Below are 86,193 nucleotides of genomic sequence, written 5' to 3' on the forward strand. Positions count from 1 at the left end.
GCTGCAGCGGCCACCGTCGTACCCGAAGCTGCTGCGGTAACAGCGGTTACCAACACCGCTCAGCGGCTGCACCAGCGCTCACCTGCCCCCAGCTCGTCTCCGCAGGCGCAGCCTCCCCCGCACACACGCGGGCCCGCCGCACCAGACGCCGCCGTGGACATGTCCGGCTCTGCGTCAGGTCGCCCCGGTACCAGCAGGCCCGCCGCGGCGATCGGAGCCAGTCGCTCGACCCGCGAACCACCCCGACCGGACACTCCATCCGAGGACCCGCCGGTATCAGGCCGGGAGTAAACATCAGCACGTTAACGCCACGGGATGCCGTGCGAGAAGTCCTACCCGCTTCCGTGCTGGTCAAGCCCCGGGGCCGCTACACGGGTCGGAGGTCAACCGGATGAGGTTGGGCCTGGTTGGGGGCAACGCCCGTTCAGGGGCGGCGTGAACGGCGGGTTGATCGTCAAGAACGGCCGGCGGAACCGACGGGCCCGGGTCTGGGCACGAATCGATGGCCACCTCACAACGCTTCGTCGCCGCCGCCGGCGCCGAAACCCGCGCCGGCGCAGCACAAAACCCCTCTACACTCTTATCCGCGAACACACTGACACCGCCCGTCGCTCACAGCTGGATCACTGGACCACAACGCCACTGTGTGGACCAGCTCGCTGACAAGTTCTTAATGGGCCCTGCGCGGGCGTCCCGTCGGCCAAAGCGTCGACTGGTTCAATCCCAGTATCGCGCACCAGGCTTCACCTGCGGTTTCATTGGAAAAATCGGTCTGCGTGACCTAAATATGACCTGACACGGCGCAAACCCTGTACTTCGGGGCGGCGCGCCGAGCCCTTCACCCCGCGCCGTTCCGACCGGGGATGCCTGGCCCCCAAGCCGCCGAAAGTCGGCGCGATGCTCCCGTTGACGTGGCACCGTCCATCATCCGTCGGCCTTCCGCGCGATGCGACATATGCGCCCGTCGTGACATACGCCAGATTTCGGCATTTGCACCAGTAGCAACATATGTCCGAGTTATGTTGCAGCACTTGAAAATTCGCTATCTGTTGGGTTAGCTTGGCCGCATGACAACTCCCTGCACCCCGCCGGCCGACCCCGAATCAGTCGCGCTCGACCTCATCGTCCGGATAGCCGAAGCCCTCCCCGGCGGCGCCCCCGCGCTGCGCGCCGCTTTGCAGAATTTCGCCGGCGCACTACAAATCGAGGGTGCGCTGGGCGGCAACGCCACGATGGCCGACGCCCGACTGGCGGCAGCGACGATCGCTGAGGCGGCGCTGACTGCCGACGATCCTGTCGGCGCGCTGCGGATCCGCGCTGCGGCGATGCGCGCCGGGTGCTGGGACTGCGCCAATCCCGAAGGCCTCGCCCTGGCGCTCGACGGCGCCGCGAGCGTGCCGGACGTCATGTGAGCGGGCCCGCGCCGCGACCGTTCCCACCGAGCGTGGGCCCGGCTTCGTCGCGGCGTACTTCGTGGCTGAGGATCGAGCCCGGATCGCCCTACATGACAATTACGCTGACGGTGACGAGGACGGGGTAGCAATGAGCGAGTACGAATACGAATGGGGCCATGCAAATGTGGCCTACCCGGATTGGGTGGGCACAGCGCAGCTTGATCAGAAGCTGACCGGGCAGGTAGACATCTACGACCTAACTGGCGTTGACCGAGACGAGTGGCGCATCATCGGGCTCGATTTCGGCGGCGGCGAGACTGGGATGCACAACCCTCACGTGATCGCGGTGCGGACCTCAGAACTGGCCGAACAACGGATCTACGAGATGCCAGACATTCGGGCGGCGGATATCCAAATCCACGGCGTAGAGCCGTTCGAGTTGCTCCAACGAATAACGCACCTACTGGACATGCGCCTTCGCATCCGCTCGGTCCGCGATGCCAAAATTACGATCACCGAGCTTCTGGACGTGCCTCCCCAGGACGAGCCAGACGATGCGGTGCCCGACGAAGTAGCGCCTGACGAACCGGCCCCGGCAGAGCCAGAACCGGAGGATGTTCTAACGCTGGCCGCCCAGGTGATCGTCCAAGCTGACAAGCTACAGCCCAAAGCTTTTGAGCGGGGCTACAACATCACGTTCAACATCTCGGGACAGCTTGGAAGCGATGAAGATCCGGTAGCAGAGTATTTCGTATGGCGTATTGATCAACGCCCTGACAACAACGACGCCCGGTCGTTCTCCTCGGCACAAGATGTTCAGAGATATCTCACTGAACTTGCTCAACTGCCTCGATATCGTCTTGACCTGCTCGATCCGCAGGTCCGCGAGGAAACCGATGGCGAGCAGCCCTACTTGGTCATCACTGACACGCGGTCCGGCAACGAACTTCACATTCGCGTCATGGATATCGAAACGGGCACTGAGCTGTTCATGCACGCCGCAGAGCCACCGGGCGGCAGTTGGGTCTTGGACAACCCGTAGCCGTTGGCATTTGGATCGACCCTCCTACACACCGGTCACCAGCAGCTCATTGCTGTCCGGTGTGATCCAACGTCGACTGGGGTGGGCGAGCTAGTGGCTAGCGTACTGCCCGAGCATTGGAACACGCATAAGGCTGCTCGGGCACTCCAAGAGCACCGCGAACAGCAGAGCGGTTCACCGCGGTCGACGACGACGAGATACGCGCCGCTGCAATGGCTGCCGACTGGTCGGTAGATGACGCCGCCACATCTGTTCGGCGTAATGATGGCGCTGCGGCGACGTTACGGCGCTGCGACGACATTTTGTCCTGTTCCGGTCCTACAGTCGGTTGAAGGGGGAACTACCCAATCCACAAGTCAGCCGTCTCCGAGGGGGAACACCATCAGTCTCAACCCTCGCTCGTGGTCGTATTGGACGCGCAACAAGCTGGAAATCCTCGCTGACTACCTTCCCGCCTTCACTACAGCTTCCGGCAGGTCCCCCGAGCGGATCTACCTCGACCTCATGGCCGGCCAACCCAAGAACATCGAGCGCTACACGGGCGCCGAGTTCGACGGCTCACCCATCGTCGCCATGAACACCGATCCGCCGTTCACCCGGCTCCGATTCGGCGAGCTGCGGCCCGGCCGTGCCCGAGCACTCGAAACGCATCTGCGCCAGACATACCCCGGTGACACGCGGTACGACGTCGTGCAGGGCGACTGCAACGTCACCATCGACGGCATTCTTGCCGGACTCGCCGACGTCGCGTGGGCACCCACGTTCGCCTTCGTCGACCAGCAGGCCGCCGAGGTGCATTGGGAGACCATCCGCAAGCTCGCTGCGTTCCGGCGCGACCCGAAGAATGGACGCAAGGCCGAGATCTGGATCCTCATGTCGCCGGCGATGATCATGAAGGGCGTGCGCGGGCAGGGCGGCGTCCCCTACGAGCGGTACCGAGAGCAGGTCGATCGACTCTACGGTGGCGGCGATTGGCGCCAGATTCTGCGCGCCCGCGACGAGCACAAGTTGACGGCACCCGAGTATCGCAACCAGATGATCAACCTGATGCGGTGGAAGCTGCAGCATGAACTCGGATATGCAATCTCGCAACGTATTCCGATGCGGATGCCGAACAAGATGGAGATCTATGACATGGTTTTTGCCACCGACCACCCAGTCGGTGACAAGATCATGCGGCATCTATACAACAAGGCCGCACTGCGCGAACCGGAGATGATGCGACAGGCCAAGGAAGCCAAGTCGGGCCAGTTCTCATTGTTCGACGACGGGGAGGTTGGCGCCGACGACGAAGCAGGCCAGGAACTCTGGAAACCAGAGCCGTGCTGGGACCCCACGAACGCCGACTGGTGGAGTTACGACGACTATCTGGACGAGAACCGCTAAACCGCGGCCGGCATCTCGTCCCAGCGTCGGCCGTCCAACTCGCGTCCTTCGGCCTTCGGCGTCCGGCCGCCCCACTGCTTGAAGAAGAACGCAACCCCCGCGTCCTGGCATGCGTCGCGGATGTCGCGCACCCATGCGCCATCAACCGGACGATGATTCGCGCCGGACTCGCCACCGGCTATGACCCAATGGATTCCGGCAAGGTCGAGCCCGTCGAGGGGCCCGATCAGCGGCTCACACGACAAGAAGCGAACGGCAGCGGGAACGTCGCGCAGATGGTCGATCCGGGGTAACGCGTCCGCATTCTCCACCGAGACGCCCATCCACAGATTGCTTGGCCAGTCGAGACTTTCGCCGAGCCGGCGCAGGCGCAGGCTGCGCTTGGTGAGCACCTGATAGGTGTGCTGCGGCGTATCCCGGCATACGTCGAACACGTCCCGGATGAAACTCACCGGCACACGCGCATGAAACAGATCGGACATCGAGTTCACGAATACAGTGCGCGGCTGGCGCCAGCGACGCGGCTCGTCGAGTGCCCGCGGATGCACGGTGACGCCGAAACCTGGTCCTGATGTACGCGGGTCACCGTCATTCTGATACTTCTCAGAACCCATGGCCTTCAACCGTTTTGCCAACGTCATGGCATAACAGTGGTCGCAGCCCGCGGAAACGCGATCGCAACCGGTCACGGGATTCCAAGTGGCTTCGGTCCATTCGATCGCCGATCGGTCAGCCATGCGCCACCTTCTGCAATACGTTTCGTTGCGTTTTCACTGTAGGACAGCGCGTTCGGCGAGCGCGTCAGGATCGCCGACTCCGCGTTGTCGCAAGTCATGCAACACTATTCGATCGCAGACGATATCGGCAGGGTGCGACAACCCACTGGGCGGCGGTCCGCGCGGCCACCTGTCACCCGAAGCGGCGACAATGCGTGCAGCCGGGGTGACGTGCCATGGCCGGCCCGCAATTGGCCTGAGCCGTTGCATTGAGCACTTGGAACCGTCAGGAAAGTTACGCACGGGACGGTCGCCTACTACGTAAGGTTGAGTTCGAACGCTGCACGCCAGCGTGAAGGAGGACACCCATGTCGAAGGACCACAAGCTGCCTGATCTGGTCGTGTATTGCTCAACGTGCAAGGGATCCCGGGAGGTGACTCGCACGATCGGTGAATTGCACCAACTGGTGTGCGGGCACTACGAAAAGCGCCAGAGGGCCTGACCAGGCGATCGCGCCGCTGCGGCTCGCACGGCAAGGTAGCGCTGCATCGCCGGCCCAGCGTGTATACGGACGAGCAGCATTCGCCGATACCCGCGCATCCACAACTTCGCCAGTACCAGCGAGCGGCCGGCGTACGGGTTGCGTGCGCCGGGCTCTGCCAGTGAGCCCTCGTACAGGGCGCGCGTCGCCTCCTGCCGCATCGTCACTCGACCATCATGTAGCCATGCCGGTCCCGTCCGGCTGATCCCACGCCGACGACCAGGACCACGACGTCCATCAGGCGGCAAACTCCACCTCGGAGGAAGTCTGCGCAGCAACTATCGTTTGGGCTCGGGTAGCCTCCCGTCCCATGCCCAGCCGGGCAAAGCCTCCAGTCGCTTGCGTCGTTCCGGCGGCATGGCGTCAGCGCGCGCGTCAGTCCGTTGGACACTGACCCACTGGCCTAGTCGTATCCCTTGTTCGACATGCTTCTGCGGCACTCGTGAGTGGCCTTCGCGAACGGCAAACTTTTCAAGGAGTGCGCACCTCTCCTCCCACAGATCCTCTGAGAGGGCCCACGTCCACCCTGGTAGCTTCTCCAACCTGCGTTGCCGCTCGGAACTCAACGTGCCTTTCTTGTAGGCGCTTTTTTGCGTACCTATCCATGACGCGACTTGGATCCCGTCGACGCAGTAGCGATAGGGAACCCGAGCAGTGCCATTACGATCGGCGAACCGCTTGAGGAGTTCATATGTCCGCTCCCACTGGTCGGCTTTCGTGTCCCAGGTCCAGCCGGCAAGTGTCTCCAGCCGACGCGCCCGATCGTCACTCTGCCTTCCTGCCCGGTAGGCGGTGCGTTGGGTACCCACCCAGGAACCCAGCGAGTAGTCACCCTGCCGGTACCTTGGTGGGGGTGTGGCGCCGTCGTGGTGCTTCATGTAGTCCACGAGATGTCGGAAGCCTTCCTCCCACTTCGACTCGTTGACATCCCAGACCCAGCCGGGCAGCGACTCCAATCGCTTCGCGTACTCGGGCCGAAGTGAGCCCTTCAAGTAATTCGTTCGCTGGTTGTTGACCCAACCGCCGAGCCGGTATTCGTCTTGAATGAAGGAGTGCGGCACGACGCAGTCGCCGTGAACTGCGGCGTACTCCTGAACCTTTGCGAAACCCTCCTCCCACGCGGCCTCGTGGGGGTCCCACACCCACCCCGGCAAAGCCTCCAATCGGATGGCGCGGTCGTGCCGTAGAGAGTCTTTGGCGTATCGGGTCCGCTGTGTCTGTACCCAAATCGCCAACTGATCGGCTTTGTCAGAGCCGCGATTGGAGCGTGGTACGCGAGCGCTGCCGTTGACGCGGACGTAGTCCTCAAGAGCGGAATACCAGTAATCCCACTGGGAGTCGCGCGGATCCCAGGACCAGTCGCGCAGGGCCTCTAGCCGCGCCTGACGTTCCTCGCCCATATCGCCGTCGCGATAGACAGTGCGTTGAATGGTGACCCACTGCCCGAGTTTGTAGCCGTCGGCGGACCTAAATGACTGCGACACGAGGGCGTCGCCATGCTTCTGCACATACTCCTGAAGGTGGCGGAATCCTTCCTCCCACTGGTCGGTGACTGCGTCCCAGATCCAATCGCGGAACTCCTCCAGTAGGCGAACACGGGCAAGATCAAGGTTGCCCTTGTTCCGGCGGTATCGCTGTTGCGCCACCCACTGCCCAAGGCGGACTCCGTCATACATCTCCTTCGCGGCTGGTCGCGTGTGGCCGTGTTCGGCGACGTATTTCTTTAGTAGGGCGTACTGAAAGGACCACTTGTCGCTTCTCGTATTCCAAGTCCAGTCAGGCAATGCTTCTAACCGCTGTATTCGCTCCGCGGGGAGTTCCCCTCCTGAGTGCGCGGAACGTTGCGTTGTGACCCACGCGCCGACCTGGAATCCGTTGAAGGCACAGTCCTTCGGAACGCGAGCAGTGCCGCTCTGCTCGACATAATCCTGGAGTCTCGCGAAACCTTCCTCCCACAGGGCGTCACGCGGAGTCCATGTCCAACCAGGCAATTCCTTAAGCCTCTTTTGCCGTTCTTGAGACAGCCTCCCGCTGTTGTAATGGGATCGCTGCTTGGCTACCCAGGCCCCTAGCCGGTTGTCGCCGACGGTAAACGTGTACGCGGGACGGGCATGACCGTGATCGGCGACGTAGCCTTCCAATAGCCCGAACCAGAACTCCCACGGCGCAGTAGTCGCATCCACCATGTGCACCCGGAAGGCGTTGACAAAGTCCTCGCCCACACCGGCCGGCACATCGACGCGGATCTTGCTGGGGAGTTCGGGCCTGCCGCCCTTGCGGCCCATCTCCCGTCGCAGGGCGTCGAGCTGCTCACCGAGCTCAGTGTCGTGCGCCCGAAGGGCCTTGATGACATCCCAAACCGGCTTGAATGCCGAAGAGTCCAGCGCGACCTGGGCGTCTTCCTCGGTGTCGATGAACACTGGGATGACGACGGTGCCAATCGTTTTGGTTTTGGACTTGCGGATGGCGCGACCCACCGCCTGCACGATGTCCACTTCTGCGCGGCGCGGGTCGATGAAGGCCACCCCATCGAGGGCGGGGACGTCGACTCCTTCGGCCAGACATCGCGCGTTAGCAAGCAGGCCGCGTTCCCCATCATCGAGTCTCTTGAGGTGCTGGATCAACGTGGCGCGTTCGCCGGCGGACATCTCACCAGAGGCGTACTTCGACCACAGCGAGCCCTTGGGTCGGTGCCGGGCGGGCATCCAGTCCAGTACGGCAGGCATCGACCCGGCGAACTCACGTGCGGCCTTGACCCGGCCGTGGAAGCTGATCACTCGGTGCAGATCGAACTTGCGCATCGCCTTCGCCAGGCCGATCTGCCCGGCCAGTGATCCGGCATCGGTGATTTTCTCGCCGTCGAAGGTCACCAGGGTGCCGCGCTCCGCCCAATCGAGGTAGGTGGCGTCGTCCACTCCAATAACTGCCACCTGATAATCGGTGAGCAGCTTGCGGTCGATGGCTTCACTGAAACTCAGCCGATGAAACACCTCACCGAATCGGGCGTGGTCGTCCATTGACGCGATCTCATAGTCTGCGTCCTTGGCCTCGCGCAGTATCCGGCCTGTGAAGTAGCGCGGCGTAGCGGTCATAAACAGGCGCCAGCGCGCCCTGATTTCCTCCGGGTCTAGGACCGTGGCAAAGTCCGATGACACTGATCCAGCGCACCGATGAGCTTCGTCGGCTATGACGAGATCAAACTGAGGCACCCGGCCCAGATTGAACGCTGCCGCGATCTGTGGGGAGGATTGATAGGTGGAGAACACGATGCGTGGGCCCGACCGCTTCCGCAAGAACTTCGCGATCACTGCTGGGTCGGTGGTCACCGGCACACCCATATCGCTCGTGTGCGACACCGCTGCGTCTTCGCCGAGACTGCCGACAGTCTCGTCGCTGCACACCGGCAGCGCGGCGAAAGGCCTCTTCCGATCAGCGGTTTGCCACTCCCGCATGGTCTGCTTCAGAAGCGACAGCGAAGGTACCAAGACCAGCGCGCGTTCAGCCTTGAGTCTTTCGGTGATGAACCAGGCGGTCAGAGTCTTGCCGGTGCCACAGGCCATGATGAGTTGGCCGCGATCACTGGTCTTGAAGCCCTTCACAACTTCGTTGATGGCCACGCGCTGGTAGTCCCAGGGCTTTTTGGGTTTCGGCGGCTTCGAAGGCCTTAAGGCAGCCGGGGTGCTGGGCCAGTCGAGGTAGTCGTCGGCTTCGCGCAATTGAGTTAGACCGATGAAGGGGATTCCGAGGTCATCCATCAGGCGCGTCGCGATGTGGTGGCGCTTGTCGGTTGTGGCGATAAGCAAGCGGTGCGTGAATTTCGACCGGCTGGACTCGGCGACGAACTTGTCCACGTCACGCTTGCTGATGCTGTGCGACGATCCGTATGCCTTGGCCTGGATCGCCCACAACTTGCCGTTGTTGTCCTCCGCGACCAGGTCGATGCCGGCGTCTATGCCCCTCCGGCCCGGCCAGTCGTCCCACAACCACACCCGCCGAAGAAGCGGCCGGTAGGTCGGATCGTTCTCTAGGAACCACTGGCAGACGGACTCAAACTGCTTTCCCCGCCGACGATTATCGTCGGGGTCGAATTTCGCGCTGAGTTCACTGAACGTCCCCACGGCACCGAGACTAGAGGCCACGGATTTGCTGTCTGCCTTGATCGGCTCAATCAAATGAGCAGACCTGCGAAGCGGCAGCGTGTTCGCAAACGATGCCGCTGCTATTTTCGGGCATCCACAGCTTTGCGAGCACTACCGACCGCCTGGCAGTCGGCGCTCAGATCATCGACTCGTCCCACGACTCGTCCGGCCTGTTCCTGATCGCCTCTAGCCAGTCACCCGACGTGTCCCTCTCAGGAGGCGGCCGGTCAATCTCCGCGATCGCCTCCGAAAGTTCGCGTGACTGCTTGATCAGCGCAGCGAACGCCGGCCCCGTCGTCGCCGGGTCGTCGAGCACTCGGGCCACACGCGCTTGCAACGCCACCAGGAGCTGACGACGGTCGCCGGACCGAGCAGCCGCCGTCACCGACACCGGCGTCGCCTTCCGGGGCGTCCGCTTCGCCGACGCCGCCTTCCGGGCCGGCGCCTTCCTGGCCGCTGCCTTCCCGGCCGGCCCCGCGCCATCGCCCTCCTTCACAGCCCGCAGTGCCGGCCGCCGTTTCCGCTCGGTCACGTCGTCCTGCCGTACTCAAAAAAGAAAACTGATCGGGCGGGGGGATATTTGCCTATGCCGAGAATGGCGGCGTGGGGGCCCGTCGGGGGTCACCCGCCCTGGGGGTGCCGGACGGCGCGTAGGTGCCGGCCTGCGGGCTGTGTGGCGGCCAGTGTGAGGCTCCGTTTGTGGTGGTCGTACGCGTTGAGTGCCGTACGGAGGCGGGCGACGTCCTGGGCGTCGAGGTCGTACGGGCCGATTTCGAGTTGCAGGCCGGCGGCGTTGTGTGTCAGCCGTATCGGCATCGAGCAGTACGAGTCGGATTCGTCGATGAATCACGCGGCGGGGAAGCCGAAGCAGCTGCGCTCGCGTACGTAGGTGTCTACGACGGTCGTCGGGGGGCGATGATCGTCGACGTAGTGGCCTCACGGCAGCGCACATACGCTACGAAGGTGAAGCGGATCGTCGCCGACTGGATAGACGCGAACGACGAGCCCACGATCGCCTGGCTCCCGCAGCACTCGGTGGAGCCGTCCCGGTACAGCCTGTCGGTTGCAGAGGCGGAAACCATTGCCGTGGTGGCTCAGCGGATGCGGAACTTCGCCGTCTCCGAGGGTATGGAGGACCCCGTCGTTGAGGACGGTGTATGTAAGTTGTGGGCCGACCGTTACCAACCTTTCGACTTAGCACCTCGACTCGACCCCGTGGTCGGATCAGTGAGCGGCATCGGCCTGGCACTGTGGTCTTACATGAGGATGCGCTCGGGCGCTGACGCCATCAAGATCGATGTGCGTGTGAAGAGGGCGCTGCGTGCGTCAGGGTTCCATGTCCCGAATGACGACTACGCCGCCCATGTCATCGCTAAAGCGGCCGCCGCCGAGATCAACGTGTCGCTGCTGGTGCTCGACCAGTTGCTGTGGACATTGGACAGCTGAGATAGGTCGTGAACGTGACAGACGAGCCCTCCGACTCCCTCCTCTCGGCCCTGACGAAGGCCAAGATCACGTCCGAGAACCACCCGTTCATACGGCGGCTCACCGACGCCGTCGGCATCTCCGGGTATCGCGCAGTGGAGAGGTCCGACAAGCCGTACGTCATCGCAACCCGCCGCGACGGGCTCCGCGATCTGCACATCTATTGGGGCTATACGACCGGATTCACCACCAAAGAGGAAGCCGTTCGTGTCGCGGGCGGTGTGGGCACAGTCGGAAGCAGCAGTTCACCGAAGGGCACCTGGTACGTGACGCATCCCGTGAACAGGGTCTACTCCGGCGCTGAACGCTCCCGCACTGTGCGGCGCGAAGCGGGGTTGTGCCAAGGCTGCCGTCAGCAGTTGCCGATAACAGGGGTATGCGACAACTGCGAATGAAAACGTCCTCGCCAGTCGCTACAACCGCCAGGGGTAAGAGTTGGAGCAAACACCAGAGCAAATACCAGGGTCTGCCGAGAGTGGAACCCGAAACATGAGCACTGCCAACAAAATTCGTTTGGTGCAGACGGGTCTGGGCGCCACCGTCGCGGCCTTCGCCATATCGGTCGTCGTGGCCGGCCACTGGTGGACTACGCCACCGCCACCGCCACCGCCACCACCTCCGCCGCCGTCAGTCAACGTTCCACTGCTGAAGCAGGAGGTCGTCGGGCTGTTGCGAGATCGGTTAAACACCGACGACGCGTTCAAGGAATACGGGATCACGGTGGCCGACGACATGACGCTGATCAACATCGACATCAACAAATACGACGGGCTGGCAACTGTGCACACGCGCAAGGGCACCCAAAAGTTCCTCGAGGTCATCGTGTTGGCCGACCCTAGTGGCGCGATGATGTACCACATGGACCCTGGGTCGGTGACAAGCCTGATCGAGGCGGCCAGCAAGGAGAAGCAAGGCGGCTAGTAGCGCCGGCCGGCGCAGCCCCCCATTTCCTTAAATGTTGCGGGCTCTCAGTAAAACCACTGGCCGACGTCGGCGGTTTCGCGGCTGGTGTCGGCGCTGTGATCCACCTCCGACAAGGGCACTGCGGTCTCGTCCGGAACGCCGGCCATACCGGGGTCGGCCTGGATGAGGGACACCCAGCGCTTGCGGGCGCCGCGGTGATCTTGCCTCTGTTCACGGCGTCATCTACCGCAGCCTCCACCTTGGCCTTGGTAGCCGGATACGTGTCGTCCCAACCGGGGAATAACTCGTCTGCTGACCACTCGGGAGGCAGAAAGTTTGAGGGCATCACGTCGTGACAGCCTTGGGATGCTGGGCCAGGTACACCTCGCCCATACCCCCAGACCCCAGAACCGGACAGACTTGTACCCAGCGAAGGTCTGTGAGTTCACGCACCCGCCTTTTCGCCCAGCCAGTATCGATCTGGCAAAAGCTGGTACGCATACTTGAACCGTTCCGCGCGATCCCCCACGGATTTCGGGCTCTTCCGGGGTTCCTGCCGATGCCGTCGGGGCTACTTGGTCGTTAGCTGTGAGGTCCAGCGACCCGCTGCAGGTGTTGACGGGAGTAGTCCGGCAGCCGGTTCTTCGATGCGTGCCGCTAGTCAGCCATGTCGTTCACGTTTTTCTGACACCGCCGCGCGGAAGCCTTCGGCCAAATCTTCACCGGTGAGCTCCCGCAAGCTCCGCAGTTGCTCCTCGGTGATGTTGACCTCGTCGCTGGCGAGCAGCTCGTCGAGTTCGGCGGTATCAAGGCGGTCATTGCGGTGGTCACGCGCCTTTTCCACGACGTTGCGGACGAACCCGGCATTGCCCAGCTTGTCGATCTCCCGGACGAGATCACCGTCAGCCGTCATGGTTTGCTCGGCGTAAAACCTTTCGAACTCGGGTCGCAACACCTCGACGGCTTCGTCGGTCGTGACATCGTCATCTTCGCTGACCATCAACTTGGTCAAGCCGATCAGCTCGGCCGGGGTATAGCTGTGGAACTCGATCACCGTCGAAAAGCGCCGCCGCAGACCCTGATTGACTGCGAGCATTTTCTCTGTGGCCTTGGCGTAACCCGCACCGAACACGACCAGTTCCTCGCGATGATTCTCCATGTACAGCAGCAACGTGTTGATGATCGCGTTGCCGTAGGGATCACCTTGGGAGTAGCCGGTCTCATGCAGCGTGTGCATTTCGTCGAAGAACACTGCCCCGCCGAGTGCGCCCTCGAGCATTTCCTCGGTGTTCTTCTCCGCATCAGCCATGTAGCGGCCCAACAGTTTTGTGCGGCTGGTCTCCACCACCAGCGGTTTGCGCAGCACCTTCAGACCGCACAGCTGCTTGGTGAATGCCCTTGCCACCGACGTCTTCCCGGTTCCAGGCGGGCCCAGCAGCAGCGTGTGGCGTGAGGTGATCGGCACCCGTAGCCCCACCTTGGAGCGTGCCAGGTTCACCTTCGTCGTCGACCGGATGCGTTTGATCTCTCGCTTGGCCGTGTCCATGCCCAGCATCGCGTCGAGTTCGGCCTGGCCCTCGGCCAAATACTGAGAGGCCATCTCGGCGTCACGGGCGACTTCGTTATCGCGGGGGCTGGGGGCGCTGGCCGGATCCCAAGGGTCGGTGCGGGACTCGATAGTCTCGGGATCGGTCAGGACCAGACGCCGCGTAGGGTCATCCATCGCCTGGCGCGCCGGCGCGAACTTCGGATCCCGCGAATACACCCGCCGCAGCAACTGCGCGGCCTCGGCCTCCCGGTTCAGGTGGCGCAAACACATCGCCTGCGTGTACAGGATCACGGTTGTCGCCGGCGGCACCCGAACCTCGCGTGCGGCGTGCTCGCCGCGGCGGAAAGCGTCTTCAAACACCCCCAGCGACGCCAGTGCCGTGGTGGCCATCGCTGTGGCTGCGCACTCGTATTCCGGCCGGTACCAACGCTTGTCCGCGGGAAACGCCCGCAGCACATCAGTCCAGCGTTGAGCGCAGAAATGCAGCAGGCCCGACACATAGCGATGCAGGTCGGCATCCAGTGGATCCGCCGGCGTGCCCCCGGCAGTGAGCAGCTCGTCGGCCTGGCCGTAGCTGTGTTCGCGGATCAGTACGGTGGCGAACGCTGCGCGCAGGGAATCCGCCGAGAAGATCGGCAGTTGCAAGAACAGCCCATCGAAGACCGCGGGGCGAAATTCGGTGCCCGCCAACCCGAGTCGGCGGATCTCCCACCCGTACGACTCTGCGGCCCCCCACGCGCCGGCTAGGACCTCCAGGGTGTCTTCACCGGTCAGAATCCTCCCCAGCCATCCATCGCACACACTGGGATCGGTCCGCGTCACCGTTGCGAACATGTCGCGGGCCACTCGATCGTTGTGACTGGGCACCAGGCCGCCCACACCGATCCCCGACGCCAACAAGCCGCGGCGAAACGCGCTGCGCGCCGGGCTTTCCGCATCGATGCCTGCCATCGCTGCTCCCTCGGGTCTTCAGGCGGCCCGGTGCGGCCGGGCATCGACGAGATGGCGTTCGTAGTCCAGGTCAATGCGCAGACGGTACCGGAACGCCCACGTTCGGATGACGGCGCTGCGCGGGCCATCCTGCTCGAGATGGATGTCGGCGCCGCTGGCCGTACCGGCGGGCACGGTGCGCACGGTCACGGCCGCCCCCTCCGGGGCTGTGCCGGGCACCTGGTCATAAACGACCATCCAGCGCCGCCATGTCGGCGGCAACTGTTCGTCCAGCCCGCCGGGCCCCACCAGCGCCAACCCGGCCCCGGTGACCTGATTCCACTGCTGCGGCCTGTCGGTGTGCACCAGAACCTGATAGCCCGTCGCGGCCGCGCGCAGCGCAACCTGGACCGTCAACGCGAGCTCACCGGCGATCGTCACCGTCGAGGCCGCCGTGGGGGAGCCCAGATCGACTAACAACGGATGCCCGGTCGCGTTACTGCCCACGATGATGCCGGTAGCCCCGATCGCGACGTCTAGCGACTCGGCGTCATCGCTGAGTTCGCGGGACGGCACCGCCAAAGGTGCGGTGGCGGTGATCGATCCGGCCGCCAACCCCACATCATGGCGGCCGGTCAGCGGGTTCAATCCGCTCAACGGCGGCTCGGGCAGCGGGCCGCCGGTGTGATAGCGCACCACCACCCCCACTGTCGTGGCACCGTCGGGGGTCGGGCGCAGCTGCACGGTGACCGCCGTCGCATCGGTGTCCGCAGTCCACAGCCGGTCCACGGTGTCGCTGGAAATGTCTTGCGGTGACATCCAATAGGTCTGCACATAGCCGTTGGGATGACGCAGCCGACCCCACCCGCGGCGAAGCGCTGCCGGATCAGCCCCGGCCAACAGCTCCACGTCAGCCTCCCGTATCTGCTCAGCCGCCAGTACCCGCGCAGGGCAGCGCCGGCTGGTGAGTTCCTGGGCCAGCCACTCCGCCGCGGCTCCCAACGTGGCCGCCACCGACTCCCTCCACAGGATCGCCCGGGCGCTTCGGGTGGCGTCGAATCGCGCGACCAGCCAAGTCCGGCGCTGCCCCACCGCCGGATGATCGCCCACCAGGCTCGAATACACCGCCGCGTAGTTGTGGTGTCGCGCTGAAGCCCGGCGCATTCCGACACTGACAATGTCGATCGCATCCAGGGTGACATCGAACTGGCGCAATCCCTGCGCCACCGCGGCCACCGGCAACGTCGCCAACGAGGCGACCCGATGGTGGTCCAGAGCCGACGGGCTGTGCGCTTGGCCGTCCACGGCCACCACCGCGACCAAATACGGCCCCACACAGCGGATTCCGACCGGCCCCTGCCCGTAGCTGCGGTCATAGTCGGCGGCCTCGCCTGCCGGCGCGCCGACCGCAGCGCCCCGAGACGTCACCGTGCGCCACGCCAACGTCAACAGCGGTGCGCCCCGCCAGCGCAGCAGCGCCGACACGCTCAGCGCTGCCGCCAGCACGGCCCCGACCCACCAACCAGCCCGGCCTGCCACGGCGCTGCCAGCCCACAGCAACGCCACATCGGCGACAAACACCGCCACCACGCGGGGCCATCCAAAAGCCGCGCCCAGCGCGAGCATCGGCCTCATCGTTGCCCCCTGCTTCGCATCAGTGCCGCGCTTCCCAACACCGCGCTGCACACCACCGCCAGCGCCCCGACGCCGCCTGCGGCGACCCACACCGGAGTCATGTCGCGGCCCACCTTCGGTGGTGCGAGCACCAATGGTGACGACAACCGTTGCGGCCCAACCGGTTCCCCCGGTGCAATGTCATAGGTCAACGCGGCGACCGGGTCGATGATCCCGTGCCCGACCCGGTTATCCGCCCCGCGGCCCGGGGCCCGCGCAGTCGCCAACATGCGGTTGATCACCTGATGAGCGGTCAGCTGGGGATACTTGGCGCGCACCAGCGCAGCAACCCCGGACACGATCGCCGCCGAGAACGAGGTCCCGACCGGCGCCACCATCGTGTTGTCCCTGCCTTCAACGGCATTCATCAACCCGTCCTCGCGCGGTGACACGCCCTCGATATCGGTGCCCGGCGCAGCAAGCGACACCCACGGCCCGGCCATGCTGGTATCCAGCGGCGCACCCGTGGCATCCACAGCACCCACAGTCATCACATAGTCGGAGAACCATGCCGGGGTAACCACCGTCGTCACCCCCGCCCAGTCCCGAGGATCGTTGGGAGTCAACGGGTCATACACCGGGTTCTGTTTGCAGTCACTGTTACCGCTGTCCCCGCTGTTGCCCGCCGCCGCCACGATCACCGCGTTACGGTCCACGGCGGCATAGCGGATCGCAGCCCCCAGTTCACGCTGGTCGATGATGTTCGTCGCGCTCATGCACGACACTTCCGAGATATTGATCACCGCCGCGCCCAGATTGGCCGCATGAACGATGGCCCGTGCCATAGTGCGGATGTCGCCGGCTTTGCGCCGCGTCGCCGGGTCCTGGTCCCCGCCGAATGCATCCTTGGGGCTGAACGCCCGCGAACTCTGCCTGATCGCGATGATCTGCACACCCGGGGCCACCCCGCTGAACCCGTCCGCCGCAGGGGGCGGGGGTCCAGGGGGCGGGCCGGGCGGCGGCGGTTCACCACTGGTCGCAGGCGCGGGGTCCTGCGCGGCGCCCGGCACTGTGATCGGCGGTCGCACGCCGGCCCCGGCCGCGGCGATCACCGGCGAAGCCGACCGGTGCCACAGCGCCGGCCCCTCCTCCGGCGGCGGTGGAGGAGGCACCTGCAGCGTCACCGTCTGCGGCGGCGGCGGGGGCGGTGGGGCCTCGGTGGTCGGTGCCGAGTCGGGCCGACGCGTCTGCCGCGGCGCCGGTAGCGGGGTCTTGCCGTCGGCGGGGGCGGCCGCAATCAGCGAGGCCACCACCGTGCCGTGAGCATCGCAGTCCGACAGGCCATCGCCGCCGGCCACCACGTAATCCCCGCCGCCGACGAGATCGGGCAGTCGCGGATGCGGACTGACCCCGGTGTCGATGACCGCCACCTTCACTCCGCTGCCGCGCCCGAACCGCCACGCCTCAGCCAAATCCAGCATGTCCATGAAATGTGGTTGCACCCGGTAGTCGGTGCCCGGCAGCGTCCCCACCCGCGTGCAGTAAGCGCCCTGGCGCATCGGCTGATCCGGACCGGGCGGGCGATCGGCAGGCAACGCGGCGACGTCGATCTGCGGCGGCTCCACCGCCGTGGCCGTCGGCGCGGCAACCCACATCGCACTCCCACTCAGCGCCGCCACGCTCAGCCCCGCGGCGACCGTCTTGCGGCAACCCTCCACCGACATCACCGCCCGCCTACCGGTACCGGATCGCGGCCAGCACACCCATGAGCCAGAACCCCAACGGGAAAACGGCGGCCAGACAAAGGTATTCGATCCACTCCACGACTTTGCGGAACGTCGGGGTGTAAAACCGGGTCGGCACCACCACCCCGGCCACCAGTCCCGCCACCGGCACGGCAATCATCGCCGAGGCCCCGACCACCAACGCCGTGACCGTCCACAACCCCACCACGTAACGGCCCGCCACACCGCCCACCACCGCGACGGGCGCCGCCGCCAGCACCGTGGCCTGCCACCGATCGGTGAACGACCGGCCCCGCAGCAGCACAGCCACCGCCGCCAATCCCGCAACCAGCAGCGGCAGCCATCGCCGCGGCCCATGCGGATCGCACAAGCCCACGCAACACACCACCATCAGGGTGGCCGTGGCGATCAGCAGCCCCGACAAATAGGCGTGGGCCCGGTCGGTGCACACCACCACTTCACGCACCGACTCCGGCCCGTCATAGGTGGCGAGGCCGCCGGCGGCCACCACCTTGTCTGACGGCAGGTCCGGGCGGGTCTCAAAGATCCACCGACCCGACGCCGACGGGAACACCGGCAACCGGATCCCCGCCGCCCACCGCGCCACGGTCGGCGCCAGGTGCATCATCAGCACCGACGCCAGCAGCGCAGTGGTCAACAGGGTCACCGCCGAGGTCACCAGGAACATGCGCGCCAGCGCGGCCAGACCGGCCGCCGCACCGGCCACGACCACCGCTGTCCCCAAGGTGATATAGCGGCCGGTGAACCGGACAATCAGCACCGCCGCGCTGATCAGCGTTGCCACACCCAGGGCCGCATGCGGCGCCCCGACCGGTCCCGGCACCACCGCTGCGGCACCCACCCCCGCCGGTACGGCACCGGTCAGCAGCAGCGTGTCGCCGATTCGGCGAGGTTCCGTGCGCCTCGCGCGCGCCACGATGATCATCGCCGCGGTGACCAGCATGACCGCCAGGGCGCCGCAGAACAGGCTCGGCCACCACCCCGGGTGGCCATAACGCCACGCCAGCATCAACACCGAGGCGCCCAGCACGCCGGCGACCACCATCGCCGCCCCGACCCGCCCCGCCCAGGCCGGCGTCAGACCCGGCCACCGCCTGGTGAGCTCCTCGGCCACCGCCGAGGTCACATGTTCGACCACATTGATCCGCGCCTCACTGTCAGGCACGAACCGAAGCCACAGGCGCGTGCCGTCGCGGACACCCTGATCGGCCAGCGATCGCGATGGTTTGAGCGCGGTGCCGTCCACCCAGCACAGCGCCCACCGGCCCCGGTCCTGCCCGGCGGTCATGGCGGGGCGCCCCAGCTCGTCGAGCCGGGCATTGATCACCTCGACCAGCGCCGACATCTGCACCGACACCGGCGCGCAGGCATCCAGAACCACACCGACTTTGGTCGTTGCGGCCGTCACCGCCACCAGCACCCGCGGCGGTAACACCGCCGCCGGTGTGCCCGCGGCGTCGTGCTGCTCGGCGCTCACCCGTGCAGCGCTCCTGCGGTGGGGAATCCGTCGGCCAGTTCGGCGGCCAGGTCGATCAGCGCAGAGCGCGTCCGTGGTCGCAGCCCACCGAAGTCCAGCGGCTGCGCGTCGCGAAGGTGCGCGTCGAAGGGAATGACCTTCACCGCCGCCACCCGCGGACCCAATGTTTGTGTGACGTGCGTGATGAACTTCTTGTTCGCGCACCGGTAGGCGTCGTTGAGCACGATCACCGAACGCTTCAACAGCTCGTGCCCGTTGCGGGCGGCTAACCAGTCCAGCGTCTTTTCGACCGCCAGGCCCCCTTCGATGTTCATCGATCCCACGATCATCAGCGCGTTTGACGCCGACAACACCGACGGGATGACCGGATGGTCGATTTCAGCCCCGCAGTCCACCAGTGACAGCTGATAGAAGCCTTGGGTGCGCGCGATGGTGTCGGCGAACGTCTCCGGTGTCAGGGTCAGCGGATGGGCCACGTTCTGGTTGCCGGCCAGGACCTCGAGCCCTTCCTCGTTGTGGCCGAAAAATTGCCGGGCGATGCTGTAGCTCGTCAAGTCGCCGTGTCCCAGGAATTCCCGAATGGAGGACGGTGCCTTGGTGCCATCTGAGACCAAGCGGCCCAAGCCCCCGTAGGTCGGGTTGCCGTCGACGGCGATGACCGGTTCGTTGCGGAACTTGCGCAGTGTGGTTCCCACGGCCGCGACCAGCGTCGTCTTCCCCACACCGCCCTTGATGGAAATGGCGCTGATCTGGTAGACGCCCGGGATGTTGGTCGTGATCCGTGCCGTCTGGTCCCGCAATGTCCGCTCGGCCGGGCCCGCGCCCAAGTTCACCTGATGCATCGTCGCTGCGTAAACCGCTTTGCGCCAACCCATTTCGGGTGGCCGCCGGCGCTGCTTGACGACCTCGCCGACTTGAATCTGCCGGTGGCCGTATGCCGCGGCATGAGGGTCGGCCTGCGGGGCCCACCGCTGGGCCGCGGCGGCTACTTCATGCTGGTGCACGGCCGGGAGCGGCGGCGCCGGCTCGGGCCGGTTACCGCTGTCGGGCAGGTGCCCCACCCCGGCGGCCCCGGCTCCGGTGGGCGGGGCAGGCGCCGGGGGCGCTGCGGTGCGTTCGCTGGCCGGCGGCGCGAATGACGGCCCCGAGGGCAGCGGCGCCACCTGAGGCGGTCCCGCGGTCTCGATCCGGGCCTGCGGCGGCGCGACAGGGGCCGGCATCGACGGCGCACCCGGCTGTGGGGCCGGGCCGGCGGGATTGGCGCGGTCCGGGCCATCCGGGGGCAGGTAGCGCGCCATGAAATCTGTATTATCGGTAGTCATTCAGTAACCCCATATAGTCCGTTCAGTGTGACCGTCTGCGCCAATCTTATGACGCGAATTCTCGCTATACCACGGCCACCCGATATTTTCCGCGAATCTGTTTGCTGGAATCTCTTCTGTCATGGCCGGCTGTGTCACGAGGCGGTACCCTTTCACCCCATTCTTTCGTGGGTGTCCCAGGACTTCACCGGCACACTGTCCAGAGCCGACACCACCCCGTGACGCACTTGCGCCGCATTCGCCGGACCCACCGCCATCCACTGCTGCTGGCTACCGCGCGGCGGATTCACCCGGTACAGCGCCACCCGGCCCGCGTCGGTGTCGCGCAAGTCCAGTACCGACTCACCGGGTGCCGTCGTGGCATCGATATAAGCCCGCCCGTAGAGCACCGCCTCGGCCACCGGCTCCTCGAGCGCCTGCGCCACCTGCGCCAGCGCCGGCCCGGCCAACCCGACCGACCTGAGCGCCGCCTGGCGGCTGGCGGCAGTACTGGCCCCGGCCAATTCGGCTGCCGCACTGCAGATCCCGTCCAACGGCACATTCACCGCGCTGATTGCCGCAGGCTCCGCGCGGTGCACCGAGTCCAACGCCTCACACACCAACCGGCTTAACCAGTCCGGATCCACCACGGCGCAGTCATTGATGGTGACGTGTGAGTCGGCACGCACCGCCGACGCCCAGCGCCCGTCCCGGCGGGCCAGCACGATCCTGAGTTGCCCCTCCGGGATCGAGCGCCAGGTGGCCGGATCGTCCAATGCCACCGGGGCTGACCAGCTCATCGGCCCCTGCGCCACCAGGACGATGACCTCCACGTCAGGGGTGCCCAGCACGCGCATGCGGGCTGCGATGTCCGGGCGCACGACGGCGCCCTCGTCGCAGATGCCCTCATCGACGAGCACACCCAGACCCGGGTGCTGCATCACCCACTCCATCGAGCGCGGCTGCCCATAGGGCCGGCCGCGCAACTCCGGAGCAAGCCGACCCACCCCCAGCAGCGCCTGTAGCAGCCACAACCCGTCGAGGTTGACGGTGATGTCACCGGCAGTCCCGTTCACCGCGCCAACTCACCCTTCCTCAACGAAACGCGGCGGCACCAACAGGTGCCGCCGCGCCGGGGCCGCCCGGATCTATACCGACGACCATGCAGAACTGACCGCACCGTCGGTGCCGTGCATGTTATTACCGGCGGTCTGCACCTTAGCCCCGTGAGCGTTGGCCTGCTCGTAAATGACCTGGAAGTTCCGGCCCAATTGGGTGATGAACTCCTGGCAGGACGCCGACCCGGCGCCGCCCCAGAAATCGCCGGCGGCCAGCACGTCACGCGCAATGCTCTGATGCTCGGCCTCGAGCGCGCAGGCCTGGGCGCGGATCGTCGCACCGTGGGCGTCGACGTCACCGAACTGGTAGTTGATGGACATGGTTCACGTTCTCCTGACGGTGGTGGTTCTCGTCCGCGGCTAGCTGCTCAGAACCTGCTGGGACGCCTGTTCCTGCTGCTCGTAGTTGTCGGCGTCACGGATCAGCCCGTCGCGCACGCCGTGCAGCATGGTGACGATGTTGCGGAACGCCTGATTCATCTGGCCCATGGTGTCCAGCGAGGTCGCCTGGGCCTGACCGCTCCAGCCGGCACCGGCGATATTCTGCGATGACGCCCACATCTTGCGGGCCTCGTCCTCCACCGTCTGGGCATGCATCTCGAAACGCCCGGCCATGTCCCGCATCGCGTGCGGGTCGGTCATAAACCGTGTTGTCATATCCTTCTCTCCTTAATTAACCGGGGATTGCGCACTATTTTTCAGCGTTGCTGTGACCCAAGTCTATTGGCCGTTCACAACGTCGGGCAACGGCGGCCGATGGCCAGTTTCAAAGAAAGTTCGAGACTCTGTGGAACGCCATTCCTGTCCCTTTAATCCCGAGCGAGATTAGTGGCGGTCAAACACTTTCACCGGGGTCCCGTACCGGGGTGTGCTAGCGCCGTCGCTGCCACGTCCACCCAGCCCGGCCGCCATCGGTGCGCCTCCGTACATGCCCGCACCCGAGGCAGAGGCGGGTACCGCCGCCCCCGTCGCCGCACCCGGTGGCGCGACCACGGGCGCTGCAGCCCTGGCGGCTGTCGTGCCCGATTCGCTGGGCCCACCGGCTGTCCAGGTCGCCGGCACCGATAACCCGCCCAGTGAAGCCGCGCGCCCCGCCATCGCCTCCACCCCGCCACCGGCCGAGGCCCCGCTGAGCCCGGATAACCCGTAACCCGTGAGGCCACCGGCAGCTCCCGCCCCGCCTGTGCCCATCCCGAGCACGCCAGGATTGTTCAGCATGCCCATGAAGGGGGACAGCAGGGATTGGAACTGGCCCAGACCCCCGGCCGGTGACCCCAGGCCACTACTGAGCGGAGACGAAAGTCCTTGCAGCGCAGAAGGTATCATGGTGACCAGCTGGGGTCCCATGGTCAGCATCGTTTGCGCGTCAAGGCCGGCCGGCAGACCGGTCAACCCGCTGCTCTGACTGGCGAGGTTGAACGGTTGCTGCCCCGCGGCGGTACCGCCCGATTGACCCAGCGCTGCGGCCTGGGCGGCCAGGCCCATCGGATTGGAGTTGGGCAGCGGTGGCAAAAACGGCACCAACGTGCCGGTGATTCCCGCCGCATCGGCGGCGAACCCGTACATCACCGTCGAGTCCTGGCCCCACATCTCGTCGTAGGCGGCCTCGGTGGCCGCAATGGCTGGAGTGTTGACGCCCAGAAAGTTTGTGGCCATCAGCGTCATCAGCGTGTCGCGGTTGGCCTCGATGACCGGCGGGGGCACCACCCCGGCCCGCGCGCCTTCAAAAGCCGCGGCAGCCGCACCCGCCGCGGCGGCGGCCTCCTCGCACTGCTGGGCCGTGGCGATCATCCACACGACATACGGTGCCGCCGCCAGTGCCATCGAAATCGACGACGGCCCCAGCCACGAACCCGCGGCCAGCGCTGAGACCACCGACCCGAACGCCGCGCCGGCCGAGCCCAACTCCACTGCCAGCGCCTGCCACGCGGCGGCCGAGGCGACCAGAGACGACGAGCCCGGGCCGGCATACATCCGCCCCGAGTTGATCTCCGGTGGCACCTCGTAACCGGTCATGGCACGGCTAAATCATGGCGGTGATGTTGAGCGCCTCGGCGGCGGCGTAACTGCCGGCGCTGGCCCCCATCGTCGCCACGAACATCTCGTGCACCACCGTTCCGATGGCCTGGGTCACCTGATACACCCCGGCATGCGTTCCGAACGCGGCGGCCAGCAGGGCCGATGCCGGCTCGGCCGCCGGCGGTATGACGCCCAGCGTGGCCGGGGCACCCGCGGCATTGCCCGCCGCCACGGTGCTCCCGATTGCGGCCAGGCTCGACGCTGTCGATTCCATCGACGTCGGTAACGCTGTCACGAACATACAACCCTCCTGAAACGTCAGTACATCGGAAACATCGTTAAATGGATGATTGGTTCTTGGCCGGAGTCTAGCGCCACCGACTCGGATGCGCGCGGTTCACGACGGACCCATTTCCGTCAGCCCCGGGTCCGCGACCTGCACATATATTCCCGATTCGGTGGTATTCATCAGGAATCCGCGGCCCGGTGGCATCGGGTGCCCCTTCCATCGGGCCTGGATGAAACCGTCATCAGGGTCGGAATCCATCACCAGCAGCGGAGCCCGGGACTCCCGCAGCCTGCGAAGGACAGGATCGGCCCCCATTGCCGAGACGAACCCGCCGAACGCGCGGGTGTAGATGATCCGCAGCCCCACATCGGCCCCGGACTCCACGAAACGCGCGATGGGTTCCAGCGGGGAATCAAAGCCGGGCGGGAGGCGCTGGGCGTCGTCGATCACCAGCCAAATCTCCGGGCCCGTCCAGGTGTGCTGCGCGATCGGGCCCGCCGGTGGGGTGTCGTCGGGCTCGCGGGCGGCCAGCACCGCGGCCAACTCCGCCATCCGCTGCTTGATCGTCGACGGAGTGGAGGCGAAGCGGTGTACATAAGGCGGGCCCAGCACATTGTGCAGCTGCCGGCGAGGATCGATCAGCCACACCTGCACCGCCTTGCGGCCATCGGAGTGCGGTGCATGCCCCTCAGCGGCCGGCGCACACGCCCGGGCGAGCTCGGTCATGATCACCGCGCACGCCGAGGTGCGCCCGCACTTGCCCTGCCCGGTGATCAGCAGATGCTGTCCCTCGAAGTGCACCGGCTGCTCGGTCTCGCTCAGCGCCCACACCAGCGACTCATCTGCGCTGGAAACGGCGCCGGCCAGCGCCGTCAGCTCCGCCGGCGTCACCCGCTTGGGAAGGCGGCGCACCCTGGGCGCCGCGCTGAACCGGGCCGCCCGCGCGCTCACCGCCTCGACGACACTGCGTGAATCGAACCCGTCGCCCGTTGCGGCGTCGGTGGTCGGGCGTGCCATCAAGGTGTGCAAACCCACCGGGTCCGCGCCGCGGCGCTCATAGTTCTGCGCGATCATGCCCCGGCCCGGACGGCTCGCCGGAACCGTGTCGGCCATTCGCGGCTTGACCAGCACCGCATCGGTGGTCTCACCGAGGCGAAGTTCGACCCGCGACCCCACCCCGAAGCTGTTGCGGACCTCCGGGCGCAACTCGCTGGTCTTGCTCACCGTGACCACCACATGAATCCCGAAGGTGGGCCCCTCCTTGATCAGCTTGTTGACCGGGTCCAGCAGCACCTCATACTCGCTGGCCAGGCCCGCGTAGTTGTCGATCACCAGGAACACATCGCCGTAGCCGTCGTCGGGAACGTCGCCAGGTTCACCGCCGAACTTGCGTCGCCGAAACACCTCCATCGACATCACCCGGTGTTCGTCAAAGCTGCGCTGGCGTTGCTTGAGCAGATGTGTCAGTTCGAACACGCTGCGGCGCACACCATCCCGGTCCAACGCCGGTGCGACCCCGCCGACGTGCGGCAAACCCGCCACACTGCCCAGTGCGGCACCGGAGAACGCCAGACAGTAGAATTGCACCTGCTCGGGGGTGTGGGTCATCGCGGCCGCGCACATCAGGTCCTGCAGTGCGGTCGTCTTGCCCGAGCCCTGCGCGCCGACAACCAGAACGTTGGCGCCCGGGCCCGACACATCCAGCCTCAACGGGTGCTGATCATGCTTGAACGGCCGATCCACCACACCAATCGGGAACACCAAGTCCGCGGTGCCGGCATAGTTGTCCTGCCAGTTGCGGCCCAGGTGCGCGTTCACCAGCTTCTCAACGCTCCACGGCTCGTCCAACGGAGGTTGCCACAGCCGGTACGGCTCGAAGTCGACTTGGCGAAGCTGATCGATGATGATGCGCGCGACCTTGGGCCGCATCAGCGCCGCATTGACGGCGTCCTCACCCGCGGTGGGCTCCGGATGCGGCGCTGATGCCGGCACACCCGAATCGGGTGCACCGGCGCGGTCCTCACCGGCATCGGAGGAGGGGACGGGTGTCAAATCCGTCGTAAAGAGTTGCGGTGCAAAGTAGGTCACGGACGGGCCAGTTCCCGCGGAACTGTCGTCGTCGAAGTCCTCGATGCCCGGCTTGCGGTACTCCCGCCACAGCCATTCGCCCCGGAACTTCGTCACGTCCGCGTTCGACGGCGTGCCGTGCAGGAAATAGCAGTCACCGGACTGTTTCAGGTTGACCGCGTTGGGCACGCCCACCGCCGTCGCCGCCGCCTGGGTCTGCGCTTTCAACGCCAGCCGGTACCCCATGTTTCCCAGCAGCTTTTCGGCCCGGTTGTCGATCTCCTGGCTGGCGATCAGTAGATGGACCCAATACGAGCGGCCCTGCCGGCAGATCTGATCCAGGGCGTCTTGAACGTCGGCCGCCATCATCTTGAACAGCTCGGCGAACTCGTCGATGATGACCAGCAGCACCGGAAGTGGCGGCAACGGCTGCTGCCCCGAGGCCAACCGGGCCGCGCGCATCTTGTTGTACTCCGTGGCATCATCGGCGCCGGCCTTGTCGCACAACGCTTTACGCCGCGCGATCTCTCCCCACATGGCGTCGACAAACCTGTCCAACAGGCTCTGGTCGTCCTCGAGGTCGGTGATGATGTGCGCTACGTGCGGAACGCCGGCGAACGGTTTGACGCCCGAGCCGCCCTTGAGGTCGGCCAGCATCAACTGAAGGTTCTGCGGAGGATGCCCCAGCACCAGCGACACCAGCGCAGTGCGCAGCATCTCCGTTTTCCCCGAGCCCGTTGTTCCCGCCATCACCCCGTGCGGGCCGTGGCCCCCCTGCGATGACTCCTTGAGGTCCAGGAAGAACAGCTCTCGGTTGTCCGCTCGGTTGCCCAGCGGAATACGCAGTCGCTGAGCGGAATTGATGTCACTTCGACTCGCCCACAGCGCCTCGAAATCGATGTTCGCAGCATCGTCGATCCCGTAGTGGGCCAGGATGTCTCGCGCCATGAACCGGTCCGCGCTGCTCATGTCCAGGGTCTCGTAAGCTTCCGCCAACCGCCAGCGGGCCATCCGTTCGGCGAAGGCTTCGGCGTCATCGCGGCTCATCTGGTCGGCGACGGCGAAAAACTGCGGGCGGTGGGCCTCCTTGGCGTCCCAGGTCACTGGGTCGCGCGGAACCGCCGTGATGGTCCCGTCCCCTGAGATGTCCAGCACCCGCTTCGGGTCAGCGCAGGCCGGCACCAGGGCGTTCCCGCGCACATCGAAGAACGTCACCCCGCTGATTCCGGCGCTATCGCCCAGCCGATCCCAGCCCTGGTCGGTGTCGCAGACGATGACTGTCTGCGGCAACGGTGCGATCGGTTCTTTGAGCGCCCCATGTCGCGCCCTGAACTCGCCGCGCCCCCGCAAGGCCAGCGCCTCCTGCTGGGCGGCGAGAAAATCCGCCACCGACCCGTACACCATCCGTACCGGCCCGGCGCCGTCCTCAGCGGCCGTGTCACCGGCATGCGGCAGCCACTTCACCCAATCCCATTCCGCCGCATCCGATGTCACCACGACAAGCCGAACGTGATCGCTGCCGTGGAAAAACGCCAGCTGACAGATGACCGAGCGCATCAGCCCCAGCACCCGCTGCCGCGGCCCGCGCAACGCATAACCCGGCTCGACCATCAACGACACCAACGCCGGCGTGCCGTAAGCCACCGTCTGATAGCGCACGAACTCCTGCAACACCTTGCCCGTCACCGGCTCCAGCTCGATATCGGTCGGCATGTCTTGCGGCTCGGCGAATCTCGCCGCCCCGGACTCCACCAGATCCGTCATACCCACGCCCACGCGCACCACGCCGAACCAGGTATCGGTGCCGTCGGCCTTGCGTTCCCACATCCGCACGCTGCCCAGGCTGGCCTCCAGCGTCGCAGGCGGTGGGTGATACCACCGGTAATTGGCATCCAGGCGGTCCGCCATCTCCGCGGTGCTGGTCCGCAACTGGTCGACCACCAACAAGAACCTGGCCCGCAACGCATCCAACTTGGTGCGCGACAACTCCTGCGAACCGCCACGGCCGGTGAACAGCATCGCCAGCAGACCGCCGACCATCAGGATCGGGAAGAACGACCCCGCCCCGGTGAACGATCGCGCACCGCTGGCAAAGCTCATCCCCACCATCGCCCCGACCAGGCCGATCAACCCGATCACCAGCACCACCGTCCACCACGGCTTACCCTCCGGCGGAGGCGTTTTCAGTGGCGTGGGAAGCTCAATCGATGCCGGCTTCAGTTCCGGCGCAGCAGCGGGCTTGGACCGGGCGAACGCTTCCTTCACTTGGGGATCTCCAATGGCGCAGGGTTACCGTCCACCGGCAACGCGTTGTGCCGCACCAGTGCATCGGTACGCGACAACATCGGGCCGGCCGCCAACAGCCGCAACACCGACCACGGAGCCGGCCGCGGAGGACTCGACAACCCCAATGCCCTCAACGTCTCATCCTCGCGAGCCACACCGAACCTCACCCCGGAATCGGACACCCACCACAACGACTCAGCCGTGGACGATGACGGTGAATTACCGGTGGAAACAACGTAATTAGCGAAATCCCGACCGAAAAACACACGATCGGCCTGCAACGCCGAACCGCCGGCTTTCACCAGTTCAACCACCTTGCCGGTATCAGAGTCGGCCACCGGGATGGTGGGCCCCACAATCAGCGACGTCGACGCCATCGACTCCCCAGACACCCTCTCCCAATGCCAGCACGCCGACGCATTCACCTGGCTATCCACCACGCGCGGCGGGGCCGGCGGAAACGCCGACAGATCCAGCACGTTGACGACGGGCAGTTTTGCCAACACCGCACCCGCGACAACCGGCGTCCCCACCCCGGCCGGGCCCGCATTCTGCAACACCTGCGCCGCCAACGCCGACACCGGCTGCACACCCTCGGCAAGGACCACCGAATACGCCGTCTGACCACCGACCTGCGGAGTCGCCACCACCGTCCCCACCGGTCCCGGGGCCCCAACGAACGTCGCCGGTGACCCCGCACCGGCGATCACCGGCACCGACAACACCGGACCCACCGCAATCGCATCAAAGAGCGCCCGGCTCATCGGCCGCGCCGACGACAACGCCTCGGCCCCCAACCCCAACGCCAGCAACACCGCACGTGAGCCCCGGTCAATCAGCGAACGGCGACCATCGCGGATCAGCCACACCTCGTCACCGAACCGGCGCACCAGCGCATCATCAGGGCCCACAACACGGCGGCGCTCCCCCAACTGCGGGCGCCCGTCGATCACCGTCACCGTCACCGGTTCGGGAGCTCCAGCGCCCAACGCCTTAGTGATCTCATCGCACACCAACCACGACGACCGCGGCGGGGACGTCGCCGACATCTCCTGCGGGGCCCCCGCAATACCCACCAGAGGACCGCGGGGGCGGGCGTCGATTTCACTGCGCCGCACCCGATCCGGAATGGACGGCGCACCGGCGATCAGCCGGGCCGACACCAGATTCAGCGCCGGATACAGCTTGTCGCCCACCTGCACGTACAAGGCACCGGAATGCTGGTCAGCCAAAATCCGAGACGAGCCCGCCGAGCTCGCCGGCCGCACGAACGACAAGAACAACGCGCCCAGACACAACACCGCCGTGGCCGTCACTCCTGCCAGCAACGCCATCGACTGGCGCCGCCCCGGCTCGGCCTCCATCCGCACCCGCCGCCTGGTCATCGCCAACACCGCGCGGCGGGCAAAGAACTGGTGCCCCGACACCTGCACCCGCGTCGAGAGCACCAGACCACGGCCCGGCCGCCGATCCTCCTCAGACCTGCTCACAGGCTCTATCTCACTCACAGCCGGTACACCTCGTCGCCACGGGCATGCCCGCCGCCATTGGTCGCGATATGGACGTGATCCATGTGGTTCTGCGTCGCAGACCCGCGGTTCTCCATCAACTGCGACGACCCGTCCGGGTTGTATAACGTCTGATGCCAAATCACGTGATTCAGGTTGAACTGGTGGGTGTGCGCAAGCGCGAACCGTAACACCGCATCCCCCAACGCTTTGCCGTGCGGTGAACTCGGATCAGGAATCATCACATCGATGGCCTGACCATTCGGATGCCACTTCAACGAATCAGGACGCACCCCACCGATAGTCCGGATCTCAGGAAACGCCGCCGACACCGCCCGAGCGGCCAAAATCGTGTCGCGCTGCAACCCCTTCTCCGACGCCACGCCCGGCGGCAACACCCCCCCAGCCGAGCGGCCCACCATACTGGCTGGTGTTCCGACACCGCCGCTCGCCCCGCCTGAGCCCAGCTGGCCCAGCAGTGACGTCGGGAAGCCACCCAGGCCACTGAGCCCGCTGATACCCCCGCCCCGGGCGCCGCCGAGCATCATCGGAATGTTGCTCAATCCCGACAACCCACCGCCACCACCGCCGGCCCTCAACCCCTGATAGGCCTGAGCCATCTGCCGCAACCGCAGCGTCAACAGCCGATTCTGAGCGGTGGTCTGCTCGATCTGACGCTGCATCGCGCCCAACCGCTCATCCATCGCCGACACCATCAGGCGCATCCCCGCCCCGGTGTGGGCCACCCGCCCGATCGCTGCCGCCTGCGCCCGCGCCACCTCCCGCACCGACCCCGAACCAGCATGTCCCCGCTGCCCCACCGCCCCTGCTTCACCGGCACCGTGACCCGACTCCGCGTCCAAGCCGGACACCAGGCCGCGCATCGCCCCATACGCACCGGCGGCGCCGGCCACCCCGGCGCCTAAGCCGCTGCCACCACCAGGAGCCGGCGGTGCAGCGCCCGCACCGCCACCGGCGGCGAACGCCTTGGAAGCGGGGCCCCCCGAGGCGGGAAACAGCTCATGGGCGCGGGTCAGCAGCCGATCCACATCCGCGACCAACCGCGCCACACCGCCACCCACCCACCAAAATTAACCCGCCAAAAACCCCCCCACCACAACGGAACACATCGAAAGACAGGTGGCCAATACACCACCCCCGCGCCGTGGGTCGAAAATGCCCGATTTGACTTAAAGGTCGAGTACGCGACGAAGTCCGCGGTCGACTTCGTGCATCAAGCTCGGCGGTATCTCCCCGATGCGATCGCTGAGGTCGGTCTTGTTCAGCGTCACAAGTGCCGTGACGTTGACGACCGAATCACGGGACAGTCCCGTGGTGGACGCAGGTAGGAACACGTTGCCTGGCATGGCTGCTAGCCCCGTGTTGGAGGTGATCACGGCGGCTAGCACCGTGGCGAGGCGACTGGCGTTGTAGGGATTGGACTGGATCACCACTATGGGACGACGCCTGCCGGGCCGGCTGCCGGACGGCGCGCCGAGGTCGGCCCAGTAGATCTCTGCGCGGCCGATCACCACTCGTCGTCCACGGCGGCAAGCACCCGGTGCCCGACGGCCACCGCGGCGGCTTGCCCCTCATCGCTGTCACCGAGCCGATCACCAAGATGCTCGAGAGCGTCGTCGATCTGCCCGGTCAGCGATTGGCTGTCCAACTCGTCGAGGTAGCGCTGTGCGGCCCGCGTGAAGAACTCCGACCGGCTCATGCCGAGGTCACGCGCCCGGCGCGAAGCGCGATCGAACGTCTCATCCGGTAGGGAGATGGCGGTCTTCATAGGCCAATAGTATAACCCGGTATAACTCGTTCCTGACATCGTCACCGGGCGAGATTGCTGCGTCAGACGTTGCGCGGCCTGTGTGCTTAGGCTTCCAGCAGCTAAACCGGGAGGGCTTCACCGAGGGCGGAGAATAATCCCCTTGTGGAGGTCGCCGGACAGCATCGTTCGGCCGCCGACGCGTTCGACGCGGCGCTTGCTGCCACAGCTGGTGGAGGGCAACGGTCCCGGCTGCTCGCCCTGACTGGCGCGGGTCAACACACGTAATCGAGAATGGGCACTCGCACCCCTGCAACCGATGCCGCGTACACCACATCAGCCATCAACGGATCAGATCTCTTCCAGCACAACAACATTTCGAGCCTACGACAGTTGATGAAGCAGTTGTGGTAACTGACCACCTGCGCCGGATCCTCCAAGCCGTTGAGGCCAGGGCGCTGTGCAGCCATCATCAGCCGCTCGGCATCGTATTCGGCGCTCAACGCCGACCACTCCTCAGCCTTGGGCCACCCGCCCGCCACCAGCGCGTGTGCTATCGCCTGCGCAACCGGCGACAACTCAGGCCCGCCGCCGAACACCACTCGCCGGACCAACTCACGGCAGTATCCGCGAACCGCATCCTCATCCAGCGCTTTCAAATCCGCATACAAACCAGGGCTCACCGTCTGTAGCCGGTGCATCCGTGTGCGCCGCAACTCCGAGGCTGGACCATCCGGACCGGCATGCGGCACACCGATCGCCACCTGACGAACCCCCTCATCCGGATCTTCGAGGAACTCCGAGGGCCAAGCCCACGTCGTCGCGACGGCGCCTACTTTGTCCCCGTACGCGCGGGCCGCACGTACCGCCTTCTCCGCCGGGTTTGACCATCCGAGCCACCGCGCATCGAAATCCTCTTCAAAACCCGCCGCAGCCGACATCCCGTTCCGCAAAAAGACGCCCGGCGGGACGTAGCAGGCCCCGTCATTGGTTGCCACCCACAAGGTCGTACCGCCAGATCCGTTGTGGCCCACAGCCACCGCCCAATCAAGCCCGGCATCCACCACACACGACGCGCCGGCCAGTTCAGCCACCGCCATCTTGGCCAGCTCCACATCCGACGCCGCATCGTCACGTGACACCGCGGCCGCGGCTCGTCCGCCCATCGCCGGCACCAACCCTGCACCAGGTCCAGGCGCAGCCGAACTCACGCTTTCGCCGGGAAGCCCCGGCATAGCCGGAATCGAGCTCGGCGCGGGCGCGGCAGGTCCGGCCGGTGGCAGCACCGACCCATAAGGAGTCAAACCACCCGCCGGCATCCCCGCCGCTGGCGCTGGTGCCGCAACAGCTGACGGCGCAGCCGTGGAAACTGCCGCGGCCGGGGCGGCAATTGCGGGCGCGCTCGAAGCCGGGGCAGCCAGTGGCCCGCTTGGTGCCTGCGGCACAGACCCAAGCGCCGGGGCCGCGGCCCCACCTGCGGCCGTCATACCTGCGGCCAAGCCGCGCCCGAAGTCCAGACCCGCGGTCGAAGGCGTGGTTGGAGCCTGCAGCGACGGCGAACCCAAACCAGCCGGCGACATCGAAGCGCCCGGAGGAAAACCCATACCGCTGAATAACCCCTGCAGCCCAGAAAGCGGAGAACCCGACCCGCCCCCACTCGGCGCACTGGGCAGCCCAGACATTGGGAGGCTCCCAGCCGACCCCAACGGCGTCGGCAAGCCACGTCCAGGGATTGGCCCCGACGAACCAGGACCATCCGTCGAGTGTGGTGACGCAGGGCCACTGGCGGGTCCATTTGTCGCCCCACCCGATGATTGAGCCGAGGTCACGCTCTGGGGTGGGCCTTGAGGCTTCGGGGTGCCTGGCGGTGCCGGTTCGTCACTCGACTGATCTGCATTTGTCCCACTACCTGCAGGTCGTACACCGCCGCCTTCTGGTGTCAGCGGGAAGTTCCCAAGCATCTGGGTGGTGTATTGGGCGGAGTAGGTGTGCAGGTCTGCCATGTGTGCCTGCACGACTGCCCGGTATTTGCTGGTGATCACCGCGATCTGGGCTAAGGACTGCCCGTTACTGCTGCGCAAGTACGCTTCGATTTCGGTGTGCATGGCGCTGTTCGCCTGTGCCATAAGCCGTTTCGTGCGTGCCACGTCCGCTGCGGCCTGGGCTAGGAGCCTTTTGGCGAGCCTTGATGCGGCGCCGGAGTCGTTGAGTAGTCGCTCCAATCTGGAGTAGGCCGTGTCGGCGGCATCCGCCGCTTCCCCTTGCCAGATTCCGGAGGTGAACACTGCATTCCGCGCGGCGTGAACGTCATCGGACTGACCCTCACGAAGGTTTTCGCGCTGTCTATTGGCCTCCGAGACGTTCTTGAGCTCCGTTTCGGAATCCTCGGGCCACACAAACGGCGCGAATAGTGCGGAGGCGAACAAGCCTTGCGGCTTTGGGTGATCACCACCCGACAGCAGAGGAATCCCGATGTTCGGCACGCCTGACAACGGCTTGGCCTTTGTAAACATCCTCAGCAGCTGCCCAGCCTGGTCCTTATTGCGTTCAGCCCACGCCTCGGCCGATCCAGTGACCACCGCCATCCCAACTACCTGGGCAGCCCGCACGCATCGAGTAGGGCGTCGCTTGCCTCGTTGCGGCTGTCAGTCAATTGGTTGACCTCACTGGTTAAGGCGTTACCCATCGCAGCCGTTGTCTGGGCCAGTGTGGCGCTAATGTATCTCTTTGCCGCCGTCGCGACTTCCTGCGGCACCGACGGTATGAGGGCATTCTGCACCGCTGACGCGCTGTTGAGTGAGCGAAGCACTACCGGCACATTTAGTTGGCCCTGCACCCGTAGCCCACCTTGTCCTTCTTGCCCGCGCACGGAGATGTCGAATACCTGGCAGAGGTTCTTTTTCGCTGTAGCTGCTTCGGTTGCACTCAACTCAGTTCGCGTCGGTGTTGGCGTTGGCGTAGCTGCTGACGGTGCAACTTGTCGATCAGCTCGCGCAGCGAGATAGGTAACTGCCGAGCCAACCGCTGCGGACAAACCCACTACGACGAGCAATGCCGCTACAGCCCAGGGCCAGCGGCGGCGCGGGCGTGTGGGGATACCGCTAACCGGCGGCGGCGGGCTGGGTGTGGAAGTCGCGGGTGGGGGTGGAAATGTCACCGGCGACGAAGGTGCGTTCTTGGACCACGGTGACGCCATCTCCAAAGTCCCCCTTGTTAGCTGCTCAACGTTCCGGAATTAGCCGCCTCAGTCGTCTCGACTGCGGCGACACTGATTCCGCGGCTAGCCGAGTTGGCGGTGGCGTGGGCTTGCACCTGTGCATCCCGCACGGCGTGCACCGCATCGACTGCGTGTAGCAGCGGCGTCATGTAACCGCCGATTCTTAGACTCCGAATCTGCCCGCTCGGTTGGGCCGCCGCAGAGGCATCCGCATCGGCCAAACCGGTACGTGTGGCGGCGGGATCCATTTCGAACATGGTTGGCATGCTACCGTCGCCGACCCTGCGATACGTGGGTCGAGCAGCACCAACTTCCGACGCTTAGGGCAGTAGCGCGGCCAGCCGTGGATCGTCGGCCCAGGCGTCGCCGAAGGTCCCGTAGGCGCTCAACAAGCTCAGCGCTGGTGTAGCCACGCCGCTGAACCTGACCGGAACAGTCGAGCTGAAGCCAAGTGTCAACGTCCACTGCTGCAGGTCTGGGTGGAACTCCGTGCAGTCCCCGAACCACAAGCTGACCAGGCCGTGCGGCTCGGTGGCGCACAGCAGTCGCTCGGTCGTCACGATCGCCGCGGTGGTTTGGTGCCATCGCCACTGCGGTGCCGCTTGACGTTGTGCGGCTGATTTCCGACGGTGGTTGACCAGACCCTGAACGGCCAACGCGCCAACCATGACCCTCGGCGTGCCCGCCGCGATCAGCGGCAGCGACGAATAGCTCGCCTTTGACCAGCAATAGCGGCTGTAGCCGATGTCGACGTTGAGCAGCGCCAGCTCGCCTGCTCTGAGCACTGGCCCGAACACGCTCACCGGTGTCGGCGGTAGGCCAGCCTGCAGCGCCGCAGCACACTTGCGGCTGTACTGCCACCACTGCTCGGCGTCGCTGAGTGCCCGCGCAGGAGTTCGGGGATTTTGGCCGGCGCGCACTCTTGGGCTCGCCGGGGCGCAGACGCGCGCCGGGGCGGCGGCTGTGCGGATGGCGGGGAGTCGTTGTGGGCCCGTCGGCATCCCAGGAATGTCCAACATGAGCAGACCGTAAGCGGAGGGGCTGACACCGCCGTTTAGCCGTCGCGCAGCTCCGCCAGAATCCGGATCGCCTCGGCGCGTTCCCCATCCTCTAACCACGGCAGCATCCAAATCAGCGCTTCTTCCATCTCGCGGGCCGCCGTGGCGAATTCTTCGTCGAGCGCGGCCCGCGCTGCGGCAGCCATGCCGTCTCGGTGCTGGGAAAACGAGCGCCGCATCTTTAGCATCCAGCGGGCCCTGGCGAAACGCTCCGCTGTCGCCGCCGGATTCTGGCCACCTGGTCGCGGCGCGGGGGCGGTGGTGGTAGCCACTGGGCGTGGGCCACCGCCCTCGAGCACGGTGTCGATGGTGCCCGGCTCCCACTCGATCGCGCGCTCCAGCGCGCGGCGCAGCCGCGAACTGAGACGGCCTGCGCGGTTGGTCTCGATGGCGCGGATCGTGGCCACCGAAAGCCCGCCGCGCTCGGCCACCTCAGGCTGCGTCAGTTTGAGGTGCTTGCGCCGAAGCCGCACCTCATCGCCGAGTCGCTCCCACGACATAACCAGTATTTTGCCCGACAGACCGCTAAACATCGCTATCCGCCCGTTGGTTCGGCTAAATCAGCGCTGCGGCCCATTGCTCGGCGGCCCGCTACGAGGCGTGCCCGGAAATGGCCGCTGACATGCGGGTATTGCACCTCAAACCACAGGCCTGATCGAGCGTCCCAGCAAATCCCACACCACTAGTTTAGCGGTATAAGCGCTAGAACCGCTAAAATATCTGTTAGATTGGCGGTGATTCGCCGGGTTACGCACCGGTGATGAACCGGGCCGACCGGTCCGGAAGTACCTGCCCTGGAGCACAAAACGGAGGATGCCCATGACCAGCCCGATCACGGCCCCGCTCACGAAATCGCCTTCGGGCCGGCCGTTTGCCTCCATTCAAATGCCGACCGCTGTACGGCTGTTTCACACCGCTGACACCGAGTTGGCCTGCCGCCAACACCCCGACATGTTCTTCAACCCCCACCGGATGCGCCGGGCTGTCAGCCTGTGCGCCGGTTGCCCCTTCCGCGGACGCTGCGGTTACAACGCCGTGGCCACCGGCGCCACGCACGGTGTGTGGGGTGGCATGGTGTTGCCCGGCGACTACCCCTCCAAACTTGCGCCGATCTACGCTCGCCTCGCCGAACAGTTCGAGCAGTGCCGGCGCCGCGAAGTCGGCGACGTGCCGGTGGCCGCGCTGCACAATGTTGAGGATCGCGACAGCCCTCCAGCGACTTACCCCGGCGCCGCATAGGCACCCCCGGCAATGCCGCGCGTACGACTGGACCTGGTCGACAACCAAGACTTTTCGCGCTACTTCCCCCTGGCCGGGATCAAGCGTTCCCTCCGGCCAGGACATCGTGCACAAACAATGAGACCTCCGGCGTGTCTTGATGCTGCTTCATCCCGTTGAGTGGGCATGTCGAGGCCGCGCCGGCCCATCACTCGGCCGACGCAAGCCGTTGACCGTTGGGCCGCCGAACGAATGTCGGTTCCGGTCGAAAACTGAGCAGGTGATTCCGGTCGAAAAGTGAGCACCCTTCGATTGGAGAGTGATCACTGTGGAGGATTGGGCCGAGATTCGCCGGCTGTCGAAGTCGGAGAAGTTGTCGCAGGTGGCGATCGCGCGGCAATTGGGTCTGTCACGAAACACCGTGGCCAAGGCACTGCGTTGCGATGCACCGCCGCGCTATGAGCGGGCACCGGTGGCGACATCGGGGTGGGCGCAGATCGAACCCGCGGTACGGGCGGTGCTGAGTCGGTATCCGAGGATGCCGGCGACGGTGATCGCCGAGCGGGTGGGCTGGACGGGTGGGCATTCGTGGTTCGGGGAGAACGTCACACGGATCCGGCCCGAGTACGCCCCGGCTGATCCCTGTGACCGGTTGGTGCATCTGCCGGGCGAGCAGGTGCAGTGCGATCTATGGCTGCCCGGCCGGGTGGTCCCCGATCATGCCGGGGTGTTGCGGTCCTTTCCGGTGTTGGTGATGGTGGCCGCTTACTCGCGGTTTATCGCCGCGATGATGATCCCGTCGAAGGTCACCGGGGATCTGCTGGCCGGGATGTGGCAGCTGCTCTCACAACGCATCGGCGCGGTGCCTCGAACACTGTTGTGGGACAACGAGTCCGGTATCGGCCAACGCGGCCGGTTGGCCGAGGGGGTGGCGGGGTTCTGCGGAGTGCTCGGTACCCGGCTCATCCAGGCCCGTCCCTATGACCCCGAAACCAAGGGCTTGGTGGAGCGGGCCAACGGCTATCTGAGGTCCTCGTTTCTACCCGGACGCCGGTTCGTTTCGGCCCACGACTTCAACACTCAGCTGGCCGACTGGCTTGCGCAAGTGGCCAACCCACGCACCCACGCCACGACCCGGCTGATCCCCGCCCACACGCTCGGCGCCGATCGACAGGCGATGGCGGCGCTGCCGCCCCTGGCCCCGACGACGGGCACCACGATCACCACGCGGCTGGGTCGGGACTATTACGTCAACCTCGGCGGCAACGCCTACTCGGTGCACCCGGAAGTGATCGGTCGGATGATCACCGTGACCGCTTCGCTGGATCGAGTGGTAGCCCACTGCGCAGACCGGGTAGTGGCCGATCACCAACGACTCTGGGGCGCAGCCGGATTAGCATCAGACCCACAGCATGTGGCCGCAGCTTCGATCATGCGGGAGAACTTCCGAGACCGTCCCGCCGTGGGTGCGCACCTGGACGTCGAGGTCCAAGTCGCTGATCTGGGCGCCTATGACGCGGTGTTCGGGACCGGGGAGGTCGCCTGATGGTCACCAAGCGCGCCTCGGTCCCCGGCGAGGCCGACAAGCTGATCGCCCATCAATCACGGCTGCTCAAAGCCCCACGCATCGCCGCCCACTACGGGCGTCTGGCCGAACAGGGTCGTGCAGCCGGCTGGTCGTTGGAGGACTATTTGGCCGCAGTGCTGGCCGTGGAGTCCAATGCCCGCGCTGAATCCGGTGCCCGCCAACGCATCCGATACGCCGGGTTCCCGGCGATCAAGACGATCACTGACTTCGACTTCACCGCCCAACCCCACCTCGAACGTGCCCAGATCGCCCGCCTGGAAGGCGGTGGCTGGCTGGCCGAAGCCCGCAACATCGTCCTGCTAGGTCCACCGGGGACCGGGAAAACGCATCTGGCCACCGCATTGGCCATCGCGGCCGCCCAAGCCGGATACCGAGTTGCGTTCGCTCCGGCAACGGGCTGGATCACCCGCCTGGCCGAAGCCCACCGCATCGGCCGCCTCGACGACGAACTGCGCAAGATCTCCCGCACCGGGCTGATCGTCATCGACGAAGTCGGCTACATACCCTTCGACACCGAAGCCGCCAACCTGTTCTTCCAGCTCGTCTCCACACGCTACGAGAAATCGTCGATCATCTTGACCTCCAACCTGCCGTTTTCCAAAGCGCACTTGTTCGTGCGAACCTGTGCGGAAGTGGCGTCGAAACGTGACACGTTCGCACTTATCGGGGTTCGGCGAGCCGGTCGGGCAGTCGGCCATCGTCGAGGTGATCGGCGAGGTAGATCATCGCTCCCTCGGGTCTCATCCCGAACGCTGCCGCGACGAGTTTCGGGTCGATCGTATTGACCAGATCGGCCAGCCGGGTCGTGCGCAGCATCTTGGGTGGCAGGCCACACGGATCGAGCAGATGAGCCATATACGCCTCGGACGCCGGTCGCCGGTCGGCCTTGGTACCGCGGGTGACGATCACATGCGGGTTGTTGGTGCGCAGGGTGTCGCGGTGATCGAGACTGCGTTGCACAGCGGTCCAGCTGACCGGGTCCAGCGGCACCGGGTGTGGGCGCTTGCCGAGGCGGATCGTGCGATCACTCGCGTCGATGTGGTCGACCTCCAGCAAGCGCAGCTCACGGCTGGAGACACCGTGCAATATGGCAAGGAGCCCGAAGAGGGCCTCGTGCGGATGCGACGCGGGGCCGGCGCTCCAGCGGCGAAACAGTGTTCGTTGTTGCGTGACGGTGAGGGTGCGGCCACGAAATCCCCTGTACCGCTTGGCCGAAATTCCTCGCGTCGGGTCGACGAGCACCAGGCGGCGATTGCGGGCGAACCGGAAGAACTGGCCCAACACAGTCAGACGTCGCGCTCGGGTGTTCGGCAACTCGGCGAGGAACGCCTCAATATCGGCGACGTCCACCAGTGCCCAATCTTGCTTGCCGCGTTGGGTATCGAGGAAGCAGGCGAGGTCGCGCACAATGGCCAACGCTGACTCGATGGTTCGGTCGGCACGGGGCCGGGTGCCCGCACGCCGAGCCCGATCACGAGAGCGCAGCATGGACTCGGCGAAGACCGCGACAGCGGCGCGCATCCCGGCTGGTGCGCCGTCGATCCGCTTCTTGCGCCGTCCGGCGGCGAGCCGCTGGTCCTGGTCGGTGGCCATCGCCAGGCCGCGCTGGGTGAAGAACGTCTCGAGGGCACGTGCCAGTGACCCCATCGACCGGCCGGGTCGGCGGGCCCGCTCGAGCACGCTGTGCGGGTGGTTGGGGTGTTCGTCTTCGAGCAGCCGAGACAGCGTGGTGATCAGCACGCAGGCGCGACCGGGGCAGTGGTGGGCGGCCAGATGCGCGACGAAGTCGTCGAGCCAGTCCGGTGGTTCGGTGAGCCGGGCGGCCAGTGTCTCGCCGCGCACGAATGGCCGGTCCGGGTGGCGCTGCCAGCATCGCCCGCACATGCCGCGCCCGGCGTGGCGGCGCAACTCGCCGCAGCTCGCACAGATGCGGGGCGGATCCTTTGCCGGGCCGGGCCGGGAGCACGAGCCACACCACCCGGTCGCAGCCCGCAGATAGCCGGGCTTTCCGCAACGCGGGCACGGCGACTTCGCGTCGGCGAGCGCGGCCCGCTTCTGGCATGGGCGGCACATTGTCTTACCGCGGAATCGAATCTGCCCGCCGCATTCGCGGCAGCGGCGTGAGCACAGCACGCACCGGTCCGTCTCCGGCAGCAGCATCCGGTCTCGACCGCAGCCCGGGCATCGCGCCTTGGCCGCCTGCGCCCGTAACCGGCGGGTGCATCGGCAGCAGTGCTCGCGGCCGATGTATCCCACCGGCGCTCCGCAGTCGAGGCAGTCCCGTTGCCGTTTCCCCATCAGCCGCAACCCATTCCGAGATCTCCGTGGGGTTTACATCGGCGGCATCGACCGGCCCCGCGCGGTGGCGGTCCTCGGCTCCGAGGCGACCGGGCGCGGAGGGGCCGCGGGCTGTTCGACTGGGGTGGTGTCGACCTCGAACAGGTCGTCTGGGGTGCAGTCCAGCGCGGTACACAACGCGATCAGCGTTGAGAGCTTGATCTGGCTGGGCTCCTTGGTCAACAGCGCCGACACCGACGCCGCCGACAACTCCAGACCCGCCCGCTCAGCCAGTAGCCGCCGCAGCTCGGTGCCAGTCCACACCTCGCGCTGGGCCGCAGCCATCCGCAACCGCCATCGAATCTTCATCCCGTCCCGTCCTCTCCGCTCAACTCGGCCAGCGTCGAGGTGACCGCGCGTCGGTAGGCGTCCTCGATGAACGTCGCCGACGGCCGCACATACCGCATGGTCGAACTCACCGTCCAATGCCCCAAAAGCTGTTGAATCGCAACCAGATCCACACCACGCTCGTAGTTGTGGGTCGCGCAGGCACGGCGCAACGCATGCGGGCTGAAACGCTCCGCGACCGGTCGGCCCTCAAGCTCCATCAAATACCGCAACCGGTTGCGGATCGTGCCACGATGCAATGGGCCGCCGGACTCGTCGGCGAACAGCACCGGCGAGTCCGGGAACTTGCGGCGCACATCGGCCAGGAACCAGCGCAACAGAACATCCAGCCCGTCCAGCATCGGCACCCACCGCGGCCGGGGACCGGACATGTGGGCGGCCTTGCCGAACCGCACGTGCAACTTGCCGAACGGTCCACGTCCGAAATGCACGTCCGGAATCTCCAACAGCGCAGACTCTTCCGACCGCAGGCCAGCGTGATACAAGGTCCGGAACATCGCGTAGTCCCGCGCGGCCGGCGCGTACTTGCGCGCCGTGGCAATCCTCGACTTCAGGAACTCGAAGAACTCGCTCACCCGCTCCGGGGTCGGCGGCGCCGCAACCGCCGGCGAGTCGTCGCCCACATGCCGAGAGGCGTTGAACTCGTCCACCGGGCACACCAGCCGCGCCCCGAACGCGGCCTCGATCTCGGCCGCCTTCCGGGTCTGCAGGAACCGATGGAACCCCTTGAAGATCTGCACATACTCCCGCCGCGTGGATGCCGCCCGCCCCGCCACCGCCAGCTCACCGACCACCCGATCGATGTCCTCACTGGTGACATCCCACGCCGGCCGCCCCAGCGCCGCCAACGTCCGCTCCAACAGCCCAACATCGTTGTCGATCGTCACCAGGCTGAATCCTCGGGCATGCCACGACGCCACGAACGCATCAACGCATTCACGTTGAAACACAACAGGATCCGCGACAACAGGCTCGACCGGTACGGCACCACCGGGAATCAGCCGCAGACCCTCCACTAGCCGCACACCTTCTTCCCGCCTAACTAGTTAAGGCAGCACCTAACATATCGCGACGATGACTTGAATATCTGCAAGACACACAGACCACTCGAAAGCCCAGCTAGCAGCAGAAAACAGCCACAACGAACATGTGCCAGCTCCAGTTCGCTGGGGTCAAGTCTTCGGCGAAGCCACCATCGCCTCAGCGATGATCGACCGCATCGTGCACCACGCCGACGTCATCGCCCTCAAAGGCGCCAGCTACCGCATCAAACACACCGCAATCGAGTCCCTGCCCTCCGTCGAAGCCGACCGTCAGGCAAACTCAACCCAGTAAACCTGCTTACTTTTCGACCGGAAGAACCTGCGCAAGATTCAACCGGAGCCGACAAACGAAGTCGTACCTCTGCTTGAGGCGAAGTCAGTGAAGTCCGGGGTCTCCTCGATGTCGCAGCATCTAGCTGATCTTGTCGCGATCCACACACGCCGCCCAGATTCGGCCCGTGAGCTCGAGAAGAAGTAGCGGCAGGAGTTGCCCCTGGCGATGTGAAACCCGGGGCTCCGTGGCCCGGTGGGCGGCTTCGCGGAGCAGACGTGAGCATCTCAATAGCGGGTGCGGACTAACCCCCATCTGACATGACAAAGGCCCCGCGCGAAGCGGGGCCATGTCTGAAGGTTCGAACCGAGTTGGCGCTCGGTTCTGGGTCTTCCCACCCATTTCCCCGAAGGGACGTGTCGTGCCTGACTCGTCTCACGGTAGCGCATACCCATGTCCGGTTTCACTGGCGCACCGTGGCTTTTCAGTAACAAGTCCAGCAACACACCAATCTCTCTCGCCGCCACCGTTTTACCGCGGCTGTAGCTCCCGCTCTCCGCGGCGCGGCGTTGCGCATACGCGGCCGCGAGCACATGTCCTTATGGCGGCCGGCTGCCGCGACCTTGGTGGCCGTTTACTGCCGCCGGCCATCCAGCTCGACCTGGGCGACGACGCCTATCGCGGGCTGCCGTGCTGGGCGGGCCGGGCTGCCCGGTGGGCGCACTGGACGGTGCCGATCGCCTACGACCTGCACTATGACCAGATCCGTCCGTTGATGTACAACGGAGGTGTCAGCCGCCAGGCCCTTGTCGCCGTCGCCGCGGCGCGGGCGCGCTACGCCGATCACGCCACCGGCCGCAACTCACGGCCCACCAACGAGCGCCTCGCGCAAGACACCGGCTACACAGTGCGCACCGTTCAGCGGGTGGATGAAGCCCTACGACTGCTGGGCGTGGCCACCGAAGTCCTGCGGGGCAGGCAGCGCACCCGGGCCGAGCGGTTGGCGTCATGGCGCGTCGGCGACCGCGGCCGCGGCTGGGCCTCGGTGTGGGCGCTCCACGACAACCAGCAGCTGAGCCGTCTTATCCATAGCTTGTCATCCCACCCACGTAGTGGTGTCTTTACCTCGAAGAGGTCTTTATCGATATCTCTTACTACCCACCGCCGGCACTGCGGCCGACGGCAACGCGCCGCTACGCGCCGCCGCAGCCCAGACGAAGGGGGGCTGGCCCTGGCCAAAGCGTGGCGGGTGCATACCGGAGCACCGCCGTGGTGCCGGCGGCACAGCTCGGCGGCCTGGTCTCGCATCCTGGCTCGTCCCGCACGTCATGGCTGGACCCCGCGCGATCTCAACCAGCTGGTCACCGACTGGCTGAGCACCGGGCACTGGATACCCGACAGCCCGCACAAGCCCATCGGATTGCTCGGCGCGATCCTGGCCTGGCACGGTCGCGACAACCTCGACGCACGACCCGCAGCCCTCGACGACGCCCGCGACGCGCAAGCGCTGGCCCTCCGGCAGGCCCGCGAGACCGTATTAGTAGCTGAACTTGACGACTCACGTCGGGCCAAATTCGTTGGCCGCCAAGCACTGTCCGGCCCGGGCCGGGCTGCTGTTCGGCAGGCTCTCGAGGACGCCGCGCGTCGACGGAATCACGTGGCGAGGGACGCCAGATAGCTAATAGGGGTTTCCTTAGTCAACGGAGCGGATCTGGTCCCTGGCGAAGGGTGGTATTTGATCACGTGACGGTGACGGTGTTGTCCGTCATTCATCGGCGCGGATAGCGTGCCGTTGGCCGGTTGGCTTCCTTTCCGGCGCCGAGCTCGCGAGGCGGAATAGCGAGGCCGTCTGACGTCGGCGCTGCACGACCCGCTCCGATCACCGGCCGCCTGACTCCTCTCCGGTGGCCAAAGGGGGACCAGATTCGTTCCGTTGCTAAGGGGAGGCCCGCTACCACGACGGGTTCCTTGCCCATGTCTCCACCAGCAGCCAGTCGTGGCCCAACGGGCATTTCAGTGGCCGTGACACGCCTCGTTGGACACGCCGGGAAAGGCCGGGCCGTTGATGTGGGTCGAGGCGGCCAGGGCGGGTGGACGTCCCGAAAGCAATGAGCGGCCGCGGCCCCGCCGGCTACGTCAACCCGGTCATCCCGCCCTGGCCGAACAGCAGCCCGCCGGTGCCGCCGGCGCCGGCGGCACCCAGCGCCGTTCCAGTCCCGCCGTTACAGCCGTTACCGCCGTCGCCGATCAGCCCGGGCTTGCCCCCGCCCCGCCGGCGTCATCGCCGGCCAGCATGCCGGCGTTGCCGCCCGCCCCGCCGTGCCCTGGCCGAAGCCGGCGTCGAGGCCGATCGGATGATCTTCACCGACACCCTCTCCGGAGCGGCCGGCACCGACCGGCCTGGACTGGCGGCACTGCTGGACTACGCCCGTGCCGGGGACACCGTCATTGTCACCGCCATCGACCGGCTGGGGCGTTCGGTAGTCCAGGTGACCCGCACCATCGCCGAACTCGGTTAGCGCGGAATCTTGTTGCGCGCCATACGCGAAGGCATCGACACCGCCACGCCCATCGGCCGTGTGGTCGCGGCGATTATGGCCACCCTCGCCGAGCTTGAGCTCGAACTCGGCAGGGAACGCCGCGCCGCCTCACGCCGATCCCGGCGGGCCCGTCAGCTGCCAGCCACCAAACCCCCCAGACTCAGCGCCAAACGCCAAGAACAACTACGCCGACTGGCCGCCACCGGCGAACCCGTCAAAGAACTGGCGGCCGCCTTCGGCATCGGCCGGGGCACCGCCTACCGATATCTCGCATGAGGAACTACGCCAAGGTCGGTTGCAACCATCACCGACAGTGGGATCCTTGCCGTCTCGGAGTTGCTGGCATAAACGCCAATGGCCACCGAAAGGTTCAGGAACGCTGACGGCATCCGGTCGGTGTTCAGGGCAGTCCGGCGCGGTCGAATTCCTGTTGGAGTCGTGGTCGGCGGCGGTGGGTCTCGCGTAATTGGGCGACCAGTGTGTCGACCGCTTGTGAGTGGTCGCTGTTGACCGCCAGTCGGCGCATCTTCGCCAGCCGTCGCGCCGCGAAGCGGTAGTTCTGGGCCTTGGCCGCCACCAGTTCGTTCTCCACAAGGTGCTACAGAACGGAAGGGCGGCCAGTGGGTCGATCTTCTCGTAGGCCTTGACCAGTTCGCTCCATGTCGGGTCGTCGGCGAGTGCGAGTGAATGCGCGAGATCCCAGGCGAATACAACATCCCGGAGGGTGCGCAGGGCGAACATCACGGCATCACGGGGATGTGACGCGAGGGTGGTCATGACTTCGGCTCGATAGTCGGGCCAGGAGGCGCCGGCTGCGGCGTGCAGACGTGTTGCCGTTGTCGCCGACGGCCAACGACGGAAGATGAGAAAGCAGCGGGCAGTGATTCGTGCGGCCGGTGTTCGTCGAGGAGTTCACACCAGTAGTCGGCGGCGCGGCAGGATTGATGGCCGTCATCGAAATCGGTGGCCTGTTTGGCCCAATCGATGGCCAGGTCGGTCTGCCCGATCTCTTCGAAGGCTTCGGCGGTGTCCTGCAACGAGGCCGCGACGCGTCGGTCCGGGGCATGTGTGCGGATGATCGCCTCGATATCCCGGTCGAGCACGGCCAACCTGCGGGCGTTCCAGTCGAGGGTGAACCGCTCATGTGAGTGCTGCGATGTCCAGCGATCGGCTTGGCTGGGACGCTGGCCTAGACCGGCCTCGATCTGCATCATCGTGCCCGGTAAGCGGCCATCCCGGCCTGGCCCAGCGCGGGGGCGTAGGCCACCGGATCGAGGGTGAAATAGTCGACGTCGCCGTCGAATTGGAACGTCATCATCCAGTCGATGAGTTTCGCCGCCGCACCGTTGGCAGCGGCGGCGACCTTTGGATGCAGTTCCAGAAGGCGCCGGCAGGCGTCGCCGATGATGCCGCTGGAGTCATCGGCCCGGGCGATGATTTTGATCGCGCTGCCTAGTGCTTTGTGGGTCACTGAGTACGCCTCGGCCGGATCGGCCGTCGGCAGCGCGGCCTCGAGGATGTCCAGGGCGGCGTGCATCCGCTGTCCGTGGCTATTGGCGGTGGCCCATCGGTAGACATCGGCCCTGGTACGGATCAGTGGCAGGACCCTGTCGGCGAGCTCGCTCACCGGCGGTCCCCCGCCAGAAGCGGGTTAGCGATGTCCGTGAGGTGTCGTGGGGCGATCTCGCATTCGACGCCCACTTGGTGCAGTGCGTGCTCGGGAACCCGTGCCGCGCACCACCGTCGCACTCGCGTGACGTCCAGTTCCGGCAGGGCCATCGCGTCACCGGCCGTGGAGGGTCTGGGCTGCGGTGCTGAGTGAGTCGAACGCGGCATCGAGGCGACGCTGTCGGCGCCGGTTGGATTCGTGGTTGGCTTCGGCGGCAACAGATCCGATCAATTCCTCGAGGTCGTCGTCGCTGGCGTGCAGGGCGGCGCGATTGCGGTGGGAGCGCATCCCGAACACAAGCCGTTCGCAGTTGGGGTCAAGAAAGACCAGTTCCCGTAGTGCCGAGGCCACCTCATCTTCGATGACGACCTCGTGGACCGCGCCGACGGCGGTGAGCCGCCGTCGCCGCAAGTCGTACGGCGAGTCTTCCCAGTTGCTGATGGTCCCCTCGTCGTCGCACGCGCTGCACCGCCACAGGATCGGTGCCGGCGGTTCGTGCCGCACGATGGTGATCCGCCCCGGACAGGCTCGATGGGCAGGTCGCCGTCGGCACGGCAGCGCGCTCGTCCACCGATCACCGACACCGTCGCCGGCGGTGGCCGCCCGCACGATGTTGCCGAAGTGCTCGGCGAGGCGACGCGCGGGACCGCGGACGTCGTCAGGCAAGTCCAGGAAATGGTTCAGGTCGCTGACCAACACTCCGCAGGACTGTACCGGCCGCGGCCAGCCGGCCAGGAGGCGCCGCGGATGGTGGGTATCGTCCCGTGTTGTGGCAACGAAGGCCGAACGCCAGGCCGCGAGGAACGCCGTGGCCGGCTATCACGAGGCACGGCTGGGTGAACTCATCGAACATGTTGCGATTGCGATCGACCGGTATCGCGCCGGTGAGGTCGACGCCTACACCGTCGATGAAACGATCCACCACTATCACCGGGCAGCCCGTGAGCTGTGGAAGTTCTGCTGGTCCGGCGGCGGAACACACATCGAGATGATCGCTCACATCCTCGATCGGATGACAACCGACGCTGAAACCATCAACTGGTGGGAACGCGTCTCAACACGACAGCAGCCGGACTGATCCCCCCAGGGCTAACGCCGCCGCGCCGATTACGTTAGAGATTCGGTCAGGCTGCAGTGTGGTCGCCGTGGTCGAGTTTTTCGGCGATCCAGACCTTGATCAGTGACTGGCGGGTGACTCCGAGCCGGGTGGCTTCGCGGTCGAGTTCGGCAACCATCCATGCTGGGAAGTCGACGTTTACCCGCCGGTGTTCCTCGCTGGGCCGCCGCGCCCGTGTCGTATCCAGAGCGGCCGCCATGTCCTCTCCGGCATCGAACCGCTCGTCGAACTCGTTAGCCTTCATAAATCGCGACCTCGCCTTCCCGTGAGCGACGTACCGAGATGATCCGGACGTGTTCATCTCGGTAGGTCACAACTGCTGACCAACATCGGCCATCAATCTGACCGATCACCATCCACCTCGGCTCATCCGTCGTGCGTGCCGGAACCTCAATGCGGTGTGTATCCCGCCAAATGGACTGCGCCGCAGTGAAGTCGATGCCGTGCTTGACCAGGTTTGCCGCGCTCTTGGCGGGATCAAACTCAAACTCAAGCATGTATAGAAATCATACTGTAATTACTCACCTGAAGGGCCACGCGCCGACTTGACCAACGTCCCAAGACCTTCGTTATCGGGACGCCACGGCGGAGAGTTCACCGACGAGGCGCATGCCGATCAAATTGCGGAGAGGTGCAGTCGGGATTAGGGGCAGCGACCCCTTCCGTCTCGCCCGGCGCCTGGTCCCCTGATCGATCGCGGTCACCACTCATCCGCCAGCGCGTCCATCTCCCGCCATGCCGAGTCGGTCCCGAAATACCGCTCCACCGCTTTGCGCATCGCCTCACGCAGCTTGGCGCTGCCGTCGCGCAGCACCAGCGTGATCAGCTCTTCCAGCTCGGTGTGCGTGTACTGCGCAGGCGCGGTCGGATCGATAACCAAGTCCTGCAAATACCCATCCCCGTCAAACGTCGCAGCCACCACGTCGCTGACCGGGTCGAACTGCATTGCCCGCTGCACGACATCATTGAACTGCGCCATCCAGGACCGCGACTCCCTGAGGCCCTGCGTCACCGTGTCCACGTAGTCGTCGTCGGTCACTTCGCAGCTCCGTCCCTATTCCCGCGCCCTTCGCGACGACCCTTCACCGGCTCGCTATTGGGTGGGGCCACCACCTTAAGCTCCCGATCCTTATACAGCTGGTTCTTGTCATCCCCCGACCCACCCCCACGCGGCCCGCCCATCATCGGCGGCACCATCGCACCCGTCGGCGCCCCGGCAGCCGGCGCAGCCTCCGGCACCGCGCCACTTGCCACCGGCGCCGACATCGGCGCAGCGGCCGCCGGGGCGGCCGACAGACCTGGCGGCGCACTCAACGAACCCTGAGCCCAGGCCGGCTCCGTGTCCCCTGGCTCCCCGCCCGCGCCACCACCCGGCGCTGCCGGATGCCCACCACCGGGCGACGGCGGCGGCTCCTGCGGCGGCTCTTCCCCGCCCTGCTGCGGCCCGCCGCCGCCCGGCTGCTCGCCAAGACCGCTCATCATCGACGCCGGCTGCAACCCCTGCAGGGCCTTGCTCCCGGCCCCCGTCAGTCCGCCCAGCGCGCCACCGGCTCCGCCTACCACGCCGCCGACAATCGCCGGGATCACTTGCGGCGCGACCGCCGCCGCATCCGGCAGCGCATCGGCCAGCCGCACATCGACCGCGTCTGGGTCCACTCCGGTCGGCGGCCACGTCGGACCCGCGGATACCACGTCCTCCCCTACCCCATTGCCGGCATCCAGCGGTTCCAGTGGTGCGTTCGCCGGCGCCGCATCGGTTTTGTGTGCGAGCACCGCCTCGCCCGGGCCGGAGGTCGGAACCGGCTCCGGGTGCGACCCCGGTGTCCACGCCGGCGGCGCCGGCGGGGGATGCGGCGAGGTCGCCCCCGCAGCGGATGTGTAGTTTTTGAAGCCGTCGGCCGACTGCGTGTACAGCCTGCTCAACTGGACCTGAGCCCGCACCACCGCCGGCTGCAAGGCGCCTCGGCTGCGAACATTGGCGTCGTTGGCGGCGCGCAACTCACGCTCGGCCGCGACGACCGCAGAAAACTCCGGAATCTGCGCCGCGGCCGCCCGGAAATCCTCCACATGCCCCGTCGCAGCGGCGGCCAGGCCGCGTACGTACGTGGCGTGACCGTCAAACCAGGATTGCAACGAACGCATCCGCGCCAGCGCCGCATCAGCCGCTGTCGAATTCCACCCGAATTGCGCTGCAGCGATTGCACTCGCCAGCTGCTCGGAGGCCCGCTGCAGACGGCCCGCCTCCGTCCGCAGACTTTCGGCCACCGCCTGCCACGCCGGTGGTCCAGGACCCGTGCGGCCGCTGTCGATCAGGCGGGCGATATCGCGGGGTGACGCCGGAACCTGCCCGCCCGGCATGCTCGGCAGCGGGGATGGTTGCCCACCTTCGAACCAGGCCGCAGCCTCGAGTGCTGCCGTCGGTGAAGACACCCCGGCCGCCGCGCTTGGCAGCGCCGCCCCGCCCAACATCGCTGACGACGCCGCTTCCTGCCCGTCATAGGCATCAGCACCGGCATCCAGCAATACACCGAACTGGCGGGCCATCCGATTCGCCACGGTCGTGTACCAGCGAGCCAGGACGACCTGAGCGTCAAAGCGGGCGCTGGCGCCCACAGATACCACGTCCGGCGCGCAGGGTTGTACGTGGCCGACCCCCGGCGATGCGCTGGCCGCCGCGGCTGCTGCCCGCGATCCGGCCGACCTCAGTGCCGCGGTGTCGGCCCGCACCGAATCGGCCAACGTTACGTGCGCAGCGTTCGCTGGTTGGTGTCCTCGGACTGCGTGTAGGCGGCAAGGCTGGTACGGATCTGACCGGCCACGCCCTCGCAATAGCGTCCCAAGGACTGCCCGGCGTCCGCCCGGGCCTGCAAAAGCTCCTGCAACGCGGCCCCCACCGTGGAGGACCCGATTTTGCCGAACATCGAGCGGGACTCCTTCAAGACCTCAGGGCTCACACTGAGCTGCTCGCGAACCCGAGGCCCCTCCGCGTCCCACCACCGTGCATGTTCGTGCCATTCGTCGACGTCGAGCACAACCTCTGCGGCCACCGACTTTCACCTCCTACACTCCGAACTTGCTGTTTGCTAGCCTAACCACTCGATGCGCCCTTCTGCATGGTCGGGGACGCTCAGAAATCGATGGCTGAGCGGCGGTATTCCTCGACTTCCGCGTGACTTGGCCATCCCCTGGTCGGGCTGACCCCGAAATTCTCGACCAGTCGCCTGTCGGCCCGGGCGCGCATCAAGGCCACACGATGCAAGCGAATGATCCGGTCGGCCAGCACCTCCATGGGCCAGGTGGCCGCCTCCGGCTCCAACTGCACCCGCACCTGCTCACCGGAGTAGTCGACCTCGATCAGCAGCGCGCCATCAGCAGAGCACTCGACGATAGTGGGCTCGGACGCGGCTTGCTCATCGCTGTCGGCCATCCGCCCGCATATCCCTTCAACCACAACCAATTACGTACCTGTCGGCGCTTGGGGTGGCGGTAACGTCACCGGCGCGGCGCCAGCCTGCTGAGTCGGGTCAACCCAACCCAAAAAATCCGCAGTTGGCAATGTGCTCTGGGGCTGTAGCTGGCCGTCCAACCAAATCTTCCCATTACCCATGTACATGACAGCTTCGCGAGCCTTGAACTGAGCAACCGCGCCCGGCGCTAAGTGGCTGGGATCGGCGGGGTCGGTCACCGGGGTACCTGGCGGCGGCAAATCGACATGCGCCGACTTCCACGCCTCGGTCACCGACATCCCGTTGAGCACCGAACGCAGCGCCGTCGCATGCTGCCCCGACGGCGCGGTCACCGGCGAACCATCGGGCATCTGCACCATCGCCGGGTCTGCGCCGGCGCTGGCCGGCACCGCGCCAGCCGGCGGCGTCTGCGCTGGCACCGGCGACGGGGAGATTTCCGGCTTCTTGTCCCCGCTGCCATGTCCATCGGCGGCAGCGTCGTCGGCCTTGGCCCCCCCGCCAGCTTTGCCGTGCCCATCGTCGATGAAATCGGCCGGCTTCGCTGCCTCCCGAGCGGCCTGGTCTTTGAACCCATCCCCGGACCCAGCGCCCGCCATTTGGCCAGCCAAAGGCGCCAACCCCATCGCACCGGCCGGAAGTGAGCTGGCCAACCCACCCAGCGCGCCCGGAATCGAGCCCATCCCGGCCAAGGCTGGCCCCAGCATCGACATCGGATCGGCCATCCCGCCCAACCCGCCGGGCAAGCCCATGCCGGCCAACGGATCGCTCAATCCTGCCCCGGCCGCACCGGGATCTCCCCCACCAGCGGCTCCGCCGCCCCCTCCGTCAGCAGCGGCCCCGCCACCACTACCGCCGCCGGTGTGGGAATCGTCCTTCCCGCTGGTCTGCTGATGGGCAGTTGCCGCCGCGGCGCGATAGTCATCGGTGAGCGCATCGAGCAGATCCGCCTGCTTAGCGCTTTCGACCTTGGCGGACTCCATCAGCTGCTCGATCTCGCCCAGCTTTTGGTCGACGAACTCCCCGAAACGCTTCATCCCGCGCGGATCGTTGGCCAACGTCGGATCGGCCGCGATCTTCGTGCGAGCCGATTCAATCTCGCCGATGATGGCGGTGACTTTGTTCCGAAGCACCTCGTTGGACGCGAAAATCTGCTTCAGCAGGTGCGCCAGCCTCGCGTCGGCCGCCGCTGCCGCACCACCAGCCTGCTGGTAAGCCTCCCCAGCGCGGTCAAGCCCATCGCGCAAACCACCACTACCCCCGGGAGGCGTTACCGGCCCCGGCGGCGGTGTCTCGTTGAGGATCTGCTCGACACGGCGGCTCGGCGTCAATCCACCCCCGTCCGCTTGCGGCTTGTGGCCGCCAAACAATGCCTCAGCGCCCTTCAACAGAACCCGCAACCCAGGTGGGAGAAGGATATCGATCGCATCTAGCACCAGGTCAGTCATGAGCGCCCCTATACAACCGCTGACTTGCACTTATCTGCCCCGAGAACGCTACCGGCGCCGACGTCGCTATGCGACGGTCGCAGGCCGGCAGAACCGGTCACGACGCCCGCACACCCCGCGCACCACAGCGTCCGAGACCCTAAGGGCACACCTTCGCAACGCCGGCCTGGTCTCAATACGTGTTCCACAGCCGCGCGGCCAGACTGTCTGCCGCTACGGGCAGCCGCCGCGGGGCGATGCCCCTGCATGCGTGCGGTTAAACCGCGCGGCGTGTCTGCGCGGTTTAACCGCGCCCTTATGTCACTCTTGTCCCACCAAAGACACAGACAACACCAGTCACTAGGAGTCGCCGGAACCCACGCACTCCCCAGCGCCCCGCCGCCGGCGAGCCGACCACGACAACTTCACACGGCCCAAACGCAGAAATCCCCGCCGAAGCGGGGACACCTGCACCGGAGCTAGCGACTCCGGATATGGCCTCTGACAACAGAAACCACGCCTAGCCAGGCCGGTTTCACGATAGAGGACACCTCCGTGAACCACAAGACTGACACTTCGTCACCGTCCCTACCCTGCCAGCAAAACCCCGACGACTGGTTCGATCCAAGCCGACGAGCCCTCACTCGCCGCCAGTGCCTCAACTGCGCCAATCGCAGCTGCTGCGCGGCCGCAGCGATACGCAACCGACCCAACTACGGCATGTGGGCCGGGGTCTGGATCGACGGCGACTTCGCCACAAAGCAGCACCTGCTGGGCCTGTCCCACCCGGACATCGGCCCCAGCCTGACACCCGAATTCCCTGACCCGCAGCCACATCCGCCGACACCACCACCGGCGCCCGCTGGCAGCCCGCGCGCCCGCCGCAGCCGGGTCGGCACACTCCCCACCACGCCCCCCGCCCCGGCACTGGCCGCGCTGATCACCGCCCGCGCCAGCGGACACTGCGAAATCATGGCTCCGGCCTGCACCCACCAGCAGTCGGCGATCTTCACCCGACGCCACCGCACGGCCCCCACCGCGCTCACCAGCCCCGCCGACGCCATCGCCGCCTGCCGCAACTGCATCGACCTGATCGAGCACACCGACATCCCCACCGCCCTGGACCTCGGATACCTCGTGGACCCGCGCTGCGCCACCAGCAACGCGCCGATGCTGTGGCGCCAACACCGCTGGGTTCACCTCGACACCCAGGGTCGCCTGCACCCCACCAGCGGTCCCGACCTGGCCGGAATCGCCTAACCCATGCCCACCACTGCCCCGGCCGGTGCTGGCACCGACCCGGCCACCACCTGGAAAGCGCTGGCCCACCTCATCGCGGCCCGACCCGCCATCCGCACCTGGAACCCGGCCACCAACAAGTTCGACCGCAGCACCCCCCTCACCAGCAGACTGCCCCGTGTCCCGGCCGCGGTGCTGCTCTACCTGCACGGGCGCACCCAAGTCCTGGCGCTGGACTTTGACACCAAACGTCACGGTCAGGACACCGTCGACGCGGACTTCACCCGCGCCCTGTCCTGGATCACCGAATGCGGCGGGGTGGCGGTCACCGATCAGTCCAGCAGCGGGGGCCGCCACATCCTGGTGCCCCTAGCCGCCGGCACCTCGGCCACCGCCGCGGAGATCACCTCACTGACGCGGCTCCTGGAAGCGCGGCTGCCCAGCCTGGACAAGACCCCGATGACCAATCCCAAGACCGGGTGCATCACCGTGCCCGGATCACCGTGCCGCGAAGGGGGATACCGCAGCCTGGACGGTGAGCTGAGCACCGCCATCGACGCCTTCGCCACCCGGTCCGACCCCGCCCTGCTTCCCCGGCTCAACGTCCTGCTCGGCGCCCTGCACCGCGCCGCCACCGGCCGGCCCGGCCACCCGACGCCGGATGCCCACCACGCGCTCACCGGCACCGGACCCCACACCCGGCTGCGCCCCGAATACACCCGCACCGCAGAGCTGCCCGAGCGGATCACCGCGTATGCCACCACCGGCCAGCTTCCCCCCGACACCACCTGGGCAAGCCATTCCGAGGCCCGCCAGTCGGTCCTGGCGCACGCCGTCCTGCACGGTCACAGCCTCGCCACCGTCGAGGCCCTGATCGCCCCCGGCCGGCCCTGGCAGCGCGGACTAGGCGCCGCCTATGCCCGCTACCACCACAACGCCCGCGCCGCGCTGCACCGCGACTTCCGCAAGGCCCTGACCTGGGCGGCCACCAACAGCCCCCTTTTCCGGCCTGTCTGCGCACAAGTACAGATACACACACGGGGGGGCGGCAAGGGCCCAGAGCTCCACCGGCAGTGGCTGGCCAATGCGACCGCATGGGTGGAAACCGAATACCCCGGTCACCCCTACCGCTGGATCGGGGCGGCGATCTACCAGGCGCTGGCAGTGCATGCGGTACGGGCCGGAGAGATCGTCAACGGCGTGGCCGTAGTCGGGGTGGGCGGGCGGTCACTGTCGATCGCCACCGGCCTGTTGAGCGAGACCACTGTGTGGCAATTCCTGCGCGACACGCGCGATCAGCCCGGCTCTCCCCTGGTTCGGACCCGTGTGGCGCAAGGGCGCCGGCCCGACTACTACGCCCTGACCAGACAGAATCTGGTGGAAACGACACCAGAAGTGATCGCGGCGACCCGGGTCGAAGACGTCCACACGGCCTGGAAAGTGATCGGGCATCGGCACCGGCGCGTTTATGAACTAATTGTGCACCGCGGGCTCACCGACCCCCGAGACGTGTTCGCGGCCGCTCACGTGGGGACCAGCACCGGATACGAGACGCTGGCCGCGCTTGCCACCGCGGGACTGATCACTCGCCGACGAGGCCACGTCGGCCCGGGAACAGTCACCCTCGAGGAGATCGCCACGGCCCATCACCTGGATGAGCTGAGGACTCAACGCATCCAGCGACATCAGCGCGAACGCGCCACCTGGCACGACTGGCTCGGTATTCGCGAAGATGCCCGCGAGCAGCCCCGCGACAACCAGACCGGGGCGATCACCGCAGTGGCCGAGCCGATCGACCCAGAGCGCCAGGACTACCTCAGCGCAGTGCTGGCGACCGGACCGCCGACCATCGACGAAGAACGCCAGGCCATCGACCTGCTGGCCGAACTCGTCGGGGCCAGAGTCCTGAGCGGCCCGTGACGGTGGCCGACGCTGGCGAGGACGGCCGGTTGGCGCGGTCGAGCGCAATGGCGGTGCGTCGAGAGGACGCGGGACCCGGGAGTTTGCCACTTTACCGCGGTAAAGTGCTATTCGCGGTCGTGCGGGAAAGAATGCCAGTTCACCGGTGTCTGACGCGGTCACGGGCGGGAGGGCCGCCGTTTGCTCGACGCGTCCAGGTTAGGCCGTGGTAGACGCGCGGCGCCGGCGTTGGCGGGCCACCAGGGCTTCCTCGACCAGGTTTGATGCGAAATCCTGCGCGGTCAACAACACGTCGTCACGTTTGGCTTGCAGCCATGCCGCACGCAGCTGGGTCGCGGTCTCTGGCCGCAAACGCAGCGTGCGCGGGGCGCCGGGCGCATCAGACTCGGCCGACGGCGGCGGGCCGACCGGTTCAGCTGGCGGCACCGCCTCGGCAACAGCACGCGGCGCTGGCGCCGGGCGGCGAGACACCAGGGCCGCCCGGGACTGGTGTGCTTCGGCGGCGGGCTGGCGGTCTGTCTCCCCCGGTGCGCGAGTAGCCGAACCGACGTCGGACAGCATGCCCATCACGACGTCCGACACGTTCTTAGCCATGGTGTCTCCCTCGGTTACGGCGGCCCTGGTCAACGCGCTGCATCACGTCGACGGTGAAGGCGGCATAGGCCTGGGCCAGATCGGGATCGGCCTCGGCGTCGCCCAGAACGAATCCCCCGCTGACCATCCGCTCGGCGGCGGTGCGCTTGGGGATCAGCGCCTCGAACAGCGGCAGCCCGTCGTCGCGCAGGGCCGCCAGGGTTTCGCGGCTGATGACCGTGTTGGGCTCGTACTTGGTCAACAGCACACCCAGCAGCTCGGCCGAGAGCACCTCGTGCTCGCGCAGCGACGCCGCCCACTGCAAGAACATGTGCACGCCGCGGCGGCCCCACTTGCTGGCATCGGTGGGAACTATCATCCAATCGGCGGCATTGAGCGCCGAGATCACCAGCTGCCCCAAGTTCGGCGACAGATCCAGCACTACGGCGTCATAGTCGCCGTAGACCGGTGCCAGGCGCATCGCCACCTGGTACTCACGGCGATGCATCATGACCAGCTGCTGATCGAGCTTGGCCACCGCCAAGGTCGAGGGCACCAACTCCAGATTCGGGATCCGGGTCTTGCGGATGACGCGGGCGATCGGGGCCTGCTCGGCGATCAAGTCGTACAGGTCGAGTTCCACATCGTCGTCGGGGTCGAACATCGACGTCGAGTTGGCCTGAGCGTCGCAATCCACCAGCAGCGTGCGCCAACCCCCATGGGCCAACCCGGCCGCCAAGCTGACCGCGGTGAAGGACTTGCCCACACCGCCCTTATGGTTCGCGATCGCAATGATCTCAGCTTTCACATGCACCCCTTACATCACAGCCGTCACAGTGGTGATTAGAACACGGCGTGACCCGGTGTTCGCGCGACGCGGCAACGGCGTGTTGCGATCACCGGGTGATCCCGCCACCCAGACACCGTGCGACTCAGTGATCGCGACACCCGATCGCGGGGTGGCGCGGTGACGACGTGTTTATGCGATGCGGCGACGCGATCACCGGGTGATCCTGCCACCCAGACACCGTGCGACCCGGTCATCGCAACACGCGGTGGCCCGGTGATGACATCGCGCGGCCACCTAGTGATGCGATAACGCGCTCACCGTGTAATTGGATCACAGGATCACAGGATCACAGGATGACCCGGTGATCGGCTCACTGAGCGACGGGGTGGCGCCGTGAGCCGATCACGCAATCAGGCCATCACCACGTGGCGGGGTGATCAATACACGCCGTGATCGGCTGACCGGATCAGCGCATCACCGAGTGAGGCGATCACGGCTACACTGGGTCGCGCTGTGATCGATCACAGAATCACAGGGAGCCGCGGGAAACCTGAACTTGCGGCCAAGGCTGGCGAGATCGGTATGGCAAATCGGGTGCCGCGGTCCTGATAAGCGGCCTTCGTCAGAAAAACCCAGCTAGTGCGGATTTGGAGCAGGCTTTGCCACTTTACCGCGGTAAAGTGGCAAACACTGTGCCGGCGATCGCCGTCGTTGACGGGGGAGTGGTGTGCGCTCAAACGGCCGTGTGTCACTAGCGGCACAACCTGGCGGGGGCCGTTAGCATCAGGTCCTACCTCATCCGAAGTACTCCGCCGCGCGGGGGAAGCATACGGAAGGCCTTCTATGGCTGTGCACGTCGTTCTCAACCAGAAGGGCGGCGTCGGCAAGAGCACCATCGCGGTCAACTTGGCCGCCGTGACCGCCGACGTCCTCAACCACCACGACGATCCGGACGCCAGTTCGCCGGTGGCCGCCGTCTCTGTTGACCCGCAAGGCTCCGCGGTGTGGTGGGCCTCCCGGATCAACGATCTGCCGTTCCACATCGTGCAGGCCCACGACGATCTGGCCGGCCTGGCGCGTCTCAAGCAGCTCCCCGACATCAAACACGTCTACGTCGACACCCCAGGCTGGATCGACCTCGACGCCGGCGCCAACGCCAGCGACCCATTGGGCCGCGGACCGGCCGCCGACGCGCTGCGCGCTGTCCTCGACGTCGCCGACCAAGTCATCATCCCCATCGAGACCGAACCACTGTCGTTCGATCCGACCGCGCGCACCATTAACAAGGTCGTCAAACCACGCGGCCTGCCCTACACCGTGGTGATCAACAACTGGGACCCCCGCGACGGCACCCACGACCTCAACGAGACCAAGGAATTCATCCGGCTCAACGGGTGGCCCCTGGCCAACACCGTCATCCGCCACTACAAGCTGCACACCCGAGCCAGCGCCGACGGTCAAGTCGTCACCGAATACCCGGCCAACCGGGTCGCACTGCAAGCCCGCGAAGACTTCTACCGCTTTGCGCTCGAGCTCAACATCGGGGGAGGGAACTGATGGCGCCACGCGGAAAACGCACCAGCCTGGCCGCACTGGCCGGCGACGTCGGCGACAACTCGCCCGTCGACCAACCACCCGCCGACGTGGGGCCGCCGCGCAGCGCACCGCTGAGCGAATTGACCCCCAACCCGCGCAACCCCCGCGAGGACCTCGGCGACCTCACCGACCTGGCCTCCGTCGCCGACATGCAGCTGCAGCCCGCCGTCGTCGTCACCGCCACGGCGTACCGGGCCCTGTATCCCGACGACCGCATCACCACCCGCTACGTCGTGGTCAACGGGTGCCGGCGGCTGGCCGCGGCGCACAAATACGGCCGCACCGACCTCGACATCGTCGTCAACGACGCCATCGCCCGCGACCGCATCACCCTGATCTCGGCGGCGATCACCGAAAACGTCGACCGTCAAGACTTCGACGTCATCGAAGAAGCCCGCGCCGTGGAGGCCCTGGTCGCCGAGTGCGGCCGCGCCGACGAGGCCGGCCAGCGTCTGCACCGCACCGAAGGATGGGTGTCGCAGCGGCGCGCCCTGCTCAAACTGGCCCCGGAACTGCAAACCGCCTTGCGCCGCGGGGAACTGGCCATCCGCGAAGCCCGCTCCCTGGCCCGGGTGCCGCTTGAACAGCAAGTCGCCCGTTGGCGCGCAGCACTGGATAAACAGCAGTCCGGGGACGACAAGACCGCCCCCGAGAATCCCAAGCCGACCCCGTCGCGGTCGCGGGTCATCGCGACCGCGCTGGCTAAGTTCGACGCCGAACCCAACCTGCTCGCCGACGCGCTGCGCACCTACCTCGGCGACGACGGCCTCGCCCGATTGCTCACGCTGCTGCACCCCGCCCAACCCGGTGGCACCGCCGCACGCGGACGCTCCTAAACGACGCAGCTTTGGCTGCGCTCGTCACAGCTGATCAGCCAGTTCGCCCAGATGCCCCGGCGTGACGAACTGCGCCAGCGCGTCCAGATAGTTCTGGGCCGCGGCCCGATACTTCTCGGCCGCACTTTCGCCGGCCAGCATGTTCTGTTGCGCGGCAATCAGCAGCCGATTGACCTCTATCTGCGTGACCAGCTGCGCGCGTAGGTCAGCGAGATCGGTGTCTGATGGCGCGGCGGGGGAGGGGACTGCCGGAGCCGGCAAGGCGTCGGCGTAGACGTACCACCGCAAGCGCTCGGGGCGGGGAATGGCTCCGCCGCGCAGTTCCCCCGCTGTGATGGCGCGCACCACCGTGCGCGGGTCCTTGCCCAGCCGTGCAGCGGCCTCCTGCAGCGACACGTAGGGACCCGTCGGTGTCGTCTCCACACCTGGTGGCGCCTTTTTGAACTCGCTCATCGTCTCGATCCGCGCGGGGGAGCGCTCCTCTCCTAACGACACGATGCTATTAATTAGTGGCATTGTAGCGACTCGGGCGGGCGGCACGGCCATACATGTCGCTAATTAACGACATCAATGCCCTAAACTAGTGGCAGCGAGGCCGCGGTATCGCGGCAAGTTGTAGAGCGATGTTGTCGAGGGGAACAGTTGTGGCGACACAAACCGAACACCAGGCCCGGACCAGGAAGGGTACCGAGACCAGGCAACGCACCAAGATGGTGGGCCTGCGCCTCCGCCCCGAAGACCATCAGCGATTGACCCGGCTCGCCGAGCTCCGCGGCGTCAACGTCGCCGCCCTGTTTGAATCGACCGTGTCCGACCTGCTGGCGACGCCACTACCCGACGAAGCACTCACCGCCTAACTCCGACACAAGACGCTAGCCACGCGAGAAGGTACGGGCGGCGGATCTCATCAGGTGCATCGACCGCCCCGCCTGCCGCCATCGGTGGCGAACGGGCGTGCACCGTTCGCCGACGACGGTGTATCACGCACCAGAATTTTCGCAGTTCAGGACGGTTTTCGGTCCCGAAAGGGCCCGATTCTCTGCAGCAAGCGCCTGATCTCAGAACCTGGTCCGCAGGCCCTCGGCCACTTCTCGGGCTCATGTCGATCAGCGCCTCCGCCCAGAGCCGCTCGGTGGCATCGCTGCGGTACAACGGCTCCGGGTTGGAGCGGCTGACCAGCTTGAGCACGACCTGGTACCCGTTCTCGCGTGAAAGCGGGCCACCGCCGATCAGGCCGAAGATGAACGAGGTCAGGTTCGAGTCCTTGTACGCGGCCAGGCACCGGGACACCCTCTGCCTCAGCGCCCGGCTGTCGTCCTCGGTGAGGTCGGTGATGTCGGCGGCCCCGCTGACCACGGCCCACACCTCGTGGAACCCGGCCGGCGCGAATGGCGTGAGCCAGGCGACCCGGCCGGTCTGCCCGACCCACCGGGGGCCGCCGGCCTCCTGTCGATCAGGGCCGCCCAGTAGTTCCCGTTCCGCTCCTGCCAGGCCGCCGACCGCTCGGCGAGCGGCGCTGGCCGGTAAGGCCGTGGGCGTCGTGCGCCGACTGCAGGTGCGGATGCACCAGCGAGGCGCCCGCGCGCGGCAGGTAGTTGGCCTTGACCGAGCTTCACGCGCCGTCGGGTCGGTGCGCCGCACCCTGTGAGCGTGCCGGACCATGGCGGCCAGGGCATCCCCGACCAGGGCGGACGTGAGCTCGTCGAGGTCGAGGAAGTGCGACCCGGGGTCGTAGATGCCGACCGCGCTGTGGGTCGCGTAGGCCACGATGTTCGCCACGACCACCGCCCGGCCGCAGCGGATCCGGCCCACGGCGGTGAGCTCGGGCGGGAACTGGAAGGTGGCCGTCTTGAGGCGTCGCTGTCCAAGGGGCAGAACGCGGGCGGGGCCGTGAGCTCGGTCAGGTCCGGCCGGTCCGGGGCTGCAGCTTCACCCCGGTGAGGATCCGGGCGCTCCCCCGGTCAGCGGGTCCTGCCGCCAGCGCAGCCGCGCCCGGGTCCAGGCCCTCCCGCGGGGAGGTCGGGCACTCGCGCTTCAAGGTCCCGTTCGTCGAACTGGATCGCAGCCACGGTGATGACCGTAACGGCCCCCGGAAGCGGGCGGCACGCGAACCACGGAAATCGGCCGCGGTCCGCCGGAGACCTGCGATAACAGCACCTGCTTCTAGTGCGGTGGGGCTGCGCGAAGTCAGAGAAGTAACGGTGTCATCCTGCGGTCGCGATCGCGTACGGGTCGGCGACTGCGCTCGTCGTCGAGTCTCGCGGCACTGTGTTCGAACGCTACTGGGCCGCCCCCGGTGACCCTCGCCTTTTCGACAGCGCCGGCCAACTCATCGCCGTCATCGCCGAGCTCAGGCACCCCCGCAACGGCCACAGCCTGCCTCAGCAGGCCCGGCGTCGCACTTACCGACATCAACCACCGCCTGGCGGGGCAGTCCGGGCCGCCCTCCGCGGCAGCACCACCGATTTCAGCCGTGTTCCATGCTGAACCGTACCGTGGGCGCACAAGGGGGAGCGGCGCACGGAAATTTGGATCGGACCGGAGGGCGACGCGCTGGGGCGCTGCATTGCTCAGATCGCGAAAAGCGTTGCCCCGAATAAGACTGCCATGGCGGCTGCTGTCATCGCCTGCGCGACGTTGCCCAGTGGCCCGAAACGCGTTGTGGCGCGCCGCCGCTCGACCAAGTATGTGGCCACCCAGAAAGCTGCGGCGATTGTGAAAACGACGGCGCCGAGCCAATTCACTGCGGTGAATAAGGCGGGTGCTTCGCTGCTCGCCTGTTCGTTCATCGCTGGCATGTCCATGCCGGGCATCGGAGTGCTCGGCGAGTGGGGGGATTGAACGTGCACAGGGTTGTTCATGCTGACATACATCCACGCCGTCGCCAGCATCATCAACGCGTGGTATCCGTTGGACATTCGTGGATAGCGCGATCGGACCGCAATCGTGGCTACCGCTAGGAACCACAACGCTGCCAGCAGGAAGAATACGGCGGGTCCGACAGTGGGTACCTGTGCGCCCCATGGCCAAGCCATCACGGCCATGGAGATGGCCATCAGCAGATGCAGACCGTGGCTGACCGCCGCTGTCGCAGGGAGGCGTCTGATGAGGAGCGGTAAACCGCATTCAGTGGCTCCTAGCGCGAAGAGTCCCGTGACGACCCAGCGCAGCAGCAAATCATGGATCATACGGTCGCAAGCCGCTCGGATCGCGGTGGTTGATGATGGTCGGGACAGGAGGCTGCTGTCATCGGTCGCGGCCGAAGCGCCGCAGGCGCAGGGAGTTGGTAACCACGCTCACCGACGACAGCCCCATCGCAGCGCCCGCGACGACGGGATTCAGCAGCCCCATTGCCGCCAGCGGTATGGCGGCGGTGTTGTAACCGAAGGCCCAGCCCAGGTTCTGGTGGATCGTGCGCAGCGTCTGTCGGGAAAGCTGGAGCGACCGCACCACACCGTCGAGGTGGTCGGACATCAGGGTGATGTCTGATGCCTCGATGGCCACGTCCGTGCCGCTGCCGATCGCGATCCCCAGATCGGCCTGCACGAGCGCCGGGGCATCGTTGACGCCGTCGCCGACCATGGCCACCAGCCGGCCCTCTTCTTGGAGCCGGCGGACCTCGTTGACTTTGTCTTCGGGCAAGACCTCGGCCAGCACCTGGTCGATGCCGACCTGGTCGGCGATGGCGGCGGCGGTGCGGGCGTTGTCGCCGGTGATCATGGCAACCTGCAGCCCCATCGCATGCAGCTGACGCACTACGTCACGGGCGTCGTCTTTGATCGTGTCAGCGACCGCGAGCACGCCGACCACTCGGTCGTCGCGGCCAACGAATACCGCGGTGCGGCCCTGCTCTTCGAGTCTGGCGGCGGCCGCAGCGAGATATTCGGGGAGACGCAACTCGTTTTCGTCGACCAGTTTGCGCCGCCCGACCAGCACGGCTTGGCCATCGACCTGGGCGCGGACGCCGTGGCCGGCCAGGTTGGTAAACCCTGTGGCCGTTACGATATCGAGGCTGCGTTCTCGGGCGCCGGAGACGATAGCCGCGCCGATAGGGTGTTCCGAGCCCGACTCGACCGCGGCAGCAATCTGCAGCACCGTATTTGACTTCTGTCGCTTGTCGGGGATGACATCGGTGAGTTGCATCTGGCCGCGGGTGAGGGTGCCGGTCTTGTCGAACACCACAGTGTCGATTTTTTTCGACGCTTCCAGGACCTCTCCGCCTTTTACCAGAATCCCCATCTCCGCGCCGCGGCCGGTGCCGACGATGATCGCGGTGGGAGTGGCCAGCCCCAGCGCGCACGGGCAGGCGATGATCAGCACCGAGACTGCCGCGGTCATCCCCGCGATCGGGTTGGCCGCGAAGATCGCCCAGCCGGCAAACGTCAGGGCGGCCACACCCAGGACGGCGGGCACGAACACCGCCGAGACCTGGTCGGCCAACCGCTGCACCGGGGCTTTGCCGCCTTGGGCCTGCTCGACCAGATGCACAATCCGGGCCAGTGCGGTGTCGGCCCCGACTGCAGTGGCGCGCACGGTCAGCAGCCCGTCGATATTGACGGTGGCCCCGGCCACCCCGTCGCCCACGGATTTCTCCACCGGGACGGATTCGCCGGTCAGCATCGACTCATCGACGGCGGCACGTCCGTCGATTATCTCGCCGTCGACGGGGATTTTCTCCCCGGGCCGCACCAGCAGCAGGTCGCCGACCTGCACCTGCTCCACCGGCACCAGAATCTCTTGACCGTCGACGAGCAGGCAGGCTTCCTTGGCGCCCATCTCCAGCAGTTTGCTGATCGCCTCGCGGGTCTTGCCGGTCGCTCGGGCCTCGAAGTAGCGGCCCAACACCACGAACGCAATGATCAACGCCGCGGTGTCGAAGAACAGCGGCCCCCCGGCGAAGAGCTGGTAGGTGGAGTACGCGAACGCCGTCAGCGTGCCCAACGTGATCAGCGTGTCCATGTTGGCGGTGCGTGCCCGCGCCTGCTGGACGGCCCCCGTCAGGAACGGCCAGCCGGCCACGAACTGCACGGGCACCGTCGCGGCAAAGGCCAACCACCCCGCCCAGGAGGCGCCGATCACCATCGGCGCTGCCATCGACACCAATCCGAGCGGCACGGCCAGCCACACCCGTCGCAACCACTTGCGCTGCTCACCCTTGGCATCTGTCGCTGGCGCCCCATGACACGACGCCACTGGCTGATGACAGTCACCTTCGCCGGCGGGCGCTTCGGCCGCAGGGCCGGTCGAGAGTCCCAGCAACCGGAAGATCCCGCCGGCAATCCTTTGCACCACACCGGGATCGCCGGAATGCACGGAGTGTGGGGCGCGTGCGGGGACCGATTCCGCTGGGATGTGCTGGGCCTCGGCGATCGCCGACAGGACCGCAGCGGTGTCGCAGTCATCCGGCGAATACCAGATCACCACCGAAGCCGATCGCGGGTAGGCATGCACCGCCTGCACACCAGCCACCGTGGCAACAGCATCTTCGATCGCCACGGCCCGGACTTCGTTGAAGTCAAAACCGCTGGCGCGCAAACGCATTCGCCCGCCACCCTGGGATATGACGGTCAGCGCGAGGTGAGTTTCGGGACTAACCCGAGTGTCAGTGGCAAGCATTGCCGGGCTTGGGAGTCAAGGTCGACGTCGTCGCTACCGCCGTGGGTGGTTCAACCCGTTCTCCGATGCGGTCTGCTGCCTCAGCGAGTACGTCTGCCACGGCCAACCGAGCACGCTCGGCGCCCGCTTTGGTCTTGCGCTCGGTCGTGCGCGCCGCGCGAAGGCCCAAAGCAGTTGCGCTGACCGTCACCTTCCGCCAGGGCGCCTTCCCCAACGCGTCATACGCCACGGCACCGACCAATCCTGTCACCACGGCGGGCACCGCCTTCGCCAAAATTCCCTGCCACGCCATCTTGAACCTTCCTTACCATTGTTGAAACGATCACATGCTGCGGACTGTGAGGGCCCCAAGCGACATTGTCGCTGTTCGGCAGCGGTTCGTCATCCGCCAAATCTGAACGCCGCTTGGGGGCATAACCTGAGGACACCTGTATGGAGATGGGTCTCGCGCCTGGCGTGGTAGTAGCGGGGTCGTTACGTCTTGGCACCCTGAGCTCATTGAAGATCCCTGGGATGCGCCGTTGTCTCGCGGTTGCAATTCCGAGGCCCTACCTCACTGACCACACGGGGCACGTCTTCACCTCAGGTGCGGCCAGCCTGCTGGGTTGAGTCGAAGCCGCCGCAGGTGCAGCCAGTGCATCTCCCGCAGCAGTCGCAGTTCTTGTCCATAGCGGAGACGGTACCCCCACAGGGTACCCTGCGCAAGCGGTGCAATCTGGCAGTCGGGCGGATTGCCCGCAGGCAGGCAAGCCCTCATTGGACTCTTCGCCGAACGGGGTCAATCCTCGGTCGCTGTTGGCAAGTTTCGAAGTTGCGGCACCCCTCCCGGGTATGGTGTCACCAAGGATGTCATTAGCGGCCGACCACGCTCGGCACGCGGCAATGAACCGAACGACCCGATGACGAGAATGCTGGGAGTACAGGTGGGAACCACATACGGATACGCGGCGAATAAGGACGCGTATGCCAAGCGGCTGCGCAGAGTCGAGGGCCAAATCCGCGGTATTTCCAAGATGATCGATGAGGATAAGTACTGCATCGACATTCTGACCCAGATCAGTGCGGCCAGCAGCGCGTTGCGGTCTGTGGCTTTAAACCTTCTCGATGACCATCTTGATAGCTGCGTCAGTCAAGCAATCGCTGAGGGCGGAGCACAGGCTGACGCGAAGCTCACCGAGGCTTCGGCGGCAATCGCCCGACTTGTGCGCTCGTGACCAATTGACGGTCGCTGACCCTCGCGGATCGCTGACCGGCTTGGTCCGACCCTCCTCTAGAGTAATTAACGGTTCGCCCAACATCGGCGCGGGGGTGCATCGGCTACCGCAGTGGTGCTGTTGCGAGCACGTCCCACAGCGGCCCCGCCGCAATGCCGACTCCCAGGCTCAGTGCTGCCGCGACAAGCGCGGTGCGCGCAGACCACCCGCCAGTGTTGAAATCGTCTGAGAATTCCGGCTTCTGGAATACCGGAGCGACCCAACGCAAATAGTAGAAGAGGCTGAGAAGGCTGTTGACGAACACCACCACGGCCAACCACGCGAGACCACCGTCCCAAACGGCCATGGCGGTGGTGAGCTTCGCGACGAAGACACTGGTGGGCGGGGTGCCGACCAATCCGAGCAGCGCCACCACCAGGGCTCCGGCCAGCCAGGGCCGGGCTCGCGCCATGCCACGGTAGGCGTTGAGGTCGCGCCGATCGGGCAGTGCGGTGCTCACCGCGAACGCCGCGCTGTTCGTGATGGTGTAGCCGACCAGATAGAACAGCAGCGACGGAAGGGCCAGCTCGCTGCGGCCGGCGACGGTGATCGGCACGAGTAGGTAGCCGACTTGGCTCACAGTCGACCAACCCAGGAGCCGACGGGGATCCTGCTGCCCGAAGGCGGCCAAGTTGCCCAAAGTCATACTCGCGACAGCGAATATCGCGATCAGCAGTGGCCACGCAACCGTGTCCGGCAGCACGATGGCCACGCGGTACAGCGCAATCACTGCGCCGATTTTGGGCACTGTTGTCAAGAATACGGCCGCTACACCATTGGCAGCTTGAGCGGCGTCGGGAACCCAGAAGTGGGCGGGCACGCCGCCTGCTTCGAACATCAGTCCTGCCACCACGGCCACGACCCCGGTCGCCACTACCGCGGCGGGCGCGCCGCGCAATTGTGCGGCGAGTTCGTTGTAACGGGTAGCCCCGCTGATCCCGTAAAGTACGGTCACACCCAGCAGCAAAATGATCCCGAACATGGCGCCGACCAGGTAAGTCTTCAACGCTGCCTCGGCCGCCAGGCCCGACCGCAACAGTCCGATCAGTCCGTAAAGCGGGATGCTGGCCAGCAGGTATCCGGTGGCCAGGACGAGCAGGTCGTCAGTCCCGGCGAGGACCATGACGCCGGCGGTCGAAAAGAGAAGCAGCGCATAGGTTTCGCTTTCCCGGGCCGTTGCTGTGATGTCGTCGCCGGCTAGCGTCAGAACCATCAGGACCCCGATCGCGGCGGTGATCCGCGCCACCGCGGTGGTGCTGTCGACGGCGAAGGCTCCCTCGAGCGCCATCTGATCCGGGGCCGCCATTCCGACCGCCGCGACCACGACGACACCGATAAGCGTTGCGGCTGCGATGATTCGGGCCCACCATTGACGGTTGCGGGGTAGAAATGATCCGCCGATCAGCACCAGCAGGCCGCCGCCGAATGTCAGCATCTCCGGCAGCATCAGCAGCGGCCGCATCCCGGTGTTCACCAGCTATCTCCCCACCAGCCCGATCAGCGTGCGTGACGCCGGCTCGATCACATCCAGCAGTGGGCGCGGCAACACGCCGATCAAGATCGAGAGCATGAGAAACATTCCTGCCGAGCCGGTTTCGGACGGGTGCAGATCCAGGAAGTTCCGCGAGTGGCCACGGGTCTCGCCGGTGAAGATGCGCTGCAGGGCGCGCAGAAACAAGGCTGCGGTGATCAGGATGCCCGGTAGCGCGACCGCGGTGAGTGGTGCGGCCGCGATGCTGCCGGTGAAGATTTGAAACTCGGCGATGAAGCCGGAGAATCCCGGCAGCCCCAGTGAGGCGAACGCGCCGAGTGTGAACAGCACGGCCAGCTTCGGGGCCGGTGCAGCCAGACCGCCGTAGGAGTCCATGTCGTAGCTGCCGGCGCGGTCGTAGAACACCCCGGCGAGCAAGAACAGCGCACCGGTGATCAGACCGTGGCTGACCATCTGCGTGACCGCTCCACTGACCGCCACCGCGCGCGCCTGGTCGGTGTTGCCTGAGAGCAGGCCGGCAGCGCCGAGCGCCAGCACTACGTAACCCATGTGGTTCACCGAGGTATAGGCCACCATGCGCTTGAAGTCCTGCTGCGCCAACGCAACCAGCGCTCCGTAAAGCACCGAGACGACGCCGACGGCGATGATCGCCCAGGCCCAGGCGCGCCAGGCGTGCGGCAGCATCGGCATCGCGATTCGCACGAACCCGTAAGTGCCCATCTTGAGCAGTACCCCCGCCAGCACGGCCGAGCCGATGGCCGGCGCGTCGGTATGAGCAGGGGGAAGCCAGGTGTGGAAGGGAACCGTGGGTGTCTTGACTGCCAGACCGAGCAGGATCGCCGCGAGGACCAGCCTGCCCGCCAGCGGGCTACTCGCCAGCGGGTCGGCGGCGATCAGCTCGAGCATGTCGAACGTGTGCGGATTGGCGGCGATGTACAAGCCGATGAAGCCCACCAGCAGCGCCAGCGAACCCAGAAAGGTGTAAAGGAAAAACTTCAGCGCCGAACGGGCGGCGTCGCCGTGGCCCCATCCGGCGATCACGAAGTACATCGCCACGATCGACAGGTCGAAGAACACGAAGAACAAGATCAGGTCCGCAGCGACGAACAGACCCAGGCTCACGGTCTGCAGAAACAGGAACAACGCGGCCTGCGACCTGGGCCGGTTGTGACCACGCAACCCATACAGCGCGCAGGCCAGGAAGATCACCGCGGACATGACCACCAGCGGCAGCGACAAACCGTCGACGCCGATGTGGTAGCTGCTGTTTACTCCCGGGATCCAGCGGGCCCGCTCCTCGAAAGCCAGCCCGTTGGGGCCCGGTGTCTTATAGCGTGCCCACGCCAGCACCGTCAGCGCCAGATCCACAGCGGTGAGGGCGACCCACACCCAGCGGGCTGCGGTTTCGACCGACTTGGGTATGGCAAGCACACCCACCGCGGCGGCCAACGGCAGAAAAACGATCAAACTGAGCACCTGTCACCTCACCGCTATCAGTAGCAGGACGCCTGCCACGACCACCACCACGGCGACGAGGTAGTACTGGTGCAGCTGGCCGGTCTGCGGTCTGCGGGCCAGCGCCCCGAGCTGACGTGTTCGCCTCGCCAGCGACTCCACCGCGGCATCAACACGGCGGTCATCGATGCGCGCCGCCCACCGGCCGGCTTTCAGCGACCCGGCGGCGATCCGGTCCACGGCCCGGTCGAGAATCCCGTCGTCGAACCGGGCCAGCGCGTGAGCCAGGCGCATGGTGGGACGGGCGACCACCGCGTCGACGGCCTGCTGCAGGCCAAGCCAGTCGGCGGCCCACCGCGGCTCGGGCACCCCCCAGCGCATCACCGCGGCCACTACGAGAAGCGCCAACAGCGCCGACGTGGCCAGTTCCGGCACGGTCGAGTACGCGGTCGACCCGTGGTCGAGAACACGGCTCAACGCCGGCGCGATGGGCGGCAATGCCAGCACCCCTGCCACGGCGGCGCCAGCGGCTAACACAAGGATCGGCAGCTGTAGAAAGGCGTTGGGCGCCTTGAGCTTCGGCGACCTGGGATCGCCGATCGGCGCCGGCGTCCCCCACACCGCAACGAGAATCTTCGCCGCGTAGGCCGCCGACAGCGCGGCGGCCACCAGCCCCACCGCATAGAGCGCGATCGAGTGTTCGAGTGCAACCGCCAGCACGGCGTCCTTTGTCGCCCACAGGGATAGCGGCGCAATTCCCGCCAGCGCGGCCGCACCGATGGTGGCGCACCAGCCGACCAGCGGCCATCGCCGGGCGACACCGTTCAGCTTGTCAAGGTGTTTGGTGCCGAGCAATGAGAGCCATGCGCCGGCGGCAAGAAAGAGCCCGGCCTTGGTGAAAGCGTGCGCGACCAGCTGCGCGGCGCCACCGCTGACCGTACCCACCCCTGCTGCCATCACCACAAACCCGAGCTGCGCCGCGGTGGAGGCGGCGAGCAACTGTTTGAGGTCGCGTTGGGCCACCGCAACAGCACCCAGCAGTACAGCGGTCACGGCGCCGGTCCAGGCTGCCAACTCGGCGGCCCATCCAGTGGCCGCCAATAGCGGCTGGATGCGCAGCAGCAGGTACGCGCCCATGGCCACCATGGCGGCCGAGTGCAGTAGTGCGCTAACGGGGCTGGGGCCCTCCATTGCGCGCGAAAGCCAGAACGAAAACGGCAGCTGCGCCGCCTTGCCCAAGGCGGCGATGAACAGACCGACCGCAATGACATTGCGCCACAGTGTGTTCGCGTGGGACAGGTCCGCCAGCGCCAGCCCCGCGCCGCCGGCAAGCGCCGCGCCGGCGGCCAGATACATCCCGAGGTCGGCGCTGCGGGTGGTCACGAACGCGGTGAGACCGGCCGACATCCGAAAGTCGTCGCGCCACCAGAACCCGATCAGCGCATACGACGCCGCCCCCATCACTTCCCACGCCAGCAGCAGCGCGGGTAACGTGCCGGCGGTTGCGGTCAGCAGGGCGGCGGAGGCGAACAGCAGCATCAACCCGTGGAATCGACCCGCGGCTTCGCGGATGTCCGCCACGGCGAACACCAGGACCAGCAAGGTGACGAGCGCGACCGCGGGGACCACCAACGCCGACAGGCGATCCACGGACAGTCCGAACTGCCCACCTGCCACAAAAGCGACGCTCACAGCGGGATGAGTCATCGCTACCACGATCGACAACGCGACCACAACCGCGGACACCGTTACCGATATTCCAGCCGCGAATCGATCCCCGCGGCGCGTAAGGAGCAGTGCCGCGCCGCAGCCTGCCGGAAGGCAGATCAGCAGCCACAACGCCGGCTGCGTTGTCGAGGTCACCCCGTTCACCCGGCCAAGTCTGCGGCCGTGTCGGTCATGTCGGTGCGGCGCTCGCGGTGCAGCAGCGTAGCCACGGCGAATCCCATCGCCATCTCCACCGTCATGGCGGCGATGATCACCAGCAGCACCACCTGTCCGGCCGGTACGGGTGCCGAGAACCACCAGAACCCGCCGGCCGCCAGTATGACGGCGTTGATCATCAGCTCAAGGCCCATCATCACCATGACGACGACCTGCTGCGACAGTGCTCCGTAAAGGCCGACGCTGAATAACGCGGCGGCCACCAACAGAACGGTTTGCAGTGTCATCGCCCCAGCCCGCCGGGTTGTGGATCGCTCGCGGGCCTGCGTTTGAGGTCGTCACCGAACCGGTCGTAGCGGCCGCGGCGGGCGGCCAGGACGACGCCGGCGACGATGGTCGCGACCATCACCGGGCTGATCACCGTCATGGCCAGCATGCTGGGCCCCATCAACTCCTCGCCGAGCGCGAAGGTCAGATCCTTCGGCGGTGGGCCGCGCCTCGCCGGCCAGTCGGTGAGCAGGATCCCCGACGCCAGCACCACGAACGTTCCGATCGCAGCGGCTAATGCGCGTCGGTTGTCGTGCACCATGCTCATGGGCATCAGCGCCGGGTTCATGCCCATGAACATCACCATGTAGACCGCCATCACGGCCATCTCCATCACCATCATCAAGATGATGACGATGCCGATGTAGTTCTGTTGCAACAGCACAACCGCGACACCGACCGCGATGAACGAAACCGCCAAGGCGTAGGTGGCGCGGGCCATGGAATTGACAATGAAAACGGCGGCTCCGGCCAGCACGGCGGTCACGGCAACGACCCAGAACACGATGTCAACGATCATGAGAGTCACTTCCTCACTGCGATGATGGCCACGACGAGGTCTTGCACAAGCGTGAGCGGCAAGAGCACCATCCACCCGATCTCCAGAAATTTTTCGGGTCGCAGCACCGGAAGCCGCCCGCGCAGCCAAACAAACACCGACAGCAAGCCGATGGTCTTCACCAACACCCATGACCAGGCCGGTAACAGTGGACCCGCACCGCCGCCGAGGAACATCGGCACCGCGAACGCCGCACCGGCAGCCAACAGGGTGTAGCGGCCCGCCTGGAATACGAGCCGATCCACCCCGGACAGTTCCGCGGTGACACCGCCGGCAATATCAGCTCCCAGCGCTGCAGAGAAGGGTCCCCACACCGAAAAAGCAACTGCCCCAAGGCAATACACGACGAACGCGACCGGCATCCACACCGCGAACCACAGTCCGTGTTGAGCGGCGGCCACGTCGGCGACCCGTAGACTTTGCGCGGCGATGGGCGGTGCGACCAGCGCGAACATCAACGGCATCTCGTAGCCGAGCCCATGAGCCAGGAATCGGTAGCCCCCGACCAGCGGATGGGCGGAGTTCGGACCCCACCCGGCAAGCCACACCAGCGCCCACACCATCACATCCATGGCGTTGAACCACATGACTCCGACGTCGAGATCGGCCAGCGTCCAGCGCCCGAACGGCACGACAGTCACCATGAGCGACGCGGCGACGATCAGCCCCGCTCCGCCGGCACGCCATAACAACGTATCGGCGGCTACGGTGGTGCGGCGGCGCTGCCGCATCAGCCGCGCGACTTCGTAGAGCGCAGTACCCGGCCCGGCGCCGCGGGCAGCAAGCACGCCGTCGAGGGTCGCCGCATAGAAGCCGAGGCACAGGAGCAATGCCACGCCGCCCAGCGCCCACACACCCGGGACCGTGGTGATCGAGACGTCAGCCATGGCGACCGCCCGGGTGCGATGCGGTGTCGATACCGAGGCTGGCGATCACCAGCCGGGCGGTCCCAAGGTCAAGGCCGCTCACCATCTGAGGCAACACGGCGATGACGCTGTTTGCAGGAGCGCCGACACCGTGTGGTTTCGCTGGATTCGCTAGCGCATGCCGCGCCATGTCGACCTGCGCGAGGAGGCGGTCGTAGCAATCGCCGGCCAGGACAGTCGGCAGCTCGAGGGTCTTGCAGTCCTCGGGTGTCAACGATGCGATGTCGCGCAATGACCAGTGCAGCGTTCGAGAGCGTCGAAGCTTGCGGTGCAGGGTGTCCAGCAGCGAAGCGGCGTGCCCGGCGTCCGCGTCGTTGAGCAGCTCGTCCCGCGCGGTACGGGCGATTGCTGCCGCACCCGGCCAGGCGGCCAGTGCCAGCAGATCAACGACATGGTCACAATGTCGCGCCGCGGCGTGGTTCCTGGGTTCCGGCGGCGGAATGCCGTAGTCGAAACCGTTGTCAACGACCCACGCCTCGGCTTGCGTGAGCACGTCTCCCTGCAACGAGCACCGCACCGCCAGCCCCGCAGGCCAGTAGCACAGCACTGGCCCAAGGCGAAGGTGCAGCACATCCATTTCCAAACCGTCGCGGTCATCGCCGCCTTCGGCCAGCGCAATCCCATCCGGCGCCATGTCCATGTCGCCGTGGTGCATGTGCTGGTGTGCGCTGTGGTCCATATGCCCGTGTTCGCCGTGGTCCGCATGCCCGTGCTCGCCGTGGTTCATGGCGCTGTGGTCAGTCTGCTCGTGGTGTTCGTGCTCACGGTGGTCCATATGCCCGTGCTCGCCGTGGTTCATGGTGCCGTGCTGATTTCCGCTCAATTCCGGAGATTGAGCGCGCTCGCGAGCATCCTGGCGGTGCCTGTCTACCTCCACCAACTGCATGGCGGCGCTGTGCAGGGCCGACTCGACCGCTTGGGGATCGGGCAGCTCGACGCGAACCCGGGGCCCCGGCATCTGGTACCAGACCCGGTCGATCGCCTCGTTCAGTTCCGGTCCCGGCGTACCGCAGACCGCCAACACGTCAGCGTCGGCCGGGGATGTAGCCACACACCAACCCCGGACTCGAAGTCGGTGTTCGGCCTCTGCGCGCACCACCCAGAACCCTCGGGCCTCCACGATGAGAACGTGTGCCCGCCGTGCTGCGCATCGGGCCAGCCGCTGCGTCAGACCCATCTCAGGGCGCCCTCGCGCCATGCCCACGCCACCGCCACGAGTAGCGCTGCCAGAAAGAGAAACATCTCAGTGATTGCGGTAGCACCCATTTTTTTGACCACCAACGCCCACGGGTACATGAACAACATCTCGACATCGAAGGCGAGAAATACCAAAGTCGCCAGATACCACCGAACGTGATAGCGCGACAACGCATGCTCTTCTGGTTCCCACCCGGACTGGAAAGGCAGCGCCATCAGCGTGGTGGGGCTGATCGCAGTAAAGCGGTGCAACCCGTAAACACTGGCGAGCCCGGCGACGCTGAGTAACAGCATCCACGCCACACCCGCATACATCGCGGCTCCTAGTCTTTTGTGGTGGCACGAAATCGGTACCCTTGCGGCCGCTTCTCAAACTCCTGCCGTCGATCGCTTCCCGTTGGCCAGGCGCGGAGCGATGTTCACCAGTGAGTTCCCTCGGTGCCGGGCAGTGCCGCTGAAATAACGTATCAGCACCCGCGGGTGGGGGTAGTTTTCAACCGACGACCAGTTTGGACCTTGATCACTTCACTGCCGGGCGACCGACCAAGCTGCTTGGGGCCTTCGGTTTCATCGGTGCCGTGGCCCTGGCACGATCGGCCAATGCATGAATCAAGAGGCCGCGTCCCCGCAACATGCGACGAGGAGCTGCTCTCCTGCCTGGGCCCGGGCTTTCCAGCCCTGGCCGGCAGCGATCCCGAACGCGTTGTCAGGATCCGCGACGAGGTGGCGCAGGGCTTTGCGGCGCTAGCGGACGTCACCCATGCCGTGTCGTTCTTCGGTTCCGCCCGTACACCGCCGGATCATCCACACTACAAGCTGGCCCGCAAGCTGGCTGCACGACTGGGCAGCTTGGGGTTCGACATCATCACCGGCGGCGGACCCGGGATCATGGAGGCCGCGAACCGGGGCGCCCGCGACGCCGGAGTGCGGTCGATCGGTCTTGTCATCGAGCTGCCCTACGAGCAGCAGCAGAATCCGTTCATCGACCTCTCACTTCAGTTCAATTATTTCTTCGTGCGCAAGCTGATGTTCGTCCGCTACGCGTCGGCGTTCGTGGTTCTTCCGGGCGGCTTCGGAACGCTCGACGAGCTTTTCGAGGCCCTGACGCTCATACAGACTCAGAAGATCCGAAACTTCCCCGTCGTGCTTGCGGGTTCTGACCACTGGACCGGGCTGGAACGGTGGATTCGTGACCGGCTGCTGGAGACGGAACTGGTATCGGGAGAGGACGTTGACCTGCTCGTGATCGCCGATGATCCGGACCAGATCGGCGAGATTGTCAAGCGATGGCGCCGACGACAGCTGGAGTCCTACCGCCCATCGGAATCATGAGACGGATGTCGAAGCGGCACACCATCTCGACTAAAGGCCATTGCCCCGGCCGGCAGCAGCCGACTGCGGAGATGCGATGCATTTCGAGGAAGCCGTCAGGTCAGGTCGGCATCAGGCGCTAACCCGCGCTACGACCCGAAGGCCCAGGACGAGATGTCGGACATCCGTACGCGAAGCTGATCGTGCGAATAGATTTCATCGCCACTGCGGCGGTAGGTAACTCGAGACAGGTGTATGTACTCGTGGAACTCACCCCCATTCGGGCAGTTCGGACAGTTGCCCTCGGTCGAGCTCTGTCGGCTGTGGTCGACGCCGACCGTTTGCAGGTAGCCAAGGACCTTCTGGTCGAAATACCAGCAGGGTTCGATGACACCCGTCACGGTTCCCCATGGCAGGTGCAGCGTCACGTCGACGTCTGCGCCGGGCGTGTGCGGATTGGACTCGATTGCGTTGATGATCAGGTGAAGTGAGCGGTCGGTCGTCCCGGACGCGCAAGGCGCATCGGTCGCGGTCACGCCCTCTCTTTGGCCTTCCGGCATCTGCTGTCCCCTCGTCGCCGACGTTGATCGTGCCTGTGTGTGGGCAGTCAAAACGGGTACTCACCATTTTTACTCTATGCCGCAGTCACGACATCGCGATTGCCGAGAGAAATAGGACCGACCACCGTGCCGTCCGTCCTTGATTACCCTAGGGGGGTATGGTAGACATGAATTATCAGGCACGATGCATTCAGATTGGAGAGCGGCATGAGCACCCTGACAGTCACCGTTTCTGGGATGACGTGCGGGCACTGCGCTTCTTCTGTCCGTGAGGAAGTCAGCAACATCGCTCAAGTCACAGCCGTGGACGTGAAGCTCGGCAGTGGCAAGGTGACCATCAACAGCGACGGCGTGATCGAGCTGGACGCGATCAAGGATGCGGTGGAGGCAGCGGGCTACCAGTTGGTCCGCTGAGACGACCTGTCGCGATTTAATTGAGGGGAACAGAGCATGGACTCTGCCACGGAAACCACCCAACATCTTGAGCTACGGATCGGCGGGATGACGTGTGCTTCGTGCGCGGCCCGAATTGAGAAGAAGCTCAACAAGATCGACGGCGTCAGCGCGTCGGTCAACTACGCGACCGAGAAGGCCAGCGTCGCTTACATCGGCACCGTCTCACCCGACCAGCTCGTGACGACGGTTGAGCAAGCCGGCTACACCGCGGAAGTGCCTAGGCTGAGCTCACCCGCCATGGACGACGAGTCCACGGAGCCGGGCGGGGAGCCGGATGCAGTCGCGTCGCTAAGGCAACGTCTGCTGGTTTCACTGGTATTGACCGTGCCGGTGCTCGCGATGGCCATGGTGCCCCCACTGCAATTCGCTAATTGGCAATGGCTCTCGTTGACGCTGGCCGCGCCGGTGGTGGTATGGGGCGCCCTGCCGTTCCATAAGGCCGCATGGACCAACCTGCGGCACCGCACCGCCACCATGGACACGTTGATCTCGATGGGCACGATTGCCGCGCTGGGCTGGTCGGTCTACGCGTTGTTCTGGGGCACGGCCGGCATGGCCGGCATGCGCCACCAATTCGAGCTGACCATTTCCCGCACCGACGGCAGCAGCAACATTTATCTGGAGGCCGCCGCAGGTGTTACTACCTTCATCCTCGCAGGCCGGTTCTTTGAGGTCCGGTCCAAGCGGCGCGCCGGCGCCGCGCTGCGCGCGCTGCTCGAGCTCGGCGCCAAGATTGTCTCGGTGCGCAGAGATGGTGTCGAGCAACGCATTCCGATCGAGCAGCTCGCCATCGGTGACGAGTTCGTAGTACGACCCGGCGAGAAAGTGGCGACCGATGGCGTGGTGATTGAGGGCTCCTCCGCGGTGGACGCCTCCCTGCTGACCGGGGAGTCTATGCCGGTTGAGGTCGGCCCCGGGGATCAGGTGGTGGGCGCCACCGTTAACGTCGGTGGACGAATTGTGGTGCGCGCCAAAAGGATTGGTTCGGATACCCAGCTAGCCCAGATGGCCAAGCTGGTCGAAGAGGCGCAGTCGGGCAAGGCGCAGGCGCAGCGGTTGGCCGACAGGATTTCCGAAATCTTTGTGCCGATCGTGATCGCGCTGTCGCTGGCGACACTCGGGTTCTGGATCGCCGCAACCGGGTCCATCGCCGCCGCTTTCACTGCGGCGGTGTCGGTGCTGATCATCGCGTGCCCGTGCGCGCTGGGTCTTGCCACACCGACGGCCTTGATGGTCGGCACCGGCCGTGGCGCACAACTCGGGATCTTGATCAAGGGACCCGAAGTGCTGGAATCGACGCGTCGAATCGACACCATCGTGCTCGACAAGACCGGCACCGTCACCACCGGCGACATGACCCTGCTCGACGTGATCGCTGCGCACGATGAACAGCCCGCCGAGGTGCTGCGGTTGGCGGGCGCGCTGGAGGACTCCTCCGAACACCCGATCGGCAGGGCGATCGCGCAGGCAGCTCGTCACAAAGTCGGCGACCTGCCAACCGTCGAGTGTTTCGCCAACCTGGAAGGTTTGGGCGTGCAAGGGGTTGTCGAAGGATACGCGGTGACAGTAGGCCGCCGGCAACTCCTGGCGGATAGGTCGCAGCAGCTTCCGGAGAGACTTACCCGATCGCTGCGTCAGGCCGAGTCCGAGGGCAAGACAGCGGTGGTGGTCGGCTGGGACGACAAGGCGCGGGGAATCCTGGTAGTGGCGGATGCGGTCAAGCCGACATCGGCCGAGGCCGTCGCACGGCTGCGCGCGCTGGGATTGACCCCGATCATGCTTACCGGCGACAACGCGGCCGCGGCCCGCACCATCGCCGGCCAGGTCGGCATCGACCAGGTCATCGCCGACGTTCTACCGCGAGACAAGGTGGAAACCGTGCGACGGTTGCAGGCCGAAGGGAAGGTGGTGGCCATGGTCGGCGACGGTGTCAACGACGCCGCGGCCCTGGCGCAAGCCGATCTGGGCCTGGCGATGGGGACCGGCACCGATGTCGCAATCGAGGCCAGCGATCTGACACTGGTACGCGGTGACCTGCGCGCGGTGCCTGACGCGATTGAACTTTCGCGCAAGACATTGGCGACGATCAAGGGCAATCTGTTTTGGGCGTTTGCCTACAACATTGCCGCGTTGCCGCTGGCAGCCGCTGGGATGCTGAACCCCATGCTGGCTGGTGCGGCTATGGCGTTCTCGTCGGCATTCGTGGTCACCAACAGCCTCCGGCTGCGCACCTTCAAGCCGCGCTCGTAACCAACGCCGACACCAGGCAGCCGACCTCGATATGAACGCACGATATCTCGGATTGCTTCGTTGTCCCCGGTGTGGCGAGGAAGCACCGGAAGATCGAGCATCCTTCGGATGTCCTCGCTGCGCCCGCGACGGCATCGGGGTGAATCTCACTCCCGCGTACGCGCTGAACGCGGGCTCCTTGCCCTGGGAGGCCTCCCAGTCAGGAATTTTCGGATTTCGTGATTTGCTGCCCTTCGCGCCAGAGGATGCGCCGGTGACCTTGGGCGAAGGTCAGACGCCCGTCATTCCGTTGAATCGGCTTGGGCCTCGGCTTGGACTACACAGACTCCTGCTCAAAGACGAAGCCCGCAATCCGACGTGGTCATTCAAAGACCGGCTGGCGGCGGCGGCCGTCACCAAGCCGGTGGCATCAGGAGCTTCGACTGTCATTGTTTCGTCGACCGGAAACCACGGCGCAGCAGTAGCCGCCTACGCAGCCGCGGCAGGGCTTCGGTGCGTGGTTCTCACGCTGTCGTCGGTACCGCGCGAGATGAGCATTCTCATCCGAGGCTATGGCGCCTGCGTCGTAGCGTATGAGAAGGGCCCGGACCGGTGGTCGGTGCTGCGACAAGCGGTCGAGGCGTTCGGCTGGACGCCGATATCTGGCGCAGTGACCCCGCCGATCGGTTCCAACCCGTTCGGGGTGGAGGGATACAAGACAATCGCCTACGAGCTGTGGCGACAACTCGGGGAAGCGCCCGACGTTGTCGTCGTCCCGACGGCCTACGGTGACGGGTTGGCCGGTATTCGCCGGGGTTTTGCTGATCTGATTGGTCTCGGCCTCAGCACCCGCATGCCCAGATTGGTCGCGGTCGACCCGTTCGGTGCCTATGCCCAGGGGCTCCAAGCCCCACCCGGACGTCAGCCCACCGTCCCCACCCGATCGTCAACCGCATTTTCGGTCGCTGCGCGGGTGGCAACCTATCAGGGATTGGACGCAATCAGGGCCACCAAGGGGACGGCCGTAGCAGAACCGAGCGATGACGCGATCATTCGTATGCAACTCGAATTGGCGTCGAGCGAAGGCATCTACGCAGAAGGTGCGTCAGTGTTGACGGTACTCGCCGCTCAGCAGCTCGCTGACAGAAGTTGGATCGGTGCTGACGAGAGCGTCGTATTGCTGTCGACGTCGACCGGGCTGAAAGATCCCGGCGCGACGGCCAGCCGGCTGCCCGATCTACCGGTCCTCGCGCCCACCTTGACAGCCCTCGAAGCGGCGCTACCGGACGGCATGTGCCTATGACCTGCCGATCCACACGGCGAACCGTCACCATGGCGAGGACTCCGGTCCGGTCAGACAACCGTTGTGTTGTGCCGGTGTTTGCCGGGCTGCACCACGGGTATCGCTGAACCATGAAGCGGAGGATGGCAATCGCTGCAGCTGCCGTTGCAATCACAGCGGGTTCAGGCACGTTGGGATTGGGCGGTGTTGCCAGCGCTGAGGCACAACCGGAGACGTTCCCGACTGACCAGTGGTGCCCTGGGGCCTATTGGAACCCGATCTGGGGTTCGAACTGGGACTGGAACCACTGCCACGACTCTTTCAACCCCGGCGGCGGACATGGTCCTGTTGGGCCTGGCGGCGGAGGAAACGGGGGCGGCGGACATGGTGGCGGCGGTGGCAATGGCGGCGGTGGACACGGTGGCGGCGGACACTAGCGCCCTGGCCCTCGAGCACCGAGCGATGCGCCTGGCCCGAGTTCAGAGTTCAGGCGTCTGGGGACGTGGCGGTCACATGTCCGGCCGTTCGGCCGTGATGTAGCACAGTCGCGAGACACTGCCGGTTGTCACAGTGGCAAATCCGGTCTCTGTCATCATTGCACGGAGTTGGTGGAAGATGTTGTGCACATCCGCTCGACCATGCGCAGCGCTGATAGCCCGCTCCAGTACCTGAATCCGCGGTGGGCAGACGTCAGCGATGCACGCCCGTCCGTGCGGCCGCAACACCCGAAGCGCCTCCTGAATCGCGGCGAGACGGTGGTCGGGCTCGATGTGGTGGAATGTCAAACTTGAAACGACCAAGTCGAACGAAGCATCGGCAAAGGGCAGATTCTGAGCTTGGGCGGGGTGGAACGTGCAGTTCGGCGGGGCATGGGCCGCTGCGTAGTCCAGTGACGCGGATGACGGATCGATCCCGACCACCACTCCCGAAGGGCCCACGACCGGGGCGATCCGGCGAGCGAAATATCCGGTGCCGCAACCAAGGTCGAGTACCTTCTCACCTGACCGGGCGCCCGACAACGCGACGAGATTGTCCCATATGCGGGCCCGCTGGCCGAAATACCAGGCCTCGGACAACATTTCGTAGGCCCTTGATGAGATCCCGCGGGAACGCGGAGCGCGGGAACGCGCAGTTTCCGTACCCGATTGCATGTAGAACTCCTTCGCTCGAGGGGCCGTCTCCCCACGCCTGCTACCGTCTACCCGTATTAGGTAGGTGAAAACGACACTGCTCTTGGTTCTCGAAAGGAAGTCATCGTGATGGTGCAACGAACACTGACCGCCTCCGCAGCTGCGGCTGCAGTTATGGCGCTGCTCACCTTGACCGCATGCGGCAGTTCCGGCAATCAGGCCGGCTCCAGTACCACGACGGCCGGCTCGTCGAGCGTGTCGAGTTCACCGGCGGGCGCGCAGGCGCACAACGATCACGACGTCATGTTCGCCCAGCACATGATTGCCCACCATCAGCAAGCCATCCAGATGAGCGACATCATCCTCGGTAAGCAGGGCATCGATCCTCGCGTAGTCGACTTGGCCAACCAGATCAAGGCGGCGCAGGGACCGGAAGTTCAACAGCTGCAGACGTGGCTGAACCAGTGGGGACAGCCGACGACGCCGGGCGGCATGTCCCCCTCGTCGACGATGCCCGGGATGCCGAGCAGCGGCATGCCCGGGATGCCGAGCAGTGGCATGCCCGGGATGCCGAGCAGTGGCATGCCCGGGATGCCGGGGATGGGCGGCATGGACGGGATGATGTCCGAGCAAGACATGCAGGCCCTGCAGAACGCGCAAGGCGTTGACGCCAGCAAGCTGTTCCTCACCCAGATGATTCAGCACCATCAGGGCGCGATCACCATGGCCCAAAACGAAATCAAGTCCGGTCAGTACCCGCCTGCTACTGCGATGGCGCAGTCGATCGTCACCAGCCAGCAGAAAGAGATCACGACCATGCAAACAATTCTGGGCTCGCTGTAGCGAGTGTTGTTGTGAGAGTAGGGGTTTAGCTCACGGAGCCGATCCAGGGTTCACCGCCTGTGGGCACGCATTACCGATCAACTTATGGAAGTCGACCTTCCAGCGGATGCCGGAATTCACGGTTAATTCGTTGCCAGCTGTACCACTCTGCCGTTGCCGTTGTCGGCGACCAATACTTTCTTTCTGGAGGTGTCGACCGCCACGCCCACGGGGTGCCCGCCGGTGAACGGCAGTACCGTCGGGGTGCTCGAACCGGGATCCAGCTTGACCACCTTGCCGGTCTCGTGGTCGGTGACGTAAACGGCGCCGGCGGTGTCTACCGCGATACCCGACGGCGCGGTAAGCCCGGTGAAGGGCAATTCCGTCGGGGTGCTTGACCCGGGAGTGAGCTTCAGTACCCGGTCGTTGTCTGAGTCGGTAACATATACGGTGCCCGAGGGGTCTACCGCGACACCATCTGGATGGTTAAGGCCGGTGAACGGCAGATCAGCCTGAGTGTTGGATTTGGCATCGAGCTTCACCACTCGGTTGTTGCCGCGGTCGGCGACATAGATGTTGCCGGCGGCGTCGACCCCAACGCCCTGAGGGTAAGTGAGTCCGGCGAGCGGCAGCACGGACTGCGTGTTCGATCCGGCCGCCAGCTTGACCACCCTGTTGTTGAAGTCGGCGACGTACACGGTGCCGTTGCCGTCTACCGCCAGGCCCTGCGGCTGGTAAAGGCCGGTGAACGGGAGCACTGTCGGGGTGGGGGACCCGGAAGCCAATTTCACCACCCGCCCGTACATGCTTTGGCTGGTGATATACACGCTGCCGGTACTGTCCAGGGCGACCCCGCCCGGCGACAGGGAAAAGCCCAGCCCGGTCATCGGCAGCACTGTCTGCCCGGGCGCCGACGCCGCTGGTTGCGGTTTCGGCCTGAGCAGATGTCCGGCGAAGATGACGGCGACGATCACCACTAGCGCGGCGGCGCCGATCACGACCCTCATGCGTCGATGTCGGGGCGCCGCGGGTGCTCCGGATGTCGAGGCCGGGTCCGGTGGGCGCGTCGAGACATTGGGTCGGCCGCGCCAGCTGGCAGTGTCGGCGGGCGGCGGCGTCCACCCGCTCTGGGTCGCGGACGAACTTGAAATCGCTGACCACGGCCTGGCCTGCGTGACCGAGTCGGCGGCGGCTGGGCCAGCCCCGGTCGACAGGATCGCTCGCTCGCCGCGCTGGGCAATCGCGGCCGCCTGGTTCTGCTCGGCTGTCGTCAGTGCATCGTGGGCGGCGGCGGCCAGGTCACCGGCGCTGCGAAAGCGTTCCTCGGGGTTTTTGGCCATTCCTTTCGCGATCACCTGGTCGAGACCCGCCGGAACTATGCCGGGCCGCAGTTGGCTGGGCCGCGGGGCGGGCTCCATCAGATGCGCGCCGATCACCCTTTCGATGCTGCTGGCCGGGTAAGGAGGTGACCCGGTCAAACACTCGGCCAACACACAGGCCAGCGAATAGATATCGGCGCGAAAGTCAACCGTGTCCCCGGCGAACCGCTCCGGAGCCATGTAGTTGTAGGTGCCCAGCGCCATCCCGGTGTGGGTCAGCCCGGGATCGGTTGCGGCACGGGCGATGCCGAAGTCCACCAGATAGGCGAAGTCGTCGACGCCGACGATGATGTTCTCCGGTTTGACGTCGCGGTGCGTCACCCCGCTGGCGTGTGCGGCGTCCAGGGCGGCGGCGATCTGCCGCACGATGGCCACCGCTCGGGCCGGTATCAGCGGACCATAGGCCGACAACATGCGGCGCAAAGAAATACCGTCTATCAGCCGCATGTCCAGGTACAGCTGCCCGTCGACCTCGCCGTAATCGTGGATCGGCACCACGTGCGGTTCGGTCAGCCGTCCCGCGGCATCCGCCTCGCGCTGCATCCGCTCGCGAAACACCGGGTCGGCGGAGAATTGCTTTGAGATCAACTTGAGCGCCACCACTCGGCGTTTGCGGGTGTCCTCGGCCTCATAGACCTCGCCCATTCCGCCGCGGCCGAGTAGCCGTATCAGCCGATACGGCCCGACAAGCGAGCCTTCCCTCGGGCCGGGCTCACTGACGCCTGCCATCAAACTCCTTCAGGTGATCAAGAGATAGCGTTGACCGCTGTTGCCAGCCGCGCCTGCAGCCAGCTCGGCGGTGTAATGGACCCATACTGCGCCAACCCCTCTTGCCCCGGACCTACAAGCGCCTGCATAAACGCCCTTACGGCGGCGCCCGTCGCCGACTCCGGATACTTCGAACAGACGATTTCATACGTTGGCTCTACGATCGGGTACGCGCCGGGCTGTGTGGGTTTGGCGAACGATGACGTATCCAACACAAGATCATTGCCTTGACCCACAATTCTGGCTCCCGCGATCGTCTTGCTGACTGACTCGGGAGTGATCGACACGGGGTCCGAACCTGCTGAGGTGATGATCTGGGCGATGTTGAGTTGTTTACCCAGCGCGAATGACCACGCAGTGTAGGTGATCGACCCGTCGGTAGTCTGCAAGGCCGCCGTCACCCCATTGTCCCCGTCGGCGCCGGTACCGACGCCCCCTTCAAACGTCTCGCCGTCGCCTTTGCCCCAGGCACCGTTGGACGCGGCATTGAGGTATTGCTGGAAGTTGGCCGAGTTCCCGGATTCGTCATTGCGGAAGATGACCCGAATTGCCGATGAGGGCAGGCTGGTACCTGCATTGAGCGCCCTGACCGCCGGGTCGTCCCACCTGGTGACAGTGCCGTTGAAAATCTTAGCCAGTGTGGGCGCGTCCAGCTTCAGCGAACTCACGCCGCCGATGTGGTAAGTGACCGCAATCGGCTGAAACAGCGCCGGCAACTCCCAGGCGGGGGACGCGCACCGTGCCGCCGCCTTATTGGGTTCGCCTTTGGCCGCATCCAACGGTACGCCGGACCCGGCCAGATCAGTCTCGCTCTTGATGAACTGCTCAACGCCGGCGCCTGAGCCGTTCGCCTCGTAGTCCAGCGTGTAACCAGGGCACGCGTGGGCGTAGGCATTGACAAATTGTTGTATCGCGTTTGCTTGTGCGGTTGCGCCGCTGGCGTTGAGTTCCGCCTTGCCGCCGCAATCCACTCTCGCCGACGGCCCTGTAGAGGGAGCAGAGGTATTGGTGCTGCCACCGCATCCCGATATAAACAGCGCGCCAACAAGCAGCAGGCCCATCACGCCGGTTCGGAAAAATCTCACAAAACTCCTCTGACGGGATAAAGGGACCAACACGTCTACTTTGCCACTACCACGAGGGAAGCGGTCGCCGTCGATAGGTTTATACCCTACGGGGTACAGGAGTTCCGTCGAACGCTCGGAAGGGATGATGCAATGAGGCGCTCCCAAGCATTCATAGTGGCGGCGCCCCGCGAGGTCGAGTACCCTCTAGGGGTATGGGGCCAGTGGGAATGCGAACGGACGCAAGTCGCGTCGTCGTCTTCGGGCCGCCGCGGTGGCGGGCTGCCGCCGGCCTGGCGGTCGTCGCAGCCGCAGTCGCGATGTGGGTGTTTGCCTTCGGTGGGCACTCCGTGTTGCGGTCGCAGGTTCCTGCCCCCCACCCGGCGCATGCCCTGATTGGCTCGTTAGGCAGTCAATTCGCCGTCAACGTCGACCATCCGCATGTGTCGAAGGGTTCGCCGACGGTAGATCACCACGAAGCGTTTGCGGTTGGCGTGCTGCCTAACGGGCCAGCCGCCATTGCCGCTTTGGGTGTTGTCGTGGCGGTGGCTGCCGGTGCGAGTCCGGGGTGGCAGCAGAACATGCTGGCGGGGCGCGGTCCGCCGCGCGGGCTTCGCGCCGCTTTGACCGGTCAAGATCTCTTGATGCGGTTCTGTCTTTCTCGTCGCTGACCGGTCAGCGCCAGGTCGTTTGTGTGTTGTCACTGACGGCCGGTGGCCGCTGTCCCTATTGATGGCCGCGCCTGGTGCGGCCGCACTCGAGAAAGCGACAATTCCTGTGAACAATCATGTTTCGCCTTCGAAGTCGTTGAAGACCGTTCGACCGCGCAGTTCACGCCCGTTGCCCCTTGTTCAGGGGCGCGGGAGTTGCCGACCGGTCGCGAATAGTCACCGCCAGCCCGACGGCTTGGTCGGCAACACCCCGGTGTTGCGG

Annotated in this window: 81 protein-coding genes and 4 pseudogenes; 26 read left to right on the forward strand and 59 right to left on the reverse strand. The window is 66.0% G+C overall.

The features are described from left to right. Nucleotides 1-1,067: 1,067 nt before the first annotated feature. The 3 genes from AC5Y7D_RS23180 (at nucleotide 1,068) to AC5Y7D_RS23190 (ending at nucleotide 3,822) form a co-directional block, all read left to right on the forward strand. Nucleotides 1,068-1,412, forward strand: a complete 345-nt coding sequence (locus AC5Y7D_RS23180) for an amino acid aminotransferase (protein ID WP_499928089.1) — start codon at nucleotides 1,068-1,070, stop codon at nucleotides 1,410-1,412. A 130-nt stretch (nucleotides 1,413-1,542) separates the two neighbouring features. Further along, complete coding sequence (locus AC5Y7D_RS23185; protein WP_499928090.1) at nucleotides 1,543-2,436, forward strand: hypothetical protein; 894 nt, start codon at nucleotides 1,543-1,545, stop codon at nucleotides 2,434-2,436. Nucleotides 2,437-2,817: 381 nt separating this feature from the next. Then, the gene (locus AC5Y7D_RS23190; protein ID WP_499928218.1) at nucleotides 2,818-3,822 is read left to right on the forward strand and encodes a three-Cys-motif partner protein TcmP; all 1,005 of its coding nucleotides are present in this window, start codon (nucleotides 2,818-2,820) and stop codon (nucleotides 3,820-3,822) included. Here AC5Y7D_RS23190 and AC5Y7D_RS23195 read toward each other — a convergent pair. The 5 genes from AC5Y7D_RS23195 to AC5Y7D_RS23215 all read right to left on the reverse strand — a co-directional run bounded on the left by AC5Y7D_RS23195 (nucleotide 3,819) and on the right by AC5Y7D_RS23215 (nucleotide 10,035). After that, nucleotides 3,819-4,559, reverse strand: coding sequence for a DUF5131 family protein (locus AC5Y7D_RS23195; RefSeq protein WP_499928091.1), 741 nt, complete (start codon nucleotides 4,557-4,559; stop codon nucleotides 3,819-3,821). The genes AC5Y7D_RS23190 and AC5Y7D_RS23195 overlap by 4 nt on opposite strands. Before the next feature lie 457 nt (nucleotides 4,560-5,016). Then, nucleotides 5,017-5,241, reverse strand: a complete 225-nt coding sequence (locus AC5Y7D_RS23200) for a ribosome modulation factor (protein ID WP_499928220.1) — start codon at nucleotides 5,239-5,241, stop codon at nucleotides 5,017-5,019. Between the two features lie 117 nt (nucleotides 5,242-5,358). Next, nucleotides 5,359-9,252 (reverse strand): DEAD/DEAH box helicase, encoded by a 3,894-nt coding sequence (locus AC5Y7D_RS23205; protein WP_499928093.1) that lies wholly within the window; start codon nucleotides 9,250-9,252, stop codon nucleotides 5,359-5,361. A gap of 103 nt (nucleotides 9,253-9,355) precedes the next feature. Beyond that, nucleotides 9,356-9,751 (reverse strand): hypothetical protein, encoded by a 396-nt coding sequence (locus AC5Y7D_RS23210; protein WP_499928095.1) that lies wholly within the window; start codon nucleotides 9,749-9,751, stop codon nucleotides 9,356-9,358. An 89-nt stretch (nucleotides 9,752-9,840) separates the two neighbouring features. Beyond that, nucleotides 9,841-10,035, reverse strand: coding sequence for a hypothetical protein (locus AC5Y7D_RS23215; protein WP_499928097.1), 195 nt, complete (start codon nucleotides 10,033-10,035; stop codon nucleotides 9,841-9,843). 147 nt (nucleotides 10,036-10,182) lie between these two features. On the opposite strand from AC5Y7D_RS23215, the gene AC5Y7D_RS23220 reads away from it, so the two are divergent. The 3 genes from AC5Y7D_RS23220 (at nucleotide 10,183) to AC5Y7D_RS23230 (ending at nucleotide 11,625) form a co-directional block, all read left to right on the forward strand. Then, a complete protein-coding gene (locus AC5Y7D_RS23220) occupies nucleotides 10,183-10,665 on the forward strand; it encodes a hypothetical protein (RefSeq protein ID WP_499928099.1) in 483 nt (160 codons plus the stop codon). Nucleotides 10,666-10,679: 14 nt separating this feature from the next. Then, nucleotides 10,680-11,099, forward strand: a complete 420-nt coding sequence (locus AC5Y7D_RS23225; RefSeq protein WP_499928101.1) for a hypothetical protein — start codon at nucleotides 10,680-10,682, stop codon at nucleotides 11,097-11,099. Nucleotides 11,100-11,220: 121 nt separating this feature from the next. Then, complete coding sequence (locus AC5Y7D_RS23230; protein ID WP_499928103.1) at nucleotides 11,221-11,625, forward strand: hypothetical protein; 405 nt, start codon at nucleotides 11,221-11,223, stop codon at nucleotides 11,623-11,625. A 47-nt stretch (nucleotides 11,626-11,672) separates the two neighbouring features. Here AC5Y7D_RS23230 and AC5Y7D_RS23235 read toward each other — a convergent pair whose 3' ends face one another. The 21 genes and pseudogenes from AC5Y7D_RS23235 to AC5Y7D_RS23335 form a co-directional block, all read right to left on the reverse strand. Beyond that, entirely contained in the window at nucleotides 11,673-11,801 is a 129-nt protein-coding gene (locus AC5Y7D_RS23235) for a hypothetical protein (RefSeq protein ID WP_499928105.1), read from the reverse strand. A 138-nt stretch (nucleotides 11,802-11,939) separates the two neighbouring features. Then, a pseudogene (locus tag AC5Y7D_RS23240) lies at nucleotides 11,940-12,056 on the reverse strand (hypothetical protein); the annotation flags it as partial. Nucleotides 12,057-12,268: 212 nt separating this feature from the next. Then, nucleotides 12,269-14,107, reverse strand: a complete 1,839-nt coding sequence (eccA, locus tag AC5Y7D_RS23245; RefSeq protein WP_499928106.1) for a type VII secretion AAA-ATPase EccA — start codon at nucleotides 14,105-14,107, stop codon at nucleotides 12,269-12,271. Between the two features lie 18 nt (nucleotides 14,108-14,125). Then, nucleotides 14,126-15,712, reverse strand: a complete 1,587-nt coding sequence (gene eccE, locus AC5Y7D_RS23250; RefSeq protein ID WP_499928107.1) for a type VII secretion protein EccE — start codon at nucleotides 15,710-15,712, stop codon at nucleotides 14,126-14,128. A gap of 5 nt (nucleotides 15,713-15,717) precedes the next feature. Next, complete coding sequence (gene mycP, locus AC5Y7D_RS23255; RefSeq protein WP_499928109.1) at nucleotides 15,718-17,424, reverse strand: type VII secretion-associated serine protease mycosin; 1,707 nt, start codon at nucleotides 17,422-17,424, stop codon at nucleotides 15,718-15,720. Nucleotides 17,425-17,434: 10 nt separating this feature from the next. After that, nucleotides 17,435-18,943, reverse strand: a complete 1,509-nt coding sequence (eccD, locus tag AC5Y7D_RS23260) for a type VII secretion integral membrane protein EccD (RefSeq protein WP_499928111.1) — start codon at nucleotides 18,941-18,943, stop codon at nucleotides 17,435-17,437. After that, complete coding sequence (locus AC5Y7D_RS23265; RefSeq protein WP_499928113.1) at nucleotides 18,940-20,265, reverse strand: MinD/ParA family ATP-binding protein; 1,326 nt, start codon at nucleotides 20,263-20,265, stop codon at nucleotides 18,940-18,942. The genes eccD and AC5Y7D_RS23265 overlap by 4 nt, the downstream gene beginning before the upstream one ends. Before the next feature lie 152 nt (nucleotides 20,266-20,417). Then, nucleotides 20,418-21,320 carry an ESX secretion-associated protein EspG gene (locus AC5Y7D_RS23270; RefSeq protein WP_499928115.1) on the reverse strand — a complete coding sequence of 301 codons (903 nt, stop codon included), beginning with the start codon at nucleotides 21,318-21,320 and terminating at the stop codon, nucleotides 20,418-20,420. Between the two features lie 72 nt (nucleotides 21,321-21,392). Beyond that, nucleotides 21,393-21,683: a WXG100 family type VII secretion target gene (locus AC5Y7D_RS23275; protein WP_499928116.1), complete on the reverse strand. Its 291-nt coding sequence runs from the start codon at nucleotides 21,681-21,683 to the stop codon at nucleotides 21,393-21,395. A gap of 39 nt (nucleotides 21,684-21,722) precedes the next feature. After that, on the reverse strand, nucleotides 21,723-22,019 hold the full coding sequence (locus tag AC5Y7D_RS23280) for a WXG100 family type VII secretion target (RefSeq protein ID WP_499928118.1): 297 nt from the start codon (nucleotides 22,017-22,019) through the stop codon (nucleotides 21,723-21,725). Nucleotides 22,020-22,187: 168 nt separating this feature from the next. Further along, nucleotides 22,188-23,378, reverse strand: coding sequence for a PPE family protein (locus AC5Y7D_RS23285; RefSeq protein WP_499928120.1), 1,191 nt, complete (start codon nucleotides 23,376-23,378; stop codon nucleotides 22,188-22,190). 7 nt (nucleotides 23,379-23,385) lie between these two features. After that, nucleotides 23,386-23,682 (reverse strand): PE family protein, encoded by a 297-nt coding sequence (locus AC5Y7D_RS23290; protein ID WP_499928122.1) that lies wholly within the window; start codon nucleotides 23,680-23,682, stop codon nucleotides 23,386-23,388. A gap of 96 nt (nucleotides 23,683-23,778) precedes the next feature. Next, the gene (gene eccCa / locus AC5Y7D_RS23295) at nucleotides 23,779-28,002 is read right to left on the reverse strand and encodes a type VII secretion protein EccCa (RefSeq protein ID WP_499928124.1); all 4,224 of its coding nucleotides are present in this window, start codon (nucleotides 28,000-28,002) and stop codon (nucleotides 23,779-23,781) included. Beyond that, nucleotides 27,999-29,513, reverse strand: coding sequence for a type VII secretion protein EccB (gene eccB / locus AC5Y7D_RS23300; RefSeq protein ID WP_499928126.1), 1,515 nt, complete (start codon nucleotides 29,511-29,513; stop codon nucleotides 27,999-28,001). The genes eccCa and eccB overlap by 4 nt, the downstream gene beginning before the upstream one ends. 14 nt (nucleotides 29,514-29,527) lie before the next feature. Then, complete coding sequence (locus tag AC5Y7D_RS23305) at nucleotides 29,528-30,601, reverse strand: VldE C-terminal domain-containing protein (protein WP_499928127.1); 1,074 nt, start codon at nucleotides 30,599-30,601, stop codon at nucleotides 29,528-29,530. A gap of 120 nt (nucleotides 30,602-30,721) precedes the next feature. Further along, nucleotides 30,722-31,066, reverse strand: coding sequence for a type II toxin-antitoxin system PemK/MazF family toxin (locus AC5Y7D_RS23310; protein WP_499928129.1), 345 nt, complete (start codon nucleotides 31,064-31,066; stop codon nucleotides 30,722-30,724). Further along, nucleotides 31,060-31,320 (reverse strand): ribbon-helix-helix domain-containing protein, encoded by a 261-nt coding sequence (locus tag AC5Y7D_RS23315; protein ID WP_499928131.1) that lies wholly within the window; start codon nucleotides 31,318-31,320, stop codon nucleotides 31,060-31,062. Before AC5Y7D_RS23315 ends, AC5Y7D_RS23310 begins: the two co-directional genes overlap by 7 nt. 254 nt (nucleotides 31,321-31,574) lie before the next feature. Then, nucleotides 31,575-32,465 (reverse strand): EspK C-terminal domain-containing protein, encoded by an 891-nt coding sequence (locus AC5Y7D_RS23320; protein ID WP_499928133.1) that lies wholly within the window; start codon nucleotides 32,463-32,465, stop codon nucleotides 31,575-31,577. A 1,424-nt stretch (nucleotides 32,466-33,889) separates the two neighbouring features. Continuing rightward, nucleotides 33,890-34,495 (reverse strand): Rv2240c family protein, encoded by a 606-nt coding sequence (locus AC5Y7D_RS23325; RefSeq protein ID WP_499928135.1) that lies wholly within the window; start codon nucleotides 34,493-34,495, stop codon nucleotides 33,890-33,892. 341 nt (nucleotides 34,496-34,836) lie between these two features. Beyond that, complete coding sequence (locus tag AC5Y7D_RS23330) at nucleotides 34,837-35,535, reverse strand: hypothetical protein (protein ID WP_499928137.1); 699 nt, start codon at nucleotides 35,533-35,535, stop codon at nucleotides 34,837-34,839. A gap of 35 nt (nucleotides 35,536-35,570) precedes the next feature. After that, nucleotides 35,571-36,074, reverse strand: coding sequence for a helix-turn-helix domain-containing protein (locus AC5Y7D_RS23335; protein WP_499928139.1), 504 nt, complete (start codon nucleotides 36,072-36,074; stop codon nucleotides 35,571-35,573). Nucleotides 36,075-36,459: 385 nt separating this feature from the next. Here AC5Y7D_RS23335 and AC5Y7D_RS23340 point away from each other — a divergent pair, with 385 nt between their 5' ends. The 3 genes and pseudogenes from AC5Y7D_RS23340 to istB all read left to right on the forward strand — a co-directional run. Then, a complete protein-coding gene (locus tag AC5Y7D_RS23340; RefSeq protein WP_499928140.1) occupies nucleotides 36,460-36,813 on the forward strand; it encodes a WhiB family transcriptional regulator in 354 nt (117 codons plus the stop codon). Between the two features lie 307 nt (nucleotides 36,814-37,120). Further along, the gene (gene istA, locus AC5Y7D_RS23345; RefSeq protein WP_499928221.1) at nucleotides 37,121-38,338 is read left to right on the forward strand and encodes an IS21 family transposase; all 1,218 of its coding nucleotides are present in this window, start codon (nucleotides 37,121-37,123) and stop codon (nucleotides 38,336-38,338) included. After that, nucleotides 38,338-38,982 (forward strand): annotated as a pseudogene (istB, locus tag AC5Y7D_RS23350) (IS21-like element helper ATPase IstB); the annotation flags it as partial. The gene istA and the pseudogene istB, both read left to right, overlap by 1 nt. Before the next feature lie 58 nt (nucleotides 38,983-39,040). Here the strand turns inward: istB and AC5Y7D_RS23355 are convergent. The 3 genes from AC5Y7D_RS23355 to AC5Y7D_RS23365 form a co-directional block, all read right to left on the reverse strand. Further along, entirely contained in the window at nucleotides 39,041-40,222 is a 1,182-nt protein-coding gene (locus AC5Y7D_RS23355; protein WP_499927612.1) for a tyrosine-type recombinase/integrase, read from the reverse strand. 489 nt (nucleotides 40,223-40,711) lie between these two features. Continuing rightward, nucleotides 40,712-41,026 (reverse strand): helix-turn-helix domain-containing protein, encoded by a 315-nt coding sequence (locus tag AC5Y7D_RS23360; protein WP_499927614.1) that lies wholly within the window; start codon nucleotides 41,024-41,026, stop codon nucleotides 40,712-40,714. Next, a complete protein-coding gene (locus AC5Y7D_RS23365; RefSeq protein WP_499927616.1) occupies nucleotides 41,023-42,090 on the reverse strand; it encodes a tyrosine-type recombinase/integrase in 1,068 nt (355 codons plus the stop codon). Before AC5Y7D_RS23365 ends, AC5Y7D_RS23360 begins: the two co-directional genes overlap by 4 nt. Nucleotides 42,091-42,229: 139 nt before the next feature. Between AC5Y7D_RS23365 and AC5Y7D_RS23370 the strand changes: the two are divergent. The 3 genes and pseudogenes from AC5Y7D_RS23370 to AC5Y7D_RS23380 form a co-directional block, all read left to right on the forward strand. Next, a pseudogene (locus AC5Y7D_RS23370) lies at nucleotides 42,230-42,400 on the forward strand (ATP-binding protein); the annotation flags it as partial. A 580-nt stretch (nucleotides 42,401-42,980) separates the two neighbouring features. Beyond that, the gene (locus AC5Y7D_RS23375; protein ID WP_499928143.1) at nucleotides 42,981-44,057 is read left to right on the forward strand and encodes a helix-turn-helix domain-containing protein; all 1,077 of its coding nucleotides are present in this window, start codon (nucleotides 42,981-42,983) and stop codon (nucleotides 44,055-44,057) included. Between the two features lie 676 nt (nucleotides 44,058-44,733). Next, nucleotides 44,734-45,195 (forward strand): annotated as a pseudogene (locus AC5Y7D_RS23380) (recombinase family protein). A 124-nt stretch (nucleotides 45,196-45,319) separates the two neighbouring features. On the opposite strand, the gene AC5Y7D_RS23385 reads toward AC5Y7D_RS23380, so the two are convergent. The 4 genes from AC5Y7D_RS23385 to AC5Y7D_RS23400 form a co-directional block, all read right to left on the reverse strand. Next, nucleotides 45,320-45,511, reverse strand: coding sequence for a hypothetical protein (locus tag AC5Y7D_RS23385; RefSeq protein WP_499928145.1), 192 nt, complete (start codon nucleotides 45,509-45,511; stop codon nucleotides 45,320-45,322). A gap of 181 nt (nucleotides 45,512-45,692) precedes the next feature. After that, nucleotides 45,693-46,028, reverse strand: a complete 336-nt coding sequence (locus AC5Y7D_RS23390) for a hypothetical protein (protein ID WP_499928146.1) — start codon at nucleotides 46,026-46,028, stop codon at nucleotides 45,693-45,695. A 101-nt stretch (nucleotides 46,029-46,129) separates the two neighbouring features. Then, nucleotides 46,130-46,546 (reverse strand): DUF6880 family protein, encoded by a 417-nt coding sequence (locus tag AC5Y7D_RS23395; protein ID WP_499928148.1) that lies wholly within the window; start codon nucleotides 46,544-46,546, stop codon nucleotides 46,130-46,132. A 156-nt stretch (nucleotides 46,547-46,702) separates the two neighbouring features. After that, complete coding sequence (locus AC5Y7D_RS23400) at nucleotides 46,703-47,287, reverse strand: hypothetical protein (RefSeq protein ID WP_499928150.1); 585 nt, start codon at nucleotides 47,285-47,287, stop codon at nucleotides 46,703-46,705. Nucleotides 47,288-47,357: 70 nt separating this feature from the next. Here AC5Y7D_RS23400 and AC5Y7D_RS23405 point away from each other — a divergent pair, with 70 nt between their 5' ends. After that, nucleotides 47,358-47,666 carry a hypothetical protein gene (locus AC5Y7D_RS23405; RefSeq protein ID WP_499928152.1) on the forward strand — a complete coding sequence of 103 codons (309 nt, stop codon included), beginning with the start codon at nucleotides 47,358-47,360 and terminating at the stop codon, nucleotides 47,664-47,666. A 46-nt stretch (nucleotides 47,667-47,712) separates the two neighbouring features. Here AC5Y7D_RS23405 and brnA read toward each other — a convergent pair whose 3' ends face one another. From brnA to AC5Y7D_RS23440, 7 genes are all read right to left on the reverse strand, one after another. Then, nucleotides 47,713-47,949 (reverse strand): type II toxin-antitoxin system BrnA family antitoxin, encoded by a 237-nt coding sequence (brnA, locus tag AC5Y7D_RS23410; protein ID WP_499928154.1) that lies wholly within the window; start codon nucleotides 47,947-47,949, stop codon nucleotides 47,713-47,715. Beyond that, nucleotides 47,939-48,202: a BrnT family toxin gene (locus tag AC5Y7D_RS23415; protein WP_499928156.1), complete on the reverse strand. Its 264-nt coding sequence runs from the start codon at nucleotides 48,200-48,202 to the stop codon at nucleotides 47,939-47,941. Before AC5Y7D_RS23415 ends, brnA begins: the two co-directional genes overlap by 11 nt. Nucleotides 48,203-48,405: 203 nt before the next feature. Further along, entirely contained in the window at nucleotides 48,406-48,744 is a 339-nt protein-coding gene (locus AC5Y7D_RS23420; protein WP_499928158.1) for a YbaB/EbfC family nucleoid-associated protein, read from the reverse strand. After that, nucleotides 48,741-50,432: a PPE domain-containing protein gene (locus AC5Y7D_RS23425; RefSeq protein WP_499928223.1), complete on the reverse strand. Its 1,692-nt coding sequence runs from the start codon at nucleotides 50,430-50,432 to the stop codon at nucleotides 48,741-48,743. Before AC5Y7D_RS23425 ends, AC5Y7D_RS23420 begins: the two co-directional genes overlap by 4 nt. A gap of 14 nt (nucleotides 50,433-50,446) precedes the next feature. Beyond that, complete coding sequence (locus AC5Y7D_RS23430) at nucleotides 50,447-50,752, reverse strand: type VII secretion target (RefSeq protein ID WP_499928160.1); 306 nt, start codon at nucleotides 50,750-50,752, stop codon at nucleotides 50,447-50,449. 80 nt (nucleotides 50,753-50,832) lie between these two features. Then, on the reverse strand, nucleotides 50,833-51,132 hold the full coding sequence (locus AC5Y7D_RS23435; protein ID WP_499928162.1) for a DUF2694 domain-containing protein: 300 nt from the start codon (nucleotides 51,130-51,132) through the stop codon (nucleotides 50,833-50,835). Between the two features lie 30 nt (nucleotides 51,133-51,162). Further along, nucleotides 51,163-52,617 (reverse strand): DUF4226 domain-containing protein, encoded by a 1,455-nt coding sequence (locus AC5Y7D_RS23440; RefSeq protein WP_499928164.1) that lies wholly within the window; start codon nucleotides 52,615-52,617, stop codon nucleotides 51,163-51,165. A gap of 534 nt (nucleotides 52,618-53,151) precedes the next feature. Between AC5Y7D_RS23440 and AC5Y7D_RS23445 the strand changes: the two genes are divergently transcribed. Together AC5Y7D_RS23445 and AC5Y7D_RS23450 are read left to right on the forward strand one after the other, a co-directional pair. Continuing rightward, nucleotides 53,152-53,856 carry a WhiB family transcriptional regulator gene (locus AC5Y7D_RS23445; protein WP_499928166.1) on the forward strand — a complete coding sequence of 235 codons (705 nt, stop codon included), beginning with the start codon at nucleotides 53,152-53,154 and terminating at the stop codon, nucleotides 53,854-53,856. Between the two features lie 3 nt (nucleotides 53,857-53,859). Continuing rightward, nucleotides 53,860-55,755: a hypothetical protein gene (locus tag AC5Y7D_RS23450; protein ID WP_499928168.1), complete on the forward strand. Its 1,896-nt coding sequence runs from the start codon at nucleotides 53,860-53,862 to the stop codon at nucleotides 55,753-55,755. A 198-nt stretch (nucleotides 55,756-55,953) separates the two neighbouring features. Here AC5Y7D_RS23450 and AC5Y7D_RS23455 read toward each other — a convergent pair whose 3' ends face one another. Both AC5Y7D_RS23455 and AC5Y7D_RS23460 read right to left on the reverse strand, forming a co-directional pair. After that, nucleotides 55,954-56,349: a hypothetical protein gene (locus AC5Y7D_RS23455; protein WP_499928170.1), complete on the reverse strand. Its 396-nt coding sequence runs from the start codon at nucleotides 56,347-56,349 to the stop codon at nucleotides 55,954-55,956. Then, nucleotides 56,342-57,136, reverse strand: coding sequence for a ParA family protein (locus AC5Y7D_RS23460; protein WP_499928172.1), 795 nt, complete (start codon nucleotides 57,134-57,136; stop codon nucleotides 56,342-56,344). Before AC5Y7D_RS23460 ends, AC5Y7D_RS23455 begins: the two co-directional genes overlap by 8 nt. Before the next feature lie 825 nt (nucleotides 57,137-57,961). On the opposite strand from AC5Y7D_RS23460, the gene AC5Y7D_RS23465 reads away from it, so the two are divergent. Continuing rightward, nucleotides 57,962-58,675, forward strand: a complete 714-nt coding sequence (locus tag AC5Y7D_RS23465; protein WP_499928174.1) for a nucleotide-binding protein — start codon at nucleotides 57,962-57,964, stop codon at nucleotides 58,673-58,675. Further along, nucleotides 58,675-59,550, forward strand: coding sequence for a ParB/RepB/Spo0J family partition protein (locus AC5Y7D_RS23470; protein ID WP_499928176.1), 876 nt, complete (start codon nucleotides 58,675-58,677; stop codon nucleotides 59,548-59,550). Before AC5Y7D_RS23465 ends, AC5Y7D_RS23470 begins: the two co-directional genes overlap by 1 nt. A gap of 24 nt (nucleotides 59,551-59,574) precedes the next feature. On the opposite strand, the gene AC5Y7D_RS23475 is transcribed toward AC5Y7D_RS23470, so the two are convergent. Continuing rightward, nucleotides 59,575-60,003 (reverse strand): hypothetical protein, encoded by a 429-nt coding sequence (locus AC5Y7D_RS23475; protein ID WP_499928178.1) that lies wholly within the window; start codon nucleotides 60,001-60,003, stop codon nucleotides 59,575-59,577. Nucleotides 60,004-60,194: 191 nt separating this feature from the next. Between AC5Y7D_RS23475 and AC5Y7D_RS23480 the strand changes: the two genes are divergently transcribed. Beyond that, nucleotides 60,195-60,407, forward strand: a complete 213-nt coding sequence (locus AC5Y7D_RS23480; protein WP_084023282.1) for a hypothetical protein — start codon at nucleotides 60,195-60,197, stop codon at nucleotides 60,405-60,407. Here AC5Y7D_RS23480 and AC5Y7D_RS23485 read toward each other — a convergent pair. From AC5Y7D_RS23485 to AC5Y7D_RS23500, 4 genes are all read right to left on the reverse strand, one after another. Then, nucleotides 60,397-61,329 carry a hypothetical protein gene (locus AC5Y7D_RS23485; protein WP_499928180.1) on the reverse strand — a complete coding sequence of 311 codons (933 nt, stop codon included), beginning with the start codon at nucleotides 61,327-61,329 and terminating at the stop codon, nucleotides 60,397-60,399. The two genes, AC5Y7D_RS23480 and AC5Y7D_RS23485, sit on opposite strands and share 11 nt — an antisense overlap. Before the next feature lie 791 nt (nucleotides 61,330-62,120). Then, nucleotides 62,121-62,738, reverse strand: a complete 618-nt coding sequence (locus AC5Y7D_RS23490) for a DUF5134 domain-containing protein (protein ID WP_499928182.1) — start codon at nucleotides 62,736-62,738, stop codon at nucleotides 62,121-62,123. A 58-nt stretch (nucleotides 62,739-62,796) separates the two neighbouring features. Then, complete coding sequence (locus AC5Y7D_RS23495; RefSeq protein ID WP_499928183.1) at nucleotides 62,797-65,091, reverse strand: copper-translocating P-type ATPase; 2,295 nt, start codon at nucleotides 65,089-65,091, stop codon at nucleotides 62,797-62,799. 61 nt (nucleotides 65,092-65,152) lie between these two features. After that, a complete protein-coding gene (locus tag AC5Y7D_RS23500) occupies nucleotides 65,153-65,458 on the reverse strand; it encodes a DUF1490 family protein (RefSeq protein WP_499928185.1) in 306 nt (101 codons plus the stop codon). Nucleotides 65,459-66,074: 616 nt separating this feature from the next. Between AC5Y7D_RS23500 and AC5Y7D_RS23505 the strand changes: the two genes are divergently transcribed. After that, entirely contained in the window at nucleotides 66,075-66,380 is a 306-nt protein-coding gene (locus AC5Y7D_RS23505) for a metal-sensitive transcriptional regulator (RefSeq protein WP_499928187.1), read from the forward strand. Nucleotides 66,381-66,483: 103 nt separating this feature from the next. On the opposite strand, the gene AC5Y7D_RS23510 is transcribed toward AC5Y7D_RS23505, so the two are convergent. From AC5Y7D_RS23510 to AC5Y7D_RS23545, 8 genes are all read right to left on the reverse strand, one after another. Beyond that, on the reverse strand, nucleotides 66,484-67,881 hold the full coding sequence (locus AC5Y7D_RS23510; protein ID WP_499928225.1) for an NADH-quinone oxidoreductase subunit N: 1,398 nt from the start codon (nucleotides 67,879-67,881) through the stop codon (nucleotides 66,484-66,486). 15 nt (nucleotides 67,882-67,896) lie between these two features. Next, nucleotides 67,897-69,387 carry a complex I subunit 4 family protein gene (locus AC5Y7D_RS23515; protein ID WP_499928189.1) on the reverse strand — a complete coding sequence of 497 codons (1,491 nt, stop codon included), beginning with the start codon at nucleotides 69,385-69,387 and terminating at the stop codon, nucleotides 67,897-67,899. Between the two features lie 3 nt (nucleotides 69,388-69,390). Then, nucleotides 69,391-71,238 (reverse strand): proton-conducting transporter transmembrane domain-containing protein, encoded by a 1,848-nt coding sequence (locus tag AC5Y7D_RS23520; RefSeq protein WP_499928190.1) that lies wholly within the window; start codon nucleotides 71,236-71,238, stop codon nucleotides 69,391-69,393. After that, on the reverse strand, nucleotides 71,235-71,537 hold the full coding sequence (locus AC5Y7D_RS23525) for an NADH-quinone oxidoreductase subunit NuoK (protein WP_499928192.1): 303 nt from the start codon (nucleotides 71,535-71,537) through the stop codon (nucleotides 71,235-71,237). The genes AC5Y7D_RS23520 and AC5Y7D_RS23525 overlap by 4 nt, the downstream gene beginning before the upstream one ends. Further along, nucleotides 71,534-72,097, reverse strand: a complete 564-nt coding sequence (locus AC5Y7D_RS23530; RefSeq protein ID WP_499928193.1) for an NADH-quinone oxidoreductase subunit J — start codon at nucleotides 72,095-72,097, stop codon at nucleotides 71,534-71,536. The genes AC5Y7D_RS23525 and AC5Y7D_RS23530 overlap by 4 nt, the downstream gene beginning before the upstream one ends. A gap of 5 nt (nucleotides 72,098-72,102) precedes the next feature. After that, nucleotides 72,103-73,023 carry an NADH-quinone oxidoreductase subunit H gene (locus tag AC5Y7D_RS23535; protein ID WP_499928194.1) on the reverse strand — a complete coding sequence of 307 codons (921 nt, stop codon included), beginning with the start codon at nucleotides 73,021-73,023 and terminating at the stop codon, nucleotides 72,103-72,105. Then, nucleotides 73,016-74,113, reverse strand: a complete 1,098-nt coding sequence (locus AC5Y7D_RS23540) for a hypothetical protein (RefSeq protein WP_499928196.1) — start codon at nucleotides 74,111-74,113, stop codon at nucleotides 73,016-73,018. The genes AC5Y7D_RS23535 and AC5Y7D_RS23540 overlap by 8 nt, the downstream gene beginning before the upstream one ends. 116 nt (nucleotides 74,114-74,229) lie before the next feature. Continuing rightward, entirely contained in the window at nucleotides 74,230-74,574 is a 345-nt protein-coding gene (locus tag AC5Y7D_RS23545; RefSeq protein WP_499928198.1) for an NADH-quinone oxidoreductase subunit A, read from the reverse strand. A 285-nt stretch (nucleotides 74,575-74,859) separates the two neighbouring features. Here AC5Y7D_RS23545 and AC5Y7D_RS23550 point away from each other — a divergent pair, with 285 nt between their 5' ends. Next, entirely contained in the window at nucleotides 74,860-75,591 is a 732-nt protein-coding gene (locus AC5Y7D_RS23550) for an LOG family protein (protein WP_499928200.1), read from the forward strand. Between the two features lie 128 nt (nucleotides 75,592-75,719). Here the strand turns inward: AC5Y7D_RS23550 and AC5Y7D_RS23555 are convergent, their stop codons facing one another. Next, nucleotides 75,720-76,106 carry a hypothetical protein gene (locus tag AC5Y7D_RS23555; RefSeq protein WP_499928202.1) on the reverse strand — a complete coding sequence of 129 codons (387 nt, stop codon included), beginning with the start codon at nucleotides 76,104-76,106 and terminating at the stop codon, nucleotides 75,720-75,722. Nucleotides 76,107-76,337: 231 nt separating this feature from the next. Between AC5Y7D_RS23555 and AC5Y7D_RS23560 the strand changes: the two genes are divergently transcribed. The 4 genes from AC5Y7D_RS23560 (at nucleotide 76,338) to AC5Y7D_RS23575 (ending at nucleotide 80,534) form a co-directional block, all read left to right on the forward strand. Next, the gene (locus AC5Y7D_RS23560; RefSeq protein ID WP_499928204.1) at nucleotides 76,338-76,544 is read left to right on the forward strand and encodes a heavy-metal-associated domain-containing protein; all 207 of its coding nucleotides are present in this window, start codon (nucleotides 76,338-76,340) and stop codon (nucleotides 76,542-76,544) included. 36 nt (nucleotides 76,545-76,580) lie between these two features. Beyond that, the gene (locus AC5Y7D_RS23565) at nucleotides 76,581-78,836 is read left to right on the forward strand and encodes a heavy metal translocating P-type ATPase (protein WP_499928206.1); all 2,256 of its coding nucleotides are present in this window, start codon (nucleotides 76,581-76,583) and stop codon (nucleotides 78,834-78,836) included. Nucleotides 78,837-79,089: 253 nt separating this feature from the next. Further along, nucleotides 79,090-80,118 carry a threonine synthase gene (locus tag AC5Y7D_RS23570; protein ID WP_499928208.1) on the forward strand — a complete coding sequence of 343 codons (1,029 nt, stop codon included), beginning with the start codon at nucleotides 79,090-79,092 and terminating at the stop codon, nucleotides 80,116-80,118. A 122-nt stretch (nucleotides 80,119-80,240) separates the two neighbouring features. Continuing rightward, nucleotides 80,241-80,534: an Mtp family mycobacterial-type pilin gene (locus AC5Y7D_RS23575; RefSeq protein WP_499928210.1), complete on the forward strand. Its 294-nt coding sequence runs from the start codon at nucleotides 80,241-80,243 to the stop codon at nucleotides 80,532-80,534. A 72-nt stretch (nucleotides 80,535-80,606) separates the two neighbouring features. On the opposite strand, the gene AC5Y7D_RS23580 is transcribed toward AC5Y7D_RS23575, so the two are convergent. Then, the gene (locus tag AC5Y7D_RS23580; protein WP_499928212.1) at nucleotides 80,607-81,176 is read right to left on the reverse strand and encodes a class I SAM-dependent methyltransferase; all 570 of its coding nucleotides are present in this window, start codon (nucleotides 81,174-81,176) and stop codon (nucleotides 80,607-80,609) included. Nucleotides 81,177-81,356: 180 nt separating this feature from the next. On the opposite strand from AC5Y7D_RS23580, the gene AC5Y7D_RS23585 reads away from it, so the two are divergent. Then, the gene (locus tag AC5Y7D_RS23585) at nucleotides 81,357-82,070 is read left to right on the forward strand and encodes a DUF305 domain-containing protein (protein ID WP_499928227.1); all 714 of its coding nucleotides are present in this window, start codon (nucleotides 81,357-81,359) and stop codon (nucleotides 82,068-82,070) included. 122 nt (nucleotides 82,071-82,192) lie between these two features. On the opposite strand, the gene AC5Y7D_RS23590 is transcribed toward AC5Y7D_RS23585, so the two are convergent. Further along, nucleotides 82,193-84,157: a serine/threonine-protein kinase PknD gene (locus AC5Y7D_RS23590; RefSeq protein ID WP_499928214.1), complete on the reverse strand. Its 1,965-nt coding sequence runs from the start codon at nucleotides 84,155-84,157 to the stop codon at nucleotides 82,193-82,195. Between the two features lie 17 nt (nucleotides 84,158-84,174). Further along, nucleotides 84,175-85,281 carry a phosphate ABC transporter substrate-binding protein PstS gene (gene pstS, locus AC5Y7D_RS23595; RefSeq protein ID WP_499928216.1) on the reverse strand — a complete coding sequence of 369 codons (1,107 nt, stop codon included), beginning with the start codon at nucleotides 85,279-85,281 and terminating at the stop codon, nucleotides 84,175-84,177. 209 nt (nucleotides 85,282-85,490) lie between these two features. On the opposite strand from pstS, the gene lpqS reads away from it, so the two are divergent. After that, nucleotides 85,491-85,931: a putative copper homeostasis (lipo)protein LpqS gene (gene lpqS / locus AC5Y7D_RS23600; RefSeq protein WP_499928228.1), complete on the forward strand. Its 441-nt coding sequence runs from the start codon at nucleotides 85,491-85,493 to the stop codon at nucleotides 85,929-85,931. The last annotated feature ends 262 nt before the right edge of the window (nucleotides 85,932-86,193 follow it).

Source organism: Mycobacterium sp. NGS49 (assembly GCF_059812565.1).

Bases quoted from the DNA above. Each gene is read 5' to 3' on its own strand.
- AC5Y7D_RS23530 (WP_499928193.1), bottom strand. From the start codon at position 72,097: ATGATCGTTGACATCGTGTTCTGGGTCGTTGCCGTGACCGCCGTGCTG.
- AC5Y7D_RS23470 (WP_499928176.1), top strand. From the start codon at position 58,675: ATGGCGCCACGCGGAAAACGCACCAGCCTGGCCGCACTGGCCGGCGAC.
- eccE (WP_499928107.1), bottom strand. From the start codon at position 15,712: ATGCTCGCGCTGGGCGCGGCTTTTGGATGGCCCCGCGTGGTGGCGGTG.
- AC5Y7D_RS23580 (WP_499928212.1), bottom strand. From the start codon at position 81,176: ATGTTGTCCGAGGCCTGGTATTTCGGCCAGCGGGCCCGCATATGGGAC.
- AC5Y7D_RS23495 (WP_499928183.1), bottom strand. From the start codon at position 65,091: ATGCGTTTGCGCGCCAGCGGTTTTGACTTCAACGAAGTCCGGGCCGTG.
- AC5Y7D_RS23180 (WP_499928089.1), top strand. From the start codon at position 1,068: ATGACAACTCCCTGCACCCCGCCGGCCGACCCCGAATCAGTCGCGCTC.
- AC5Y7D_RS23415 (WP_499928156.1), bottom strand. From the start codon at position 48,202: ATGCTTGAGTTTGAGTTTGATCCCGCCAAGAGCGCGGCAAACCTGGTC.
- AC5Y7D_RS23360 (WP_499927614.1), bottom strand. From the start codon at position 41,026: ATGAAGATTCGATGGCGGTTGCGGATGGCTGCGGCCCAGCGCGAGGTG.
- AC5Y7D_RS23490 (WP_499928182.1), bottom strand. From the start codon at position 62,738: ATGATCCATGATTTGCTGCTGCGCTGGGTCGTCACGGGACTCTTCGCG.
- AC5Y7D_RS23265 (WP_499928113.1), bottom strand. From the start codon at position 20,265: ATGACTACCGATAATACAGATTTCATGGCGCGCTACCTGCCCCCGGAT.
- AC5Y7D_RS23275 (WP_499928116.1), bottom strand. From the start codon at position 21,683: ATGTCCATCAACTACCAGTTCGGTGACGTCGACGCCCACGGTGCGACG.
- AC5Y7D_RS23215 (WP_499928097.1), bottom strand. From the start codon at position 10,035: ATGCCGATACGGCTGACACACAACGCCGCCGGCCTGCAACTCGAAATC.
- AC5Y7D_RS23185 (WP_499928090.1), top strand. From the start codon at position 1,543: ATGAGCGAGTACGAATACGAATGGGGCCATGCAAATGTGGCCTACCCG.
- AC5Y7D_RS23450 (WP_499928168.1), top strand. From the start codon at position 53,860: ATGCCCACCACTGCCCCGGCCGGTGCTGGCACCGACCCGGCCACCACC.
- brnA (WP_499928154.1), bottom strand. From the start codon at position 47,949: ATGAAGGCTAACGAGTTCGACGAGCGGTTCGATGCCGGAGAGGACATG.
- AC5Y7D_RS23200 (WP_499928220.1), bottom strand. From the start codon at position 5,241: ATGCGGCAGGAGGCGACGCGCGCCCTGTACGAGGGCTCACTGGCAGAG.
- AC5Y7D_RS23475 (WP_499928178.1), bottom strand. From the start codon at position 60,003: ATGAGCGAGTTCAAAAAGGCGCCACCAGGTGTGGAGACGACACCGACG.
- AC5Y7D_RS23280 (WP_499928118.1), bottom strand. From the start codon at position 22,019: ATGACAACACGGTTTATGACCGACCCGCACGCGATGCGGGACATGGCC.
- AC5Y7D_RS23335 (WP_499928139.1), bottom strand. From the start codon at position 36,074: ATGTCGTGGGAGCGACTCGGCGATGAGGTGCGGCTTCGGCGCAAGCAC.
- AC5Y7D_RS23585 (WP_499928227.1), top strand. From the start codon at position 81,357: ATGGTGCAACGAACACTGACCGCCTCCGCAGCTGCGGCTGCAGTTATG.
- AC5Y7D_RS23505 (WP_499928187.1), top strand. From the start codon at position 66,075: ATGCTGGGAGTACAGGTGGGAACCACATACGGATACGCGGCGAATAAG.
- AC5Y7D_RS23465 (WP_499928174.1), top strand. From the start codon at position 57,962: ATGGCTGTGCACGTCGTTCTCAACCAGAAGGGCGGCGTCGGCAAGAGC.
- AC5Y7D_RS23535 (WP_499928194.1), bottom strand. From the start codon at position 73,023: ATGGCTGACGTCTCGATCACCACGGTCCCGGGTGTGTGGGCGCTGGGC.
- AC5Y7D_RS23440 (WP_499928164.1), bottom strand. From the start codon at position 52,617: ATGACTGACCTGGTGCTAGATGCGATCGATATCCTTCTCCCACCTGGG.
- AC5Y7D_RS23545 (WP_499928198.1), bottom strand. From the start codon at position 74,574: ATGTATGCGGGTGTGGCGTGGATGCTGTTACTCAGCGTCGCCGGGCTC.
- AC5Y7D_RS23525 (WP_499928192.1), bottom strand. From the start codon at position 71,537: ATGACACTGCAAACCGTTCTGTTGGTGGCCGCCGCGTTATTCAGCGTC.
- AC5Y7D_RS23290 (WP_499928122.1), bottom strand. From the start codon at position 23,682: ATGTTCGTGACAGCGTTACCGACGTCGATGGAATCGACAGCGTCGAGC.
- AC5Y7D_RS23510 (WP_499928225.1), bottom strand. From the start codon at position 67,881: ATGCGGCCGCTGCTGATGCTGCCGGAGATGCTGACATTCGGCGGCGGC.
- AC5Y7D_RS23560 (WP_499928204.1), top strand. From the start codon at position 76,338: ATGAGCACCCTGACAGTCACCGTTTCTGGGATGACGTGCGGGCACTGC.
- AC5Y7D_RS23550 (WP_499928200.1), top strand. From the start codon at position 74,860: ATGCATGAATCAAGAGGCCGCGTCCCCGCAACATGCGACGAGGAGCTG.
- AC5Y7D_RS23500 (WP_499928185.1), bottom strand. From the start codon at position 65,458: ATGGCGTGGCAGGGAATTTTGGCGAAGGCGGTGCCCGCCGTGGTGACA.
- AC5Y7D_RS23455 (WP_499928170.1), bottom strand. From the start codon at position 56,349: ATGGCTAAGAACGTGTCGGACGTCGTGATGGGCATGCTGTCCGACGTC.
- AC5Y7D_RS23320 (WP_499928133.1), bottom strand. From the start codon at position 32,465: ATGGGCGGACGAGCCGCGGCCGCGGTGTCACGTGACGATGCGGCGTCG.
- AC5Y7D_RS23325 (WP_499928135.1), bottom strand. From the start codon at position 34,495: ATGGCGTCACCGTGGTCCAAGAACGCACCTTCGTCGCCGGTGACATTT.
- AC5Y7D_RS23590 (WP_499928214.1), bottom strand. From the start codon at position 84,157: ATGGCAGGCGTCAGTGAGCCCGGCCCGAGGGAAGGCTCGCTTGTCGGG.
- AC5Y7D_RS23330 (WP_499928137.1), bottom strand. From the start codon at position 35,535: ATGTTGGACATTCCTGGGATGCCGACGGGCCCACAACGACTCCCCGCC.
- AC5Y7D_RS23375 (WP_499928143.1), top strand. From the start codon at position 42,981: ATGGCGGCCGGCTGCCGCGACCTTGGTGGCCGTTTACTGCCGCCGGCC.
- AC5Y7D_RS23315 (WP_499928131.1), bottom strand. From the start codon at position 31,320: ATGAAGACCGCCATCTCCCTACCGGATGAGACGTTCGATCGCGCTTCG.
- eccA (WP_499928106.1), bottom strand. From the start codon at position 14,107: ATGGCAGGCATCGATGCGGAAAGCCCGGCGCGCAGCGCGTTTCGCCGC.
- AC5Y7D_RS23195 (WP_499928091.1), bottom strand. From the start codon at position 4,559: ATGGCTGACCGATCGGCGATCGAATGGACCGAAGCCACTTGGAATCCC.
- lpqS (WP_499928228.1), top strand. From the start codon at position 85,491: ATGCGAACGGACGCAAGTCGCGTCGTCGTCTTCGGGCCGCCGCGGTGG.
- AC5Y7D_RS23285 (WP_499928120.1), bottom strand. From the start codon at position 23,378: ATGACCGGTTACGAGGTGCCACCGGAGATCAACTCGGGGCGGATGTAT.
- AC5Y7D_RS23340 (WP_499928140.1), top strand. From the start codon at position 36,460: ATGCCGACCGCTGTACGGCTGTTTCACACCGCTGACACCGAGTTGGCC.
- AC5Y7D_RS23565 (WP_499928206.1), top strand. From the start codon at position 76,581: ATGGACTCTGCCACGGAAACCACCCAACATCTTGAGCTACGGATCGGC.
- AC5Y7D_RS23435 (WP_499928162.1), bottom strand. From the start codon at position 51,132: ATGGCCGACAGCGATGAGCAAGCCGCGTCCGAGCCCACTATCGTCGAG.
- mycP (WP_499928109.1), bottom strand. From the start codon at position 17,424: ATGTCGGTGGAGGGTTGCCGCAAGACGGTCGCCGCGGGGCTGAGCGTG.
- AC5Y7D_RS23575 (WP_499928210.1), top strand. From the start codon at position 80,241: ATGGCAATCGCTGCAGCTGCCGTTGCAATCACAGCGGGTTCAGGCACG.